This is a genomic window from Apilactobacillus micheneri, assembly GCF_002993975.1.
GTDB classification, from domain to species: Bacteria; Bacillota; Bacilli; order Lactobacillales; family Lactobacillaceae; genus Apilactobacillus; species Apilactobacillus micheneri.
The window spans coordinates 1-115,343 of record NZ_POSO01000002.1 but is presented as its reverse complement, the minus strand read 5'-3'; the positions used below and the strand labels follow the sequence as shown (position 1 = coordinate 115,343).

Here is a 115,343-nt window from a genome sequence, read left to right as displayed (position 1 = left end):
CTGAAAGAGGATTGATAACATTGAATAATCCAACAAAAATATTTCCATGATTATCCATTGGAACTGGTTGAATCATTGCTGTAAATAACATACCAAGTAAGAATGGTGCAGCAGTACTACTGATAGCAGTTGCCCACATCCAAGCATTCTTACCCTTAGGAGTTTCAGCAACATTGTTAAATTCAAATGCAACTCCTCTAAAGATTAGTGATACTAGCACTAAGAATAATAATAGATAGAATCCAGAGAATAGACTAGCATACCAAAATGGCATTGTAGCAAACATTGAACCACCAGCTGCAACTAAGAATACTTCGTTTCCATCCCAGTGGGGACTGATTGAACGAACAATCATATTACTTTCAGCAGGACGAAAGGCTAATAACTTAGATGCCATTCCAGCACCAAAGTCAGCTCCATCTAGTACTAAAAACATAATAAATAGGAAACAAATTACTGCATACCAGAAAAATTGTAAGAAACTCATTTGTTAAAGGCCTCCTTAGAAAATGGATCATCATTATCGTAATCGATAGTTTTATCGATACTTTCTGGTCCTTTGTATAAGGATTTCTTAGCATAGAAGACCATGCAACTAGCAAGTGTTACGAATAACAAGAAGTAAACAATAATAGTAAAGATTACTGAAGCTGTACTTGTACTTGGTGATACCGCATCAGCAATTGGTAGTAGTCCATAAACAACCCAAGGGTCACGACCAAGTTCAGTAAATAACCAACCACCAGTATTAATAACGAATGGAGCAAAAGTAGCTAAGAATAGAACAAATGTTAACCACTTTTGTTTTATAATCGTATTCTTTCTTCTTCTTGAGAACCATAGTCCTAATAATGAGATTAATGTTAGACCACCAAATCCAGCAGCCATTAGTCTAAATGCAAAGAATAGAACATTTACATTAAGTGAATAATCCATATTCTTACCAAATTTACCATCATATTGCTTGTGTAAAGCACGGTTAGCTTCATCCATCCCAGCAACAGAACCACTAAATTTGTGGTATGAAAGGAAACTTAGCATATATGGAACTTCAATCTTTCCATATTCCTTGTGAGTTTTAGTATTAGTTAATTGAAAAACAGACCAAGGAGCAGGGTTTTCGGTATGATTATAAATACCTTCAGATGCAGCGAATTTCATAGGTTGATCTTTAATCAAATAACCTGATTGTAAATCACCAGAAGTAACAGCACCTAAACAACCGACGATTCCAAGAACTAATCCAAGACGCATTGATTTTCTGAAGAAGCCAACTGACTTTTTACGGAAAATCATCCAAGCAGAAGTACCAGCAACAATAAATGAACCAGTAACAATACAACTTGAAATAACGTGAGGGAATTCATACCATAATTGTTGATTAGTAAGTAAAGCTTTAAAACTAGTCATTTCAACATGTCCAGAAGAAGTTAATTTGTAACCAACGGGATGTTGCATAAATGAGTTAGCAGTTAAAATCCATAAAGCTGATGCAGTGGAAGCTAAGAATACTAACCAAATCATTAAAGCATGCCATGCTGGTTTAAATTTATCCCAAGTGAACATCCATACTCCTAAGAATGTAGATTCTAAGAAGAATGCTAATAAAGCTTCAATTGCAAGTGGGGCACCAAAAATATCACCCATAAATCTTGCATATTGGGACCAGTTCATCCCGAATTGGAATTCTTGAATCAGACCGGTAACAACACCTACAGCGAAAGCAAGTAGGAAAATTCTTCCCCAGAACTTCGTCATAGTTTGATAAATTTTGTTCTTAGTGATTGCATACATGGTTTCCATAATACATACAGACAAACCAATTCCAATTGACATAGGAATAAAGAAGTAATGGAAAATGGTTGTCATAGCAAATTGAAAACGTGCAAACGGTAGAACGTTTAATGCGAAATCAAACATTGTCTATATTTTCCTCCTTAATTTTGAATTGCGGATTTAGCGCCAGCAATTTCGAAAGCAGTGTTCATTCTAACTAAGTGTTTTAATAAGGCTACTTTGTGTCCTTTTAATTTCATTGTCTTTTTACCTAATGGTAATTCAGCAATGCCCATTGTAGGACCTAGTGAACAAACTGTTCCTAATGACTTGTAGCTAAATGGAACTTTCTTTGTATTATTCAAACGAGCTTTTAAGTTAGCAACTGCAATTGAAGCTTCTTGAATTGAGATTTGACCAGTAGTTGGATATGGACGATTAGTTTCTTTGTCCATAACTGCTGAAACATCTCCAATTAAATATTCATCAGGGTAGGTGTCTAACGCCATGGTGTCATTAACAACTACTCGGTTACGTTTTTGATCATAACCAGCTTCTTTAATTATAGTGTTACCTTTAACTCCGGTAGTCCAGAAAGTTGTTTTAGCAGGAACAAATTTATTATCTTCACCATAATAAACACCGTCAGCAGTGATTTCTTTTGCTTTAGCATCTTTATCAATAATAAACTTTACACCCTTAGAATGTAAGTAATCTAAAGCAAAATCTACTAATTTTTTATCAAACATTGGAATACAGTTAGGAGCAATGCAAGTGATTGTGAAATCATTGGCATCACAATCACATTCTTTAGCCCATTTTGGTAGTTGATATGCAAGTTCACCTAATAGTTCAATTCCAGTGAAGCCACCACCAATAACTGCAAATGATAAGTAACTTTTATCTTTTGATTTACGGTATTCTTTAAGATTATCTTCAATCTTTTGAATATTTTGAATACCACTCTTCATGTTCCAAATTTGTAACCCATATTGATCAGCACCAGGAGTACCAAAGGTTTCAGATTCAAAACCTAATGCATTAAATAGGTAATCAAATTTAATTTGACCATTATTTTCTAAAGAAACAACTTTATTATCATGGTCAATATTAGTAACAGTGTCTTTTATGAAATTAACCTTAGGGCTAATACAGTTTTCTATTTTCATTGTGATTTGTTCTGGTGCACTAGTACCAGCTGAAACAGTATGTAATGCTGTTGCATCATAATGATAATCATTATTGTTAACTAAAGTAATTTTAATATCTAGTTTACTTTTAGCTAGTAATCTGCAAGCACGAAGACCAGCAAATCCACCGCCTAATACAACGACTTCTTTCATTTTATCCCCTTCTTCTATTAAAATTATCTACATCACTACATTATATGATAAATCGGCACCATTTGTATAATAATTGTTGTATAATTTATAATATTATTGAGAAACTTTTATAGGAGATGATTCACATTAAAGAATATTTGAATTTAATAGTCTTAGGACCATTGTTAACTACCATTTTTGCCTTTCTATTGGGGATTACTTTTGTGCTTGGTAATTTTGGTTCAATCAATATTTGGCACTCATTACTATTTTTGATTATTGCTTTGCTTATGCACATGTTTACCAACGTTACAGATAACTTAGAAGATTATAAAAAAGCGGTTAAACATAGTGCCCATGGATTTATTGAAAATACGCGAGTTAAGGGCTTATCAATTACTAAAGCAACTCGTTTAGATATTTCTTTAGCAATTTTAATTGCTGTTTTAGGAATTTACTTAGTATTCATTACTACATATTGGTTATTATTGATTGGTCTTTGGGGCTTTTTGGTAGCCTTTTTCTATTCAGCTGGGAAGCATTCATTATCAACTACTCGTTTTGGTGACTTTGCTTCAGGTTTTACAATGGGAATTGGGATTACCTTTGCTTGTATTTTAATCAATGTTCCATTAAATGAAATTAATTTGGGATTATTAATAACCGCCATTATAGCTTCTGGATTAACTATTTTTTCCATTACTAATATGGTATTGGCTAATAATATTTGTGATGAGCAAGACGACATCGATTTACATCGAATGACAATTGTTGCTCGAATTGGGAAAGATAATGCTTTAAAACTTTATGCTGCTTACTATGTTTTAATGTATGTCAGCATTGTAGTTTCAGTTATTTTCCAATGGTTACCATGGACGATGTTATTAGTTTTAATTAGTATTCCTAAAGTTTGGACCAATACAAAAATCTTCTTTAAAAAACAAGTTAAAACTGAAACCTTTGGTTTAACTGTGCAAAATATTAATTGGTTCTTAACATTAACCACAATTGCGTTGGTTATTTATGCGGCAATTTTATATATTTAAATAAACATAAAAATTAAAAAATAACTTATTATGATAACATTGTCATAATAAGTTATTTTTTAGGAGTGAACGATAAATGAACAAATCAAATTTCTGGTCTTTTGATAAATTATTCAATCGTATTATTATTTTTCTTTTGTTATTTTTTATGATTTTTTTGGGACCACAATTTATACCAATTTTTGCATTATCTAATCAAAGTAGTATTTATATGAAAATCATTTTATCTATCTTATTTTTTGTAATTTACTTTTTGATGATTTGGGTTGCATATATTAGTTATAAAAAGCATGGGCAAAATAGTATTAAACAACCAATTACTAAAGCTAACTGGAAAATGATCATTATTGCCTACGTTTTATCGCATTTAATTGAAGGATTATTATCACTTTTAAGTACGATGTTTTACCACCAATCAACCAGTGGCAATCAACAAAATTTACAAGATATGCTCTCTACTAATAATTTAACAGTTATATTAATGCTTTTTGGTATTATTATCTTTAGTCCAATTTTAGAAGAATTGGTTTTTAGAGGATATTTAATGGATGCACTGTTTGCACCTAAATTTAAATGGTTACCTATTATTGTTAGTGGGGTGCTTTTTGGATTAGCACATAATACTAGTTTAAATATTTTCTTTTTCTTAATATATGCACAAATTGGTTTCTTCTTAGCTTATTTATATAAACAAACTAATAATTTAAAAGTATCAATTGCTTTGCATATGCTGAATAATCTAATATCTGCTATTATTATGGTTAAAATGTTATTTTAAATTTACATACAGGAAGTGATTATATTTTAATCAAGAAAATTAATCCTAAATGGCAATGGACAATGATTCCATTAATTTTATTTTTGGAAATGCTTTTCGATTCGGTAATTTTACCGCTAATTTATAGTGGGATATATCGACTTATATTTCATGAAAGCATTCTTACCAATCATTACATGCTGGATTTAAACATTTACAAGATTTTATCTATCTTTGTGATATTGATATTGAATCACTATCTATTCAGCCAAAAATTATATTTAAAACCTAATTTTTCTGAATTTGGGTGGCAAATTTTTATATTTATTTGTTTGTTAGTTGTAGTTTTATCATTAAAAACAAAATATTTCTGGACCGCTTTGGATGTAGGAATTATCGCTGCATTACCGGAAGAAATTATGTTCCGTGGAGTTATCATGGGATGGATTTTAGAAAAAATTACAAGATTTAAACAAACTTATGTGAATGTTTCAATTGCTTTAGGAATTTCAGGAGTTGTATTTGGATGTTTCCATTACATTAACTTGTTACACCAATCATTTGGTTTTACGACATTGCAAGTTATGAATGCAGTAGGACTTGGAATGATATTAGGTGCGATTTATGTCAAATCTGGTAGTTTATTTATTCCAATTGCAACCCATTTTATTTGGGACTTTTTTGCTACTTTAAAACAAGGAATGCCAGAAACTAATTATATGTCGGTTAACGGTCAAGATATATTTATGGAATTTATTATTCTGGCAATTCAAGCTAGCATTGCTATTTGGATTGTTTGTTTCCATTTTGAAAATAATTTGTTATTACAAAAAATAGAGAAAAAATAAAGATGTATCTCATTTAGAGATCATCTTTTTTCATTAGAAAGGTCGATTTATGTGACATTTATATTATTATTTTTAGGCTTTATTATTGGTGGCTTTGTCATCATTATGGGTGGTGGCGGAGCTGCTCTTTATTTGGGAATTTTAACTTCATTAGTAGGCGCATCCCCAGCAACTGCGGCAGCAACTTCTTTGTATACTTCAATTCCTTCATTGTTAATTGGTTCATACAGTCATTATCGCACTGGTAATATGAAATTTAAATATGGTAATCGCATGTTAATGACAGCTGTGCCATTTACCATTATAGGGAGTATTTTATCGAAATTTATTCCTGAAAGTGTTTATTCTTGGCTTATTTTTATCGTCTTTTTCATCTTAGGAATTCAAGTTTTATATCAATCTTTTCATCCTAGTAAAAAGCAAAAACAATTAAATCCTAAAGTAGCATATTTTTATGGGACATTATCTGGATTAATGGTCGGTATTGCTGGCATGTCTGGTGGTGGTCCAATTGTTAGTGGGTTATTGGTTATGGGATTAACCATGCAAGAAGCAGCGGCAACTTCATCTTATATTTTGATTATTACATCAATTGTTGGCTTCTTGTCCCATGCTTCAACAGGCCATGTTGCTTGGTATGCAGGGACAATGTTATTAATTGGAGCAATTATTGGCGCCGCAATTATGCCTTACTTATTATCAAAATATGATCCTAATAAGGTTACTAAGGTATTAAGACCGGTTATGGGAGTTATTATGCTAATCATGGCTTTTACTTCAATCTAAAAAAGAGTTTTAAAAGAACTCTTTTTTATTACAATATATTTGACTATTTAGTCAAAAAAGATAATATATAGATATGGGAAGAAATAAAAAATATAATTTATCAGAAGTTACAGAAAAAATGAAAAAATTTTTATTAAGAAAGGTTATGAAGCTACATCTATAGATGACTTAGTTAAAGCCACTGGATTATTAAGAGGAAGTCTATATGCTCAATTTGGTAGTAAATTAAAAATGTTTTCATCTGTTTTAAATTCAAGTCTAAGTATGAAAGAAATAAGCTCAGACTTAGATATAATTTTGATTGCGTTAATGGAATTATGTCCTCGAAACAAACAAATTCAATTAATAATATCAAATTGGTATAAAAAATTTAAACAAGATGATATTAATAATTTGCTTATTAATAGGATTATTTATAGATCAGGAATAATGAATGAGGTGAATGATAATGAAAAATGATATTAAAATTATAGATAATGAATTGATAATAAAATTAGGAGGATTTAGCAGAATAACAAAAAATAATTTTACTATTCCAATTAATAATATCGATGGAGTAACTATCGATAAAGGTATTGTTTTAGATAGTAAAGGTATAAAAAATCCAGGCATTAACTTTAATGGATTAATTAACGGTACATTTATAAAAAATGGTCAAAAATCATTTTGGAATGTTTCAAAAAATGATGTTCCGATTGTAATTCGATTACATAATGAAAAATATGATCAATTAGTTTTAGGAATTGATAATACTGAAATTGTAGATGAAATTAACAATTTAGTATAAATAAAAATAGTCCATGAATTCAATCAAGATAAGAATCCATGGACTATTTTTTATTCATCAATATTAGTCATATCTCTTGCAACTACCCATTTATCAAAGTCATGTTCATTGACACCACTTGCTAAAGCAGCTGCTTTTAGTGTGGTATCTTCTTTTTTCGCTTTTTGTACAATCTTAGCACTACGTTCGTAGCCAATATGTGGACTTAATGCAGTCACTAGCATTAAAGAGTTTTTTAATAATTCATCCATACGATCCTTATTAATAGTCATGCCATCAATCAATTTTTTAGTGAACGATTCTACTGATTCACTTAACAAATTAGCACTTTCTAGAAATTTAGTGATAATCAATGGTTTGTAAACATTCATTTCAAAGTTACCTTGACTGTTAGCAAAATTAATGGTGGTATCATTGCCCATTACTTCAGCACCAACCATTGTTAAAGCTTCAATTTGGGTTGGATTAACTTTGCCAGGCATGATGGATGATCCAGGTTCATTGCTTGGAATGTTTAGTTCATCATATCCGGCCCGTGGACCAGATGCTAAGAAACGAATATCATTACCAATTTTAATTAAATCAGTGGCCAAAGTTTTTAAAATACCATGTACCATGGTAATGCCACTATGATTGGCAAGTCCTTGGAATTTATTAGGCGCAACTTTGAACTTTTCATCTAATTGTTTACTTAGTTGTTTTACCATATCTGAATCAAAATGATTAGGTGTGTTTAAACCAGTTCCAACGGCAGTGCCACCAATAGGTAATTCTAAGAGGGCATCTTTATTAGCCTCTAGGAAATCAATATCATGTTGAATCGCTGATTTCCAACCGCTAATTTCTTGCCCAAAAGTGATTGGGGTTGCATCTTGTAAATGCGTACGACCAATTTTAATAACGGTTTGATATGCAATTTCTTTTTCATTTAATTTCTCAACTAGCTTTTTCAATACTGGTAATAATTGATTAATAGCATCGTTAGCAGCAATCATCATAGCGGTTGGAAAAGTATCGTTGGAACTTTGTGACTTGTTAACATCATCATTAGGATGGACATTAATATCTGGATTTAATTTTTTAGCTAAATGGGCGATGACTTCGTTCACATTCATGTTAGTTTGGGTACCACTACCAGTTTGATAAACATGTAATGGAAATTCATCACGATAATGACCAGCTAAAATTTTATCAATCGTTGTAATAATTGCTTGTGATTTATTTTGATCTAAATTATTATCTTTAGCATTTACAATGGCCGCAGCTTTTTTAATTTGTAAAAGGGCATGGATAATTGATATCGGCATTAGTCGACCAAATTTAAAATTCATACGACTACGTTGTGTTTGTGGCCCAAATAGTGCTGCTTTGGGAACTTTAACATTACCTAAAGAATCTTTTTCAATGCGATATTCCATATTATCAAATCCTTTTATTATAAATTAACTTCATTATATTATTTTGTGTGTTCTAAAACTATTAAAAGGTAGTAATAATTCTGATATCATTGTTATAAGTATAGTGTTACTTAACTAGAAGAAAATAGGAGTTTATTATGAAAATTAATTGGAAATCATTTATTAATGGAATAATTTTAGTGTTACCAGCATTTGTGATTGCTGGAATTGTTGAATTATTGATTGGTTGGTTATTAAGTTTATTAGCCATCATTGCTTATTTTGTAATCTTATATATGTATTGTAAAAATCATCCATACAGTAAGCTAGCACAAATGTTTTACTATGGATTTGGTGTACGTAATAATTCATTTTACCGTCAACATCCAACCATGTCATTATTGATTTTAATAGTGATTTTACTTGTGATGAATGTAATATTTGGAGCTTTAAAATTGAACAGTTTATTCTTTACTTTATTTTATGTAATTGTTTTAGAATTGTTCTATTCATTAGAAAATAAGTAGGGGGCATTCAATGAAAATTGATAAACAAATGCTAATTGGAATTTTATATTAATATATTGTCCTTTTGCTTTGTATGTAATTGTCCAAATCTTTTTGGATTCTTCGGTACTATTTATTCCATTTATGATTTATTTAATCGTGCTTAGCATATTTAGTAAGTTATTATCTAAAAGTAGTTCTAAAATGAAATTTGTATATGAAAATGTTATTAGTTCTAAAAATGATTTATTTAAGCGCAGCCCAATTATTCTTTGGGGGTCTTTTTTCTTTTTTGCATTATTGTTATTTATTTTCATTATTTTAGGATTACTTGATGATGAACCTGGTAAAACAATATTTTTTCTTTTATTTTTTGGATATATTGTGTTTATACCATGTGTTACTTTCAATTTTGAAAAACAATAAATAAGGAAGATTTTTATGAAAACTAATTGGAAAATATTTGGATTAAATCTATTATTTTTTGTTTTGCCACTTTTAATCGTTTTCATTCCCTTTAATGTTAATAATGATGAGACAGTGACAATTATCAAATTACTTATTTGGTTTATTTATTGTATGGCATTCATTTTGTTCACTAAACTATTTTCAAAAAATCATCCAAAGATTAAACAATTATATGAAAATTTAATTAATGTAAATAATAGTTTCAAAAATAAAGATCCAAGAATGCTAAAAATATATGTAATATCGATTGCCGTAGTAGCTGTTTTAGTTGCAGGAATTGTTTTTATTTTAGAGACATTTGTACCTAAATTGAACTCTGCTTTTGTTATACCAATGGTTGTTATGACTAATATTTTCTTTTTACAATGTACTGATTTTAAGAACATAAAGTAATTCAAATACTTTCATATATCTTGTTTTTTAAACAATTGTGATATAAGATAAATATAAATAAAAAGAAGTCCTGCTATAACAGAACTTCATTAGTAGAAACCGTTAAAAGCGGTGGCATAGTTAATTATTAAATAAAGAAAGTCATATTCAACCCGCCAAAGTTGAGAATACGGCTTTTTTATTTTGTCTTTTTATTCTGTTTTATTACAGAAATCAATTTTGTTATTGCACTTATACAATATGCTAAAGCTTTTAAAAAGCTAGCAATTGCACAAGTCAATGCAATTATTGACAAAACTTGTGTAAATCCTTTCATAAGATTCTGAATTATTATGAATTACACCATAATAACCACCTCTTAATTGTAGTTTTACCACCGTATTCAACTTATCTACTAAATTTTATTATACATAATTAAAATTGTTTTGTCTTTTGTAAATGAAAATTAAAAGATTCATTGAAAAATCTAATTAAAATTTTTAAAAAATAATATAAAGCCTGATTTAACTAGATATTTAGGCTCTAATTTTATAGATTGCTGATTGCAAAAATATTTCTACATGGTAGTATATATAGTGTTGCTTTTTGAGAGAACACTATATATTGACACAATATATAGTAATCCTAGGTATGTTCGCCTCAAAATGATAGACCGAATTTATTCATAGGGGAGAATTTTTAAATTGTCATCATACTTTAAATTCTTGGCTCATCAATTAAAAGGTTGGCCAAAACAAAATTACTACTTATTTTTCTTTAGTTTAGGTTGCCAAGTTATGACATTGGTTAATGCACCAATCACATGGCTTTCAATTTTAACTTTTATTGGAACTACTTTAGGAGTTCTATGTGTACTTGCAATTAATGCAGCTAAATCTGTTAACGGTGTTTTAGGTATCTTATCTGGTATTTGTTTTATTGTTGTTGGATTTACTGCAAAAAATTATTTAAGTATCGGTGAACAAATCGCATACATAGCCACACTTGATATTCCAGTATTGTTAAGTAAAAACTGGAACGTCAACATGGTTTCTAAGATCCGTAAATTTACTGCTAAGAGTTGGGTAATTTCAATTGCTTTTACTGCAATTGTATTCGTAGTATCAGGTTTTGCTATTCAAGCATTAACTGATGATGGTCGTCCATTCTATGATGCATTTAGTTTTGCTGTTTGTTTAACTGCTGGAATTATCTGTTTCATGAGATACAACAACCAATACTTCTGGTGGTTAGCATCAGGACTAGCTCAATTAGTATTATGGTTCATTACTTTCAAGGAAGGTTCTGCTACTTTAGCAATGTTTGTAAACAGTGCAATTTATGTTGCAAATGATGTTTTAGCATTTACAGTTTCTCCTTGGTTTAATGAAAAAGAAAAACAACGTTTGATGAAAGAAGAAAAAGCTTACGCTGAAGAAGTGGAAGTTGAAGAATAATTGTTTTAAAAGCTGGAATTTTATTCCAGCTTTTTTATTTGTTTCCAGCTGCTATTTTATTCATTATGTTAATATTATTATTAGATAAATTATAGGGATGGATAATATATGAAACGAAAAAGTTTAGTGATTAGTTCTTTATTTTTAGCGTTAGTACTAACTGGTTGTGGTTCCAAAAAGGCCGATAATCAAAATTCGGTTAAGGATAATAATATTAATGTCGAAAGTAAGAATGATAACACGGTTGATCAAAAATTAGACCAATTAGAATATAAGTCTGGTGACCAAGCTTATATTGAAATCAACAATAATAAAGCTAATTTAAAAACTACCGATTGGAAATACAATCATGTTGTGTATGCTGATTTAGATAATATGAATCGTACTTCTGCTGGAAATATTGCTTATTTAGAACATCGAAATTTAGCTAATGGTAGTTTAAGAAGTACGCAAAGAGTTGAACCAACGGCTTGGCATCAAAAATTTGTGAATGGTTCTGCCATTATTAATCGTGGTCATGAGATTGCATATAGTGTTTCTGGTGGAATTAGTTTAGATGGTACTTATAAACCAGGATTAAAATCTGGTGATCAAAATAATATTAAGAATTTATTTACTCAAAGTGCCTTCAGTAATCAAAAGGTGCAGACTATTTATGAAACTAAGGTTAGGGATGCACTAAAAGAAGGTAAAAAAGTTATTTACAAAGTTACACCAATTTTTAAAGGTGATAATTTGATGGCTAGTGGGGTACATATGCAAGCACTTTCCACTGATGAAACTTTGAATTTCAATGTTTACTTATATAATGTGCAACCAGGAGTACAATTTGATTATGCGACTGGTCGTTCTAAAGTTGATAAAAGTATGAATGTACCTACTCCTGAAGGGGCACCTAACTTCCACAATAATAATTCATATAAAAATAATCATCATTATGTTCGTAACTATCGTCATTATAATAATTATCATCCATATCATAGTTACCATCATTATAGATAAGCAAAAAGGGTCGATTCATTTAAGAATCGACCCTTTTTATTTATGTTTTTGTTGAAAATTTTCATATCCAACAATAAAATTATAAATTTCAATTGCTTTATTATTAAAAATTTTATTTACAATTTTAACTATTATTTTTTGAATCAAATAATTTTTGAATTTTCTTTTATTTTTATAATCATTCTTGGCTTGATAATATCCTAATTCATAATCACTTTTAGTATTTCTTTCATAATGGTTATTATATTGATTATCATAATATCCTTGTTCATAATTATATTTTACAAAATCATGTAAACTATAAATTTTCATATTTTATGCAAATCCCTTTTTGATAAATTTAAACCAAATTGTTATTAAAATGGGAATTAAAGTTACTATAATAGTAATTATAAACATTGAAAAGGATTGTAGCATACTCTTATTATTAATAATTTCATTACTAATATCTATTACATAATAAAGTGGGAAAATTCTTTGAATAATATCGATAATGTTAACAAAATATCCTGATAGCATTTGTTTAAATGGAACGAATAAACATCCAACTACCAAAGTTATGGGGAAAGAACTTGCAGTTATCGTTTTTTTATCAAGCATGATGCCTATAAAAAATCCGATAATGCTTGAATAAATTCCTATAATAGTAGTTAAAACTATTATTAAAATAATTATGATGTTCAATGTAATTGCTTTTGAAAATATTCCAATAATTAATAATATAAATGTTATTAAAAGATTTAGTATAATTTGAGTTGTTAAATAGTCTTTTAAGAAACTCCATATTGAATAATTGGTTATATTATTTTGCAAATTATAAAATTTTATAGATCCACTTACCCTTCCAGCAAAAGTTATAATACTATTTCCAATGATTCCTATTAAACAAGCAATTATAAATATTATATATTTGTTTAATGTGTTTTCATGGTTGTAATTTCCATGTGTTGAAGCATATATCATTAATGCATACCATATTGCAGGCATAATAATTGTGAAAAATAAGAATCTTTTATTACGAAAAACTTTTTTTAATTGAATTTTTAATATCATAGGCTACTACTCCTTATTATGTATTCGATACCATTGAGCAATTGTTTGATTATGACTGTGAATAGTATCTACTGATGCATCTTTAATTATCTTTCCATTCTTCATTAAAATTACTCGAGAAAAAAATTTATCAATTTGATTAAAATCATGAGTAATGGTTATAACTGCACCACCAACATGGTCAATATATTTCCAGAAAAAATCAATTGTATCTAAATCCATTCCCACTGTTGGTTCATCCAACAATAATAATTTAGAAGGTCTAATGACGCTTAATAATAAAGAAAGTTTTCTTTGCTGACCACCTGACAAGTTTTGCACATAATCGTTTTTATGATCATCCAGTTCGAACTTATCTAACATATCTGATACCAATTTTTTTGAATATATTTTTTCAATAGACGTAATTAATTCTATATATTCTTTAATTTTTATATTTTCAATAAATATATCTTTTTGCGTCATAACATTTAAATATTTACGTTTATTAAAACTATATTTTATTTTTCCTTTATCTGGTTGTTCTAAACCTATTAATGTTTTAAAAAATGTTGATTTACCAGTACCATTACTTCCTAGTAGAGCAATTCTTTCATTTCCATGAACTTCTAAATTTATATCTTTCAATACAGGCTTATTAAAAGCTTTATATAAAGAGCTAACCTTAAGTATTATTTCTTTAGATATTTTATTTTTACCTATTAATAGGTAATTTAAATCAACATTGAATACATCCGATAAATCTATTAACTTATCAATGCTAGGTTCACTTTCACCATTTTCCCATTTTGAAATTGATTGTCTTGAAACAAACATTTTATTTGCTAAAGTTCCTTGAGAAAAACTTTTTTGCCTTCTTAATTTAATTAATTGGCTACTAAAAACATTTTTCATATTCATGTCCTCCTTTGAACAATTTTTATTATCCTTGAAATATCAATTTAGTAAATATTAATTGAGCTATTTATGTATATTGTTGACTGACAAGCTCGCAACTATTAATAGCATCGTTGATATAATGGCATTTTAAAAGCATAAAAAAAGGTCGATTCATTTAAGAATCGACTCTTTTTAATTAGTCCATATTAGTATCAATTAAGATTTCAACACGTGAATCTTTCAAATCAAAATCTTCATGTTTATCAAAAGTTTGGTCAAAATTAGTATCTCTAATTCCCCAAATATGACTATTATCAATATTATCTTCTGATAAATCATCATCGAAATATTCTTTAGCAAGTGCTAAGACAAATGATTTCATTGCATCATCACTATAAGAAACATTGGTTTTATAATTATCAAATATTTCTTTTTGATGATGATTACTATCATCAGCTCTTACTTTTTCATCTTTGATTTCTAGTGGACTTTTACCTGATAATAGTAAATATGAAATATTGTTTGTTTCATTATTAATTAACTTATAAAAATTAAATGTTAATTCTGGTGGAACATTCACTCCACAAACATCATATATTTCAGCACCTTGATCAATTAAAGTGTAGCCCTCACCTAACAATAATGATAGTTCATTTTTTACTTCGAATAGTGGTAAATTAGCTGGTAAAAATTCGTCGAATGAGCTTTGTTTAAAACCATGATTATAATTAAATTCACGAATCTTGTTTAAAGCTTCTTTAGTTTTATCAGTAGGGAACAATTGAACTCGATCATCATATTTGCGTTCAATTTTATCAAAACTCATCTTTTTAAAAGTCCCAATGGGGCTATTTAACATCGTATGTGATAATGCTTGTCCAATCACAAAGTCAGTTGCGAAAATTGGTAAATCTTGTTCTTCTTGATTGTTAATATCATCTAAAAATTCTTTGGTTGATTCATAAAGCTTGTCAGATTTATCAATATTGTCTAAAACCTTATTTAAATATAAATTAGCTTCATAAACATTACCATTATTAAATAGTAGTTTTCCTAAATAGTAGTTGGCCTCAATATCATTGTCATTATAAATTAATGATTGCTTAAATAAGTGCACTCCGATAGGATCTAACTGATTACCATATTTGGTAAATAACATGCCTAATTTAGTTAAAATAACACTGCGATCAGGGATATCACCATTAATTTCTTCAACGGTTTTAGTATTAGCGGGATACATGGCAATTGCAGTACTTAATGCTTCAATTGCAGTTTTTTTATCTTCTTTATCATAATTTTCATTGCCAAAGTTAATAAGTTGGGCAATTTGTTGGGTCTTTTCTTCTCCCAAATTGATAGCTTCCATCTATAAAAACTCCTGACATAATTTTAATTCCTATGATATAACTAATTGGAAAATAAAAAAAGGATAAAACTAATTATCCCTATTGATAAGATATTAAATTAATTTTTATTTTCTTTTAAGTTTCCAAGCATTAATACAATATTAGAAATTACACCGCAAACATAAGGAAACTTAACATCTGGATTCAATGCCCATAAGGCAAATGCCATTAAGATTAAAATGATAGCTAAAACAAAATCAAATTTAGTATTTTGAATGAAAAATGCTGCGATAATTTGTAATATTAACAGTATAATTGTGACTATTCCCATAATGATAAATATGATTATAGGTATTGGTAGTTCATCAATGGGTTCAACTGGAATCATGTTTAGGCCGATAATTGTCCCTGCAATGACACTTAAAATTACACTTACTGTTCTTAAAACAATTGAAACATATTTATACATACATATAGCCTTCTTTTTATCTTCATTTCAAAAATAGTTCAAAAGCATGATTTTTTCAAAGATTTAGCAAATTTTTGCTTTACTATTATATGACAATCGATTAATATGCTTTTAAGAAGTAGTTGCAAAAGGGGGCAGATTTACGAAGTATTTAAAGAAAGTCATTTGCTTATTGTTACCGGTAGTTACTTTGATGGCAATTTTTAGCAGTGTTAATTCACATGCTGAATCAACTAATCCTACTCCAACAAAGGAATATGTAGTAGATGATTATGCAAATATATTGTCTGATAGTACTAAACAGGTAATTATTGATCAAGCAAAAAAATATCAACAAACAGAAGCTAAACCACAAATTGTAGTAATGACTGTCAAGTCCACTGGTGGACAATCAATTGCTGATTATGCTGATAGTGTTTTAGAGAATGCTCGCTGGAAATTTGGTAAAAAAGGTTTAGATAATGGAACCTTAATTTTATTTGCCCAAAACGGTGGTAAAAATAATGTTAGAATTAGTACTGGTTATGGAATTGAAGGAATTTTACCTGATGCCAAGACTAATCAAATTCTGAATAATAACAAATCATTATTAAAATCAAAAAATGCATCTGAAGTTGACAATGGAATGCAGCAAACATTTCAAGATGTTGCATCCATTGTTAGTAAAGAATATGCTAATAAATCTTTAAAAGATGCTAAAGCAATGAAAAATGATAATCAACATAAAAAATATGTTTCATGGGGCATTTTATTGTTCTTAGTTTTAATTATTGTGGCGATTGCTTATTATCTTAAGAAAAATAATAATGATGATAATGACCATCATAACCATTACGGTGGTGGTTCCGGTGGTGGAAACAATGGTTTCTGGACTGGAGCACTTCTAGGTGGAATTCTAGGATCTAGTGGATCAGGTTCTGGTGGTAATGATTTCGGTGGCTTTGGTGGTGACTCTGGCGGTTTTAGCGATTCCGGTGGAGGCGGAGACTTCGGTGGCGGAGGCTCTGATATTTAATTTCTTAATAAGGAGAATATAAAAAATGATTGAAAATAAACCTTTTTATAAACGTGGCTGGTTCATTACAGTCGTTGTGATTGCAGTTGTATTAATTGGATTGATTGGTGGTTTTATCAAATCATCAAATAGCATGTCTACTAGTGAACAAGGCGTTGAAGAACAGTTAGGTCAAGTGCAAACTGTGTTACAACGTCGTGCCGATTTAATTCCTAACTTAATGAATGCGGTAAAGGGTCAACAAAAACAAGAAAAACAAGTTTATGGTGACATTAGTAAAGCTAGAACTGAATACTACAATGCTAAATCAAAATATAATAATTCAAATAATAGTTCTGACAAGGTGAATGCTTTAAGCGGTCAAGATCGTGCCTTAAATGTAATGGTAGGTTCTATTAGAGAAGCATATCCTAAGTTAGAATCTAACAGTAATATGCAAACCTTGATGGTTCAACTAGAAGGTAGTGAAAACCGGATCAGTGTTGAACGTAATCGTTACAACAAGACTGCTCGTGAATACAACAATAAACTAGTTAAATTCCCTGGTTCATTGGTTGCAAGTATCACTAACCATAAGAAAGCTAATTACTTCCAAGCTGATGAAAGTGCACAAAAAGCTCCATCAGTGAACTTTTAATAATTAATATATTGATTTAAGTTTTATTTAAGATTAGTTTCATATACTAATCACAATCAATAAAGAAAGAAGGCTTGATTTTATGTTAAGAAAACAAATTTTAATGGATCCAACTAGTTTGAATGAAAATACGACCATTATGATTGGTCGATATGAATTAAAATTAAAGGGTGGACATAGTTTCAAGCCGAACACTTTCAAATGGCTAAAGCATAATTGATTGCTAAATAAAATACTTCATATATATATTATCCTCCCAGAATAAAAGAACGCTCAAAATTAATTGAGCGTTCTTTTTTAATGCTTGTTTTTAGATTTGTAAATAATTAAACCAATAATTGCACCAACGATAGCTGGAAGAATCCAGTCCATTTTGATATTTGCAAATGGTAAAATATTTTGTTCAATTTTAATTAAATCTTGAATGAAACTAAGATGACTAATCATTGGTGGCAATGAAACTAACATATCAAAGAATGCTGGAATCAAAGTGAAAATAATGGTAGTCATATAAACTGCTTTATCACGTTTGAATAGCGGTGAAAAAATTGAAAGTAGAATTAAAGTAATGGCGAATGGATATAAGAACATTAATACTGGTGTTGACCAAGTAATAATTAAATTCAATCCAGCATTAGCAATTATAAATGACACAATGCAATTTAATCCTAACCATTGATGATAACTTAATTTAGGGAAATGCTTATTAAAATCTTGTGCAAAAGCAGAAGCTAATCCAACAGCAGTTGTGATACAAGTTAAGGTCATTAGGGTCGCTAATAATGCATGACCGGTTGCTCCCAAATAATGTCCCATAAATTGGTTAAAGGTAGTTCCACCATTATCGTTACTAATTTTAAATAGATTTAATGAAGTAGCACCAATCCAGATTAATATAATGTAGATAATTCCAACTAATGATTCTGAAATGAAGCCAGCTTTAGCAGTTGCATTGGCATTTGATTTAGGATTAATTTTACCTAAAACATTGACAGCACTAACTACGGCAACTCCAAATGCTAGTCCAGCTAAAGCATCCATAGTGTTATAACCTTCAAGGAAACCATTAAAAAATGATGCATGTTGATATGATGCTGAGATTGCTTGAGTGGATGCGCTACCCATGGGATGAATAAAAGCTAATAAAAATGATAGGAATAGTAATCCTAGAAACAATGGATTTAATATTTTTCCTAGACTATCAAGAATACTACTAGTTTTATATGCCAATAAAAATGTGGCAATGAAAAAGATAGCAGTAAAAATAAACATTCCAATTTGTACATATTGATGTGGGATAAATGATTGAATCCCAACTGTGAAATTAACACTGGCAGTTCTAGGAGTTGCAAATAATGGTCCTAAAGTAGCATGTACTAATACCAAAAATATGATCGCAAAACCTGAACCTAATGGCTTTGCAATATCATAAACTCCTTTGGAACGAGTAATACTAATTGCCAAAACTGATAATAATGGTAATAAAACTCCTGAGATTAAGAATCCTAAAGCTGCTGGAATCCAGTTAGCGCCAGCTAATTGTCCTAAATGAATTGGAAATATTAAGTTACCTGCACCAAAGAAAAGGGCAAATAACATTGATCCAACAATTAAATATTGTTTGATGGATAATGGTTTTTTATTAAGGTCTTTGATTTCTTCTTGCATGTTTTTTCCTCCAAAATATCGTTGAATGTTGCTTTATTTATATTTTTATTTACTCACGACATTTTTCATATAACCATCATCTCCAATCATTTAAATAAGCAATAAAAAAAGCACTCTTAGTATAAAACTAAGGGTGCTTTGGGCACGGTACCACCTTGATTGCTATTTTTAAAATAGCCACTTCACGTACTAACATACGCTAACACTTTAATGGGTGTACCCAATATACGTTACTCTCACTTGATTTTACGTATATAGCTCCAAAGATACTTTCATATTTTACTTTATGTCTTTTTCCAGAATACCAAGACTCTCTATCTAAAGTGAAAATATTACTCTGCTTTTTCGTTGCTTTTAATTAACCTGTTTATTTAATATTGAAAAATATATCAGTAAACTGAAGAAAAGTCAATCTAACAAAAAATGCACTCAAACATTTGAGTGCATTTCTTATTTATTCTTCAGTTCTTAATTGATCTAAATTAATAGCTTTTTTACCAACTAAATCAACATGGCTATTTTTAGAAACATAATCGGGAATTGGTTTAGCAGTTTTTACAGCTGTGTAGAATTTAAAATGATTAAATTGTTTAGCATTACTTGTAATTATTGCTTTGTATTTTTGACCATTATAAGTAATAGTGGCAGGCCAATAAGTATTAATCTTATAAACAGATCTAATGAAAATAGCGTTAGTTTTACCATAACGTTCCATATTTAATGGAGGCATTCCAGCAACTGGGTCAGTGGGATGATCAGCCATAAACATGTTGTTTTGAATAATCATTTTGGCATTCAATCCTTTATACCAGTTACCTAAATAGTCCTTAGTAATGGGTTTATATACTGGCTTTTTGTTAACATCATTACCACTTTGAGTGGCTGCATTATCATAACTATCAGTTTTCTTTTTATGATTCTTCAATGATTTTTGATATTGATCATTTTCGGAAATACGTTTCATTAAGTTATTTGAAGTATTGGTAAGAGTATCAGCTTTATCAGTATGATTACTGAAATTATTAAATGCTACACCGCCACCAACAGCGATAATTAATACAGCAACGGTACCCAAAATCGTTTTTTGAAATTTCATTTGAATATGTCCTTTCACTTAATCTAATAATAAGTACAATCTTAACACGAATATTTGATAATACAAATTTACTTTTTTATAAGTAAATATCTTTGTTTGCCAGATTAGCTAAGCATTCTTTTAAGTATTCCTCATTATGTTCTGGATAAATAGGATTAGTTAATTTTACAGGCTTTAAATTATCATAAGGATCACAAGAAGTCCCACGATAATTTTTATCTGCCCATTTTTCATTAGGATGATAACCTCTTTTATGCATTTCTGCCATTACTAATTCATGAAATTGAAATAATTTATAAGGTGAATGTTTAAAAACATAATTGACAGTTGCATGTTTTTTGCCCCAACCCTTACCACGAAGGGCACAAGCTTCTCGATGTTGACCCAATAGTTGCTGGCGAGGTAACTTACTAATTAGACTTTGATGCCATAATCTCATTGGTTTTGCTCCTTAATTTCAATAATGATTCTGGAATTTTGTAAATATTTAACCTGATATTTATCAGTTAATTGTGCTAAAAATTTACCTAAATCATCGTTTTCAGGTGATAAATAATCCAGTAATTTTAAATATTTATTTTTTTCTTCCGGTGTAGCAATTTTTTTAAAATACCCCCACACATGTTGATATGCAGTTACTAGGGTTGCTTTAGTCGGTTCAACGTTTTCTAAATCTTGAACAATTCTTTGATATGCTTGTTCTTTGGTTTTATCCCACTGATTATTTTTAGCGAGTTTTCTAATTTCATTGTATGCATTTTGCGAATGTGCCATTACCCAATATTTGTTGTATGCCCAATCACTTTGCCATGACAAGTTTATCACCTCGAAAGTTTTCTTCTTATTCTATGTATTTTATGAAAAAATGCAAGTGCTAATTTATTTATAAAAAATTACTAAAAAGGATTGATTATTGAATTAAAACTTATATAATCTAGGTTACTTTAAGCAAAAGGAGGCTTGTTTATGAAAGTTACAATCAAACTAGATTCAATGTTGACAGACCAAGTTAAAACTTCTGCGACTAATGAAAATTCTAGTGTTGAAGATTACATAACTAATGTGTTGAGCAATCATGTTAAAACTGGCAATTTTGAACAACGCCAGTTTGTGGGAAAACAGATTGATAGTAATAAAATCGATATTAAAAGTCATCTCGTTATGATGGATGGTATTTATTATCGCTTTGATTTAATTAATGAAAAAGCACCTACTGCTGATACTAAATACACAGTCGTTGGTAATAACGGTAATGTTTTGTATCTAAAAAAATAATTATAAAGGAAGTTTTATTATGCCATTTGGAATTAAAGTTGTTAGACAAAACTATGAAGGATTAGTAGAAAACTGGGGTAAATATAAGAAAACAATTCAATCTGGCCTTCATTTCTATGTACCCTTTATGCAAAAGATTAGAAGTGTTAGTTTGGCCATGCAACCCAAAACCCTTAATAAATACTCCATTATTACTAAAGATAATGCTGAAGTTACTGCTAGTGTTACTTTGAATTATCACGTTACTGATGCAGTTAAATACCAATATGAAAACACTGATTCAGTAGAATCAATGTCTCAATTAGTGCGTGGACATCTACGTGATATTATTGGTCGCATGGAACTAAATGAGGTCTTAGGATCCACTGCTAAAATTAATCAAAATTTAGCAATCGCCATTGGTGATTTAACTAATACTTATGGGATTAATGTTGACCGCATTAATATTGATGAATTAACCCCATCTTCAGCCATTCAAGATGCTATGGATAAGCAATTGACTGCTGATCGTGAACGCCAAGCTGAAATTTCAAAGGCTGAAGGGGATGCGCAATCCATTCAATTAAGAACTAAAGCGCAAAATGAAGCCTTAATTGCGACTGCTAATGCTAATGCCAAAGCTACTAAGCTAAAAGCAGATGCTGAAAAATATAGAATTGATACTGTACAATCAGGATTGAAGAATGCTGATGCAAAATACTTTGAAAATCAATCTATCAATGCTTTTGGTGAAGTTGCTAAATCTGACAGTAACTTAATTGTTGCTCCAATGGATAAGACTAATGAGTTTGGTCAAATGGCCACTTTAAAGAAAATTTTTAAGGATGATAAGAATAAACAATAAGTTTGAAAGAGCTGTTTTTTCAGCTCTTTTTATTTTTCACTTAATTTATTATTATAAATGGATTATAATTTTGTTATATCTATGTTTGTTTAAAATAACTTGGAAAGGAAGATGAGTTTAGCAAATTGAAAAATATATTCAAAAAAGGGTCAATATTAATGACTATGGTGTTAATGTTATTTACGACAATCCCCAGTAATCTGATCCATGCTGATTTGAAAAATAAATTACATAATAGTGCAAAATCTGTAGCAGCCATGGATTTAAAAAATAATAAATTTATTTATACCAAGAATGCAAATAAACGTTATGCAATTGCATCAACGACTAAATTAATGACCTTATATTTAACGATTAATAAAGTTAAACATGAACGAAATGGTTGGAACCATCGAATTAAAATTAGTAATAGTCTTAGCAAGATGAGCAAAAGTGCTGATTTAGGAAATGTTAAATTAGTTGCGGGAAGAAAATATACAGTGAGAACTTTGTATCGAGCTAGTTTAATTGCTTCTTCTAATCCATCAGCAATTACTTTAGGTAAATGGGTTGGCGGTTCCAATCACCATTTTATTAATATGATGAATGATCAAGCTAAAAAATGGCATATTAATCATCAAGCTCATTTTGTATCATCATCCGGTTTAGAGAATAATGATTTATATCGTTATGGCATCCGTTATGGAAAATATCATGATTATAATCGTGTCAGTGCCAAAGCCATTACTACCATTGCAGATCATTTATTGAAGTTATATCCTAATATTATCAATGATGCTAAACATCGGGTTGAATATATGGGTCATCAAAAAATGAAAAATGAAAATGAATTGTTAAAGGGTGGCTATAGTTATCATAAATATCTACATGTGGATGGGTTAAAAACAGGTTATACCCCGCTAGCAGGATACTGTTTGGTAAGTACTAGTAAATTACCCAATCATGATCATTTGATTTTGACGACCTTAAATGACAAACACGGTTCATATGATCAAGCTAAGATGATTCATATTATTCAAACCAATGTAGAAAGAGAGCGAAAATAATTTTATGAAGAAAAAATATCAAAATAAACTATATATGTTATTATCAATATCTTTGATGGTAATTGGATTCAACGTAGGCTTGAATTACTTTAATGTTAGTGCATCCAATACTACATATAATAAGCCTTATCATGCCAAAAAAGTTTTGTACCATACTAAGTACAATTACTATAAGGCACCTAATCAACAACATAAAGTAAGTTCAGCTAAACATGATTATAAAAAGAAATTTAAACTAACTAGAATTGCTAAAAGTAGTCCTAAAGTGACTTATGTAAAGACAAAAAAAGGATGGATTAATCATAATGCCTTTGCTCAATGGGTAACTGGCTTTGGTCATATGAATTATTCAATGCAGGTTAGTGGTCATAATGCAGATCTTTATAATCAGCCTAAAAATACTAAAGGTTATCGTAAACTAGCTACTACTGAATCATTAGGTTTACTCAATAAATGGGTTACTGTCAATGGACGTGCTGAAACTAATGCCAAAAAAGGTTACTACCGTTTCAATTATGATGGTCAAAATTATTATATTGCTGGTAAATATTTAAAATTTAATTTAAATGGTTTAACTGGTAATAATTACAAAATTGAAAAAGCTTTTAAAGCTGGTTACAAATTTTATGGAAAATCACCATACGCATGGGGAAAAGGTAGAACACTTTCAAGTGTTAAAGCCCATCATTTTGATTGTTCTTCATTTGTTCATTATATTTATTCCAAAGCAGGCATTCATTTAGGCTCAATGTCTAATGCAACTACTTTTAGTTTGCGTAACATGGGTAAACCGGTAAACTATAAGCATATGAAACGTGGTGATATCTTTTTCTTCAATGACAAATCTGAAGGTGCATTTTGCCATGTGGGCTTTTACTTAGGAAATGGTTTGTTTATGCATGATTCACCTTCTGCTGATACAGGTGGAGTGGGAATTTCATCATTAAAAGATCCACATTGGAGTTCAAGATTTAATCATACTGTTAGAAGAATTGTTTACTAATTTAAGTAGGTGATTGGAATGTTTCCTTATAAAATTGATAATGAGATTAGTTTAATTTTACCTAATCCAGAAAAACATGGACCTACCATGTTTAATTTAATAAAAGTGAATCGTTCGTATCTAGCTAAATGGCTACCTTGGGCCAATGATATGAAGTCAGTTAATGATGAATTGAATTTTTTGGATGCTAATTTAAAACAATATTTTGCTGAAAATTCATTGAACTTATTAATTCAATATTGTAATAAGTTAGTGGGCACCATTAGTTTCAATACGATTAATCATAATCGCAAACTGGCCGATATTGGTTACTGGATGGGTAAGAAATATTCAGGCCATAATATTATGCATCGCTGTGTTTTAGGAATACTATCAATTGGTTTTGAACATTATGGTTTAAATAAAATTATGATTAATGCAGCAGTCGATAATATTGCTAGTAATCATGTCGCTGAAAATTGTCATTTCCATTTAGATGGTGTTTTACGTGAACATGAATTATTATCAGATGGTTTTCATGATGAAAATACCTGGTCAATGTTGAAAAAAGAATACTAAATTGCTTTGTAACTAGTGAAAGTTTAATGTAGAATTTGAACCAAGAAAGGTGATTTTACGTTATGTTTAAAAAAATAAATATGTCCATCAAAGGGTGGATATTTGCAGTTGCTATATTTTTACTTGCTGTGTACTTTGGCTTTATTAATTTTCATTATTCAGCAGTAAAGGAAATTGAAGTGAACTTTTTATTTACTGACTTTGGCGTTTATTTTGAAGAATTAGCCATGGCAATTTTCTTCTTGGTTATTTATTTATTATTCTCATTAATTCCTTCTAGGAAATTCATGATGATTCCTAATTTATTTCTTCTAATGAGTGCTGGACAAAGTTTAGTGCAATTTTATTACACTTTGCCTCGTTTGAATATTTTAGGATCCATTGCTGAATTTATTATTACTGTATCTTTATTAGGAATGGCTTATGCATTTTCTGACGTTTCATTTGAAGTCATGGATAATTTAAATAATATTGAAGGCAAAAATCTATTTGAAAGATGGATGAATCAAGTTAACCAATCTTTACGTAAGCATTGGCCTATGCTTACTACCTTCATTTTGATGTATGCTATTTTTGTTACAATTACAAAGATTACAATAATATTGAAATAGTTCAAAAGGACGTTTATTTTAAATAAACGTCCTTTTGAGTATGTATTAAGATAATTATTAAATTATGAAAAAATAATTAAAAATCGATTTGTTTGATATTCAAAAACGATAGCGTTAAATTGAAATTGTTAGGTAATAATATTTCGATTTAATCGTTTTTTGCAACCTTTGATAAATATACTATTGCTTATTTACATCTTATTTATATCGACACATATCTATAATTGGTCAATTAATATTAAATAGGAGATGTTATATATGCAATATAATAAGCGTAATATTCAAAAAGTTAGTGACAAAAAGCTAATGAGAAAGGTTAAAAAACAATGGGTGGTTTTATCTGTTGCGGCATTTGCCTCATTAGGTGCTTCTGCATTTTGGATGCTCAATTCTGATGAAGTTAGTGCTAATGATGCTGATACTACACCACAAGCAGTTTCACACACCAACAATGCGAACTCTGTTGGTAGGCAAGCTCATGCCACACCTACAACTAACCAATTGACTACTGCTAATCCTAGTTCAGGTAATGGTAGTCAATCTACTGCAAATTTAGGTGATAATAAAACTGTAGGAGCCACACAACCAGTTAGTGGATCTGATAAAGCCCAAAGTGATTTTAATAATGGTAAAAAAGGCACTAGCAATACTAATAGTGATTATACAAATACTTATAGTAATTCAACACAAGGCTTTAAGGATGCAATGAAAAATGACCAAAAAAACATTGTACAAAGCCAAAATAACAATACACAAACAAATCCTAATCCTCAAAAATCAACCCAAGGATATCAAAATGGGGTTAACCAATATAATCAATATCGCAGTGCAATGAATGCTGGAGCTTCAGATGCTTATAATGGAACATCTAATCCAGCTTCTCAAATTTCTGATCAAGATAAGAATTATTACACAGCTGCTTATAATGGATCTAGTGATGCCAAGAAAGCTTATAATAATGCTACCCAAAATGAAGGTACTGATAATACAAGCTACACATCATATAATCAATGGTTAAAAGATAATGGTGGAAGTCAGACCGATACACCAAGTAATAATAATGCTAATGCCAAAGCATACAAAAACAATGTGGATTCTAATTACAATACTGCTAATAATGTTAGTGTAAAAACTAATAGTGGCAATATACAAGTAACTAATGGCGGTGATTTAAGTCAAGCCAGCAATCAAACAGTATATCAATCAAATAATAATTATCCTAATGACTCAGTTTATGCATTAGCATATCAATATGGATATAATTATTTCTTAGCAAATCAAGGAGCTGCTGATGCTAAATCAGGTAAGTGGAATGGTAAAAAATCAAATGGATATAATCCAAGCTCAACTTCTACCAACCTTATGATCAATCATATTTAGGAGCTCAAGCTGCTATTAATCAACAAGTTCAAAATACGCAAAGTGGTAATAGCAGTATTTCAATTACTCAATCTTCAGGGGTTAATAATGCCTTTTATCAAAGTGCATATAATGATGTAACTAATGATTCTAATCAAGGAATTGTATACATTCAAAATTTTAATCAAATGAATAATATCTTAACTAATAATATGAATGGGGTTACGGCATTAAAATTAGTTACAGATATTGGAACTACAGATTCTTCGTATCAGTATCCTGGGAATACAGATAAAATCAATTCTAGTAGATTAGATATTGATGGCCAAAATCATATTTTAGATACTGGAATGAAGAGTTATGAACTAACTCCTTCTAAGCCAGGTGTTAGTGTTATGGTTCATAACTTTAAGACTTTGTATGGTGAAAATTATTATGGACCATTTGGATTTGATAATTCAGGATCTGATGTTAATGCGAAGACCTATTCTTTAACATATGCTAATACTAATTATGTAGGGTCTAAATTAATTTCTTCATATGAAAGTAATGTTTATATTAACGGTAATGTTAATGTTAGTCAATTAGATGTTTATACATCACCATTTAATAATTCTGTTTCAACCCAAACTGATGGTTCTTATGGTAATGGTGGTAATTATCAACCTGGATTACAAGTTGGTAATATGACACTAGGTGCAAATTCTAATTATTTTGGTTCTTCTGCATCACAAACAGGATCTCAAAACATTCAAGTTAATGGTAAATTAACTCTTGGTAAAAATTCTAATATGACATTGGTACCGACTGGTGCTGCTGAAGGACAAGATAGTCCTGACCATGTTAATAATTATGGTGTATATTTAAAATCATCAAATTCTTCACTTAACGTTAACGAAGGATCATCATTAAATATATTTTTAAATAATTCTTATGGAAACAAAGTTTCAGGTATTTATAATAATGGTACTATTACTACTAATGGTGGAAAGATTAATGCAGAATCTAATTCATCTTTTAGTAACAATACTAATCAAATGATTTATTCTAATGGTGAAATAGATGCTACAAATGGTGGAAAAATTAATATCAAAGTTTCAGGATTAGGAACAACTAATTCTAGCGGTATAATTAATAATAAAAATAATATGAATATTTCTAACCGTGGAAATTTAAACGTTCAAGATATGGATAATAGTGGTGGAGCTGTTACCTTAGTCGGCGGTAAACCTATTAATGTATATAATGTTGGATCTGATGGTGTTAGTTTAATTAATAATAACAATGCTGGAAGCCAATTTGTCAATGGTGGTATCAATGGCTATACAGTGGTCGTTTCTGATAATAAAGATAACTCTAATGCTAATGCATACTATAGTGTTAAATTAAATGCTAATGGTAATGGTAGTGGAACCAATAAAGATGGTCAGACTTCTGATGTAAAAACTAATACTAATACTTTGTATATTAACAGTGTGCCATCAGTTTCATTTGTCGGTCCTGTCTACACTAGTCAAGAAAATGGTAAAACAGTTATTCATGCTTATGCCAAAATCGACCAATATAGTAAAGATGCTAAACAATTATATATTCAATATGCATCTGGTAATGGTAATACTAGCTATCAACAGTTAACGCCATTTGCTGGTCAAACTATTCAAAATAAATATTCTGGCATTGATACAAATGGTTATTATGTTGGCCAAGATGTTAGTGATAACACTGGTTTAATACCATTGAACTTTACAGTGCCTGATGGTACTAGTGCTTCTAATTATGGAATTAGATTAAGATATGGTGTTAGTGGTGTTAATGCAGTAGTTTCTAATAACAATGATGGAACACAATCCTATACCACTAATAACGAAGGATATTCCAAAGATGCAAGTGGAAATTATGTAGAAAATGATGTTCAAGCTGCATCTGGAAATGTAAGTAAAATTAATAATGGATTTAGTGATGGAATATCAGATGCAGAGTCTGGTAATGATAATGCTAAAAACCCAGCCAGCTATCAAAAAGATTTAGACTATACTAATGCTTATGACAATGCCAAGGCTGGTTATAAACAATATTTAGACAACCCTAAAGGTACAGTAAATGTTCCTAATAATGCAACTGATCCAAGTGCATTTAGTCAAGGTTATGATAAAGCTAAAAATGAGTATCAAGATGGTTACAATAATTCAGTTAATAATTATAATGTAAAATCTCAACCCAATCCAAGTGCAACAGTTGCTCAAAAAGCTGGTTTTAATAAAGGTCAAGAAGCAGTTCAAGGCATTCAAGATGCTCAAAATAAACCTGGTCAAGGTGATTCTTATCAAGGTACTGATGATCAAAAAGATGCCTATCAAGCGGCATCAGCTGCTATTCAAGATGGGATGAATAATAAAGCTCAGCCTAATGATTTAAATTCTAAATCACAAGCTTACCAGGCTGCTTATAAAAAAGCATATGCAGATTCACAAGCACAAGCTCAAAAGATTGCCAAAAATGGTGGCAAAACAGATGGAATTGATTTAACTCCTGCCCAACAAGCAGCTCAACAACAAGTTCAAAATAAGATGAATCAAGCTACTACCGATGCTGCTAGCAATGATCATAGTAAAGATAATAACTATGAAGGCAATACTAATGTAGATAACACTTATAAGGGTGCTCAAGATGGTTTTGCTAATGGAGGTACTGGAGCTCCTAAATCAGGTGATCAAACATATATAAATGCATTTAATAATGCTCAAGCTAAAGCTAAGGCTGCTGCAGCAGCAGGGGCAAGTCAATATACCAATGGACAAACGAATAAAACAACGGAAAGTACTGCTGCTGAAAAAGCAGCCGATAATTATGGGTATCAACAAGCTCAAAAAGGATATGAAGCAGCCAAAATGAATCAAGCTGACAATCAAAACAATGATCCATCATATCAAGCTGGAGTCAAAATGAATACCGATGTTAATAACGGTGCTAATGATGCTAATAATGCAACTTCTAAGGATCCTAATTATGCCAATAATCATAATACAGCTCAAACAGCTGGATATAATGGAACCTTAGATGGTGGACAAGCCGGGATGAATGGTGATCCTTTACCTGCTGATTTGGATACAAAACCACAAGCTTATCAAGATGCTTATAAAAAAGCACATACCAATGGTGAAAACATTGCAGCTCAAATAGCTGCGGGGACAGTTAAACCTAATACATTAAGTCCTGCCCAACAAGCTGCATATAATAATTCACCACAAGCTGTGGCAAAAGCTAGTGATGCTGCTAAGAATCCAAGTACTGACAGTGACAACCAATATAATGGAACTGATAATGCATCAAGAGCATATCAAGCTGCCAAAGCCGGATATGAAAATGGTGGTACTAATACAATGTCACAGGCTCAACAAAAGGATCCTATTTACAGTAAAGCATTCAGTGATGCTCAAAAATCAGCTCAAGCTGCAGCACAAAAAGGTGCTCAAAATTATGTAAATGGTAGCAATACTAACAATCCAAATGAGCAAACTGTTGCTGAAAAAGCAGCCAATAATTATGGGTATCAACAAGCCCAAAAGGGATATGAAGCAGCTAAAACTAATCAAGCTGACAATCAAAACAATGATCCATCATATCAAGCTGGAGTTAAAATGAATACTGATGTTAATAACGGTGCTAGTGATGCTAACAATGCAACTTCTAAGGATCCCAATTATGCCAATAATCATAATGCAGCTCAAACAGCTGGATATAATGGAACCTTAGATGGTGGACAAGCTGGGATGAATGGCGATCCTGTACCTGCTGATTTGAATACAAAACCACAGGCTTATCAAGATGCTTATAATAAAGCCTATCAAGATTCTCAACAAAAAGCTCAACAAATTGCCGAGGCTATTGCTAAGGGTGATACGGTTGATACTAGCAAGCTAACACCTGCTCAAAAACAAGCATATCAAGCTGCACAAACTGCTATTGATAACGCTAAATCAGCAGCTGCAGATAATAATCCATCAACTAACGATAGTAAATATAATGGAACTGATAATGCATCAAGAGCATACAAAGCTGCCAAAGCCGGATATGAAAATGGTGGTACTAATACAATGTCACCTAATGAACAAAATGATCCTATTTACAGTAAAGCATTCAGTGATGCACAAAAAGCTGCTCAAGCTGCCGCCAAAAATGGTGCTCAAAACTATGCAAATGGCAACAACACCAACATTCCAACTGAAAATACACAAGCTGAAAAAGCTGCTGATGCATATGGCTATCAACAAGCTCAAGCTGGTTATGATGCTCAAAGAACAGGACATGTTGATAATAATAAAAACAATACGGATCCATCATATCAAGCTGGAGTTCAAGTTGCTAAAGATGTAAGTAAAGGTTCACAAGAGGCCGCTCAATCTAATAATGCTGATTCTAATGCTCCATCTACTGGTAGCAGTGCTGAAAAGGATGCTTATCAAGCTACTAAAGAAGCCTATCAAGCTGCTATGAATGGAACCGGTGAACCTGGTAATAGCGATAAATCACAAGCATATCGTGATGCTTATGATAGTGCTTATCAAGATGCTAAGAAACAGGCCGATGCTATCAATAATGGTAATATCACATCTGATCGTTTGACTCCAGGTCAAAAGGCAGCATATGATCAAGCCCAAAATGCAATGAATACGGCAATTGATGATGCTAAAAATAATCCGGATACTAATAATGATAAGTATAATGGCACTGATAATGCATCAAAAGCTTATCAAGCTGCTAAAGCTGGTTATGCTAATGCCGGCAATAATACTATGGATCCTAAATATGCTGATGATCCAGTATATAGGAATGAATTTAATCAAGCTCAAAGTGATGCTAAAGCCCAAGCTGCAAAAGCGGTTAAAGATTTTGCTGACGGCAAAGGCAATAGCAATGTAAACGGTAAAGATGCTTTGAGTAAAGCTTATACTCAAGGTTACAATGCAATGGAAGCTGGATATAATGCTAATCCTGCTGATCCATCAAATAATGATCCATCATATCAAGCCGGGGTTCAAATGGCAAAAGATGCTAAGGCAGGAACTACGGATGCTTATGATAATCCTAAACAAGGTTCTTCATATCAAGGTAGTTTAGCAAAGCAAGAAGCTTATCAAGCAACTGTTGAAGCCAATCAAGCTGCTTCATCTGGGAAGCCTATGTCTAAACCTGATCCTAGTGATTTCACTAGAAATTCTAGAGCTTATCAAGATGCATACAAGCAAGCATATAATCACGCCGAACAAATGACTAAAGCTGCTGCGGCAGGTCAGATTGATAAAAATAATCTTGACAATCAATTAGATAGAGATTCATATAATCAAGGAATTAATGCTTCGCAAGCAGGTTATCAAGCTGCTCAATCTGGTGATTCAAGTAATGATTCTAAATATAATGGTAAAGGAATTGCTGATTTAGCATATCAAGGAGCTCATGATGGTTTTAATAATGGGACTAAAGACTCAGGAAGTCCTGCTAGCGAAGATCCAGTTTACTTAAATGCATATAATAATGCTCATGATGCTGCTCGTAAGTATGCTAAGAGTGGTGCTCAAGACTTTGCTCAAGGAAAATTTAAGAATTCAGGTGCTACTGATCCTGATGAAAATGATGATCCAAATAAACAAGATGCTTTAAATAAAGCTCATGATTACGGATATAATCAAGCTCAAAAAGGTTACGATGACCAACAGGCTAATAAGGACAAAGATTTAACTAACAATGGTACTCCTGAATATAATGTTGGTGCCAAAATGGCTCGTGATAGTAATCTAGGTAAACAATTTGCTTTAACTGGTACGGGAGATAGTATAGCTAATAGTGATATTGCTCAACGTGATGGTTATCAAGCTACAATTAGTGGTTACCAAGATGGTGCTAATGGTCATAAGCAAAACGTAGATGGACATTCACAAGCATACAAAGATGCATATGAACAAGCTTATGAAAACGGTCAAAAGTTAGCACAACAAGGTGCATCTGGTAAGACCGGTGATAACGACTTATTAAAAAACAATGTACCTGGCCAAAAGGCTTATGCACAAGGTATTAGTGATGCTAATAACGGTTATCAAGCTGCAGCAAGCCAAAATGGTATTAACGATGATGGTCAGCATAATGATACAAATAACAGTAATACTGATAAAGCTTATCAAGGAGCCCTTGCTGGATTTAAAGATGGTGGTAATGGTGTAAAACAACCAAATAATAGTGATCCAGTTTATACAAAGGCCTACAATGATGCTAACCAAGTTGCTCAATCAGCTATTCAAGCTGGAGTAAATGAATTTGCTCATGGTGATGACAGTAGCACTACTAATGGACGTAATGATCCAATTAGCATGGCTCATAATGAAGGATTTGACCAAGCAAAACAAGGTTATCAAGCTCAAATGAGTGGTAAAGCTGATCCATCTAATAACAACCCAGGTTATCTTGCTGGTGTTAAAATGGCTGATCAATATCAAAAAGCTATTGATAATACCAATAATAATCCAGGACAAGATGGCAACAATGATCCGGTTAGCCAAGCTACTCGTGCTGGTACTTTAGCTGGTTATTCTGATAGCATTCATAATGCTAAGGAATCTAATATTCCTAGTCAATATCAAAATCAAAGTAAAGCCTATCAAGATGCTTATACTAAAGCTCATCAAGAAGCCATTAATAATCTAAAAGCTGGTGCTGAAGCATTCAATAATGATAATGTTGCACCAACTGGTAATGACATTACATCGATGGCTAAAGAACAAGGATTTGCTGCTGCTCAAGATGCATATAAGAAGGCTCAACAAAACTCAACAGTTACTCCTCAAAGTACAGATGGTAGTAACTATAGTGAAACCTATAATGGAGCTTCTACTGCTTTCAATAATGCTTTGAATGGTAACTATGATCAACCATATTCAAGTTCAGATGTTTACAATTCAGCATATAATAAAGCTATGAAAGAAGCTAAACAATTAATTAGTGATGCTGCAATGAATAGTATCAAGAATCAAAAAGGTACTAGTATCAGTAGTCTATCTAATGATATGATTTCTCAATTATCTAACTTAGGTTTGAATGATGCTTCTAAAGCTTATCAAGCTGCTCAAAATCAAGAACCATCATATACTTCTAAAGATCCTAATGCTATAGATGTTTATAATGGTGCTAAAGCAGCTCTTGATGATATTAATAATGGACATGCTAATGCAAATCGTAATGGTAGTCCTTTATATCAAGCTAGTTATGATAAGGCATTGCAAGATGCTCAATCATTTGCTCAAAAGGGTGCTGATGGATATTCCAATGGTCAAAAAGTTAATGATGTCCTTAATGGAATAAATAATCCAACTGCAGCTGAAAAAGCTGCAATTCAGAATGGTTATAATCAAGCTAATGCTGGTCATGATGATTCAATGAATGGAATTCAAGAACCTAAGCAAGATAACCCATATTATAATTATGAATTTAATAATTCAGCCAAATCAACTAGAGATGGTGCTCAAGCCGCTATGAATGATGCTACTCAAGGTCCTCAACGTAATGGTGACAATAAATTGGATCAAGCATACAATGGAACCGTTGATGCATATAAAGATGCCGGTCAATCATCTCGTGATATCAGTCATATGCCAATGGCTTATCGAGATGCATACAAGCAAGCTCAAGCTGATGCTCAAAAAGCATATGAAAATGGTGTTAACCAATTTAATAATGATCAACCCAATGATCAAGCTAACAATCATGGAGCTGCTTCAATTGCTCATAATAATGGTTATCAAGCCGCTCAATCTATTTATAATCAAGTATTGCAAGATCCAAAATCAGTTGATCCAAGCAACTTAAATCCTGCTCAAAAAGTGGGCTATGATAAAGCTCAACAATCAATTGCAGGATTGCAAGATTATGCTAGTGGTAAGCAGCCTACAAGTACTGATAACAATTATATGTCTGCTTATAATGCCGCAAAGCAGGCCACTCAAGCCGCTATGAATGATGCTAAAAATGGTAAACCTGCTCAAGCTAATAATGTTCCTAGTGGCATGAATCCACAATTATATAACGATGTTTATAACGCTACTTATAGTGGATATAACAATGGTTTTGGCGGCAATAGTAATAAGTCGAACCAAGGTTTCGCTTATAATATTGCATATCAAAATGCTTATAAACAAGGTCAATATGATATTCCAGTTGTTCCTATGCCACAAAAGAAAAATGCTAATAAGCCAAATCGCAATAGCAATAAAGCAGCTAAGAATTATGCTAATGTTGATCAAAATACCAACAAAGGAATTCTTGATGCTATCAATGGTCACAAGATGAAGTTCGGTTCAACTAGACCATATAAGGATGGATATAACTTAGGTAAAGAAGCATTAAAAGGGATGCGTGCTGCTGAATATGGTAGAAAAGGTAAGCAACATATTAAGAATGCTAAAGATTCATTCTACATGTTTGGCTACAATGGTTATAAGAATGGGGTTCGTGCAGCAAAACGTACTTTGAAGGCTAATAAACGTTTAAGCAAACATGACTTAGCTGGTAAATCTCAAGCTTATATCTACACATTTAAGCAAGGATTGAAAGCTGAAAGACGTCATCAACATAATCTAGGGTACAAACAAGGAGTCGCAATGGCTAAGAAAGTTCATGCTATTCCAGCTAGATTATCAATGACCCATTCAGCTCAATACGTTGAATCTTACATCAAAGCATACAAACGTACGATGAAGCACAACATGCCAAAGTATGTTTACAATGTTCGTACGATTTTCGTTCATAAACAATTAAGATTTACAAATAAGAATCGTGTCGTTCGTTATGTCAAGATGCCAAGAAATCAAGCTAAGTTATTAAGAGTTACAGGCATTGCTTATTATAAGAATGGCACTCCAAGATATCGTGTCGTTGGTGGCGGAATGGTTGCCGACAAACGTGGTACTGGAATTGTTGCCGCTAATGATAGTATCGTGAATGCTTACTACCGTCACAACTTTAATTACTTTAGAGTAATCAAACCAAAGGGAACTTTGACTTATAAAGGGATGAAGTTTGTTAAAGATAATGCTTCACACAAGGTTTACCATGGTGAAATCTTTAAGGTTGATAAGGTTGTTAGATATCATGGCTTAACTAGATTTTATCTTGGACATGGTCAATATATAACAAGCAATAAGACCATTGTTCAAAAGGTTGGCTAATATTTAATAGAAAAGCAGGATAACTTAAAAGTTATCCTGCTTTTTTATTGTCTTTTTTTGTGCCATTTTCTTGACAGTTTGTGTACAAGATTGTTGATATATCAACATATGTGGTTATGAGCTAATACTTTTACATGTTTATGATTGAGTGATAATTTTGAATTGTGGGTTGATATTACTTATTGTTTTATAGGATGTTTCAAATATACGACGTATCAATTACATAAATTGGAGATGTTTGTTTATGAAATACAATAAAAGACAATTTAAAAAAATAAATGATAAAAATTTACTTAAAAAGGTTAAAAAAGATTGGGTAATTGTTTCTGCAGTCACTTTATCTATTTTAGGTGGCTTTGCAGTTTCTGGAACAATAGACGTGCATGCTGAATCTAATAATAGTGATGAACAACATACATCAGAAAGTAATAAAAGTAGTAATGATGTAATTAATACACATAATAATGTTAGTCAACAAAACAATAATCAAAATTCATTACATAATGAGAAGGTTGGTTCTACAAAACAACCACAACCTAATCCTCAAAATAATGACAAACATGTTTCTTCCGCAGCTAGTTCAGTCAATGCATCATCAAACCAAAATGATGACAATCATCCCTATCAAGGAATGGTTAATCAAACTAGTAAGATGGTTAAAGGTGCAATGCAAAATGATCAAATTACGCAAGATCAAAAAAATGAAGCACATAATGGATCAATTGATGCTTGGAATGGCATTCATTCAAATGATCAGAAGCAAGACATCAATAATGTACCAACAGATACTGATTATTATAAGGCTGGTTATCAAGGAACCGTTGATGCTTGGAACAAATATAATGATTTGAATCAAGGAAAAGGAACCCAACCAACTAAAAATTATGCCAGTAGTAATTATCAGCCATATGGTGGTAAAAATACTGATTACAATAATCCCACTAGTGTTGATTCAGATTTGAATAGTGGTAAATTTAGCACTAATACTGATCAAGAACATCAGGCTAATATTCCTGAAGATCCTAGTGATAATCAATCATATGTTCAAAATAATAATCAAAATATTAAAAGTAATGCAAATTACTCAACCAATGATTATAATCAATCAATTAATTTGGACAGTAATAATTTGTCCAATTTAAACTTAATGAATCCGGCACTTAATAGTGCTTACAACCAAGGTTTTACTGACTTTTTGGGCTATCAAGGAACTTACGATGCTGAAAATGGCCGTTGGAGTGGTAAAAAGATTAATGATGCTATTAGTAATTTAGATAATAATTCTCATAATGCTTATATTCAATCATATAATGGTGCTCAAGCTGCTATTGCTCAACAATTTACGAATCAAAATACATTTAGTTATGATATAGCCAATGGCGCCAAATTTAATCCAACACCAGTGCAAAATGCATCGCAACAATATATGGATGGTTTTAATGACGTTGTTCATAAAGTTAATGATGATAAAACTGCCTTTGTATCAAATGCATTACAAATAAATAATGCAATTAATACTCATTATCAAACTGCTTCAAGTGATCAAAGTAGTTTATCAAGAAGCAATTTGTATTATTATGGTGATATTGAAAATATTAATTTCTTAAATGATATTAGTTATCAAGATACTCAATTAAGAAGTTCCAGTGGATTGGAACAATATGAATATATATGGCCTGAGTCATATAGTCCTGCTAACTTAACATTTAATGGACAAAACCATGTTACTGATTTTGGTGGATTAACTTACTCATTACAACCAAATAATTGGTCAAAATTGGATGATGATCATGCTACTCAAATGACTGTTAAAAATTTTCATACTATCTATGGTAGTGACTATTGGGGTTCTATGAAACTAGAAAAAACAGGAACGTTGAATTATAGTAATGTTACTTATATAGGTGCACAGTTTGTTAATGCTCAAAGTGCGAATGTTAATATTAATGGTAATTTAAACATCTTTTCTGTTGGTAATTACAATAGCCCATGGATTGGTAGCAATGTACCAGCTGAAGGTAATGATGGAGATAACTATTCAAACTCCAGTAATGTTTGGGGTAATAGTCAACAAAATATGGAAATTGGACGTATGACAATTCATGCTGGCGGAAATTACTTTGGTAGTACCACTGGTGGTAATGCAGTGGAGCTTGGTGGTAATTTAACTCTAGAAAAAGGCTCTCACATGAAGTTAGTACCAATGAACAATGTTAATAATTGGGCTGAACATTCATTATATTCACCATCAATGGGGCTTTACCTTGAAGGAAGAAATTCAAAAGTAAATCTTGCTAAAGGTGCACTAATTGAAATTAATCCAACTACTAATGATGCAAGTCGAGGCTTGGCTGAAGGAATTTATGTTCATGCAGGAAATATTAATATTGACGGTGGTGAATTTGATATTAATGATAATGGACCACTACCAACAAATTCGAATTATGCAAATTATATTAATGGTTCAGTTACTGCCGATCATAATGGTTGGTTTAAAATTCATGGTAATAATTTAGATAGTTCACAAAATAGTCGTAATAATTTAGTTGAAGTTGACGGTAACCTTGTAATCACCGATGAAGGTAACTTAGAAATTCATACCGATGGAACTGGTCCTAACAACTTATATTTACTTAAAAATACAAATGGGTTCCATGTTGATAATCCAGGAAAAAAAGTTCAACTACAAATTGATAATCGTGACGGTAAAGCTGGACATGGTAACTTATTTACTAATTCAATTACCGCTTACTTTACTAAGTATGCATTAGGATACAAGAATGGAACGAAAGACAATGTGCCTAATTCACCAGAATTAACTCCTTATCGAGTTGTTGTAGTTCCATCTGGTGGTTCTAACATTAGTTATACGACTTTAGATGGTAAAAATATAACATCAAATGATAATGCTTATGGTGCTAAATATTTATCATTTAATGCTAATCCAATGGCTGATTTTAATGGTAATATTGATGATAAAAATCAAACTGATGATACCAATAAGTTAACGGGTTCAATTATTTTAAAGAATTTACCTCATCCTGCTGGACTTGGCGATAATGGGCAAATTGAAATTAATGTTAATGCTGATAATAATAATGATATTAAAGCTATTCCTAATAGTATGTATTTAATTCAAAATGGTAAACGAGTTGCTGTTAAATACTTTAAAGATAATAGTAATCTTAATGGTTATTTTATTAATGTGCCTAATTCAGCTCAAAATGGTAATTTAATTAGTTTTTGCTATGATTTATCAAAAACACCACAAAATGAAGTGACTGTGACAACTAATTATTTCAACGGAGTTAGAGCGCAAAAATTAAGTAAAAATGGTATTTCAAATGGTTCTAACTCAGATGGCAGTGATAATGTTAATTTTCCTAATAATCCAGATCCTAGTGATAGGTTAGATCCATCAGTTCCAGATCCACTAACTAACGATGATGCAATTCGTGATGGTTCTCGTGATGGAATTATGGATGCTTCTAAGGGGATTCCTAACCAAGCAACTGCAACTGTTGCTTATAAAAAATATTATCAACAAGATCATAAATTAGCTGAAACATATCGTGATACTTATGATAATGGATATAATGGTTATACTAATGGCTCTAACGATATAAATGATTATAAATATGATCCAACCAAAAATAATTCAGCATCTGCAGAATATCAAAATGGTTATAATGAAGCATTTAATGATTATCAAAAGGATTTTATGGATCATGAAAATGGTATGTTTAATGATCAATCTCAAAATAAAACTTATCAAAAAGGTAATGATGTGGCTAAAGGCGTTCAAGATACTGTTGATGGAACATATACCAATAACAACAGTAGTACAGAAGAACAAATGGGACATGAAGCTTTTGAAAAAGGATTTAGTGAACAAATGTCCAATCAAAAAGGTCCAACTAAAAGTAATGCATATGCTCCCGCTTATAATTATGGGGCAGAAGTAGCCCAAGGTATGCAAGATCAAGCAAAAGGAAATTATTCTCACATGCCTCAAAACAATAATGGATCTAACTATGTAGGATATCAAAACGGTGTAGAAGCTAGTAAGGGAATTTATGGTGCCTTAAATAATCATGATGAAAATGATCAAACTAGTCCATCATATAAAATAACTTATGAAGCAACTATTAAGGGTATGAAGAACCAAGGTATTGATGATACAGATAATCCATTACAAAAATATGCCAATGAATTTGGGAAAGCTGTTTATAATGGTATTCATGATGTAGAAACTAATGTGAATACTACTGACTATCCAAAGAACTCAGTACAGAGTAATATTTATGAAAAAACTGCCAAAAACTTTGCTTCTGGTGAAGGTAAGATAACAGTAAATGATGGTAGTGTAGATGTTAATAGTGTCGGTTATAAAGCCGGCCAAGCAGCATTACAAGGGATTCTAGATGGTAAATCAGGTGATGACAGCGAAAATAAATATCATAATCCTTCACTCCAAAGAACAGTTTATGATAATGCTAAAAGAGCCTTTAATGCTGGACTAGCTGGTAATAGTGATAACAGTGATGCAAAAGCTAATCAATTTGCTAATCAAGTAGGAATGGATACTAAGCGAGGAATGGATGACTTCCTATCTGATAAAAAGTCTGATGCAAATTACGCTGATAACGTAAACTATCAAAATGGCTATCAAGCAGCTAAAGATGGCTTTAATGGTCAAATTCCTAAGCCTGGAACGGTTGATCAAAAAGAACGTAAAGTTTATAACATGAGTGAAAATATTCAAATTGCGACTGCTGCAGCGGTACAAGATATGAATAATAATAAACAATCTGTTGATAGTGAAAGTGCTTATCAGCAAAACATGCCTACTGATGATAAATCTCAAGCAGCTTACAAAGAAGCCTATGCTGCATATAAGTATGGTGCTAATAACGATAACAAAGATAATCCAGTTACTCCAGAAACTTTAGATCAAGCTAAAAATAATCAAGGTTTAGCTTATGATCAAGGAACAACTTATCATGCTACTCAAGATGGGGTTAGCGATGCTCGTAATAATAATAGTGAACATGCTAAAGATTATACTAACAATGATAATCAACAAGCTGCATATAATAATGCTAAAGCAGCTTATCAAGCTGGATTTAACCAACAAGATGATAGCTCAGCGGTTGATAAAAACCAAGGAAGCTCCTATAACTTAGGTCGTGCTGCTCAAGCGGCAATCGAAGATGCATCTAGTGGAAAGTATAATAATGACCCTGATGCTGAGGGACAAGATGAAAGCGGACATTGGTCATCTAGAAATGAAAATAATAGCAAGGATAGTGCTTATACCAATAACGACCAAGCACTCCCATGGACCAATCCACAAAAACAAGAATATGATGATGCTTATAGATCATATATTCAAGGTCAAAATGATGCGAAGGCTAAGCAAGAAGCTACTAAAGCCGGAATTACTGATGAAGCTGGTAACAAAGACTTTGAATCACAGTACTCTGCAAGTGGTCAGGCTATTCAAGTAGCTAAAGATGCATATCAAAATGCTCGTGATGCATATAAAGCCGGTTATCAAAATGATGATTCTTATATCGCAACTGCCCAAAATAATGATCAAGGGGATGCTTATAACCAAGGGCGTGCTGCACGTGCTGCCGTTAAAGATGCTGAAAATGGTATTAATAATGCGACCGATGCTCAGAATAATCCTAATAGTTTCTATAATAATGACTACAGACCAGGAACTATTTGGAATGCTGCTCAAAAGCAAGCTTATCAAGATGCATTTACAGCTTATCAAGATGGTCAAAATAGCAGTGAGAACGCTACTAATGAACCGGATACAGTACAAAACAAAGCTTATAAAGATGGTCAAAATGATAAAGTTGTAAAACAAGCAGTGGAAGATGCAGTGAACGGTATTACTGGTATTACTAATGTGCCAACAGCTAACGCAGATGTTTATAAAAATGCACAAACAAATTATCAAGCTGGCTTTGATAATCCGACAAAGACAAATGAAAATAATGATTTCTCATATCAAACTGGACAAACTGCTCGTAAAGCAATTATTGATGCCACTAAAAATACAAATAATATTAATCAATATAGTGGTGAAAATAAGGTAATCTACCAAATTGTGCAAAATAATTATCAAGATGGACTAGCTGGAAAACCTACTCATAATGAAAATCCTACTGATCCTGGTAAAAGTGAACCATATAGTGTAGGTCAAGCTGCTAAGCAAGCTATTTATGATGCTACTAACGGCAATCAAAAATCAGCTGATGATTCTACTAATTCATCTGCTGCACAATTAAATAATGGCGATGCATCTGATCGCAAAGCCGCATATGATAATGCTAAAAATGCTTATAATGCGGGATTAGATAATAATTTAACTAATGATGATCAAAAGAATGCTCAATTAAATCCAACCGCTAATCAAGCTGGTCAAGCCGCTTACAGAGGAATTAACGATGCCATTAATGGACATGACAAAACTAACGGTCAATCAACTGATTATAGTCAAGCATATGATAATGCTAAAGATGGCTTAGATGGACAACCTAAACATAGTGAATCTAACAATAATGTAGCATATCAAACTGGTAAAGCTTATAATACTGGAATTAATGATGAAGCTAGTGGGAATACTGCTAAAGCAAATGATCCAAACAATCCAGATAATGATTCTAAAAACTATAATAGTACGCAAAAACAAGCATATGACCAAGCTAAGAAAGACTATAGTGATGGAGTTAATGGTAATACTATTGATAATTCTGGTAGTAATATCAACCCTAATAGTAAAGGCTATCAACAAGGTGTTACTGCTAAAGATGATGCTAATGCTATGGCTGCTGGAATTAATGATGAATCTGATGGCAATGAATATAAAGCAGATGATCCAAAGAATCCCAATCAAACCGCTCAAAAATATACTGGTAGTCAAATTGATGCCTATAATAATGCAAAAACGGATTATATAAGTGGTTATAATGCACCTGCTGATAGTTCTGGTAACGGTCAAAGTCAAGCTTATCAAGCCGGTCAAGCTGCTAAAAAAGGAGTTATGGATGCGCAAAAGGGTGATATTACTGATGATTCTTACACCAATCCAACACAACAAGCTGCTTATAATAAAGCTCAAAACGATTATGTTAATGGTAATGAAAGCTATGGCCAACCAAGCGAAAATAATGGTATCGCATATCAAACTGGAAGATCTGATGATGAGGGTGTTCGTAAGGCTTTGAAAGATCCATCTGACGATAAAACTAATCATAATGCAGCATATCAAGCCACTAGAGATGGTATGAAAAATAGTGGAGAATCAGCATTCTATAAAAGTCATCAATTAGCATATGATATTGGGAATGCTACTAAGCAAGCTATTGATGATGCTAATAATGGTGATACTAAATCGAATGGAGATACTGTTTATAACGGTCAGCCTACTAAAGCGCTTATTTATAGTAGGGCTAAAAATGATTATATTGCCGGATTAACCGGTAGTGACAATGCGGCTGAAGATATCGATCATAATAGTGTTTCTTATCGTGCTGGAAGTGCGGCTAAGGCAGGTATCGCTGATGCAACGATTGGTAAACATACGCCACCAACTGATAATAATTTTGATACAACTGCATACGATAATGCGCAAAAGGCATATCAAGCGGGCTTAGATAATAATACTACTAGTCAAGATAAAACTGATGCTCAATTGAATCCTATTGCTAATAATGCTGGGATGAATACAAAACAAGGAATTCATGATGCTATTACTGGTCATCCAGATGCATCACAGTACAGTCAAAACACTGATTATCATAATGCATATGACAATGCCAAAAATGGAATGCAAAATAATGGTCAAAATAAAGATACCATTGCCTATCAAAGTGGTCAGGCTGAACATCAAGGCATTATTGATGCGCAAACTGGTCAAAAGCACGCAGCTGATTATAACCATAATTCAATTGCTATAGCGGCATATAGTAATGCTAAGAATGCATATAATGATGGTACCAATGGTGATAATGATACTTCGAATGCTAAAGCAGATCCAATCGCTAATGAAGCCGGCCAAGCAGCTCGTGACGGCATTAATGATGCCATTCATGATAACAGCGATTCAGCTGATAAATATCAGCATGATCCAGCAGCCGCTAATGCTTATCAAAATGCTAAAAAGGCCTATCAAGCGGGGTTGAATGGTGATACTACTAGCGACAATGCTAAGGCTAATGCGGAAGCTAATGCAGCTGGGCAAGCCACTCGCGATGGGATTCATGATGCTGAACAAGGTAGTAATAGTTCAGCTCCTAAATATAAAGGTAATAAGACAGCTACTGATGCTTATCAAAAAGCCAAACAAGCCTATCAATCAGGCTTGAATGGTGATACCACTAGCAAGAATGCTACAAATAGTCCTGAGGCTAATAAAGCTGGTCAAGCCACTCGTGATGGGATTCATGATGCGCAAAATGGTAATACCAACGCTGCTAATAAATATGCAAATGATTCCAATGCTAATAATGCTTATCAAAATGCACAAAAATCATATGCTGCTGGGCAAAAAGGTGATAAGACTAGTCCAGCTGCGAAAGCCAATGTGATTGCTAACCAAGCTGGAGCTAATGATCATTCCAATGCTGATCAGGAAGCCGCTGCCCAAAATGAAGAAAAACAAGGTAGCAAGGCCTTCATTAATGGTTATCCTGATAATAGTGATAATCCTTCTTATAAGAAAGGCTATGATCGTGCTAAACAAGGTTTTGATGATGGGATGAATAATCGTCCAAAAGCTGCGCCTAATGATGATAGTTATAATACTGGTTATCAAGCAGCTAAAGATTATCAAAAAGGTGCTAGCGACGCTAGTCATGATGATCCTCGCGCCGATAACGGTAGTTATGCTTATAACGATGGTTATAATGCTTATGAAAATGGAACTAAAGGCGAACCATATAATAATGATAATATGAATCCTAGTTATCAAAAGGCTTATAAGCAAGCATATAATAACGGTAATAGTAATTATATGAAGGCTCGTAAGGATAATCATAAGATTAATCGTCGTTCTTTGAAGCAAGATCGTAAGAATCAACGCAAGGCATTTGAGATTAAGTATGCTAGCCATGAAGGGTATAAGCATGGGATGCATCTAGATTCACCTGCTAAGTTGAGAGGTTTTTCTAGAGTTTATAAACATGCTTATATGAAAGCTTATGTAAAAGCTTTGAGATTGCATATTCCTCGTTATGTATATAACTTAAAGAAGATATATCGTCATAATGAACCTAGCTTAACCGCAAGGACTAGGAATGCTGAATATACAAAAACATTGCTTCGTAATCGTCATGAATTTAAAGTCCGTGGTTATGGATTTACACCTGCAGGACACTTGATCTTTAGAGTGAAGGGTGGATGGATTAGCGCTGCTCATTCATCAATTGCTGATTTGTATTACAGACATAATGCAATCAAGCACAATCTAAAAGTTAAGGTCATTCGTGAACGTGGAACTTACATCTATAATAGTAAGCATTTTAATCATAATAGTGAGGTTAGATACCTAAGAACCGGTAAAATTATTAACATTAAAAGTGTTGAAAAAGTCGGTCATATCACTAGATTTTATCTAGGACATGGCAGATATCTATCAAGCAATAAGACGATTGTTAAAAAAGTTGGTTAGTGAACATTTATAGATGAAAAAGTGATTAGAAAAATTTCTAATCACTTTTTTGTTTACGTCAGTATAAATTAATTGAAATGAATATGTATCTTTTATAAAATATCATTACTATTTATATGAAAGTGGGATGAATTTATTCACAAAAAATTAAGCAAATGTGTGTACTAAGCCCCGCAATAGTGTTACTTTATACGTGTAGGTTTTTCCTACGACTAGTAACAAGATTATAAATAGTATTTAAACGTGATTATTGATTTATACATAATATCATGTTTGGATATTACGAAAATTCATTTATAGAACAGGAGTGTCGTTAATTTGCAATATAATAAACAGCAATTTAATAAAGTAAATGATAAGAAAATAATGAAAAAGGTTAAGAAACAATGGGTTGTTGTATCTGTTGCTTCATTAGCTGTTTTAGGTGGTTTCGCAGTTAGTGGAACCTTAAATATGAACCAACCAAGTGTGGTTGCTCATGCTGATACACCACAAGGTGGTGCACAACCACAACCAGTTAGTGATGGAGATTCATCAGGACAACCTTCAACTACAAATGGTGATAGTAAGTCTACTAATTCTGATAATAACAAGGTTAATTCTGATTATCAAAATGGTAAACAAGCCACTAATAATGATAATCAAAGTCAACAATACAATAATAATTCAAAAGGATTTAATGATAAATTAAATAATAAGACTGATGATCAAACAAAGGACAATTCTGACTACAAAGCTGGTCAATCTTTAGCTACACAGTATCAAGATGCCATAAGAGATGGTGCTAGTGATGTAGCTAATAATACTGATAATTCTGGTAAGTATACAGACCAAACTTCAAAGCAATATTATGATGATTCTAATCAAGGAGCTAAAGCTGCTAAGACTAAGTATAATACTGATACTTCAAACAAAGGTACTAGCGACAAAGACTATACATCATATAATAATACTGTTCAAAATAAGAATGATAATGACACTGATAATTCTAAGGATAATAAGACTGCTAGTGGAAATCAAGCTGATCCTACTGATAAATCTAATAACTATAACAATCAAACGGGAGTTCCAACAGGCAATAGTGATACTTATGATTCCACTAATAAGTCTGGAGGAGCAGATAATCCAGATAGTGCAAGTCAAAGTACACAAAACTATGATAAATATTTAAAAAATAAGTTTAATGGTACTAGCAATGGAACTAGTACTAATTATAGTGTACAAAATGGTACTGTTAATGTTCCTAGTGATAGTAGCGTAAGTGCTACAAATTCAAGTAATATTAGTACACAAAATGGTAGAACTTTAAATGGTGTTGACGCTGATATTTATGCTTATGGTTATAACTATTTCTTAGCAAATCAAGCTGCATTAGATTATGAATCAGGTAAATGGAAAGGTACTACTTATGATTCACAAAAGGGTTCTAAAACTGATAGTGATACTTATTTAGATAATCATCCTGATAATAATAGTTCTTATTATAATGGTTATATGGGTGCACAAAAAGCTATTGTACAACAATGGCCTAGTGATACCAGTGTAAATAGAACAATTTCAAATAATTCGGACAGTACAAATGATAGTTTTAATATTGGTTATAATGATGCATTAAATAAAATAAATTCTGGAACTATGTTTGTATCAAATGGGCAACAATTTGATACGGCGATGAACAATGACAGTAAAGATTCTAGTAATATTCGTTTAATTAATGATATTGATTTATATCAAGTTAGTGACCCTATTTACGGAAAAATCAATCAGACTGAATCTCGTGTGAATATGAACAATAAAAATGTTAAATCTATCAATATAGATGGACAAAATCATATTGCTGATTTAGCCGGAGTAGAATATGATTCTAAAGGTACTAATATTAGCTCCTTGAATATTAATAATTTTAAAACTATATATGGAGGAGGATATTATGGACCATTTGGATTTACAGATGGTGCTAAAGTTGACGGTAGAATTGTAAACTACAATAATATCAATTATGTTGGAGTTCAATTATTGAGTGCTCAAAACACAGATGCGACATTTAGTGGTAACAATAATATTACTCTAGTTCAGTATTATAATTCTCCTTTTCATAATAAAGTATACACAAATAATTGGGATCAAGAAAATCTTGAAGTAAGTAACATGACATTAAAACCAGGGTCAAATTATTTTGGTGACACTGATTTTGCTAAAGGAACAGAAATGATTGGTGTCTATAATGGTGGAAAGGTTACTTTAGGACAAAATTCAAATATGACTTTAATGCCTGGTAATGGATATCAAGCTATTGATATTCGTAGTGGTAGTGGGAATCCTTCTTTAAATATTAATAAGGGTGCTAATTTAAATATCGTTCCAGCCAAGAACAATTCTGGATATGCTATTTCTAATACCGGATCTATAAATATTGATGGTGGTGTTTTAAATGTAGAGTATTCAGGAAATACCAGTAATAATTTGATAAGCAATAGTGGTAATATTAACGTTTATAATAATGGTGTATTACAAACAAAATTAAATAATTCTTCTAATACAACTTCCCTTATTTCTGGAAATGGAATATATGTTTACAAACAAGGTAACGTTATCATTAGTGATTTAAGTAATGATAGTGCTAACAGAAGCTTAATATCCGGTTCTATGAATGTTGATAATGCTGGACCACGTGGAATTATTCTTAATAAGAATAATGGTTCTTCTTCAGATTTTGCTACAAACGGTATTTATGGTTCTAATGTTTCTGTTCCAAGCTTTACTCCTGATGGTAGTAATAATGAAGGTGATGCAAACAAAAAATTAGATAATTGGTTCTACACTTTTAATGTTAATGGTAACAATCAATATCAATATAGAAATAAAGATCATAATACTACTTCAGACAGTGGTGGATCTAATACTTGGACAAATTTATCTCGTAATGATTTAAGAATGAGTTCAATCCCAACTATAGACTTTAGTGGTAAGGATATGTATGTAACAAAGAATAGCGATGGAACTATTACTATAAATGGTGTTGCAAATGTTAAAAATGCAAGTAATGATGCTAATCCACTAAATATTATTGCATCAACAGATCATACAAATAGTACAGATAATAATGTTCCTGATTATTCTAAATTAACAAATCAAAATGTTGTTGTTACTAAGATAGATAATGCAAATAGTGACGGTCCATACAAATTTACTATAACTATTCCTGAAGATAAAGCTAATAATGCAAATGTTGTTGGATTGAGACTTACTTATGGTATTTCTGGAAACAATATGGTTGCTTTTGTGGATAATCAAGGCGATGTTGTAAAATACAGTAATACTATTGATAATTCAAAGGTTGCTTATCCTACTAATGTATCTAATTCTGATGTTATAAATGGTATGAACAATGGAATTAGTGATTCACAATCTTCATCTTCAGATGCTAAAAATGATTCATTGTTTGATAACTCTGTAGACTATAAGAATTCTTATGATAGTACACAAGCTGGTTATGATTATTATAAAAACAACAATAAACAAGATAATGATATAAATGGTACCGCTATAGATAAAGCAAAATCTGATAACAATATAATCCCTTCTTCTTTTGTTAGAGGATATCAAAAGGCTAAGTATGATGCTTCAAGCGCTGAAGGTACTTCAGATTATATGAATAGTCATCGTTCAAAACAATCACAAAGTGATTTGAGTAAAGATTATGACTATAATGATTACAGCAATTCTTATGATAGTACTCAATTAGGTTATGAAAGTGGACAAGCTAATAATACTGCTAATAGGGATGCAGCAAAAGATAAAGATGCTTATGATAGAGGGCATAGTGCAGGACAAGGTAGTTATGATGCTTTACATGGCAATCCTATGAATTCAGCTTCAATAACTCCTGATAGTAATAAATCTATCTATACAGATGCTTATAATAATACCGTTAAAGGTTACCAAGAAGGTCTAAGTGGTAATAACGCAAGTACTAATAATAGAAATGAAAATGATGGTAATTCAGCTGCATCTTCTGTAAAAGATGGTTATAAACAAGCAATTGATGACTATAATGCTGGATCTAGAGATGCTACTGCTCATCCTGACAAAAAAGGTTATCAACAAGCTATGCAAGGATTGATTGATGGTGCATCTGGAAACACAGATAATGGTAAAAACAGTCCTTATAATAGCTATGCACCAATTTATGAAATCGCAAGATCTCAAGCATTAGGTGCTAAGAATGGAATTTCTGATGCTAAAAGTGGTTCTACATCCGGAAGCACTACACCTACTGATGCTGGTTCTATATATGATGCCTCATATCAAAATGCATATAATGGTTCAAAAGATGGATATAACAATGGCCAAAACAATGGGAAATACAATAATGACCAAGCTAATAATCCAGTTTATACTAATGCATTTGATCAAGGTGAACAACAAAGAGGTGCTGATGATTATCTAAATGGTAGCAATTCAACTAGTACTGATTCTAAGAAAGATAATAGTGAAGGAAAGAATTACAGTACAGGTGCTAATGCTGCAAAAGATGGTTTGAATGATGCTAAGAATAAAAACCTTACTGATCCTGAAAGTAAAACTTCAATTGATAATGAAACCAAAAATCATTCTGATGCATATAAAGATGCATATACTAAAGGTGTTTATGCTAATAAAGGTTACCAAGACGCAACATCAGATAATGATGGCTCAAAGGCTCCTACATTATCAGGAGATAAATCTAATCAAGCTGAAGTAGATGCATACTGGGGTGCACAAGCTGGTGCTAATACAGGTAAATCATATAGTGATAATCCAGCTAACAGTGCTCCTAATACTAATTCTCAATTCTACAAAGATGCAGAACAAAGAGCTCAACAAGATATTGCCAATGGTGCTCAAGACTATATTAATGATAAATCACAAGGTAAAACTGGTGATCAATTAAAACCTTCTGAAGCTAATAAAAATGATCCATTATATACACAAGGTTATAATAATCAAAAGGCATATGATGAAGGATTTAATAATCCTAATGGATCTAATGATGGTAAATCACAATCTTATATAGATGGTCAAGCTGCTGCCAAATCAGGTTCTAGCTTCAATAATGTTAAAGATGGTAAGAATAATTCCACAATAGATGGGAACTATGAAAATAATGGTGCTCTTCAAGGATTTAATGATGCTAAATCTGGAGCTCAATTTGATCCATCTAAGGGTATGACCGATTCAAAGGGTAATTCATTAACTGGTAAGGATGCTACTAATTATCAAGGTGCATACGCTAAGGCTTATGCTGAAGCTACTGATCAAATGAATAAGGGTGCACAACAATATTCATCTGACAAGAATAATGGTATACCTACAAATACTAAGCCTACTGATTCATCTGCTGGTAACCAAGATGCTCAATCATTTAATCAAGGTTATGATAATCAAAAAGCATATGATGCTGGATTGAATGATAAGTCTGGTAATGATGATGTTCCAAGCGACTATTCCAATAATGCTTCATCATACAAAGCTGGTAAGAATGCATCTAAATCATTACCAACAAACTCTGGTAATAATTCACCAATGAGTGGTGCTGCTACCGATGCCAATAATTCTGATCCAACAAAGACAGATAATAGACCCAAAGATGACAGTAGTAGTCAACAAGCATCTGAAAATGCTAAAAAATCTCAAGATGCATATGATGGTGCTAAGGCCGGTTATGTAGATGGATCAAACGGTAGCCCAGCTAATAGTAATGTTGGTAAGTCATCTGATTATCAACAAGCTTATAATAAAGCTTATGGTGATATGCAAAAATCTAGACAAGATGGAACTAATGATTTCTTTGATCAAACTAAGGGTAATTCATTAAACAATCCATCTGTTATTAATGGTAAGCATAGCAGTGATAATAATAATGGTATTGGTGATAAAGCACACAATAATGCTTTTGCTGAACAACAAGGTTATGCTGCTGGCTTAGCTACAAATCCATCAACATATAGTGACGACAATAATCCTTATAAGAATGATTCTGATAAGGGTAATGCTGATTCTAACTTTAACGCTTACAAGAATGGATTTAATAATGCTTCAGCTGCAAGTGCAGGTTATAAAGCTGCTCAAAGTAAGTCCAACCCAAGTGTTAGTGATAGTCCAATCACAGGCTCTGATGGAAAAGATATAACTGATCCTACTTCACAAGAAGCATACAGAGCAGCTGCTCAAGCATTTGCTGATGCTAAAGCTAACAAGCCATCTGATAATAGCGGTAAAGATTCTAACTATAAGAATGCTTATAATATGGCATATAACCAAAACAGAGCTGCTATGGGTGAAGGTGAAAATGATGCATTAGGTAAAGATGGTGGAAACACTAATATTCCTAATGGACAATATCCTAGTGATATTACAACTCCTTCAGCTAAAGCACTATATGATGAAGCTAAAGGTAACGCTAGCCAAGGTTATGCTGATGCAATGAAGCCAAGCAATGCTAATAATGCAAACGCTCCTGAAGGATCTTCAAAAGAATACACTGATGGCTATAATCAAGCTAAATCTATTAGTGCCGGAGCTAATGCAGCTATTGCAGGTGCTAAACAAGCTCCTACTGCTTCTGGTAGCCAAAATCAAGATCAAGTTAATGCTGGATTTAATGCTGCTCAACAAGCCATCAAGAATGGTTTAGCTGATGCTCAAAGTGGTAAGAACAAACCTAATAATGGTAAGTTTGATGAAAATCAAATCTTTAGTGGTGCTAAAGATGTTCCATCAACTGCACGCCAAGCATATATTGATGCTTATGAAGGTGCTTACAATGGATATAACAATGGATTGAATGGTGGTAGTCAAAAACCAAGTTCTGATAAAGATGCTAAGTATGGCAATGACACTACTTACAGTGCTGCTTATGATAATGCCTTTAAACAAGGTCAAAATGATATTCCAGCACCTACACCAACACCAGCTCCAAATAATGATAAAGACGATCAAGCAGCTGGTACTAAAGCTGGTCAACAAGCATTTGCTGGTGGAACTCCATTAAATATTAATCATGTTAACTTTGCTGGTAAATCACAAGCATATAAAGATGCATTTACCAAGGGTTACAATGATTCACAAGCTGGATTTAATGCTGGACTAAATGGTGGTAAGAATAATTCTGACAACCCATCATTCAAGGCTGGATATCAATCTGCTCAAGCCTACAAACAAGGTGTTAAGGATGCTACTCGTGGCAAGAAGCCAGCTAAGAATAGTAGTGACGCATACAAGGTAGGTTATGAAGCCTATAAAGCTGGTATTTCTGGTAAGAAAGCTAATAGGGCTACTCTTGATAAGTTAGCTCCAGCATATCGTAAAGCTTATGAAAAGAATTACCAAGCAGCTCATAAAGCTTATGTAGCTGTTTCTGGTAAAGCTTCTAAGGCAGCTAGAAAGAATGCTTTTGGTACTAAGAGAGTTCCTCGTGGCTTGAAACATGAATCACCTGCTTATCAAGCAGCTTATATGGAAGCATTTAATAGATATGTTAAAGATAATCTTCCAAGTTATGTATACAACTTGAAGAAAGTTTACAGTCATAATGCTCCTGCATTAACTCGTAGTACAAGAGTTAAGAAGTATGGTAAGACAGCACTTTATAACCGTCATGTATTTAAAGTAACGGGTTATAAGATTACCTCTTCTGGTCATGTAGTTTACAGAGTTAAAGGCTTAGGTTGGATTAGTGCTAGTGATAAGTCAGTAAATAATGTTTACTATCGTCGTCATGATACTAAGAAGCCTATCCAAAAGGTTCGTGTAATTAAACCTCAAGGCACTTACATTTACAACAGTAAGTCCTTTAATAAGAAGACAGCTGTTAAGAAGATGAAGAAAGGCTCAACAGTTAATGTTGAAAGAATTGAAAGAGTAGGTGGCATTACTAGATTCTACATTGGTAACGGTCAATACATTTCAAGTAACAAGACAATTGTTGAACATGTACGCTAATCTCAATTAGCTAAAATTAAAAGAGATAGATAATGTTTTTAAGACATTATCTATCTCTTTTTTATTTTTTATAGTATTGTGCAAATTACTAATTAATTATTTAGAATAGTGTTATTGTAAAAATGTAATGTATAGTTTTATATTTATACATAAGTATTTGTTTGATAGGAGATGCTAATTATGCAATATAATAAAAACAAATTTAATAAGATTAAAGATAAAAAAGTTTTGCATAAAGTAAAAAGACAATGGGTAACAATTTCATTGTCAATGTTAGCAATGTTAGGCGCCGCTGGAGTGGCTATTTACGACCCAAACTATGCGCATGCAGATACAACTAATACTACTAATAGTAAAATTAATACAGTTCAAGAAGAACATGGAAGTAATGAAGATGCTTCTAGTTCTGTTCATCAAGATCAATCACAATCTGATACTAACGAACAAAAACAAAATAACACATCAGTTAATAATGAAAAAAATAATATTCAACAACCTAAAACTGATGTACATATTAAGGATAATCAGAAAACACAAGTTCAAAATAATAATCAATCTAGTCAACAAGCTGGTCATACTAATAAATTTCAATCTGTTAATAGCAGAATGGTAACGACACCTCAAATTAATGAAAGTGAGCAAAAAGGTTTTGATTCTGGTCTAAATGGTAATAATGATCCAACAAATGATAATTCTTCCTATAAAGATGGATATAATTTATATAATAAATATCAGCAGTCCATTTCAGATGGGGTAAACAATAGAAACAATTCTCAAGCATCTGATGCTAATAGTGACCAATACTATAATGCTGCTAAGTCAGGTTATAATGATGCGCAAAATCAATATAATACTGATACTGAAAATCAAGGTACAAGTTATGACGGATATAGTAATTATAGTGGTAACACTGATGACTCAAGTCATGCATGGAATGATACTAGAAAGTACAATAACGATAATATTAGTAAGTTAGACAGTTATAAAAATTCTAGTATTAATTTGAAGGATAATGGTCAAGTTGTTATAGAGTCTAATGTATCTAAGGAAAAGCTTAATCAATATTATAATCCAATTTTGCAAGATGTTTATAAATATGGAAGTAATTATTTCTTTGCTAACCAGGCAACTAAAGATGCCAAATCAGGTAAATGGCAAGGTACCAATTATGATCACGGTACTTATAATTCAAACACTCAATTAACTTCAACTAAAGATTTTTACGATAGTTTTATTAATAATGATAGTGGAAACTATAACAATGATCCTTATTATCAATCATATGAGGGTGCTAAACAAGCTATATTGAATCAATATGATTTTAATGGAAATTACATTGGATTGAAAAATGATATTAACAATAACAACCAATACTATGATGATTCATATAATAATGTTGTTCAAGATTCTCAAAATGGTATTGCATATGCAAATAATGCCAAACAGTTTAATCAAATTATAACTGGTTATAATAATTCCACTGGATATACAACTAGTGCAATTAATTCTTCAGCATCTAGTTCAGGAAAACTAGTTAATGATATTAGATTAGTTAATGATATTAATTTAGCAGATGTATCTACTGGTAATTCAGGTGAGACTGGAACTTCACCAGTTCTTAATACTAATATTACGTTGAATGGTCAAAATCATTTAGCAGATTTTAGAGGATTTTCTTATAGTTTTAATAATTCATCAAGTAGTTCATCAGTAAGTGTGAAAAATTTTAAAACTTTATATGGTCAAAACTATTGGGGGCCCATATCATCTTCTAAGGGTGTTATTAATTTTGACAATATAAATTATGTTGGCCCACAAATGCTTCAATCTACTAATAATGATGTATATATTAGCGGTAATGTTAATGATTTTCAGGATTTTCCAACTAATATTGGGGCAAATAGTTTTAGTGAATATGTATCCCCATTTTCTAACGGTGAGGTAGGTACTGATGGAGACAATCAACAAGGGCTTTATGTTAATAATTTAACCCTTGCTCCAAATGCTAATTTCTTCAGTGCTACTTCTGCTGGAACAGGTGGCCCTAATATTGAATTGGAAGGTAATTTAACACTCGGAAACAAAGCCCATATGAATTTATTGGCTAGAAATAGTGGTGGAGATGGTAATAGTAATAATGCTTCAATTGGTCTTTCATCAAATGCTAAATTAAGCATTGCCAATAGTTCACAATTGAATATTGTTTTAGATACAGTAAGCGGATCAAGCCAATATGCGAATGCAATTTCTGCTAATAATTCTACTGTTAGTATTGATGGTGGACAATTAAATGTTTCAGATAATGGATCTTCCTATGATTCTAGTGAGCTTCTTTCTTTTGGTAATAGTACATTAGATATAACTAATAATGGTTCACTTAATCTAAGAGTTAAAAATATGAATAGTGGTAGTGATGGTAATAGTGGGCTTCTAGACGCTTCTGGTAGCACAATTAATATTGCTAATGGACAAATGCTTATTGATGCTTCCGATGCATCTAATAGTGGTAATGGTAGTAATTCATTTTATTTGATTAATGGGAATGTTAATGTTATTAATCCAGGAAATGATGGAGTTGTTTTAAAGAAGAATAATAATATTAAGTATCTTTATTCAGGAAGCACTCTAAATTCTGAAACATCATCTGTAAATAACAATTTATACTATAAATATCAACTTAATAGCGATAATACTGTTAATTATATTGATGCAAGCGGTAATCGTAACCCTTCAAATTACTCAATTAATTCTGACCAATCCAATACCCTAGGTATATATCAAGCCCCTGGTGTTTATGTCGTAGGTCCAGTATCTGGAAGTTATGATGCTACTAACCATACCGCTACAATGACAGGATTATTAAAGGTTACTGAAAAAGATGTTCTAAAATCAGACGATGGAATTTATTTCCATGGATATACATCTAATCAGAATAATACTAATAATACTAATAATACTAACCAAAAAGGTTATGATGATTATTCAGGATATGATAACAGACTAAATCCTAGTGATGCTGATGCTAATGGATTCATCAAATTTACCGAAACTATTAAAAATGTTAATACTAAACCAGATATTATTGGAGCTAATGTTAAATATGGTATCCAAGGACTTAATATTGTTGTAAATGGTGATAACTATGATACACAAACCATTAATGCTCAAAACTATATACCAGATAACCAAAGTCATATGGTAGCATCCAATAATCCAGTTCAACTTTCTACCAATAATAATAGTGATATTACTAATGCAATTAATGCTGCTTTGAATGATGTTGATAATCCCAATAATCTACAAAAGAATATTGATAAATATAATAAGGATACTAATAAATACACCGATAATTATGACAGTACTATCAAAGGATATAAGGCTTATGATCCTAACAGTCAAGTTACCAATCCTGATGCATATAAAAAAGCAAATGGCTATACAGATGCTTATGATAATGGTACCGGTGATGCTTTTGCTAAAGGATATCAACAAGCCCAACAAGATGCTTTAATTAATGGTGAAAATAGTGGTGCTAATGATTATATAAATGGTATTTCAGAAGATACTACTGCTCATCCTAGTGGTAGTTATTATGATAAAGGCTATCAAAGTGCCAAGACTGGATATTTAGATGGCTTAACTACTAATACTACAAACCAAAATAATAGAAATTCATCCCAAAGTACAACTGGATATGATATTGGTAATAATGCTGGTGTTAAAGAATACAATAATTATGTAAATGCTGAAAATAATCCTAATACAGCTTCGACTCAAAGTACTGTTGAAGGAGTAAGCAATGCAATTAAATCAGTTAACAATGCAATGAATAACCATGATGGCAATGCAGATGATATTAATAATTTACCAGAAAATAGTGATAGTAATTTGAAATATCAAGCTGCTTATAATGCGGCATTGTCATCAGCTAAATCCAATAATAATAATGGTATTAATACGGTTATTAATGGAAAAGAACCTGATACTACTAATATGACCACCGCTAATGCTGATATTTATAATCATGCATATAAGGATGCACAAAAAGGTTTTCAAGAAGGTTTATCTGATAATAGTTTATCAACAAGTCAAATGACACCTGATGAAAAAGCAGCATTTGATAAATCCAATCAATATCAAAGTGGTTTTCAAACAGCATTTAAAGATTACCCTAATGTACAACAAAATAATGAATCGATAGCAGGTTATCAAGATGCAATTAAAGGGATGCAGGCTGCTGATAATCATTCAGATCAAAGCATCGGCTTAAGCGGTATTGATTTAACAATCTATAATGCTGCCAAAGCACAAAAACAAGGACAAATGGCTGCTACTAAAGCTGCTCAAAATTCTAATCAAAATAATAATGGTGCCGCAATTAATGGAATTGATACATCTAATAGCGATGCTCAAAACTCATCCAGTGCGACCTCATATGTAGATGGTTATAATTCTGTGAAAGATGGTTATAATGATGGCTTAGCTAATAAACTTCAAAATAATCAATCTAGTAATGATGCTTATACTAGTGGCTATAATCAAGGAAATGCAATCGGTCAAACAGCACGTGGAGCTAAAGATTACTTAGCTGGTCAACAAGCAAATGCTCATCCAGTGAATAAAGATAACTATGATCAAGGTTATAACAATGCTAAGGCTGGCTATGTTAATGGGATGACTGGTCAACAAACTACAGGTCATAATGTTAATACTAATTCTGCTGAATATAGAAATGCTCAGACACAAGGTCAAAAGGCTAAGGGCGACTATAATGATGCTGAACAAGAATCAGATAGTAGTAAGTATAATGGCAATAAGCAAGGTACCTATTCTGGGGTAACTGATGCGATTAATGCGGTGAAAAATGCTGAAGGCAATCAGCAAAAGATTGCTACTCCTAATGGTAATGCTGCATACAACTTAGCATACAATCAAGCAGTGCAAGATGCACAAGCACATGATGGTGCTAACGACTTTGTTCAAGGCAAAGCTAAACAAACGAGCTTAACACCTGCTAATCAGTCTGTATATGATAAAGCATATGCTGATGCTAAGGGTGGATATAATGAAGCATTAGATGGACAACCAACCCAAAATGATTCTGAAAACCAAAATGAAACTACTGGTTTTAATGCTGGTAAAAATGCTGAAAGTTCATATGATGAAGCTATTAAGGCATATGAAAATGCAAGTGATAAATCATCAGTAAGTGATGTGAATAATCAAGTTGCTAAGCCCGATGCTTATAAGGATACAATTGATGCGCTAAAAGCGGCCGATACAAATACAGTCGATACTAATAATAATAAACCAACATATGTTGTAACTAGTTCACAAGAATTAGGACTTCAAAAAGCTTTAAGTGTTTTAAATACCACGCCACTTCCTAATAACCCAAGTGATGACGGTAGTCAATATGCTGATAGTTCAAGTGCTCAAGATAAAGCATCATTTGAAAAAACTTATCAAAATGTGATTGATGGCTATAAAGCTGGTTATGAAAATCCTGATGCTTCATCTAATCCTAACTCTGGATTAAATCAATATGCATATAGTGAAGGCTTAGCAGCAGGTAAGCAAGCTATTGGGGCTTATGATTACTTAAATAGTAAAGATACAAGCAATCAAAATGCTGACTATCAAACTGGTGTAAAAAATGCGCAAACAGGTTACAATGATGGCATTACTGATACTAAAACGAGTGGTGCTGATATTAATTCGCCAGAATATCAAGAAGGTAAGAATGTAGGTGCTAATGCCAAAAGTGATTACAATAAAGCTGAACAAGAAGCTAATCCTAGTGCTGATCAAAGTAATTATAATAATAATAAAAAGGGCACATATTCAGGGGTTGCTGATGCAATTAATGCGATGAAGAACGCTAAAGGTAATTCTGCTTTGGTATTACCACCTAATGGTGATGCTGCCTACAACTTAGCATATAATCAAGCTGTCAAAGAAGCCCAACATTATAATGGTGCTGATGACTTTATCAATGGTAATAATAAACCTACCAATTTAACACCTGCTAACCAATCTGTTTATGATGCTGCATATGCTGAGGCACAAACTGGTTACAATGAAGCCTTGAATGATCCAACAACAAGTTCTAGCACAATGAATGCTAATGAACTTGAAGGCTTTAACGCTGGTTTGAAAGCAGAAAAATCTTATAATGCAGCTATCAAAGCATATGATGCAGCAACTAATAAATCTGATGTATCAGATCAAACTAACCAATCAGGGATTGATGCTGATTCTTACAAAAATACGATTGATGCCTTAAAAGCAGCTGATATAAATCAAACTGATATTCATAATCATAATCCAATTTATGTGGTTGCTAATTCACAAGAATTAGGACGTCAAAAAGCTTTAGATATTATTAATCAAAGTCCTCGTCCAACTAATCCAAGTGATGATGGTAGTCAAGATGCTGATAATTCAATTGCTCAAGATAAGGGTGAATTTGAAAAAGCATATCAAAATGTAATTGATGGTTATAATGCTGGAGTTACCAATAATCCAGACATTAAAGAAAATGGGAATGATAATCTAAATAAAGATTCCTTTAATGCTGGTCAAGCCGCCGGGAATCAAGTACGTGGTGCTAATGATTACCTAAGTGGCAAAGATACAACCAAAGATAATAACAATGACTATCAAACTGGTGTAAAAAATGCGCAAACTGGTTATAACGATGGGATTACCGATAAAACAACACCAGATGCTGATACTAATTCTCCAGAATACAAAATTGGCCAAAAAGACGGTAAGAATGACCAAAATAATTATAATAAAGGGATTACCCAAGCGCTTAACACTTATGATCCAAAACAAAATGATAGTAATGCTCAAACATTAAATCATGGAGCAGAACAAGATGCTTATAATGGTGCTGCCGCTGCTATTCAAGCCGTTAAAAATGCTGATGGTAACAATAGCAATATCAAACCAGTTAATGGCCAATCACCAGCCTATTTGAAAGCATACAATGATACTTTGAATAAGGCTGAAGCAGATGCTAAAGCTGGCCAAAATAACTTCTTGAATGGTCAAAATAAGAATAATGGTACTGATGCTTTGTCTGGAGTAGCTGCTGATGCATATGATCATACCCAAGCTGGTTTCCAAAGTGCATTGAATGGTGGTAGTGAACCTGCAGATGATATAAATGAAAAAGCTGGTTTTGATCAAGCTAAAGCAATCAAACAAGGTTATAATCAAGCCGTTACTGATTATAATCAAGGTAACAAGGATCCTAATGCTCATTCAGATATGGCAGGATATCAAGAGACAATGAATGGCTTGATTGATGGTGCTAAAGATACTCCAACTGATAATCAACCAGCTAATAATAAATCATTATATGAAGCTGCTCGTGCACAAAGTATGGGTACTAAGAATGGAATTACTGATGCAGTTGATAATAATGCTGATGCAAATGCAAAGACACCTAATGGAGTCAATGATGCAATTTATCAAAAGGCCTATCAAGCTGCTAAAGCCGGTTATAATAATCAAAAAGATGCTAAATCATCCGATGTTATTTATAACAACGCTTATGAACAAGGTGCACAACAAAAGGGTGCCAATGATTATGTAACTGGTAAAGCTAACGATGATACAGCTAATGAAGATAATTTGAGTAGTAATGATGAATATATTAGAAACCATGCACAAGGAGTTAAAGATGCCAAAGATGCATACAATGGTCAATTAAATAATCATTCTAATGCATCTATCACTGGAGAGAATGCTGCTACTAATGCTAATGCCGGATATACAGATGCTCAAAATGATCACCAACCTGTAGCTAATGCTCCTCAAGCTGAAAAAGATGCTTATTGGGGTGCTCAGTCTGGTGCTAATACTGGCAAACAACAACCTGAAGATATTAATTCATCATCTAGAGCTTATCAAGCCGCTAAAGCTAGAGCCGAAAAAGTCGCATCTAGTGGTGCTGAACAATATCTAAGTGATAAATTTAATAATCGTAATCTTGAACCATCTGGTAATGATGAATTGTATAAGCAAGGTTATAATAATCAAAAGGCTTATGATAATGGATTCAGTAATCCTAATGGTCAAACTCCAAATTATAATAATCAGGGGCAAATTAATGCTTATGCTGCTGGTAAAAATGATGGAGCAAAGACTTCATCATATAATGCTGCGGCCAATGGTGATAAGCAAGATAATGATGCTTCATATAAAGGAGCACAACAAGGATTTGCTGATGCCCAAAATGGGGATGCATTAAATCCTTCAAATAATATGTCATATAATAACCCTAAGGATATTTTGAAATATCAATCAGCTTATGCTAAAGCTTATGGTGAAGCATCTAATGAGATGAGCCAAGGTGCTAGACAATATGGTTCAGATGCTAATACTGATAATCCTAATGTTCCTAGTGCTAAAAGCAATAGCGGAGTGACAAATCAAGACACTAAATCCTTTAACCAGGGGTACAATAATCAAAGAGCTTATGAAGATGGATTAAATAATCCTACTAATCACAGTAATAGTTATGCTAATAATTCACCTGAACAAAAAGCTTATCAAGCTGGACGTGCTGCTAGTCAAGCCGTTGCTAATGCAAGTCAAGATGCTGCTGATGGTGCTAATAGAACTCAAGCTAATCAAAATGCCCAAGACACTTATGATGGCTCTAAGGCAGGTTATGCTGATGGTGCCGATGGTAGTCAATACACCAGTAATTTAGATAAGACTCCAGATTATCAAATGGCTTACAATAATGCATATAATAATATGCAAAAAGACAGAAAAGCTGGAGCTAACGGCTTCTTTAATCAAAATGCTAATGACTTTAATGATTTAAATAAAATTAATCAAGCTAAACCAGATGCCAGCCATAATGATAATAATATGGACAATCGGGCATATAATAATGGCTTTGCTGAACAACAAGGTTATGCAGCTGGTTTAATTAATAAATCGGCTAATAATCCTTATGCTGCTGATGCTGATAAAGGACCAACTTCTAGATATGCAGCTTATGCTAAAGGCCTAACAGATAGTAAAGCTGGGTATGAAGCAGCTCAAAATGAAAGTGATCCTGACAATAATAAAATGCCAGCAAATATTGTTGACGAGCCATCTAAAGAAGCTTATCAAGCTGCGGTAGCTGCATATCAAGATGTTAAGAAGGGACTCAAACCAACTGATAATACTGCTAAAAGTGATAGTTATCAGATGGCATACAATATGGCATATAACACCGATCAAGCAGCTAAAGTTCAAGGAGAAAATAGCTTTATTAATCCAGGTACTGATAACAATGACAATCATTTATCTAATGCTGCTAGTGCATTGTATAAACAAGGCAATGTGGATGCTGAAAATGGCTACAACACAATTATGAATCCTAGCCAAGCACCAATTAATGGTGGATCTGATAATAATTCGGCTGAATATCAAGCTGGGATGAATTTAGCTAAGAATATTTTATCTGGAGTTCAAGCTGCTGCCAAAGGTGATAAGAGCGCACCAAGTGCTGATCAAAATGTAGTTAATGGCTTTAATACCGCTAATGAAGCAATCAAGAATGCTGTTAATGATGCTGAGAATGGTAAGAATCAAGCTAATGGCAAGTTAAATCCATCAGCTATTCAAGTTCCAAGTGATATTTCACCAGCAGATCAAAAAGCTTATATTGATGTCTATCAAGGAGCTTACAATGGCTACAATAATGGATTAAATGGTGGAAGCCAAAATCCAACTGCTAGTCAAGATTCTAATTACAATGACATGGCTTATAAAGCTGCTTATGATAATGCCTTTAAGCAAGGTCAAAATGATATTCCAGCACCTGCATTACCAGCACCTAAATCAGATGATTCAGCTGCCGGTAAAAAAGCTGGGCAAAAGGCCTTTATTAATGGAATTCCATTGAATATCCACAAGATTGATTTATCTGGTAAATCACAATCATTTATTAAGGCCTTTAAGCAAGCATATGATCAAACTCAAAGAGGCTTCAATGCAGCGGTTAAAGGTCATAAGGATGAATCTAAGAACCCATCATACAAAGCTGGATATCAAGCTGCTAAAGACTATCAAAAAGGATTACATGATGCTAAAAGTGGTAAGAAATTAGCTAAAAATAGCAATGATGCTTACAGAATTGGTTATGAAGCCTTTAAGAATGGTAGATCTGGTAGAAAGATTAACATGAAATTATTGGGTAAATTAGATGCATCTTACCGTAAAGCTTATCAAAGAGATTTCAATATTGGGCATAAAGATTATGTCGATGAAACTAATAAGGCTACTAGAGCCGGTGAAAAACGTGCGGCTTCCAATAATCATTTACCTAGCTTTAAGCATGAATCTAAAGCATATAAAGAAGATTATATGAAGGGCTTCAATGAAGAAGTTAGAAAGAACCTTCCACACTATGTATATAATTTGAGAAAGATTTACAGCCATAGTAAAGCAGCCTTAACTCGTAAGACTAGAGTTAAGAAATATAATAAGACACCACGTTATGATCGCCATGTCTTTAGAGTTCAAGGTTATAAGATCACACCTTCTGGCCAAGTTGTTTATAAAGTTAAAGGATTGGGTTGGATTAATGCTAATGACAAGTCAGTAGCTAATGTTTACTACCGTCGTCATGACACTAAGAAACCAATTCAAAAAGTTCGGGTTATTAAACCGGAAGGAACCTATATCTATAACAGTAAGCATTTTGATGCTAAACATGCAGTTAGAAAGGTTCAAAAAGGTGAAACCGTGAAAGTTCAACGGATTGAAAAATTAGGTGGTATCACTAGATTCTATATTGGTGATGGTAAATATATTTCAAGCAATAAGACCATTGTTGAACATTTGCGTTAATAAACACATTAAAGGAGCTAACTTCATTAGGGAGTTAGCTCCTTTTTTGAACCGCTTAATTTTACATTTGCAACAATTAGCACTACACTATAATTGTATTAATAATTAGCAATAAAGAGGTAATAGAATTATGGAAATGACAGAACGTCAATTAATTCAAGAAATTTTAAACACAGTTGATGTAGTTTATGATTTTGAAAATGCTGATGAAGACAACAAAGAATACACTTTGCTAATCACCCGTCAAAAGGAAGATACACGTGAATTATCTACCATCAACAACGAAATGAAGAGATACTTTAAGGAAGCCGACTTCAGTTATGATGAAGATATGGAACCTAAGAACGATGGCGCTGAAATTAAAGTTGATATCGCAAGACATAGTACAGTTAACACTACTGATGCTGACTAATTGAAAAGATACACTATCAAAAAATGATAGTGTTATTTTTTTTACATAATAGGAATTTTAAAATCCTTAACTACATTCATATTCATGCGATCATGATAGTCTAAAACGGCAGCATCAAAAAACTTATATAACGCTTGGGCAATATAAGCAGTTTTGTTATAAATTTTATGACTAGTTTTTGTTTGAACAATTAAATGACGCATCGTTTTAACTAAATTAGTCTGCATATGACAATTAGTTTCAAAATGTAAGGCTTTCTTAGCTTCACTGTAACCGTGCTTCAACGCACGCTTTAGTGAAGCTTTTTTAGTCTTAAAAATTAGTTGGGCATATTGATATAAGCAATGAGCATTCTCTGAATACTTTACTAAGGTATTAATTAATTCCGGTTCAAAGGCCGCTTTAGCTTTTAAACCATCCACAACATTCTGCATTAAATCAAATTCACTAATATTCACTGGTTTATTTTGATGATGAATATTAACGCCTGCTGTAACAGCTGTCTTATCTGTATTATGTTTAGAGTTAGTATGATTAGAGTTGCCAGAAGCAACTTTAGAGGGTTTAGAATCTGTACTATCATCATGAAAATGAGGTAAAAAGAAACGGGTGGCGCCATTAAAAACTTTTTTCTTAATGATATAACCTAATTCAGCTAATTTCTTGTAAACATTAATTACAGTGTTACGACTAACGCCTAAATCTTTGATCATTTCTTCCACCGTATAAATCACATAATATGCATTAACTTTTTGATCAAAAAATTCACGACGCTTGATTGAAGATTGCATGCGGTCATATAAGTAAGCATAGGCTAAGCGGCTATCATTGTTTAAACGGTCATCGTTACGAAGTTCAACATCAAATTTAATAAATTGTTTCATCATCATCTATCCTTTTTTAGACAGAAAAAGAGGGCACAAGTAATAAACTTGTCCCCTCATATATGTAAAATATATTGAAACAACTCCTTAGCTCTTATATAATAACTAAGGAGCGTTAAAGGTTAACAAGTAGTGTGGTTACTTTGTTAGCTGGTCGATAATTACTTCCAATAATTGTCGATCAACGCTCTTTTTCTATGTTTTAGTATGTTTATAAGTATAGCGGTTTTATGGTAGAGAGTAAATAAAAATTTATGCATTATTCAATTATTTTTAGTAAATAAAAAGGTAGTCAAATTAATGACCACCTAAGTATTATGCATGTACTAATGTATCTTCATGATACATTAATAATTCAGGGACAGGCATAAACGAGAGAAACAAAAAGTATTAGTTTACCGACTAAATACTTTTTATTATGAATCAATTTTAAACAGTCATGTTTTAAAATGATTCATACAGATGAAATATCCAATAACATTGCAATACACGTTAATTAACGTGCTTAACAAAGGTTAAACTGTTTTATCGTTTAATACAAGTGTATAGCTTATCTAAAATATTTATGCAGAAAAAAACAAGTATTTATCGAATAAATACTTGTTAAGAACTAATTGATTAAATATTTGGAGTTACATACTTATATAAGTATGTGTGTAAACGTTAAACTTATTATATATACAATACAAATAATCAGCTTGATATATCTATAAATTTTAACGCACCAGATCGCAATATTAAATAATTGAAAAAATATACATACCAAAGTGCTCAATTTTTTCCAAAAATGCGATTATGATTTATAAATTTATTTTTTAATGTAACCGGCTTTTTTCAACAAATTGGCTGAACGTTTATCAGCTGGTTTGTATCCGTCTTTTATTAAATGAACAATATACATACGATTGTAAATTAATCCCCAAATAATACTACCAATAATGTAAGCGTAGGTAAAAGTAGAACTAGGGTCAACGCCTAATCCTAGGCGTAAGAACATGTTCACTGCCATCCAAAGAATTGCATCAACCCCTAAGATACATAAGAAATTATACATATCGGATCTTAAGATTGATGGTAACCAATGAAATAATAGAGCAGAAATGGAAAAGCCAACTTTACCAATTCTTACATTTTGGGAGTTACCTTTTTTTAAAACAATAACGTTAGAAGGTAGGGGAATCATTCCGTTGCCAAATGGATTTTGCATATTATACCTACTTTCTTTTTTAAGTGATAGAACTACACTAACACTAATTTTGTTAAAATTCTAATTTACTTCTTGGTAAATTTAACTACTGCCTCACAACGAGGCGTTTGTGGCATCATATCGATTGGTTGAATGAAATCGATATTGTACTTTCTGGTTAATGGCACTAAGTCAGCTGCCAAAGTCGAAGGATTACATGAAACATACACAAACTTATCAGGTGCACTCTTTAAAATGGCTTTGATTAATTTGTTGTCTAATCCAGTACGAGGTGGATCAACGATAATTGCATCCGGTTTGAAACCTTCGGCTAACCATTCTGGAAGCAAGTCTTCAGCTTTACCAACTTCGTAGTGAGCATTACGAATCTTATTAATAATAGCATTATGATTAGCATCATCAACAGCTTCAGCAATCGTATCCATTCCACGAACTTCTTGCGCACGTTTAGCTAGTGGTAAACCAATGGTTCCCACTCCGGAATAAGCATCCACAATATTTTCATTACCGGTTAATTCTAGTGCTGACACAGCAACTTCATATAAACGTGGCATCATAATGGAGTTTAATTGTAAGAAAGCACGAGCTGATAATTCAAAATTTAGGCCTTTAATTTTTTCAATAATGAAATCTTTACCAGCTAGATTAACGGTCTTATCACCCCAGATCAATGAAGTATCACCAGGATTAATATTTTGCATAACAGAAGTAACTTGAGGTAGTTCTTCCTTAATCTTCTTTAGCATAAAGCCTTTTTTAACAAACTTAGGCGTATTAGTAACGAAAACTACTTGTACATCATCAGTGTTTAAAGCAGCACGGACAACGACGGTTTTAATAATTCCAGAACCATTTTCTTCATTAAAGACGGGAATGCCTAACTCTTGAATAAATGACACAATTTTACGCATGACGGTCATAGTTTCTGGATATTGAACCGCACAAGTTTCTAAGTCGACGACATCATGAGTACCAGCTTTAAATAAACCAGCAACCACTTTGCCATCTTTTTCACGGACAGGAAATTGGGCTTTATTACGATATTCATATGGATCTTCCATACCCATGGTTGAATGAATCTTGTATCCTTTATAACCAATTGGTTGGAACTTTTCTAACGCTTGCCTGATCAAATCACGTTTAAAACGTAATTGCGCAGGGTAAGAAAGATTTTCTAATTCAAAGCCACCGACTTTACCAGCATAGCTATCACGTGGTTCCACACGATCAGGTGATTCTTTGTTCCACTTAACAGCTTTTGCTTTTAAGTAGTTAGGGTAAACTTCGGTTACTTCAGCGACAACTTTTTCACCAGGAAAGGCATCAGTTACGAAAACCAACTTATGTTGGTAAAAACCAATGCCTTCACCATTAATACCCATTCGTTTAACAGTCATTTTGAACTGTTTACCAATATCAACAGTGACATCGTCAAACTTATGGCGATTATTTCTTTTATTGTATTTCATATCATTTTCCTTTTCTAAATACGTATTAACTTACAATATAGATTATATCATGGTAAAAAACTAAAATAAAAAATGCAAGCAATTTATTGACAGAAAACTTGCTATTTTTGGTCTAAGAGTTTTAAATTGAAGGTATAAGATTGTTTTACATAGGGGGATATGTATGAAGAAACTAGCAAAGATTGCTTTAACTGCAGTTGCGGCACTTTCAATAAGTGGAATGGCTGCACCAATGGCAAGCGTCCATGCGGATTCTAATTTTTTTGTTCATAATTGGGATGAACCTAAAAATTCAATTCCAAGCACTGATCAAGATAATGCGATGCAAAATTATAACGATAATGATTTGCAAATTATGCGTAATAAATTACCTAAATTTAAACCAGTGTGGGGCCATTATAAACATGTTAGAAACACTAATGAATTCCATACTTATGAGGAAACTAATAATGACAATAGTATGATTACTAAGTGGTATTTACCAACTGGTTTTAATGTATCACCACAAGAACATGGTAATTATCAAGGCATTGTCATGGCTAATAATAGTATCTATCTATTGGAATCAATGGGAACTGGTGCTAACCAAGGAGCAATTATTCGTTTTAAATTAGATGCTCTTGAAAAAATGGGCTTGATGGACAATGGCAATCAAAATCTATTATTAGATATCTTTAGTTACTTTAATCCATATACAGATCAAGGTCGTAAAAATAATCAAGACTTTGTAAATTATATCAATGCAACTGCTGATGCTCGTTCAGATATGAAGAAGAGTAGTGCCCAATTACAAAAGGCTCAAACTGAAATTACTAACGGTAAAGATATTATTAGTAAGTCGGCAATGAATTATCGTAAAGTTTCTACAGATTTCAAGAAGAAATTTGCTAAACAAATTAAAAAATATCTTGCTAAAGACAAAGATAATTCAAAACAATCAGATAGAAATGATCGCAAACCAGATAATAAAAAGCCAACCAATAAAATTTCTACTAATCCAAAAGACTACTTAGCTAAATCAATTAAATTTAATAAGTTAAGTAAGTCAGAACAAAGAAAAGTTAAGAAATTGGTAGCTGCACGTGTTCAAGTTAAGCAAACTTTCCATGAATATAAGCAATTACGTGATAAGACTTATCAACAAATTGACAAGTCCAAAGCTAAAGTTGATACGTTGAAACAAAAGATTAACGATGATCAAAATCAAATTAACCAAGCTCAAAATGGCAATACCTTATTAGGACAATATGAAGCTGTAACTGATTCAGTTGAGGCTAGTCCATTAATTAATATTGGTCATGGTCAAACTATGTCATACAATCCAGCTAATAATCATTTGTATTTAGCACAAGACGATAAATTAGGTGACTTTTCAAATGATGATAAGAATCAAATTACTGAATTGGATGCTAATACCTTACAACCAGTACATCAATATAGCTTTAAGTTGATGCACAATGGTAAGAACTTAGGCTTACACACCTTGGCTTTTGATAAACAAGGTCGTGCTTACATTGGTGTCCATAGTGGCCCTAATGGGGTAAAGAAAGCATATAGCTTATACATTGGTTCATTGAATAATGACAAAGTTAGTTTTAGACCAGCTAAACAAGTTATTCACTGGGCTGGTAGTTGGAACCAAAATCTAACTTATAATCCAGTGACTGATCGTATCTACATGGTATCGAACGATATGGTAACTTCAGTTCCAGTTGATAAATTAAATGCTGGTACGCTAACTAAGAAAGATGTTCACTATAATGCCTTTAATTCTCATCGTGAATGGGAAGGTTTAACCTTCGATGGCGAAGGTCATGCTTATGCATTAATGTTATGGCGTGGAGAAATCCTACGTAGTGACTATGTATTAAATTAAAAGTAATCTTATTTTTATAAAAAACTTTATTGTTTATTAAGAGCTATTTATATAGTAATATATAAATAGCTCTTAATAATTAGGGGGATAGTTTTATAAGTGATAAATAATTATGATTATTATCATGGTACTTTTCTATCTAATGGTCAAAAAATATTAAGTCAAAATCACTTTAATATCTCTCGTACTATTGGAACTTTAGGAAAAGGAGCTTATTCGTTTGTTTATTCTAGAACGAATGCTTTACATTTTGCTCAAAGAAAGGGTAAAAAGCATCATGATAGTATTTGTTTGTGTAAATTTCGAATTAAGGATGAATATAAAGATAATATATTAGACTTAACTGATCCTAAAATTATAAGTTATTTGGAATTATTTATTCAATTAAATACAGATTATATACGTGATAAATCAAAAAAATATAGTAATATTGGTTATGCAAAAAAATTAGATGGAATAACTATTGATTATTTTATAAAGTATGCCAATAAAAATAATCTTTTTAATCATAAAATATTAGCAGTTTATAGTACAACTATAAATAAATTTGGCTTTCTTGTTCCTAAAAGTATATTAAGCAATTCTGTAGAGTTATGTATAAAAGATAATATTATTATTGATTATGATACATTTGAAATTGAGGAGGTTGATTATAATGAAAGCTAATATGTCATTAAATGAATTTAAAAACTTAATGAAAACTCCCAAAGCTAAAAAAGATATGGATGAAATTACTAATGAAATATTTTTTAATTTCAAAAATGTTTCCAATGAATTTAAAATTATAGAAGACATAAATAAGTCTACTTATAGTTATAAGAAGCATATATATGATTCTTATAAAGGGAATAACTTTCGAGATTTTTCCGTGTTTAATAAAAGAGATATTTTAGAAGAATTTAAATCAATCAAAAATTCAGAGATTTCAAGTAAATTAAATGAACTTGATTACTATAATAATAGTTATAGTTTTGATGAGAAATCGGGGTGCATTGTCTAAATGACTAACAATAGTCCTATTGATTACATTGATTTTATTAATTATAATGTAAATTCTTTTGAATATCGCAGAAATAATAAATTAAAAAAATCTATTGCTAATAATTTACGAGTTGAAAATAAATTTCAAGCTAATATTTATTTTTCTATCAAAAAATCTAATGAAGCGCTAATCAACATTAAAGCAGAAATAGGTGGATTAGAAAGACAAGACTCTCCGTTTATATTAAGTGTAGACTTGAGTGGGGCATTTAAATTTTCTTTCAATAAGGGTGACTTTAGTGATGAACAAAAATATAATGCTTTAAAAGAAAAACTTTCAACTGATGGTAATAATTTAATGTTTCCATATGTTAGAACACTTATTTCAGAATTAACCCTTAAGTCCAATATGTTCCCATCTTGTGTATTACCAATTGTTGATTTTGCCAAACTATTAAAAGATAAAGGTAAGATTGAATACTTTAATTTAGATAATAAAGATTAATTTAATATTAAAACAAAATGCCCACTGACTAAATTAGCCAGTGGGTATTTTTGTGTGTAAAAAGCATTTAGAATTGAATATTATTTGTATTTAATATTATCCACTTCTAAACGGTTTTTAGCTCTATTTAATGCACGCTTGTTTTTCTTAGTGTGATGCTTGCTTAAATTCTTCTTGGCAGCATTAATACGTTTCTTATCAGCTTTGATACGACTTTGTTTTGATGGTCCTACATATGAGAACTTGTTAGCCCAATCTGAAATAGCATTGGAAAGACCGTTAGCAAACTTTTCAACACTTTGTGAATTAGATTGATCATATAAACCCTTTAATGCTTGTTTAGTATCTCCATCAAAACGATTATAGAAATGATGGTATAAGTATTTGACAGCACTGTAATTTGATTCATTATCATTAACAATATCATTTAAAAACCATTGCATTCCATTACCAACTTTATAACCATCAACTAGATGTGTTCTCATATCATTAGAGTATCCCGAATCTTTTCCCGCAATTTCAGATGCAATTGAAAGGGCATGGACATCAGAATTAAATTGCTTAGTAGTAAGAATTCTACCAGCGGCATGAACAGTCATAACATTGTTGTTACCAACATTAGCGATTGATAAACTTGTACCAATAATTGCGGTACATGCAGTAACAGTGATAAGTTTCTTTAAAACTTTCATAAAATAAATCTACTCCTTATGTAATTTTTGTTACAAAATAATTATATATCTAATTTATATAATTACAAGCAGATTATAAGATAATAATATTTTTTTAATGTTTGTCTTGTTTATTATTGAGATTGTAAAACAGTCCAAAAAATAACCGCCTTAGCTGTGATGAGCTAGATGTTATTAATAAAATATAATATCGATATACTAAAATAATTAAGGGTTAACAGCAATAATATGGATTTTTATTAGATATTATCCTATATATGTAGTACAATCGTTAAACAAAGAGGTGTTATTAATGGTAAATTCATTAACTAAAAATAAAACGGTGGCAACTCGTGTTACCTTAGACATAGATAACAGAGCTAAGAAAAATTTGTCTAAGCAAGGAATTACTATTTCAGAATATTTAAGAATGGCCTTAGCTAAAGCAGCTAATAATGAAGTTAGTTTAGTTAATTTTTTGGATACTCCTGAAGCAATAGAAAGTAAAAAAGAAGCTGAAAATGGGAAAACTGAGAAAATAGGTAATATTAATGATATAGATAACTGGATAAACAATCTATGATTATTAATGCGACTAGTATTTTTAAAAAGAATCTAAAAAGATTAAAGAAAAAACATTATCCAGTAAATGTGATTAAACCATGCTTAAATGCAATTATTAATAATAATACAAACGTATGTAATAAGATTAAAGATCACAAATTAAGTGGTAAATGGAAGGATTATCGTGAATTCCATCCTTCTAGATACAGTAATTATGGATCCAATTTTGATAATTGGATTATCATTTACAAAATCAACAATAATGAATTAATATTAACGCTTGTTAATACTGGAAATCACCAAATATTAAAATAGGAACAAAGCCCATATAATGACTATTTTATATAAAAACTATTTTCATGTATACTAATATCTAGTAGAGAAGTTAAGGCGGTGGCTGCTCCAAAGGAAGTGGTGCGTATGGTTTTATAACTGTATTATTCATCAATCCTAGAGAAAGGAGTAGTCAAAGTGTCTGTTGCAGACGCTTTACAATTAATGTTGATGTTCGGCACCTTTACTGTGGCCCTCATTGCATTAGTTGTTGAGATTGTAAAAAGCAATCAAAAAAAATAACCGCCTTAGCTGTGATGAGCTAGCGATTATTAATAGCTTTTAATAATTTATAGTAGTCACCGTCTTAAACGGCTTTACTCGGAAGTCCTGTACCAGCAGGGCTTCTTTTTATTTACAAATAAATTATATAATAAATGTTTTAATTTGTCAGTTAAATACTCTAAAACGAATCACTAAACATTATCAAAACCTAAAAAAACTTGCTAACTTAAAAAAGTAGCAAGTTTTTTGTTTCCATAATTTTAAAATCTGCGGCAATAATTTACACAAAATGGGAAATTATTGCTTCAATACCATCTTAATATGGGGTGTTTGATGGAAAGTGTAGACACCACCGACGGGATGGAAGCCAAACTTTTCATAAAAGCCGACCTTATCTTCTTGGGCATCAATCTCAATTGTAGGATTATTATCAAAGTGTTGATCAATTACATCTAAAATCTTTTGAACTAGTTGTTTACCTAAGCCTTTACCACGTGCTTCTTTAGTGGTTAACACCCGGCCAAAACTGGTGTGATCATGACCATAAAAAATACGTGCATATGCTAGTAAAGTGCCATCTTCTTCAGCCCAGACATGTAAGGCCTTCTTATCAATCTTATCAACTTCTTGATAAGGACGGTTTTGTTCGACCACAAAGGTACTGGTACGAGCATTGTAAATTTCCCATAATTCATCACGAGTTAGTTCTTTAAAAGTCTTAATATGCCATTGCATTCATAAAACCTCCTTATATGTTCATCAATTCAATTCTACTATTTTGCTGAAAAAAACAAAGAAAAGTACCCCTTATTTGCCGAAAAATGACCAAAATGCAAAATCTGCGGTAATTATGACAAAATCTGCGGGAGTGAAACCAGCAAAATTGCCTGTTATCTTTATATTTGTTCGAAGGCCTTTGGATAAATTCCAAATAAAGGAGTGCTGTGATATCAGTACTTATACACAATTAAATGATGGATTTAACTACCTCATGCAAGGCGATCATAGGGTCGTAATATATGGGGTATTGAAACGATTAAATATTCAAAAAAATACAGCTCAATACGATGATTTAATGCAAGAAGGTTTCATTATTTTCGCTAAAAAGTACTATCAATATCAAGGACCAGATGATGATAAACAGCGACTAGCTTACCTTTATCAAGGTGTCTACTGGCACTTATTAGACCAATTACGCAAAGCAAGTCGCAATACGCAAAAAATTGAATTCATGTCAGCAAATAATCAAGATAGTTGGGAAAACCAATTAATTGATGATTATTCTTTTGAAAGTGAACTCTCCCATAATGAACTATTAAATGAATTGTGGAAGATTAGTAGTGAAACTGAACGTAAATTAATCTACTACCGTTATTATGAAGGAATCGATAACATGAGAGAAATCTCACGCCAGACCAATATCTCAACTAAAACCTTAAATAAATGGCGCAAAAGCTGCGTCAAAAAATAAATTTAATTAAAAATTAAAATTAGGGGTTCCACTTTCGCATCGAACTTCGTTACTAGTAGATGTAAGGGTTGGCGCCAACAACTTACCAATTAAAAAATGAAATGAGGATATACAGCATGAATAAAGTTTGGGATAAATCAAAGGTAGTTTATAAAATGATTACAAAGGAAGATGAAAAAGTGGTGAATCGTTCATTTGCCAATGTCATCGAAGATGTATCAGATGCACAAATTACTGAATTTGGTTCAATTTTAAAAACTTTGACTTCTGATAACTTAGAAAAAACAGAGTTAATTGCACAAACTAGATACTACGCTTAATTAATAGGAGGAAATTATAAATGAAAAAATTAGAATTAGTATTCAAAAGTGAAGATCAAAAGGTAAAGACACTACGTTTGAACTATGTGAGTGGTCAATTAGATAACGAAACATTACAAAGTGCAATGAATCGTATCGGGGCATTAAAGATGTTCAAAGTTAATGGGATGAATCAATACCAAGTACCAGTCGCTGCTCGTTACATTGACACCAACAGTGAAACCATTTTCGATACTCGTAATGAAGATAAGCAAACAGTAAAATAAAATATAATCACTAATATCAATACGCAAAAACCACCATTCATTAATTTGATTGGTGGTTTTTTGTGTATATTATTTAAGTAATTGCGCTGGATAATTTTCATTAATGAAATCTTTGATACATCTGACCATTTTTTGCGTAGCCGGTGTTTTCATCTGCACAGCATTCATCACTAAGAAGATGGAACGATAATATGCTTCATCAAATGGATAAGCCGTCACATGTGAATTATGCTTATCGAAAGCTAGTCTAGGCAAAATTCCCATTCCCAGTCCAGATTCAACCATCGCAATAATGGATTGGTCATCAATACTGAATTGAATCGAATTACCTTGGACATGGTACTTATCTAAGACTTCCTTCGTATCACCATCATAATCAGACTTCTGTAAAATGAAGCGTTCATGCTTAATATCATCAATCGTGATTGAATGCCCATTCTTAGGCACAAATCCTTTGGGTGTAATGCAATAGATTTGATCTTTAACTAATAATACCTTTACTAATTTTTCATTAATCGGCTGACAAGTGAATCCTAAATCAAGATTTCCCTGATGGGTTTGGGTTGTAATGTGATTAAAACTGTTTTGTGTAACTTCAATCTTAATATTAGGATATTGTTTTCTAAATTTGTCGACAATCCCAGGTAACCAGTTGATACAGACACTACTAAAAGCTCCTAATTTAACGGTTCCAGCCGTTAAGCCCCTAATATTATCGGCTTCCTGCATGAGGCGATCTTCATTATTCAAGATTTCTTGAATTGTAGGTAGAATCAACTTGCCATCTTCCGTTAACTTTACACCGGCACGATTACGCAGCAATAATGCAAAGCCAAGTTGTTTTTCTAACTTATCAATGGAATGTGAAATCGCTGACGGGGTGACATCTAATATATTAGCAGCACGTTGGAAACTACCTTGATTCACAACAGTAACTAAGGCTTGATAAGAAAAAGTAACCATATTCTTCATCCTTTCTTAAAATAATCATTAAAGAAATTGTACATGTTTCTACATAATAGTGTATATATTTTGACAAATAGGTGGGGATGATTTACTTTATATTTGTTAACAATAATTAAATATTTCATTGCTTTATCAATTGCATTACAAAGCAAATAATCAATTGATATTTTAATAAAATTTATTTATACTATATGTTAATGAAGTTTATTAGGTAAATATTTTACATGAATAATTAAAAAACTTTTGTTTAATAATTATTTTATGTTATAATTCTTTTGCTTGATGAATTACATAAAAATATATTGGAGGAATATATAATGCAATCTAGTTTAAAGAAATCATTATATTTAGGTCTAGCTGCTTTAAGTTTTGCTTCAGTTGCTAGTGTTACCGCTAACTCTTCAAACGCAAACGCTGCTAAAAAGCATGCTGCTGCTAAGAAGGTAACTTACAAAACTACTAACAAGAACTTAGACCAATCAGTTACTTTCAAGTCAACTGGTAAAAACGCTGTTTACAACAAGGCTGTAGGTAAGAGATCAGTTGTTGCAAGTCTTTCAGACATGAAGTCAAAGGCTAACTCAAACAGCACTAAAGACTTATTCATGGCATACCAAGAAGGCGTTACTTCAAAGGGTGTTCACTACTACAAGGTAGTTTCATTCGATAAGAAGGTTCGTGGTTTTGTTTACAACAAGGGTGTTGCTAAGACTAACACTACTGTAGCTGCTAACAAACCTGCTAATGCTACTGGTTACTTAACTAACACTAACCGTTTCTTTAACAAAGCTTACGGTTCACAATTCAAGACTAGCTTGAAGAATGATTACAAGGGTATGAACATTGCTGCTGACCAATTCACTGTGTCTGATGCAGTTAAGGTTAACAATGACCAAACATATTACTATGTAACTGACAAGAACAACCAATTAATTAATGGTTGGGTAAACTCAGTATACTTCAGCAATACAATTACTGATGCTGCTAAGAATGCTACTAACTCAGCTAATGCTATTCATGTTAAATTCGTTGATAGAGCTAACTATGGTTCAGTATTAATGGAAAAAGACATGAATCCTGATAACTTATCAAGCACTGGAACTTACTCAGCAAATGATGTAAACAACTCTGTTAATAAAGCACTAGTTGGTACTGGTTTCGATAACCCATCATCAGTTTCTGATTCAGTTGCTAAGGGTAACACAATTACTGTAACTGTTGATAAAGGTGCTACACAATACTTAACACCTGCTAACTTCAAGAGTGCAGCATACAGTAATGCTGGTACAATTAACCAAAAACAAGAAAATAGTGATGAAGTAAATGGTAAATTATCATCATTACAATTATCATCAGATCAATGGAAGGCATTATTCCAAGGAAATGCTAACCAAACATTTAACTTCAACAACTTTGAAGCTTCATTATTAGCACCTGGTAAACCTTGGAACCAATTTACTATTGGAACTAAGACTTACACTTACAATGCTAACTACACTAGAAATAGTAATGATAATAAAGTTAATACTGGTAACAACAATTACCGTGACAAGACTTATGATGAAATTGCTGGTAAACCTGGTGCTTTCACTATCTACTATGATGTTAAAGACAGTTCAAACACTACAACTAACAATGGCGATGTAAATAATACTGTTTACTTAGCTAAGAGTGCTATTAGTGCATATAACAATGAAAACAATCCTGCAAACAAATTATCTGCTGCTGAACAAGCATCAGGTAACACAAACGATGCTGCTGGATTACAAAAACTTCTTGAAAGTTCTGGCTTAACTGACAGCACTGACAAGGGTTACGATGCATTGCACAGTGAAGCACAATCACAAGCTGGTAAAGATGTAACAAATGCAAACCTATCAAAGATTAATTCAGCTGCTAAATCAGCAAATGATAAATTAGCTGCAATTGATGGAGATGCAACTAATAATACTTCAAACAAGGCAAAAGCTATTGCTGAAGTTAAAAAAGATCTTAAAGCACAAGGTTTCAAACAATCTGATTTATCAACTATTCAATCATTAGTAGCAAATGCTTCAAATGATTCAGTTGCTGGTAAAGGTGTTGCTAATTACAATAACTTTAAGACTATTGTTGCTGATTCTAACTTAAACTTAAATGATTAATTAAAAATTTAATCGATTTAAAAAGAATGGATTTATTCCATTCTTTTTTTATACATAAAATTAAGTTAAATAGGCGAAAAAATGTTACTTTAATGTTACAATCATATTGAATTATATTTAGGAGGAAGTTCATAATGAAAGTAAATCTTAAAAAATCATTGTATTTAGGACTTGCGGCATTGACTTTTGCTTCAGTTGCTGGTGCAACCACTGTTTCAGCTACTACTGCCAATGCTGCTAGTCATCATCATGTCGTTAAGACAACTAAGAAACATGCTAAGAAAACAACTAAGAAGTCTGCTAAAGCAGTAACTTTTAAGGTTACTAAGAACCTAGATCAATCATTAGTTTATAAATCAACTGGTAAAAATGCTATGTTCACTAAACCAGGTGGTGTTAAGAACAACAAGATTAAGGCTTCAAAGAACGACATGCGTTCCAAAGCTAACTCTAATTCAGCTAATGATTTATTCATGGCATACCAAGAAGTTAAAACTTCAAATGGTGTTCACTACTACAAGGTAGTATCATTCGATAAGAAGGTTCGTGGTTATGTATATGTTAAGGGTGTACAAAAGATTGATAACCCAACTACCACTGCTGCTAAGCCAGCCAATACTACTGGTTATGTAACTACTAACAATATTTACAATCTACCAGCTGGTTACAAGTTTGGTGCTGATAGTAGCGTAAAGGACTTTAATGGTATTAACTTTAGTGCTGATAAGTTCACTGTCAATGATACTGTAACTGTATATGGCGGTGACACTTATTACAAAGTTTCTGATCAAAATAATTCATTGATTAATGGTTGGGTAAAGGCATCTGACTTTACTAACAATATGCCAGCTAATGTTATGAATTCACAAAACGCTGCACAAAATGCTGCAAATGCTGTTCACGTTACTTATGTAAGTAATGCCAACCTAGGCTCAACAGTTATGACTAAGAGTCTTAACCCTGCATATCTACAAAATAATGGAACTTACAATTCCAAAGACGTTGTAAACTCTGTTAATGATTCATTAAAGGGAACTGGTTACAACTTAATCAATTCAAGCAATATTACAGATAAGGGCAGTTACTTAAATGATAGCTCTATTGTTAACAAGGGTGAAAACTTAACTGTAGTTGTTACTCCACAAAATAATAGACAAGCTGTTAAATACACAGTTTCACAATTACAAAACCCTAATTCATTTAACCAAAGCCTTGCTTCTATTAGTAACAGTAAATTAAGTCCTGTTAATATGTCTCAAAATACCTATGATGCATTATTTAAGGGTAATGATAATGATACTTTCAACTACAATAACCTTAAATCACAAATGCTTTCATATGGTCAACCAATGTATCAATTAACTAGCAATGATGCTGGCCATAGATACACATATACATTTGATGCTAACTTAACAGAAACTAATGCTGCAAACCCTAAGTTATTTAATGCTAATAACCAATTAATTTCAAATGCTACTTTTGCTGATGTTAATAGTCAAAGTATGAGTAACGGAATTGACGGTTTGAATCTTATCTATACTGTTAAAGATAATCAAACTGGACAACAACAAACTACTCCTGTAAATGGTAGTGGAATTGTTACTTTGTTTAACAAATAATTTAACAATATTAAAGAGTCATGGAATTTTTCCATGGCTCTTTTGTTTATTAATATATGAATATTTATTTCATTCTATGCTATAATTGTGCTAGTAAAATTTAGGGGGCATTATAATGAAAAAAGGTTTAAGAAACTCATTATATGTTGGTTTAGCCGCATTATCACTATCTGCATTTAGCAGTATGGGTGTGAATGCAAAGACTAAAGCCAATCATCAAACTAAACAAGTACAAAAAAATGTTAAAAAGACAACTAAGACTAACAAAGTAACTGCTGAATATTCACCATTAAAAGTATCTACTGACTATGCCTATGTAAAACCTACTGGGATTGTTACTATGTTCAACAAGCCAGGTCGTTTAGGCAATGCTAAGGTTGTTGCATCTAAACATCGCATGAAACAACTAGCCAATTCTAATTCACCAAAGAATATTTTCTATGTTTATGAAATGGCCAAGACTAATTCTGGTTTATACTACGCCAAAATGGTTACATTAGGTGGTAAATATCGTGGTTGGATCTATGCTGGGAAGAATGATTTTTCCAATGATTTAACTAAGATTGAAAAAGGAACTGGAGTTGTTGCTACTAGTCCACTTAGATATGCTAAGATGCCTAAAAACAAAAAAGGCTATCATGTAACTTCTTCACTATGGACTACTCCTAATTACAGTCGTATTAATTCTAAAGAATTAGACTTTAACAAAAAAGAATATGCTAAAGATACCTTTAAGATTGAAAGTGCGGTTGCGAATACGCAAGGCTGGGTCTATTACTATGTGGTTGATGAACAACATCCTAAAATCAATGGATGGGCTTTCCATGGTGGTGTAAAGAGTAAGTATGTTGCTAAGAAGAAAGCACCCGCTAAGAAAGCTAACAAGCAACAAAAGAAAACACCTGCTAAGAAGCAAACTCATAATCAACCGAAAGTTGATAATAATGATGATATTACTGATGGTAAAACACCTAAGAATGAACAACCAAAACAAACTAATGGTTACACTTTGAAGTTTATTGACCAATCGACTGCTCAAGTTGTTTCTCAACAAACAGTAGGGGTTAATGATTTAACTAACACTACTAATGCTTATCCAACAGCTAACACTAGTACCATTGCTAAGTATTTACCTAAGGGTTATGGATTTAATCAATCTGGCAATGCGGTCTTTGCATCTGGGAATGTTGCTAATGGTGGTCAAGCTATTATTTATGTGGCTAAGAATCCAACTATTAACAGTGTAAAGCTTAACTTACGTATTTTTGATAATACTGGTGCTGCTAATCCAGTTAATATGAATACTAATGGAATTAACAGTATTTTGAATGCCCAACAAGAATTAGTGGATATGCACATTATGCAAGGTAGTGTTATTACGACTGCTCAAATTCAAAAAGTCTTGTCTGATAATGGCTTATTAGTAGTTCCAAGTACCAATGGATCAGCTAATTTTGCTTATACTGATGCTGGTTTGGTCCAAGGTAGTAATCCAGTTGTTAACGTTTATTATCGTTAATTATTTTGGAGATGATGATTTGAATACTAATAATGTTTCAATGCAAGAAACTAATTATTTATTAGGAAATGAACGAAATCGTAAGGCAATCTTAAAATCTTTAAAACAATTAGATAATAAGGATAGTAAGATAATAACGCAACAAGAATTAATTGATAATAATAATTGATTTACTATTAAAAAAGCTTCATGCTCGATGATTTATCGAACATGAAGCTTTTTATTATTTAAAATTTATTTTACTAAAGCATTATATTTTGCTTGAGCAACTTCTAAGTTATGTTTAGCTTTTCTGATAGCTTTTCTGTTTTTCTTAGAATGATTTTTCTTTACATGATTGTATTTGGCACGAGCTTTATTAACATTATTTTTAACGGCCTTAACATGATTCTTAGTTGGGGCAATTCCTTCATAATGTGATCCCCAATCTTTTATAGCTGATGACAAATCATTTGATAAATTGTAATAACCATTTTCATCACTGTTATCTTTATTAGTTAAAGTAGATTTGTTATAGTCATTTTTTAAAACATTTTTAGTATTTGAATTAAAACGGTTAACAAAGTGTTTGTAAAGATATTTAATGGCATCATAATTGCTAGAATTTGGATCAGAATAATCACCATAACATAATGAATTTAAAAAACCAGGAAAAGAACTATTATAGTTGTTACCAGTATATACTGAAATTCCATTGCTCTTCATGTTATTAACATCGCCAACACCATATTGAGAACTGTTGGATTTTTCGACTGCAACCATTGCAGCATTTATATCAGAATAGAATTGTTTTGCACTTACTTTTTTGTTTATAGCTGCATGTGCAACAATATTTTCACCACTATTTAATGAACTTACTACTGAGAAGCTAGTACCAAGCATTGTGGCACAAGCTGTTACTGTAATTAATTTTTTGAAATTCATTTATAAAGCCTCCAAATTATGTATATGTTAATCTAATATTACTATTTAATTATAGCACTGAATTTATTCTTTTCACCACAAATTCTCATAAAATGTGGATATTTTTAATAATTGTATTAATATGGGGATAGATTAGATTTTACATAATTTAGGAGTATTATAATGCAAAAATTAAAAAACATTTTTAACAAGTTTTTATCTTTTAAATTATCGCCACTAATTATCTTTTTGATTATGGCGTTATTAATGGTCAGTCGCCAATTATGGACGCATACGCTCTTCTTTGGTGCTGACTCACTATTTCACTTCAACCGATTCTATGACACTGCTATGCAGCTAAAATCGGGTAAATTTAGTTATTTTCAAACTAATTATGGGTTCATGCAAAATGGACGGATTTTAAGTGCCTTATATGGACCGATTATTGCTTACATTGGTGGAGCGATTCTATTAGTATGTGGCAGTTGGTTCAAGTTTCAAATTGTTTTGAACATAATTGTGTTAGTCATTGCTGGTCTAACCATGTATCTATTGAACGTTAAGAATCATGTGACTCGTGGGTATGCCATTTTAGTTGCCATTATTTATATGTATTCTTCACAAATTGTCCAGTGGGTAACGAGCCAACAATTCACCGCTTTTGGGGCTGCTTTATTGCCACTATTAATTTTAAGTGGAACTAGTGCGATTAGAAAACATGATGTTTCAGTCTTAGGGTTATCCTTAAGCATGTCACTATTAATTCAAACGCATTTAATGAGCAGCATGATTGGAATGTTAGGCATTATTCCATTATTCATTGTGGGCTTAGTGACAGCCACTGATAAGTGGAAATTAGTACGTCACACTTTATATGCTGCAATGATTACTATCTTCTTAACGATTAACGTTTGGTACAACTTATTATATATTTCTTCAACCAATAAGTTATTATCTGTTTATCCAGTCCCACATCTAAGAACATATGGTTTTAATTTTAATTTATATTCAATCACTAATATTTTCAAACCTACCGAAGCGATTTTATTTTTATTTGTAATTGGTTTTGTCATTTACCGCTGGAAAAAGATTAGTCTAGTTACCAAGACTTTAACTGTCACTGGAATAGGCTTTATGGTTGTTTCCTGGAGTCACTTTCCATGGGGCATGATTCAACGTTTTATGCCTAGTTTGACTTATACTTTACAATTCCCTAAACGTTTCTTAGTTTTGCCATTTATTATGATTCTACTAGCGTTAGGCATGATCATGACCTATGAACATGAAACTAATCATCAATTTTTCCGTCGTGAACAATGGTGGCGTTTATTATTAGTAGCGGTCATTATCATCGGTAGTTTAGGCTTAGACTTTTATTCTATGAATGATCGTATTTATCGTTATGATCAAACTACTAAGGGGCATAATATTAGTAATTATCATGATAGTTCACTATATTATTACTTCAAAAAGCATCATCGCAATGTTCAAAAAGATATTGATAGTCCCCATTTAGGACACTTAGTGAACGATTATATTAAGGCTTCACCTGATTACATGCCAGTTAAAAAGGACATTAAGGGCTTTAAAGCATATAACGCCTTTAATCCATATTTATTAGATTATCATCAATATATTGGTAAGAATTCCGTCACTCATTTTAAACATAAAGTATGGCGTGATGGGGGCTTATCAGTCATCTGGCATAGTAAGAAAGCTAAGTGGACCCAAGTGCCATTAGTTAAGTATGCTGATACTAAAGTCACTTTGAATGGGAATAAATTGAAAAAAGTACACACTACCAACCTAGGCGCTGTTATTGTAAAAGCTAAAGCTGGTAAGAATCGTGTTACTATTCAATATTATCAAGATTTTATGACGCGTTTAATGATGGTGATTTGTATTTTGAGTTGGTTAATTGTTCTAGCTTATCCATTGATTAGCAAAATTGTAACTAAAATTTAATTGAATTTGGGTTTAAAAACCTAGATACCAACCATATAATTATATTCAGAAACTTTTTAAAATGAGGTTATTATTTTATGGATTCCTTTAAAAGATTCTTCAAGCGATGGTGGGGGTCTAAATCAGCCCCATTGATCGTCATTTTGTTAATGGCAATCGCCTTGATGAGTAAACAATTGCTGACGCATTCAGTTTTATTAGGTGCTGATTCAATTTTTCACTTTAATCGTTTTTACGATACTGCCATGCAAATGAAAACTGGCAAGTTTAATTATTTCCAAGCTAACTTTGGTTTTGATCAAACTGGTCGAGTTGTTAATGCCATTTATGGTCCAGTGATATCTTATCTAAGTGGGGCCTTATTAATCTTATGTCGTAATTGGTACATGTTTCAGTCCATTCAAGCAATTATCTTCTTAGTCATTGCCGGCATGTCCATGTATCTATTATGTATTAAGAATAATGTTTCACGTGGCTATGCCATGGTGATTGGAATTTTATACATGTATTCATCCCAATTAATGGGTTGGATTACCACGCAACAATTTGCGGGTGTCGGTGCGATGTTAGTACCGCTGTTAGTACTTACAGGAACGGAAGCTATTAATAAGAAAAAAGTTTCAATTCCTTATTTAGCTTTAGCAATGACCTTATTAATTCAAACGCATGTTATGAGTACGATTATTGGATTTATTGCGGTCGTTCCATTGTTCTTAGTGGCATTATTGCATACTAATCATAAGTTCAAGATGGTGTTACATACGTTGATTGCTGCCGTCATTACACTAGCCTTAACAGCCAATGTTTGGGGGAGTGCACTAGAATTATTTGGTAGTAATTATTTAATGCCGGTCTTTCCGGTGGCTAACATGGAAGACTATGCTTTTCGATTTGATCATTACTCATGGTATAGTTTGGTAAAACCAGTTGAAATGGTAGTATTCTTATTTGTGATTTACTATTTTGTACGTCACTTTAAGCATTCAGACATTGTGACAAGAACGTTAACGATTACTGGAACTTTCTTCTTGTTTGCTTCAACTACTTTATTTCCATGGTTAACACTACAGAAGTTATTTCCAATTTTATCTTCCAACTTACAATTTCCTAAACGTTTCTTAGTAATTCCATTTGTAATGTTATTACTAGTCTTTGGGAAAATCTTAACTTATGATGATCATATCTTTACTTTACGTGCCTTTGAACATCCTAAGTTATTCCGCTATGCCTTATTATTTGCCTTAATTGGTATTAATCTGGGAATTAACGGATATAATATGGATTTCAAAGTTGATAAGTCTAATCAAATGGTTGCTGACAAATATCCATGGGCGCCAATTGCGCATTCTTACATGTATGTAAAGCATAATCATCATACGATTAAGCAGGATTTCTTTGGTGATAATTGGCAATACTTAATTAGTGATATCAATAAAGCCACACCTGATTATTTACCAGTGAAGGCTAACTTGAAACCAGATGATTATAATAAGCTTCATCCTTACTACACTGCCCATTATCAATTGATTATTCCTAATTTGGATCATGATTTTGATAAGCATGTTAATAAAGATGGTTCGTTAACGGTTGTTTGGAAGAACAAATCATTCAGTAGTAAGAATATTCAGGTACCAGCAGTTAAATATGCAAATACCCAAGTTACCTTGAATGGTAAAAAGAACGCAAACGTTAAGACCACTGAGATTGGGGCAATTATTGCTAAATCCAAAGTTGGTCAAAACGTAATGACGATTAAATATGTTAATAATCAACAATTCAATTTATTAATGATTGTATTTGTAATTAGTTGGTTGCTGATGATTATTTATTTAGGTGCCAAGTTAATATTTAGATTCTAAATGAGTCACTTTGTAATGATTAATTCAATATTGAATTTTAATTTTTTAAGTGTAACCTTTATTTTGCTTGAAATTTAAAGGAGGTATTTCTTATGCAACAACTAAGAATTTATACACTAAAAGATGAACAAAGTGCGAGAGAATATTTATCAACTCACTGGAATAGACATCTAGAAAGTTTGCCTAAATTTGGCATCAATGTCGATAAAGTATTTATGGAAGAAAATAGTTCTACTAACTGTAGAGTTTTTGCTTTAGTATCATCGGATGGTGACAACCTTTCTGAATTAAATGCAGAATATATGAATAGTGAAGCTTTCAAGTCGGATATGATAGGCTTTGATATGAGTAAAATATTAAAAGTTGAAGATATTGATATTACTAAATATATCTAAATAAAAATACCTTCTTAGGTTTAATCCTAAGAAGGTATTTTTTTATCTTAATGCGTGTTTATTAAATTTATTTAGACTATAGTATTTATCATGTTGGCTATCTTTTAAAATGTAACCCATCCCACGGCCTTGAATACTAGTACCATTCAAATATTTAGCCGACCATTGTTTAATGTGTTCATTAGCATTAATAGGTTTGCCGGTGGAAGTTTGAATTTGTGTGAATAAGTCAGGATACTTATCCTTTAATTCACTTAAGAATTTACCACCATATTGGGCTTGGTAATCTTTACCAGAACTTTTGGTTTTAGCATAATATAAATCATTTTTGATGTTTGATTTCTTCAAGTAACGACCATATCCATCAATACGTTTAACAGAAGTTAATTCATGACCATTTAATCCATACAACTGATTCATTACATAATCAGCCATAGTATGCACACCAGCTTGATGAAGGGCTTTATTAGCATCAATCATTTGATCAACGGTACCATATTTAGTACTTTGACCATTCATCCCTAAGTTATAACGATCATTGAAAGCATAACCATTGTTTTCCAATGAATCAACAAATGAATTATCATTTTTAACTGACATATAATGACCAGGGAATTCAACATCTGTAATCCCAAGTGTTTTAAAGAAGTCACCACTTTGTGCTAATTTAACGTCAGTCTTTTGAATATTGTTAGTTGGATTAGGTTGTAGTGATGAGAAACCTTCATATGCAACATGTGAATCTAAAGCTGAATTAGCATGGAAGACATTACCATCTTTACTAGGTTCGCTAGATGCAGCAGTTCTTACATCTTGGTTGTCTTTAGCACCAACAGGGACCCAAGTGGATAAGTAACCAGCAACTTGGGGATTCTTAAACCCTTGTACTTGTTTAGCACTTAGAATTAATTGACCTTTATCGTTGGTAGTAATAGTTTTATCTTTAGCATCACTATCATTGTTATAGATATTTAAACCACTGGCTTTACTCATTAGTAATGGGCGGAATTGTTGATTCTTATGTGCGGCTCCTAAATCAATAACTACCTTATCGTTGCCTAGTTTTAAGTTATCTTTATTTGAAGTCACTGTTACAATTCCAGAATTACGACTATTTTCATCAGTTGGTTTAAAGTTATCTTTACCAAAACGTACTGATGACATAATATTACCGTTATCATGCATTCTGATTTCTTGACCACCAGCAGTATATTTCATACGAGCTTTTAATAAAGCAGTCACTGCATCATAATAAATAGTTTTCTTAGCCATGTATTGGGCACCGTCAACAAATAAGTCACCATAATATACACGGGGCACCATATCTTTATTAGTTAGCAATAAAGAATAAGTTGATGGGATATTATAACCAGCGTATTTTTTATTGGTTTTATTGATATCATTGTCATAAATTTGAATGGCTTTTTGTAAAGTTTTACGAGTAGGAGCATTAGGATTTTCTTTAGAAATACTACTAATAACGTTACCTACTAAACTTTGGACCCCATCATGAACATTCATAAATGAATAATTAGGGACTTTATCATTTTCTGTATAATCACTGGTACGTTTAACCCAATCTGTATCAATTAATGATTGTAATGAAGTCCTTTGATTACTTTGTTTAGTGAAAGTATTTAATAAGGCATTCGTTAAATTCATATCATGTGTTAAAGCGCCAAAGTGATCACGAGTAGTAGCGTTAACTGAACCTCTAACCCCATCTTCAAGCAAGTTTAGATGGGCATTACTATTTTTATCATTAGTCATATTGAAACGATCTTTGAAATATTGTTCAGCAATTTGGGTCACATCGTAATCCAAACTACCCGTAGCATCCTCACGGCCACCATCAAAATTACCATCAGAACCTTTACCTAAGATTGAACTGGTATTCATTAGGTAATGTAGGTTATTTAAATCTTCTGCTTGGACCGCTGGATTAGAGTTGTCCACATCATTAGCTAGTAATAATTCATAGTTCTTAGTGTTTTCAATCTTTTGTAGGGTGAAAGCACGACCTAAGTAACGATACTTAGAATTAGCATTCGGAGTTAGTTTATTATTCACAAACTTAAAACTTCCACCTTGAAGGTTAGCCCAACCATAAACAGGGAATTCACTCTTAATATTCCAAATGGATTGTTGGTTAATGAAATTATTCATCATAGTTCGTAACCATTTAGCACTATGTTTTTTATTAATTCTTTTTTCGATGTGTTTTTGAATCTTATTAGTAGCCTTGTTTAAAGTCTGCTTGCTACTATTTTTGGTAACTTTTTGGTGCTTATTACCAAGACCATGTTGATTAAAATAATTTATGTAGTTAGCTTTAATGCCTTTATTAGGCCACCAATACATTAGGATGGGACGATAATCATTATGTTTAGTATTAACCCAGTGTTTACCATTTTTAAGGATTTTCTTTGGTTGATACCAAGTGTCAGCAGTTAGATAACCATTAACGTTTTGTACGTACTGTTTGGTATATTTCACCGGCTGATTATTTTTACTAATGGCGTTTACATTATGCGTGAACATGAAACCACTCATGGAAACACCCATTGTAACGACCGCCGCCGTTATCAATTTACGGTAACGACTTTTGGGTTGATGCAATTTTTTGATCATTAATATTTACTCCTAACAATATAATTTCATATTAATGTTATCATATATAAAAACTATTGGTAGAAATATTTTTTTGAGGGTATCAAATTGAAAAAAATTGATGCTCAGTTTAAGATAATAAATATACATATTTTAATAATTAGAAGGTTCGTAATGAATAAATTAAAAAAGCTTTCTCGACGATTGTCATCTGCTAAAATTACACCGTTTTTAGTGATTTTAGGGATGGCCTTAATTTTATTAAGTCGCCAAATCTATACCCATTCCGTCTTTTTAGGGATGGATTCAATTTTTCACTTTAACCGTTTTTATGATTCTGCAATGCAGATTCGAAACGGCCATTTTAGTTATTTTCAAATGAACTATGGCTTTTCTCAAAGTGGCCGGATGATCAATGCCGTGTATGGACCGTTTATTTCATACTTAAGTGGTCTGTTATTATTACTGAGCGGTAGTTGGTTTCACTTCCAAATTTTAGAAACATTATTGGTATTAGTTATTGCTGGGATGTCCATGTATTTATTGCTGATTAAGAATTCGGTTAAACGTAGTTATGCCATCTTATTAGCTATTTTTTACATGTATTCTTGTCCCGTCGTTTCATGGCTATTAACGCAACAGTTTACCGGGATTGGGGCAGCTTTTATGCCGTTATTAATTCTAGCGGGGACCCAATTCTTCAAAGGACATCGGTTTAGTATTATTTATTTAGCTGGAGCAATGGCCTTAATGATTCAAACGCATTTAATGACGAGTTTAATTGGCTTTATCAGCTTAGTCCCAATGTTTATTGCTGGTTTCTTTATGACTGATTATAAATGGATTTACTTTAAAAGAGCTTGTTTAGCCGCTATTTTATGTTTATTAATGACGGCTAATATTTGGGGATCATTATTACAGTTATTCCACAATAACTTTTTGATGCCGGTGTACCCAGTGCCATCGATGACCTTTTTCTCTTTTAAATTTTCAATTTATTCGTGGACGAGTTTGATTAAGCCAGCCGATTTTGCATTATTTATCTGGGTATTATATATGTTTGTGCGTCACTTTAAACAGTGGGATGTAAAGGTTAAAACGCTTAGTATTACCGGTTTAGTGTTCTTTTATTTATCAACATATTTATTTCCCTGGGATCAAGCAATGCAAATTTATCCACATTTAGCTTATAACTTACAATTTCCTAAACGCTTCTTAGTGTTGCCATTTGTGATTTTACCGCTGGTTGCTGGTATTATGATGACCAAACAGACGACCAAACATGATTATCATTGGATAAAAATTGGTAGTTTAATAGTTGCTATCCTCTTAGGATTAGGGATTAACTTATGGGCGGAAGGCTTTAAAAGTTTAAAGTCCATTCATTTAGTTGATAATCAAACTACCGTTAATTTAACGCACGTTTATATGCATAAGAAACGTAAACCAGATCAAATTAAAAATGATTTTTATGGCAATGATTTAAGTGGTTTGATTAATGATTTTACTAAAGCCGTGCCTGATTATTTACCGGTTCGTTCGAAATTAGAACCAGTTGAATATAATAATTTGCATCCTTACTATAAATCGCATAAACAATTAGTGAAGAAAAATGTTTCCAAAACTTATCATTTTGTCAAAACAGTGAACGCTGATGGTTCATTAACGGTCAGATGGCATAGCCCATATCATCATAAATTGACCCAACTACCAGTAATTAAATATGCGAATACTAAAGTTACTTACAATGGTTCAGAAAATGGTATTCAGACTGGTAAAATTGGTTCCATTATTGTGCATTCTAAGCATGGCAATAATACTCTAACGACTAAATATTTAGCCGGTAATTGGTGGAAAACAATGATGTGGATATGTTTGTTTAGCTGGATATTCTTTATTTACATGTTATTTTATAAATTAATTAATCGTAAATAAAAGAAGCTGCTAAGTAGCAGCTTCTTTTTTAGTCATCCAATTTAGGTTGTCTTTTTAATGACCATTGATTTAAACAATCTTTTATTTTTATTCTATCGCCATTGTACAGTGTTGCACCTTTTAAAAGTCCTTTGGAGCTTTGATTGACTTGCATTAACTCACTATAAAGATAACTTATTAATTTATTTAAATCATCTAGTTTATTATTAACGTATTTTTCACTAATTGGTAAGCAGATAAATTGATTTTCTTTAAGCATAAAATCAGTATATTTACGATTATTTAATGATGGTAAATGGTTTAAAAAGGTAACATTGATCCATGAATGATTACACTTATTACGATTAAATTTAGGTAGAGCAATAAATGATGAATGTGCGGTTAAGATTGGATATGTATGTTTTAAACCAAGACATTCGCAAAAATGATCTATTAGTTGTTTATTAGTGACATTATTTTCTTCAAGCATTTGATTAATAATGACATTAATCGATGTTTCAATCAGATAAAAACCTTGCTTTTCTTCAATAATTAAAGTGGGATAGCGTTTACTATGTTCACTAAAATCCAGTAGCATTATTACTTTATTCCATTTTGGCTTGTGTGTTTTAACCTTTCTTATAATATGTGAGTATCTTAAATCTTTAAAATTAACGTACTTAATATTATTGCTATGATTAATTGGAGCTTTTTCAATAGTGCTCAGCAAAGTGTGGGCGCCTCCTTAAGCCGATAATTATAGAATATATCACATAAAGCTTAAGAGTGCTATTGTTTTTTGATAAATTTGGCAATTTTCTTTGCAATTTGATAGTAAGTTTGTGCAGTAGGATGGACATGTTGGTCGTTATATTTTACTTGATAATTATCATCATTGATAAAATCAGGATAGAGGATACGCCAGTCTAGTACAGGAATATCGTATTTTTTATATGTTTGAGCTAAGGCATCTAGTAATTCATTAAATGTGTAGTTAGCAAAACGAACTTGTTCAGCTGCGTTTTGATGTCCATCATATCGGGTTAAGGGCAAGACAGCAGTAATTTTAATATCTGGATTAGCTTTTAAGATAAAAACTAAACAATTTTTTAATTCATTAATCACACTTTGCAGATTGTCTGCATTATGACCATAGTCATTAGTACCCATAAATAATATACATTGTTGATATGCGTTCCATTGCACATTACTAATTTCACTAGCTAAATCATCTTTAATGGTGGCACCGTTAATGCCAAAATTATCAACAGGGTAATGCATAATTTGACTTAAATAATATGGATAATTTTCTGTAATATCTTTAAAGCCATCAAAGCCTCTGGTGACTGAATCACCAATCGCTGCAATTTTCATAATAAGCTTCCTTTCTTTATTTTGCATAAATAATAACATGCTTATGAATAGTGTTATAATATAGTTCCTTGGCAGGGGCAACAATACTTCTTAACAAAGCACTAGCTAATTTAATTAGCCGGTGCTTTTTCTTATTGACATGCTTTATAATTCTGCTAGAATTATTAGTTAAATAAAACTACTAACAGATTGGAAGTAATGGATCATGAATAAGAAACGAATTATTGTTTTAGATTTAGCATCCCTAGGTATTGGGGAAGCTCCCGATGCTAATCGCTTTAATTCTGTTGGTGTTGATACGTTAGGGCATGTAGCTGCACATGCCGGTAAAAAACTTGAAATTCCTAACTTAATTAAAATGGGCTTAGGTAGCATTCGATGGGATCATGAAATTAATGAGATTCCACAAGTGGCTAATCCTAGTGCCTTTTACGGTAAAATGGTTAATCGCATTAATACCAAAAGTAGTGGTGCTGGCTTACGTGAAATGTTTGATTTTGACACAAGCTTGCGTACTTTATCTACGATGGATTTAATGTCTGAAAAACATATAAATATATCGATGATATCAAGCTTTGCTAGTTATTTAGAAAACCAAGACGATACTTTTTCGCTTCAAGTTCCTAATGATAGTAAAGCTTTTGTTGAATTATCAGCCCAAATGGATGTGCAATTTGATGGATTGATTTATTGTCAGCCACCATTATTAAAACGCCTTTCTGATGAAGACAATATTGATGCTTATGCAAACCAATTGAGCAATATTGATGCACAATTGCCTAATATTATTGAAGATTTATCAGAAGATGATTTATTAATTGTCACTTCATCATTTGCGAATGATCCAAGTGTAAATGAATCAATTACCCGTGAATATTTACCATTGATTGTTTTCAATCCTTTAAATCAAAATGGTAAATCATTAGGTATTAAACGTAGTAGTGCGGCAGTTTCCAATGCCCTCGTTCAGAACTTTGACATTGATGATATTAAACGTGACTTAAAGCCAAACTTCTTAAATGAGGTGCTTTAAAATGCAATTAATTGAAAGGGGTGATGCGCAACTAAAATAAGCTATCGTCGTATAAATTATTTTGTAGTAGAGAAAGGATTAGTTTTACATGTATTTGTTAGTTAACATATTAGGAATTTTAGTATTTTTAGGAATTGCATTTTTATTTTCAAAAGATAAAAAGAATATCAAATGGCGTTCAGTAATCACTGTTTTGATTTTAAACATGGTGATTGCTTACTGCTTGACTCAATTTGCTTGGGGTCGTGCGGCAGTACAAGCTGCTGCGAACTTCTTTGCAGTCTTAGTTCAAGTAGCATATCAAGGAATTGCATTCGCATTACCAAGTTGGGTTCATATGAAACAAATGGATTTTGTAACTTCAGCTTTAATGCCAATTCTATTGATTGTGCCAGTCTTTGATATTTTAACTTATATTGGAATCCTTCCATTTATTATTAAATGGGTCGGAAAAGGTTTGGCATACATAACAGGCCAACCTAAATTTGAATCATTCTTTGCTGTTGAAATGATGTTTCTAGGTAATACTGAAGCACTTGCCGTTTCAACTTTGCAAATTAAACGTATTTCTGCACAACGTAATGTCGTCATTGCGATGATGTCAATGTCTTGTGTTACTGCATCCATTCTTGGTGCATATACACAAATGGTACCGGGTCAATTCGTTTTAACTGCCGTACCATTAAACATTTTAAATGCTGTTATCATTAGTAGTATTTTGATGCCTACTAATGTCAGCCCAGAAGAAGATACTATCGCTAAAATGGGTGGTAGTAATAATAATGAAGAAAACAAAGAAGCCGCTGAAATTGGTGAAAAGGTTGAACGTGAACCTTTCTTCTCATTCTTGGGTGATTCAATTTTAGGTGCAGGTAAATTAATTTTAATCATTGTTGCTAACGTTATCGCATTCGTTGCTTTAGCTGCATTGATTGATAAAGTTCTAGGATTGATTAATCCTTCATTATCACTAGAACACATTCTAGGAATCATCATGTTCCCATTTGCTTGGTTAATGGGTTCCGATGTTCACACCGCTTTCCAATTTGCACAATACATGGGAACTAAGCTAGTTACCAACGAATTCGTTGTTATGGGTGGCGTTTCAAGTAAGATCAATACTTTCGCTCCTCATTTTCGTGCCCAATTAACTGTCTTTCTAACATCATTTGCTAACCTTTCGACTGTTGGAATGATTATTGGTGCATTTAAAGGAATTGTTGATAAAAAATCAAACGACGTTATTTCAAAGAACGTGGGTTACTTAGTACTATCAGGAATTTTAGTTTCACTAATGTCTGCTGGTATCGTAGGACTATTCGTTTGGTAAAATAAATTTAAAAAAAGACAGCCATTTGGCTGTCTTTTTTTTTAGCATATTTAATGACGAACTAGGTGCTCATTCGTTATAATGAATAAGTGTAGTTACATATTGTAAAATATAAATTTTTCATTTAAAGTAGAGATAAACGTGAAACAAATTGATAGTTTCACATTAGGAGAATCAAAATGAATCCAGAAGAATTTAAAGCACAACTAGCATCAATGGGCATTGAGTTATCTGACAAACAGATGCAACAATTTGCTACTTATTACCAGATGTTAGTTGAGGCTAATAAACATGTTAATTTAACAACGATTGTGGATGAAAAGGATGTTTATTTAAAGCATTTTTATGATTCCATTACGCCAGTTTTCTATGATCAAAGCTTAAAAACAGAAGTATTAACTTTATGTGATGTTGGCGCTGGGGCTGGTTTTCCATCATTACCAATGAAGATTGTCTTTCCTAATTTAAAGGTAACAATTGTTGATTCTTTAAATAAACGCATTACTTTCTTGCAAAACTTGGTTGATGCGTTAGGCTTAGATGGTGTTGAATTATACCATGCACGTGCTGAAGAATTTGGTGGCAAAAAGTCAAAACATCGTGAACAATATGATGTGGCGACTGCCCGTGCGGTTGCTCGGATGAGTGTATTATCTGAATTATGCTTACCATTAGTTAAAGTAGGCGGTAAGATGATTGCTTTAAAAGCAGCCCAAGCAGAAACTGAATTGGCCAATGGTAATCAAGCAATCAAGACTTTAGGTGGTCAAGTGGTTGCAGATGAAGAATTTTCATTACCAATATCAGATGATCAAAGACATATTATTATTTTAGATAAAACTAAAAAAACACCTAAACAATATCCAAGAAAAGCCGGAACACCAAACAAAAAACCAATTGGTGAACCAGAAAAGTAACTTATAAGGAGGTTTACACATGGGATATGTAATTTCTCTAGCCAACCAAAAAGGTGGGGTCGGTAAAACGACGACTTCCGTTAATTTGGGTGCTGATTTAGCTAGTAATGGCAAAAAAGTATTACTAATTGATGCTGATGCCCAGGGAAATGCGACTTCTGGAGTGGGAATTCAAAAGTCTTCCATAAAAAAAGACATCTATGACATTTTAGTGAATGAAGAATCGATTACGGATGCCATCTTGCATTCAGTTCATGATAATTTAGATGTTGTGCCAGCAACCATTCAATTATCCGGTGCCGATATTGAATTAACCCCTCAAATGGCACGTGAAACTCGTTTATTGAATGCATTAAAGGCTGTTAAAGATAATTATGACTACATATTAGTAGATTGCCCACCTTCATTGGGACTAATTACCATTAATGCTTTTACCGCTAGTGATTCAATTTTAATTCCGGTACAAAGTGAATACTATGCTTTGGAAGGATTAAGCCAATTATTGAACACCGTTAAATTAGTACAAAAACATTTCAATACAGATTTGAAGATTGAAGGGGTGTTGCTAACGATGTACGATGCCAGAACTAAGTTAGGTCAACAAGTTAATTCTGAAGTGCGTAATTACTTTGGTGACACTGTCTATCAGACAGTCATTACCAGAAATGTGCGTTTATCAGAAGCACCCAGTTATGGTTTACCAATTATTGATTATGATCCAAAGTCCAAAGGATCTGAATTATACATGCAATTAGCAAAGGAAGTGTTAGCAAATCATGGCGAATAATAAAGGTCTAGGCCGTGGCATTGAAGCATTATTTGCCGATAACGATGTTGAAGAAGGTCAAGAAGAAGTGATTGATTTATCTTTAGCTAAATTATCCCCCAATCCATTTCAACCTAGAACACATTTTGATACGCAAGCATTAAAAGATTTAACTCTATCCATTAAAAAGTCTGGTGTTTTTCAACCTATTATTGTTAGAAAACAATCAGGTAATGAAGATTCATATGAAATTTTAGCGGGTGAACGTCGTTTCCGTGCTTCACGCATGGCTAATAAAAAGACCATTCCAGCTATTATTCGGGATGCTTCCGATGAACAAATGATGGAAATTGCCGTCCTTGAAAACTTGCAACGTGAAGATTTGAATCCCATTGAAGAAGCAGAGGCTTATAATACTTTAATGACCAAATTAGATATTACCCAAGCTGAAGTTTCCAAAAGATTGGGCAAGTCCCGTCCATACATTGCTAATTACTTACGCTTATTAGGTTTACCCACCGAAGTAAAAGATATGTTGACTAAAAATCAATTATCCATGGGACAAGCCAGAACTTTACTTTCAGTGAAAGATAAACAAAATTTAATTAAACTAGCTAAACGTGCTTACAATGAAACATTAACGGTTCGTCAATTAAGTAAAGCCATTGATGATTTAACTGCTAAGCCTAAAAAGAAACGTAAGCCACGTCGTTCTACTAAGCAATCACCATTTTTACGTGCTTATGAAGATGAATTGCAAGATAAGTTTGGGACCAACGTGAATATTGCTAGCAGTCGTTCTAAAAAGGGCAGTGGTAAGTTAGAAATTAACTATACTTCTGACGAAGACTTGAATCGTATTTTGCAAATTTTAGATATTAATTTAGACTAGTAAAGGGGTAATATTATATGTATGCACTAAATGATATTGTTGAGATGAAAAAACAACACCCATGTGGTGCCAATGAATGGAAAATCATTCGAATGGGTGCTGACATTAAGATTGAATGTCAAAATTGTGGACACGTTGTGATGTTATCGCGTCGAGAATTCGAAAAGAAAATGAAGAAAGTTTTGAAAAAAGCGGACTCAGATAAATAAAATAATTAGAAAAGAGTGAATTGTAGATATGTCATTAACAGCAGGAATCGTCGGATTACCTAATGTTGGAAAATCAACACTATTTAACGCAATTACAAAAGCAGGAGCAGAAATGGCAAATTATCCATTTGCTACAATTGATCCTAATGTTGGGATGGTTGAAGTTCCAGATAGTCGTTTAGACCGTATTCAAGAAATTATTCCAGCTAAGAAGATTGTGCCAACTACTTTTGAATTTACTGATATTGCCGGAATTGTTAAGGGTGCTAGTAAAGGTGAAGGTTTAGGAAATAAATTCTTAGAAAACATTCGTCAAGTGGATGCTATCGTACATGTTGTCCGTGCCTTTGATGATGACAATATTACCCACGTTACTGGTAAAGTGGATCCAGTTGATGATATTGAAATTATCAATTTGGAATTAAGTATTGCGGACTTAGATGCTGTTAACAAGCGTTTAGGTAAAGTTCAACGTGCTGCTAAGAGTAAAGATGAAGATGCTTTAGCTGAATTAGCAGTCTTAGAAAAGATTAAGCCAGTGCTAGAAGCTGGTAAACCAGTACGTTCAATTGATTTTGATGAAGATGAACAAAAAATTGTTAAAGGTTTATTCTTATTATCATCAAAACCAGTTTTATATGTCGCTAATATTGCTGAAGATGATATGGCAGATCCTGAAGGTTCTAAATACTTTAAACAAGTAGAAGAATATGCTGCTAATGAAGGGGCTCAAGCCATCGGCATTGCTGCTGAAACTGAAGAAGAAATCGCAGAATTAGATGATGACGACAAAAAGACTTTCTTAGAAGCCGAAGGGGTTGAAGAACCAGGATTAAATAAATTAATTCGTGCTTCTTACAAATTACTAGGCCTAGAAACCTTCTTTACTGCTGGTGGTAAGGAAACTAAGGCTTGGACTTACTTGAAGGGGACTAAAGCTCCTCAAGCTGCCGGTGTTATTCATTCTGACTTTGAACGTGGATTTATTCGTGCTGAAGTAATGGCTTTTGATGACCTAGATAAATTAGGGAGTGAACAAGCGGTTAAGGATGACGGTAAATTACGTGTTGAAGGTAAGGACTATGTCATGAATGATGGCGACATCGTTAACTTTAGATTTAACGTTTAATACAGGAGTTTTTATATGACGGAAGAAAAACGAAATGCACATGTGCAACAAAAGCACCATGATAAAGATAAAGAAGAACGCTCACAATTTGATAATATTGGTCTAACTAAACGTAATGCTGATTACATGTTCCGTTTTAATCGTGCTTTAAGAGGTACTGATTTAAGTGTAGATCGTAAATCAGAAATTATTAGCCAAATGAAAGATCAATTATTAGTTGAACAAAAACACGGTGCCACTGCTAGAAATCTTTATGGAACGGTGGAAGAACGAATTGATTTTATTATGAATCCACCTAAGAAGCCTACTAAGTTAATGGATAATTTCTGGCCAAATGCTGTTTATAATATGTTATTCTTTGGAATTATTTTTAATATCCTTTATGGAATTACATTGCTTATTTCTAAGGGTGGTCAAGTTGAACAATCAGCTGGAATTGTTTCAATTATCGTATTATCAATGCTTTCAGGAATTATTATGCCACTATTAACTAGAATGTTAGATTCAAATGTCCAACATACTTATAGTGGTTGGATGCGTGCATTATTCATGCTATTAATTATTATTGCTTGGGTATTATCATTTACACTATCCATGTCCATTCCAAGAGCTATTAATCCAGTAGTTCCATTCTACGTAAACTTCATTATTGCAGCGGTTGCAATTGGGGTTGCTATCTATGTGTACAGAAAATATACCATTACGGTTAATTTCTTTACACCAAATGCAAATCGTCGTAGATAAATAAAAAACACTAAAGGTAAATTTGACCTTTGGTGTTTTTTTTGTATATTAGAAGATAAAAAAATAAGAGGGGTTATTGATTATGTCTAATTGGGATACAAAATTTGCAAAACAAGGGATTACCTTTGATGATGTTTTACTTATTCCAGCAGAAAGTCACGTTTTACCAAATGAAGTGGATACTTCAGTACAATTAGCTGACAATTTGAAACTTAACGTACCATTTTTAAGTGCTAGTATGGATACAGTTACTGAATCTGATACAGCAATTGCAATGGCTGAAGTTGGTGGATTAGGTGTTGTTCATAAAAACATGTTAATCGATGACCAAGCTAAAGAAGTTGCTAAAGTGAAGGCAGTTGAAAAAGCTGATAAATATCCAAATGCTGCTGTTGATGCTAATAATCATTTATTATGTGCGGCTGCGGTTGGGGTTACATCTGACACTTTCAAACGTGCTGATGCATTATTTAAAGCAGGTGTTGATGCAATTATCATTGATACTGCCCATGGTCATTCTGCTGGTGTAATTAGAAAAATTAAAGAAATCCGTGAAACTTATCCTGATAAGACATTAATTGCTGGTAACGTTGCAACCGGTGAAGCTACTAATGCTCTATTTGAAGCTGGCGTCGATGTTGTAAAAGTTGGTATCGGTCCTGGTTCAATTTGTACCACTCGTGTAGTTGCCGGTGTTGGGGTCCCTCAAATTACTGCTGTCTACGATGCTGCAAAAGTTGCTAGAAAATGGCACAAACCAATCATTGCTGATGGTGGAATTAAATTCTCTGGGGATGTTGCTAAAGCAATTGCTGCTGGTGGTAATGCCGTAATGCTTGGTAGTATGTTATCAGGAACTGATGAAGCACCTGGTGAAGTCTTTGAAGAAAATGGTGTTAAATACAAAGCATACCGTGGCATGGGTAGTATTGGTGCCATGGAACATGGTTCAGCTGACCGTTACTTCCAAGGTGAAGTTAATGAAGCTAAGAAATTAGTGCCTGAAGGAATTGAAGCTCGTGTTGAATACAAGGGTTCAGCTAAAGACGTTGTTTTCCAAATGACAGGTGGACTTAGATCTGCTATGGGATACACCGGTTCCAAAGATATTGATAGTATGATTGAAAATGCTCAATTTGTACAAATCACTAACGCTGGTTTAGCAGAATCACATCCTCATGATGTGCAAATTACTAAAGCCGCTCCTAATTACAAATAAAACTAATTAAATTAAAATCATTGAAAGTACTAAAATAAATTATTTTAGTACTTTTTTTATTTTCTAATGACTTAATTGAAATATTGTTGTAACATTTGAATGTAATACATTATTTTTACATAACTATATTTTAATTCGAAAGGATCATTTAAAATGTTTTTTAAGCATTTCAAAAAAGTCTGTTTAATTGTGATGGCTGTATTTACCATTAGTACACCATTAGCAGTGACGGCTAATAATCATAAAACTAATATTAAAACGCAAAAGGTAAGCAAAAATTTAAGTAAACAAGACAAGAATAGTCAACAATTAGATCAACAAACTGATAATTTAATTAAAAATAATTTACCTTTAAATCTACAAGCTAAATCTGCATTAGCAGTGGATGCAAAAACAGGCCAAATTTTATACGCTAAGAATGCAGATCAAGCATTACCAACCGCATCGATGAGTAAATTATTAAGTATTTATGTAACTTTGCAAGCAATTCAAGCTCATAAAATAAATTGGGATACGAAGGTTAAAATTACCCCAGCATTGCATGCACTAAGTGTGAATCCAGAATATGCCAATGTTGAATTAAAAGCAGGTCATGAATATACAATTAAGCAGTTGTATCAAGCGGCGATTTATTCTGAAAATGCTGGAGCAATGGCTATGGGATATGGAGTCGCCGGTAGCACACAAAAATTTGCCTTGAAGATGCGCCAAGCAGTTAAAGACTTAGGTATTAACGATGCCCAGATTTATACTGCTTGTGGATTAACCAATGGTGAAGTGGGATCATTAGGTTTTAAAGACGTGGATGACAATGCTGAAAATAAATTATCGGCAACTGATATGGCTATCATTTCAATGAACATTTTGAAAACATATCCTCATATTTTAAAAGATACTGCTGCCAATACCACTAAATTTGAAAACAATACCATGTTAAATTGGAATTGGATGATTAAAGGTCGTAGTGAAGCACTACCAGATATTAAGGTTGATGGCTTAAAGACAGGAACTTCTGATACTGCGGGTGCATGTTTCACTGGAACTGCAGTCAAAAATAATCATCGTGTAATTACAGTCGTGATGGGGGTACACCATAGTGGTCAATATGATCCTTCTCGCTTTGTGGAAACCCAAAAATTATTAAAATATGTATATGCTAAATACCATCATGTTAATTTAGCACCTAACCAATCAGTTAGTGAAATGACTGAAGGTCGCAATGATGGAAATATTTATGTCCCTAATGGTAAGAATGAACATTTAAGTTTATCCTTTGCCGATAAGCAAGATATTTGGTTAGACAATAATCAACAATTTAATCTACAAAAGATTCAACCACTAAGTAACCTTAAATATAAGGGTGGAATTGATGCACCAATCGATAAGGGTGAAGTTGTGGCTAATGCTCAAGTTAAAGGCACCAAGTATATCACTGATAGCAATGTTAAATTATCAGCAAGTAAAGATGATGATAAAGCTAATATTTTTGTAAGAATGTGGCGCAGCATCATGTCGCTATTTTAGACGTTTGTTGATTTTATCTTTTAATTAAGTTGAAATAAAGTTAGATAATTGACCTAGTTTTGTATTATAATAGTAATAAAGTTTAGGTTTATTTACTTAAATTCTAGCAATCGAAATATTAACTTAAAATGACCGAAAGTTATATTACGGGGGAATAGTCTTTGACAAAGCAAGTACCAAATCCAAATGAGCCTAGGTGGTTAACGAATTTGAAGACGGCGATGCCTTTGAATATTAGTTATGTACCAATCGGATTAGCATGTGGGATTCTGCTACATGCGGCTGGATTTAATACCATTCTTACGGGACTGGTTTCATTATTGGTTTTTTCTGGTGGTGCACAATTTTTAATTGCATCAATGTTAGTAATTAATTCACCTTTGTTATCAATTGTAATTATGTTATTTTTCTTGGAACTAAGATATGCACTTTTAGGATCAAGTATTTCTAAATATCTGCAAGGGCAGTCTAATTTATTTACTTTTCTATTTGCACTTTCTTTAAATGATGAAACTTACGCTGTAAATTATTTAAAGCTGTCGACTGATAAAAAGTTTACACCAAGTGATGCTTTACAGATCGAGCATTATGCTTTATTTGTTTGGACACTTAGTACGATTATCGGTAGTTTGATAGGATCAGCTATTAGCATTAATTTAACAGTAGTGCACTTTGCATTAACCGCATTATTTATTTATATGATTGTGATGCAAATAAAATCACTACTTAAAGTTTTAGTAATGTTATTAACTATTGGTTTATCAATTATTTTCTTATTGTTAATGAAATCAACATTAGGATTAGTAGTTGCAACTTTATTAGCATCTTTCGTTGGCTTTATGGTTGAATCTTATATTCGTGCTCACTATAAACGCTATCGTAAGAACATATTCTTGCATTCTTTCAAGAACCCTGCTGGGACGCCTGAAGAAGAGGACGAAGAACTTGAAGAAGAAAATAAATAGTTTATTAGGAGATATTTTATGGAGTGGAATTCTACACAACACTTTTGGTTAGTTATTTTATGTTTTTTTGTAGCTTTAATACCAAGATTTGTTCCTCTTTCTTTTTTTAGAACAAGAAAAATACCAAAGTGGTTTAATGAATGGATGTCTTATGTACCAATTGCTTTATTTACATCATTAGTAGTTAAGGATTTGATTATTACATCTTCTTACGGTTTGTCAGTTGATGGTAAAGCTGCCGAATTAATTGCTGCTTTGCTTGTATTTATAATTTCATATTGGACTCGTTCGATGGCTTTGTCAGTTATTTTAGGACTAGGTTCAGTAATTGTACTTTCACTTATAATATAAAAATAAAGGAGCAGTGATTTTTAATCACTGCTCCTTTTAATTTAAAGAAAATTATTTATACATGTAATCTCTAGTTAGTGGAAGTTCTTGTCCAGAAGGTCCCTTAGAAATTAAGTATTGCATAACATCAATGTTACCAGCCTTGAATGATCCAGCACAGGTCTTAAGATATAAGTCCCACATTCTTAAGAAGCGTTCATCATCACCCATAACTTTTTTAACTTCATCAATATTAGCATTGAAATTCTTATCCCAGTTTTCAAGGGTTAATTGATAATGACGACGTAATGATTCAAGATCAAAAATTTGAAGACCATTATTAGTAATATGATCAAGATTTTCAGTCATACCAGGAACATAACCACCAGGGAAGATGTATTTGTTAATCCAGCCATTGTATGCTCCACCTTGTTGTCTAGTAATTCCATGGATTAAAGCAACTCCATGTTCTTTTAGATACTTAGCAACACATGAGAAGTATTCATTTAAGTTTTCTTTACCAACATGTTCAAACATTCCAACTGATGTTATGTAGTCGAATTGTTCGTCACCTAATTGACGGTAGTCTTGTAAACGAACTTCAGCTTTATCTTCCAAGCCTAATTTATTAATTTGTGCATTTACATAATCACATTGTTCTTGACTTAGAGTAACTCCAACCACTTTTAAATCGTAATATTTAGCAGCAGCTAACATTAGAGTTCCCCAACCACATCCAATATCTAAAAGAGTGCGACCAGGTTGTGGATTTAACTTTTTGATAATGTGATGCATTTTTTGTTTTTGTGCATCATATAAATCATCATCAGGTTTTTCAAAGTATGCACATGAATATGTCATAGTTTTGTCTAACCAAATCTTGTAAAAGTCATTTCCAATGTCATAATGACTTTGGATATCCTTCTTACTAGTGGATTCATTATGATTTTGTTTAGGCAAGAAGTTAATGAATTTGTGATCACGAATGAAACTAGTTGATTTTTGATATGCAGATACAATTAAGTCTTCGATACTACCTTCAACTTCGATTTTTCCGTCCATATAAGCTTCACCTAAAGCAATGGAAGCATTGCTTCTGATGTCTTTAATAGGGATAGGTTCCTTCATAGTGATAACTGCTTTGGTTTCACCATCACCATATTTTTCAGATTTTCCGTCCCAATAGTTTACTTGGATTGGTTCATTAAATCCGTGCTTAAAAAATGTTTTATAAAATGTTTTTTCAAACATGTGAACAGTCCTTTCTTTCAATAATAATCACATCAACAATTATACTCTTAAGTTACTATTTTTTGTAAGTGATTGTTATTATGAAATTAATTAATTTTATTTAATTAAATGTTATAATTAACTATCAAGTAAATAGTTAGTAGGGGGGTATATATGAAAATTTGGGAAAAATTTGTCGCTAATGTAAAATTACGTCGTTGGTGCGTATTATTAGTACTAATTGCGATTTTATATTTAATGCGCAGCATGATAAGTATGTTACTTTTAACTTTCATTTTTGCACTTTTAGTGACTAAATTAGTTAACTTTATTAGAAAATACGTTAAAATTCCATCACCGTTATTGGTTGTACTGATATATATTATATTTATTGGTGGAATTATTACGGCTGTTGCAGTTTACTCACCAGTCATTTATGACCAAGCAGTAACTGCTTCGAAGCATGTGATTGCATTTTATGATGATCCAAATAATATGGAAGGGGCTAACCAATTCCAAGATTGGATTAGTTCATTTATTCATCGTTCTAATTTCTTAACTGAAGTTAAGGGTGGATTAGACTTCTTATTCCAATATGTTTCTAGCATCGGTCAAATGGGAGTTACTTTCCTATTATCATTGATTTTAAGTTTCTTCTTTACGCTAGAAGAAAAATCAATGGCAGAATTTAGTAAACGTTTTCTAACTTCAGAATTTGATTGGTTCTTCCAAGATGTTTATTACTTTGCTAAAACATTTACTAAAACTTTTGGGGTAGTTTTAGAAGCTCAATTCTTGATTGCTATTTTTAATACCATTTTTACAACTATAATTATGGCTTTCTTGGGGATGCCTCAATTGTTTATTCTAGGTATCGTGGTGTTCTTCTTAAGTTTAGTTCCGGTAGCAGGAGTGATTATTTCATTGATTCCTTTATCAATCGTAGGTTATTCTGTTGGTGGAATTAAATACATCATTTACTTAGTAATTATGGTTGCAGTAGTTCATTTATTAGAAGCTTATATTTTAAATCCTAAGTTAATGTCTTCAAGAACCGAGTTACCAATCTTTTACACATTTTGTGCATTGATGATTGGTGAAGAAATCTTTGGTGGCTGGGGCTTAATTGTTTCGGTACCAATTCTTACTTTCTTCCTAGAAATCATTGGTGTTAAAGGTGAGAATAAAAAGAGTTTAAAAATGAAGAGAATTATGAAATAAGCTGAAAATTGTTGTCATTTGGTGTAAAATTAAGATGATATTTATAACTTGAAAGGGGTTCAATCCTATGTCAAAACTTGTATTAATCCGTCATGGACAAAGTCAATGGAACTTATCAAACAAATTCACTGGTTGGGAAGATGTTGACTTAAGTGACAAAGGTGTTGAAGAAGCTAAAGAAGCTGGTAAATTAGTAAAGGAAGCTGGTCTAGAATTTGATTATGCTTTCACTTCAGTATTAACTCGTGCAATTAAAACTTTACACTATGTTTTAGAAGAATCTGATCAATTATGGGTTCCTGAAACTAAGACATGGAGATTAAATGAACGTCATTACGGTCGTCTTCAAGGTTTAAACAAAAAAGAAACTGCTGAAAAATATGGTGATGAACAAGTTCATATTTGGCGTCGTTCATACGATACTCTACCTCCATTATTGAGTGCTGATGATGAAGGTTCAGCTGTTAACGATCGTCGTTATGCAGACTTAGATCCTAACATCATTCCTGGTGGAGAAAACTTAAAGGTTACTCTAGAACGTGTAATTCCTCTATGGGTAGATCAAATTGCTCCTAAGTTATTAGATGGCAAGAATGTTATTATTGCTGCTCATGGTAATTCACTACGTGCTTTGAGTAAATACATTGAAAGAATCTCTGATGATGACATCATGGATCTTGAAATGAAGACTGGTGAACCAGTTGTTTATGACTTCAATGATAAATTAGAAGTACAAAACAAAACAAAATTAGACAAATAATTTTAAACTAAAAAAAGCAATCGGAATTTTCCGATTGCTTTTTTAGTTTATTATTTTGTTGAATACCAATGTCTAATACTTGGCCAACTGTTACTATTAATAATCATTCTTGGCGCATATTGTAAATCTAAATGATCACCATTTCCATGATTATAAATAACACCACCATCTAATGTTGCAACCCAGCCTAAGTGTTGAGTATGCAAGAAATCGTTAGTTTGATGAGTACCACCACCATAAGGATAAGCAAAAGCATCACCATATGATCCAGTATGTTTATATAATTCTTCTCTAGACTTTTTAAAGTCTTTAGTGAAGCGGTGATAATTATGAGGCAAGTTGAAGACAGGGACTAATTTAGAAGTTAAGTAATGCATATTATTAGTATGCAATCCAATTGTCATCAAATTACCAGCAGACTTTTTAGCATCTTTAATTTGATTCCATGTTGCTAATTGAGTACCTTCACGATATCTCCCAGTGTTACCAGTAATTATAAATGTAGTAAATGGGAATTTATATTTTTTCATTACTGGGATGGCATTATCAATAGTTGTACGATCAATATCATCAAATGATAAAACAGCATATTTACCTTTTATAGGTTTGTGAGCATTAGTCATTTTGACCATCTCTTGGCCTGATATTACTTTAATATGCTTCTTATGCAAGAATTCCATTTGTTCATTGAACTCATTTGTTGGAACATTGAAATCGTGTAATTGAGAATTGGTAGAAAGAGTTCTTGATATATTCACCCCTAAATTATCTTTTAAGATACGGTGATAACAGAAAATAAGGATACCATTCTTTTGTTTTTCTGCTTGTTTATCAAGGGCATAGTTTTCACTACTACCTTTGTCATATTGAATTGCTTTTCTAACAGTAAATGACATTAAAATCACAACAATCACTGCTACAACAGCAACGATGATTTTTCTAGTCTTTCTTGACATTACTATTTAACCTCCGTAAATGACGCAATCTAAAAATGGAATAAATTGCTGTTAAAATAATTAATGCAACGACACCCATGATTAATTTAATGTATAATCCATAGTTTAGGTTTAATAATAGATAGAAACTTACGAAATCATCACTATAATAGCCAAATAAAAATGCAAAATTAACAATTAATACGAAAAATACATAAAACCATAGGAAAGCATATAAACAAAAATGAAAGGCGGTCTTAAAAGGGCTAATCTTTTTTCTAATAACAAATTTATCGATTTCATTTTTCATTATTTAACCCCCCGATCAGGACTACTCCAAGTTCCCACATTTTCTGGATCTAAGAAAAATGAAACTAGGGCAGTAATACATGAAATCAAGTTAATCATCCAGTAGTAAACAATGTATGCAGGAATTAAAAGTAAATCACGTAACTGTAAATATGCTTTAGCACGTGAACCAAAAAATCCAATGCAGAATTGTACAATACTAATAATAATCAACATTAGTAATACGTCACCATCTAATTGTACTTCGTGGATTAAAAGTAGACTAAATAAATAAGAAATAGTACTTAGTGCAGTTAATACCGCCCAAGTATTACTAATAATTGTTTCATATAATAGTGCTTTTCTAGAAATATCACTATGAATTAGGAAATCATGGTTTTTAACTAGCACTTCCATACCACCACGTGCCCAACGACGACGTTGTTTAATTAAACTACGAGTGTTTTCAGGAACTAAAATCCAACATAACATTGCTGGTTGGTATCTAACGCGCCAATGTTTACGATACATTCTCCAAGTGATATCAATATCTTCAGTAATGACATCAGTATGCCATCCGCCAACATCTTTAATTGCTTGTCTTCTAAAGCCAACCATAACTCCAGAAACAGTATTAATACGTCCATATAAGAATGATTGTGCTTTCTTGATAATATCAATTACACCAATATATTCTAGTAGTTGAAGACGTCCTAAAATGGTAGTTCTATTTCTTACAACCGGTTTACCAGCGACTGCTCCTAAACTAGGATCAGTTGCTAATGTTTTAACCATTTGGGTAACTGAATCTTTAGCAATCAATGAATCAGCATCGATTCCCATTATGTATTTACCTTCGGAAGCAGCAAATCCTTGGTTCATGGCATTAGCTTTTCCTTGATTTACATCAATTGGAACGATTTTAATGTTGAATTGCTTGGCATACTTTTGCTTCAATTCATACATTATATCTAAAGTATCATCACTACTCTTATCATCAACTAATACTACTTCAAAGTTTTTATATTCAACCTCTGCAATGGAAGCAATCGCTTCTCTTAAAGTATCACTTTCATTATGAGATGGTACTATAATAGAAACTAAATCGTCTCCAGAAATATCAACGAACTTTTCGTGTTTACGATACATACTTTCAAAGATAGAACCAACAATCCAAATTGCTGAAACAACAATTGGATAGCCGATTATAAAGTCGTTGATTATATCCAAAAATCCCATTTATATGTTTTCCTCCTTAAGTTAAAGCCACTAAATTATATTTAATTTAAAGACATTCAACTTATATATTAACTTCATTTAAATTAATTATAAAGTACTTATTACTATATATCAAAGTGACTATTTTTATACACAATAAGATTATAATACCACATAATAAAAATCACCATCCCAGCTTAATAACTGGATGGTGATTTTTTAAATATTTTTATTATTTTTTATGATTTTAGCTTTGATTTGATCACCGGACTCCACAAAATATAGTGATTTATCTTCTTCTCCATCAATTGGTCCCATATTAACTGAAGGATTCTGGTCGACCATTGCGAGTCCATTAAAACGTTTATTAACTATTTTGTGCATGATACTACCAGTTTCATCAAAGACTTTAGCTTTTTTCGCGGCCGCACTTAAAGTATATCCAGATTCTAAAAATGATTTAATTAATTCTACCTTAATAATGGCATGGTATGGATAACGATGGCTCTTATTTTTGTCATCGCATATAGACTTAATATATCCTTTTTTTTCCCAGTATCTGATTTTAGATTGTGGGACATTGCATGATTTCGATAGTCCTCCAATACCGACAGATAAATCAATATCTTTCATTATTTTATATAAACGATGAGAATAGTCTTGTACTTCATCCTTATTCATTGCATCTGACAAAATATCACTTCCTCTAATTATATGAACTCAGTTTAAATATCTGATAATAATTATATATTATTTAATAAGCTTGTCAAATAAGTTGACAATTACAAATCTTGGTTGTATATTAGAAAAAGTCGATTTACTAAAATTAGAAAAGAGGTTGCAATATGAACGTAGATGCAAACGGTAAAAGTTATAATAAAACAATGCTAGTTTTGTTATTGCTTGTTGGTACTTTTTGTACTATTTTAAATCAAACTATTTTATCAACAGCTTTTCCTACATTAATGAAGGCTTTTGATATTAATACATCCACAGTTCAATGGTTAACTTCTGGATTCATGATGGTGAATGGGATTGCAATCCCAGTTAGCGCATGGTTATCTAGTCGAGTTAACACTAAGTGGTTATATCTAGGGGCAATGATGGTTTTTGAAATTGGAACAATCATGTCATTTATGGCTGGTAACTTTGGGACTCTATTGGCAGGAAGATTAGTTCAAGCTGCTGGAGTAGGGGTCACTATGCCTTTACTACAAACAATTATGCTTTCAATTTTCCCACCAGAAAAACGTGGAGCTGCAATGGGACTTTCAGGAGTAGTTATTGGTTTAGCTCCAGCAATTGGTCCTACATTGTCTGGTTGGATTTTAATTAACTTTACTTGGCGTGATTTATTTGGAATGATTATTCCAATTGTCGCTTTAGTTATTATATTAGGACTATGGTTTATGCGTCCTATTCTACCTACCAAAAAATCTAAGATTGATGTTTTATCATTAATTCTTTCTACAATTGGATTTGGTAGTGCACTTTATGGTTTCTCTGAAGTTGGTACTTATGGATGGGGAAGCAACGTTGTTATTAGCACATTGATTATTGGTGTGATTTTTATTGGGTTATTTGTATGGCGCCAATTAGTAATGAAAGAACCATTCTTGAATATTAGAGTATTTAAAAATAGTAAATTCACTATTTCTACATTATTATCATCAATTACAATGATGGCTTTAGTTGGATTTGAAATGGTATTACCTTTATACCTACAAATTATTCGTGGGATGAATGCTTTTCATTCAGGTTTAACACTATTACCAGGTGCTCTAATGATGGGAATTGTTTCACCATTTGCTGGCCAAATCTTTGATAAATATGGTGCTAAGAACCTAGTAGTAACTGGTTTTACATTATTATTTTTAGGAACAATTCCATTTGCCTTCCTAACTGAAGATGCATCGATTGCCTATATTATAGTATTATATGCAGTCAGAACCTTTGGTATGGCCATGGTAATGATGCCAGCAACTACCTATGGTATGAATGCTTTACCTACAGATATGATGAATCATGGTACTGCCGTTAATAACACCGTTAGACAAGTTGGTTCTTCTATTGCAACAGCGGTTCTAGTTTCAATCTTATCTAATGTTACTTCAAATAATATGCCAACTAGTCACTTAAAAACACTCGATCCATTAGCATATGGTAACTCTGCTTTATCAGCTACATTAACTGGTTATCATGCTGCCTTCTGGGTTGCAGCGATCTTTATTGTGATTGGAATTATTGCAACATTCTGGTTGAAGGATAACAAAGGGGGAAATAACTAATGATATTAATTTTATTAATTGTTTCAGCTTTATGTTTCTTCCTATTTAATACATTATTAGTTAAAAATAGAATGCTACATTTTATTACTAGTTTCATAGCATTTATTGTAGTGGTGCTTTCAACAGTTTTAATTACTATGAATTTCCATGATCATTATGGGATGCATAAAGTAACTACTAATGAAAATAGTGAATTATCTTCTAGCAGTGATAAAATGGGGATGCTTCTTTATCAACCAATTGGTACATCAGGTAAAGACAAAGTTGTTATTTATAAGACTAGTGATGATCAAAAGAAGCCAAGTACGACTTCAACTGATAAGAATACTAATCATATTATTACCAATGCTAAGGAAGCTAAGTTAGTTACTAAAACTACTCGTTATGAATATAATTCTAAATCAAGTAAGTTTTGGTTTGATTTAGCTCAAAAGCCAACACGTGTTAAAACTGTTAATTATTTCTATGTACCTAAAGACTGGTTAACTCTAACTACTAATCAAGCGAAAGCATTACCAAACATTATTAATAAACTACAAGCTCCAATGCAAACGGATGCTGCAAAGGCACAAATGAAGAGTGCAGCTGAAAGTTATGTTAAGGATCAAATGACAACAGCAATGAAAAATGATCCTAAGATGAGCAAATATACCCAAGCAAAATTAGCTAAAAAAGCTGCTGAAGATTTTCAAAATCAAATGAAGGCACAATCAATGGGTAAAATTATGCCTCAATTAAAACAAGAACTAAGTAAAATTAAATAGTATTGACAATTATTTCAAGGCTGATTATTATAATAAATAACAAGCTAAGAAGTAGTTACTAGTATTTAAGATAATTTGAGAATGCAGAAACTTAGTGGTGATGAGAACTAAGCAGTTATTTTAAAGAATTACACCTATGGAGCTCTGTTCAATTTTATATTGACGGGTCATTGCGTTATTAATGATTTTGAGCGATCGCACAATAGCGATAACCTGGGTGGTAACGCGGATTAATACTACAATTTCGTCCCTGATGATGTCTTAAGGCATTGTTAGGGACTTTTTTATTTGGAGGGAAAAGTATGAACATTATTGATGATTTAAAATGGCGTGGTGCCATAAATCAACAAACCGATGCTGAAGGTTTAAACAAGGAAGTAAATGAAAAGAAGATTGGATTATATGCTGGAATTGATCCTACTGGTGACAGTATGCATGTGGGACATTTAATTCCATTTATGATTTTGAAAAGATTCCAATTAGCTGGTTACCATCCATACATTATTATTGGTGGAGCAACTGGTTCCATTGGTGATCCATCTGGAAAAAAGGCTGAACGTAAGTTACAAACAATGGATCAAGTTAAATACAATGAACAATGTTTAACCAAACAAATGGAAAGCTTATTTGGTCAAGACGGTTCATTTACCATTGTTAATAATTATGATTGGTTATCTAAATTTTCACTACTAGATTTCTTGCGTGACTATGGTAAATTATTTAATGTTAATACCATGTTAAACAAGGAAATTGTATCTAGTCGTCTTGAAACTGGTATTTCATACACTGAATTTACTTACCAAATTCTCCAAGGAATGGATTTTGAACACTTATACAAGAATCATGATGTCCAATTACAAATTGGTGGAGCTGATCAATGGGGTAACATTACTGGTGGTATTGATTTAATTCATAAAACACAAGGTGCAGATGCTAAGGCATTTGGTTTAACAATTCCATTAATGTTAAAAGCCGATGGTACTAAATTTGGTAAGACCGCTGGTGGAGCTGTTTGGCTTGATCCTAAGAAGACTACTCCATATGAATTTTACCAATTCTGGATCAATACTGATGATCGTGATGTTGTTAAATATTTGAAATACTTTACTTTCTTAGATAGGGATGAAATTGAAGCTTTAGCAGATAAGGTTAAGAACGAACCATGGAAACGTGAAGCCCAACGTCGTCTTGCTGAAGAAGTTACTGAATTTGTTCATGGTAAAGATGCCGTTAAAGAAGCCGAAAATATTACTAACGCTTTATTCTCAGGTAACATTAAAGATTTAACTGTTGATGAAGTAGAAACTGGTTTTAAAAATATGCCATCAATGGAAGTTAGTGCTGATAAAAAGAATATCGTTGAATGGTTAGCTGATGATACTAAAATTGAGTCATCAAGAAGACAGGCACGTGAAGATGTTAAGAATGGTGCAATTAGAATTAACGGAGATAAGATTGATGATGTTAATGCAGAAGTTGATCCAACCGCTAGTTTTGATGGTAAGTTTGTTGTTGTTAGAAGAGGAAAGAAAAAGTATTTCTTAGCAAGAATTAAATAGTATTGACAGCTTAGAGAATTAATTTTAAATTAATTCTCTTTTTTATTGACGCAGCTTACTATTATTGATATTATTATTTCTGTTGTCATTTTAGTAACGAAGTTTACAAAGTGTTTAAAAAATAATTACAAAAAGTTATTGACTTTCACTTGTTAAAATGGCATAATAATTAATGTTGCGTTGTTGATATGACAAAGAGCAACAAATYAATTCAAAAATTTAATTATAAAAAGTTGTTGACATTGAGTTGATAACCTGATATAATTAAAGAGCTACTTGTTAAAAGTAGTTAACTGATAAGTAGATCTTTGAAAACTGAACAAGATTGATAATCGATGATGTGTAAGGATTCTTATGATTTAGATCATAAGGAATTAAACATTGCGAAGTCAATTCGCTTATAAAAAACAATTAATTTGATGAGCTAGTTAAAAGCTT

Annotated in this window: 89 protein-coding genes and 1 other annotated feature (1 of these 90 running past the window's edge); of the genes, 61 read left to right on the top strand and 28 right to left on the bottom strand. The window is 32.1% G+C overall.

Annotated elements, in window-relative coordinates:
- The 3 genes in view from cydB to C7N41_RS02505 are tightly spaced (at most 17 nt apart) and all read right to left on the bottom strand, a layout consistent with a single transcriptional unit that may run on beyond the window.
- Nucleotides 1-487: the 5' portion of a cytochrome d ubiquinol oxidase subunit II gene (cydB, locus tag C7N41_RS02515; RefSeq protein ID WP_105964171.1), read on the bottom strand. It extends 542 nt beyond the left edge of the window; only the first 487 of its 1,029 coding nucleotides appear in the window; it begins with the start codon at nt 485-487; its stop codon lies off the left edge, out of view.
- Entirely contained in the window at nt 484-1,920 is a 1,437-nt protein-coding gene (locus tag C7N41_RS02510) for a cytochrome ubiquinol oxidase subunit I (protein WP_105964170.1), read from the bottom strand. The genes cydB and C7N41_RS02510 overlap by 4 nt, the downstream gene beginning before the upstream one ends.
- A gap of 17 nt (nt 1,921-1,937) precedes the next feature.
- Nucleotides 1,938-3,119 carry an NAD(P)/FAD-dependent oxidoreductase gene (locus C7N41_RS02505; RefSeq protein ID WP_105964169.1) on the bottom strand — a complete coding sequence of 394 codons (1,182 nt, stop codon included), beginning with the start codon at nt 3,117-3,119 and terminating at the stop codon, nt 1,938-1,940.
- A 116-nt stretch (nt 3,120-3,235) separates the two neighbouring features.
- On the opposite strand from C7N41_RS02505, the gene C7N41_RS02500 reads away from it, so the two are divergent.
- The 6 genes from C7N41_RS02500 (at nt 3,236) to C7N41_RS02475 (ending at nt 7,322) form a co-directional block, all read left to right on the top strand.
- On the top strand, nt 3,236-4,144 hold the full coding sequence (locus C7N41_RS02500) for a prenyltransferase (RefSeq protein ID WP_105964168.1): 909 nt from the start codon (nt 3,236-3,238) through the stop codon (nt 4,142-4,144).
- A gap of 76 nt (nt 4,145-4,220) precedes the next feature.
- On the top strand, nt 4,221-4,922 hold the full coding sequence (locus C7N41_RS02495; RefSeq protein ID WP_105964167.1) for a CPBP family intramembrane glutamic endopeptidase: 702 nt from the start codon (nt 4,221-4,223) through the stop codon (nt 4,920-4,922).
- Nucleotides 4,923-5,149: 227 nt separating this feature from the next.
- Nucleotides 5,150-5,749, top strand: a complete 600-nt coding sequence (locus C7N41_RS02490; RefSeq protein WP_157944949.1) for a CPBP family intramembrane glutamic endopeptidase — start codon at nt 5,150-5,152, stop codon at nt 5,747-5,749.
- A gap of 51 nt (nt 5,750-5,800) precedes the next feature.
- Nucleotides 5,801-6,535 carry a sulfite exporter TauE/SafE family protein gene (locus C7N41_RS02485; protein WP_105964165.1) on the top strand — a complete coding sequence of 245 codons (735 nt, stop codon included), beginning with the start codon at nt 5,801-5,803 and terminating at the stop codon, nt 6,533-6,535.
- Nucleotides 6,536-6,634: 99 nt separating this feature from the next.
- Nucleotides 6,635-6,994 carry a helix-turn-helix domain-containing protein gene (locus C7N41_RS07935; RefSeq protein WP_105964164.1) on the top strand — a complete coding sequence of 120 codons (360 nt, stop codon included), beginning with the start codon at nt 6,635-6,637 and terminating at the stop codon, nt 6,992-6,994.
- Nucleotides 6,984-7,322 (top strand): hypothetical protein, encoded by a 339-nt coding sequence (locus C7N41_RS02475; RefSeq protein WP_105964163.1) that lies wholly within the window; start codon nt 6,984-6,986, stop codon nt 7,320-7,322. The genes C7N41_RS07935 and C7N41_RS02475 overlap by 11 nt, the downstream gene beginning before the upstream one ends.
- Nucleotides 7,323-7,372: 50 nt before the next feature.
- Here the strand turns inward: C7N41_RS02475 and C7N41_RS02470 are convergent, their stop codons facing one another.
- The gene (locus C7N41_RS02470) at nt 7,373-8,740 is read right to left on the bottom strand and encodes a class II fumarate hydratase (protein WP_105964162.1); all 1,368 of its coding nucleotides are present in this window, start codon (nt 8,738-8,740) and stop codon (nt 7,373-7,375) included.
- Between the two features lie 137 nt (nt 8,741-8,877).
- Here C7N41_RS02470 and C7N41_RS02465 point away from each other — a divergent pair, with 137 nt between their 5' ends.
- The 5 genes from C7N41_RS02465 to C7N41_RS02445 all read left to right on the top strand — a co-directional run bounded on the left by C7N41_RS02465 (nt 8,878) and on the right by C7N41_RS02445 (nt 12,524).
- A complete protein-coding gene (locus tag C7N41_RS02465; RefSeq protein WP_105964161.1) occupies nt 8,878-9,246 on the top strand; it encodes a hypothetical protein in 369 nt (122 codons plus the stop codon).
- 183 nt (nt 9,247-9,429) lie between these two features.
- Nucleotides 9,430-9,651: a hypothetical protein gene (locus tag C7N41_RS02460; RefSeq protein WP_105964160.1), complete on the top strand. Its 222-nt coding sequence runs from the start codon at nt 9,430-9,432 to the stop codon at nt 9,649-9,651.
- 15 nt (nt 9,652-9,666) lie between these two features.
- Entirely contained in the window at nt 9,667-10,086 is a 420-nt protein-coding gene (locus tag C7N41_RS02455) for a hypothetical protein (RefSeq protein WP_105964159.1), read from the top strand.
- Nucleotides 10,087-10,769: 683 nt separating this feature from the next.
- The gene (gene pnuC / locus C7N41_RS02450; RefSeq protein WP_105964158.1) at nt 10,770-11,522 is read left to right on the top strand and encodes a nicotinamide riboside transporter PnuC; all 753 of its coding nucleotides are present in this window, start codon (nt 10,770-10,772) and stop codon (nt 11,520-11,522) included.
- A 108-nt stretch (nt 11,523-11,630) separates the two neighbouring features.
- Nucleotides 11,631-12,524: a DNA/RNA non-specific endonuclease gene (locus C7N41_RS02445; RefSeq protein ID WP_105964157.1), complete on the top strand. Its 894-nt coding sequence runs from the start codon at nt 11,631-11,633 to the stop codon at nt 12,522-12,524.
- Nucleotides 12,525-12,560: 36 nt separating this feature from the next.
- On the opposite strand, the gene C7N41_RS02440 is transcribed toward C7N41_RS02445, so the two are convergent.
- The 5 genes from C7N41_RS02440 to C7N41_RS02420 all read right to left on the bottom strand — a co-directional run bounded on the left by C7N41_RS02440 (nt 12,561) and on the right by C7N41_RS02420 (nt 16,271).
- Complete coding sequence (locus tag C7N41_RS02440) at nt 12,561-12,836, bottom strand: hypothetical protein (protein ID WP_105964156.1); 276 nt, start codon at nt 12,834-12,836, stop codon at nt 12,561-12,563.
- Nucleotides 12,837-12,839: 3 nt separating this feature from the next.
- Nucleotides 12,840-13,577, bottom strand: coding sequence for a lantibiotic ABC transporter permease (locus C7N41_RS02435; protein WP_105964155.1), 738 nt, complete (start codon nt 13,575-13,577; stop codon nt 12,840-12,842).
- 6 nt (nt 13,578-13,583) lie between these two features.
- Nucleotides 13,584-14,471, bottom strand: coding sequence for an XRE family transcriptional regulator (locus C7N41_RS02430; protein WP_105964154.1), 888 nt, complete (start codon nt 14,469-14,471; stop codon nt 13,584-13,586).
- A gap of 181 nt (nt 14,472-14,652) precedes the next feature.
- Complete coding sequence (locus C7N41_RS02425; RefSeq protein ID WP_105964153.1) at nt 14,653-15,822, bottom strand: tetratricopeptide repeat protein; 1,170 nt, start codon at nt 15,820-15,822, stop codon at nt 14,653-14,655.
- Nucleotides 15,823-15,920: 98 nt separating this feature from the next.
- Nucleotides 15,921-16,271 carry a hypothetical protein gene (locus tag C7N41_RS02420; RefSeq protein WP_105964152.1) on the bottom strand — a complete coding sequence of 117 codons (351 nt, stop codon included), beginning with the start codon at nt 16,269-16,271 and terminating at the stop codon, nt 15,921-15,923.
- 193 nt (nt 16,272-16,464) lie between these two features.
- Here C7N41_RS02420 and C7N41_RS02415 point away from each other — a divergent pair, with 193 nt between their 5' ends.
- The 3 genes from C7N41_RS02415 (at nt 16,465) to C7N41_RS07635 (ending at nt 18,143) form a co-directional block, all read left to right on the top strand.
- Complete coding sequence (locus C7N41_RS02415) at nt 16,465-17,286, top strand: TPM domain-containing protein (RefSeq protein WP_105964151.1); 822 nt, start codon at nt 16,465-16,467, stop codon at nt 17,284-17,286.
- Nucleotides 17,287-17,311: 25 nt separating this feature from the next.
- Nucleotides 17,312-17,923, top strand: coding sequence for a LemA family protein (locus C7N41_RS02410; RefSeq protein WP_105964150.1), 612 nt, complete (start codon nt 17,312-17,314; stop codon nt 17,921-17,923).
- Between the two features lie 82 nt (nt 17,924-18,005).
- Nucleotides 18,006-18,143, top strand: coding sequence for a hypothetical protein (locus tag C7N41_RS07635; protein WP_157944948.1), 138 nt, complete (start codon nt 18,006-18,008; stop codon nt 18,141-18,143).
- 77 nt (nt 18,144-18,220) lie between these two features.
- On the opposite strand, the gene brnQ is transcribed toward C7N41_RS07635, so the two are convergent.
- The 4 genes from brnQ to C7N41_RS02390 form a co-directional block, all read right to left on the bottom strand.
- Nucleotides 18,221-19,579: a branched-chain amino acid transport system II carrier protein gene (gene brnQ / locus C7N41_RS02405; protein ID WP_167390232.1), complete on the bottom strand. Its 1,359-nt coding sequence runs from the start codon at nt 19,577-19,579 to the stop codon at nt 18,221-18,223.
- Between the two features lie 138 nt (nt 19,580-19,717).
- Nucleotides 19,718-19,949 (bottom strand) — a binding site (T-box leader).
- A gap of 96 nt (nt 19,950-20,045) precedes the next feature.
- Nucleotides 20,046-20,687, bottom strand: a complete 642-nt coding sequence (locus tag C7N41_RS02400; RefSeq protein ID WP_105964148.1) for a hypothetical protein — start codon at nt 20,685-20,687, stop codon at nt 20,046-20,048.
- Nucleotides 20,688-20,763: 76 nt separating this feature from the next.
- Complete coding sequence (locus C7N41_RS02395; protein WP_105964147.1) at nt 20,764-21,126, bottom strand: TIGR02328 family protein; 363 nt, start codon at nt 21,124-21,126, stop codon at nt 20,764-20,766.
- Nucleotides 21,123-21,503, bottom strand: a complete 381-nt coding sequence (locus C7N41_RS02390) for a YbgA family protein (RefSeq protein WP_225362845.1) — start codon at nt 21,501-21,503, stop codon at nt 21,123-21,125. The genes C7N41_RS02395 and C7N41_RS02390 overlap by 4 nt, the downstream gene beginning before the upstream one ends.
- A gap of 150 nt (nt 21,504-21,653) precedes the next feature.
- Between C7N41_RS02390 and C7N41_RS02385 the strand changes: the two genes are divergently transcribed.
- From C7N41_RS02385 to C7N41_RS02330, 12 genes are all read left to right on the top strand, one after another.
- Complete coding sequence (locus tag C7N41_RS02385; protein WP_105964146.1) at nt 21,654-21,962, top strand: toxin-antitoxin system HicB family antitoxin; 309 nt, start codon at nt 21,654-21,656, stop codon at nt 21,960-21,962.
- Between the two features lie 19 nt (nt 21,963-21,981).
- Nucleotides 21,982-22,806, top strand: a complete 825-nt coding sequence (locus C7N41_RS02380; RefSeq protein WP_105964145.1) for an SPFH domain-containing protein — start codon at nt 21,982-21,984, stop codon at nt 22,804-22,806.
- 125 nt (nt 22,807-22,931) lie between these two features.
- Nucleotides 22,932-23,852, top strand: a complete 921-nt coding sequence (locus tag C7N41_RS02375; protein ID WP_140925696.1) for a D-alanyl-D-alanine carboxypeptidase family protein — start codon at nt 22,932-22,934, stop codon at nt 23,850-23,852.
- Nucleotides 23,853-23,856: 4 nt separating this feature from the next.
- A complete protein-coding gene (locus C7N41_RS02370; protein WP_105964143.1) occupies nt 23,857-24,855 on the top strand; it encodes a C40 family peptidase in 999 nt (332 codons plus the stop codon).
- A gap of 18 nt (nt 24,856-24,873) precedes the next feature.
- Nucleotides 24,874-25,413: a GNAT family N-acetyltransferase gene (locus C7N41_RS02365; RefSeq protein ID WP_105964142.1), complete on the top strand. Its 540-nt coding sequence runs from the start codon at nt 24,874-24,876 to the stop codon at nt 25,411-25,413.
- Nucleotides 25,414-25,475: 62 nt separating this feature from the next.
- Nucleotides 25,476-26,024 (top strand): hypothetical protein, encoded by a 549-nt coding sequence (locus tag C7N41_RS02360; RefSeq protein WP_105964141.1) that lies wholly within the window; start codon nt 25,476-25,478, stop codon nt 26,022-26,024.
- A 258-nt stretch (nt 26,025-26,282) separates the two neighbouring features.
- Entirely contained in the window at nt 26,283-27,404 is a 1,122-nt protein-coding gene (locus C7N41_RS02355) for a hypothetical protein (protein ID WP_105964140.1), read from the top strand.
- 167 nt (nt 27,405-27,571) lie between these two features.
- Nucleotides 27,572-36,595 (top strand): DUF5776 domain-containing protein, encoded by a 9,024-nt coding sequence (locus tag C7N41_RS02350; protein ID WP_105964139.1) that lies wholly within the window; start codon nt 27,572-27,574, stop codon nt 36,593-36,595.
- Nucleotides 36,596-36,839: 244 nt separating this feature from the next.
- Complete coding sequence (locus C7N41_RS02345) at nt 36,840-46,283, top strand: DUF5776 domain-containing protein (RefSeq protein WP_105964138.1); 9,444 nt, start codon at nt 36,840-36,842, stop codon at nt 46,281-46,283.
- A gap of 318 nt (nt 46,284-46,601) precedes the next feature.
- Nucleotides 46,602-54,266, top strand: coding sequence for a DUF5776 domain-containing protein (locus C7N41_RS02340; protein WP_105964137.1), 7,665 nt, complete (start codon nt 46,602-46,604; stop codon nt 54,264-54,266).
- A 180-nt stretch (nt 54,267-54,446) separates the two neighbouring features.
- Nucleotides 54,447-65,132, top strand: coding sequence for a DUF5776 domain-containing protein (locus C7N41_RS02335; protein ID WP_105964136.1), 10,686 nt, complete (start codon nt 54,447-54,449; stop codon nt 65,130-65,132).
- A 130-nt stretch (nt 65,133-65,262) separates the two neighbouring features.
- A complete protein-coding gene (locus tag C7N41_RS02330) occupies nt 65,263-65,544 on the top strand; it encodes a hypothetical protein (RefSeq protein WP_181398743.1) in 282 nt (93 codons plus the stop codon).
- A 41-nt stretch (nt 65,545-65,585) separates the two neighbouring features.
- Here C7N41_RS02330 and C7N41_RS02325 read toward each other — a convergent pair whose 3' ends face one another.
- From C7N41_RS02325 to rlmD, 3 genes are all read right to left on the bottom strand, one after another.
- Nucleotides 65,586-66,428 carry a replication initiator protein A gene (locus C7N41_RS02325; RefSeq protein ID WP_167390226.1) on the bottom strand — a complete coding sequence of 281 codons (843 nt, stop codon included), beginning with the start codon at nt 66,426-66,428 and terminating at the stop codon, nt 65,586-65,588.
- An 808-nt stretch (nt 66,429-67,236) separates the two neighbouring features.
- Nucleotides 67,237-67,635: a hypothetical protein gene (locus tag C7N41_RS02320; protein ID WP_105964134.1), complete on the bottom strand. Its 399-nt coding sequence runs from the start codon at nt 67,633-67,635 to the stop codon at nt 67,237-67,239.
- Nucleotides 67,636-67,700: 65 nt separating this feature from the next.
- A complete protein-coding gene (rlmD, locus tag C7N41_RS02315) occupies nt 67,701-69,104 on the bottom strand; it encodes a 23S rRNA (uracil(1939)-C(5))-methyltransferase RlmD (RefSeq protein ID WP_105964133.1) in 1,404 nt (467 codons plus the stop codon).
- 163 nt (nt 69,105-69,267) lie between these two features.
- Here rlmD and C7N41_RS02310 point away from each other — a divergent pair, with 163 nt between their 5' ends.
- The 4 genes from C7N41_RS02310 to C7N41_RS02295 all read left to right on the top strand — a co-directional run bounded on the left by C7N41_RS02310 (nt 69,268) and on the right by C7N41_RS02295 (nt 72,466).
- Nucleotides 69,268-70,980 (top strand): hypothetical protein, encoded by a 1,713-nt coding sequence (locus C7N41_RS02310; RefSeq protein WP_105964132.1) that lies wholly within the window; start codon nt 69,268-69,270, stop codon nt 70,978-70,980.
- Between the two features lie 99 nt (nt 70,981-71,079).
- On the top strand, nt 71,080-71,646 hold the full coding sequence (locus C7N41_RS02305) for a hypothetical protein (protein WP_105964131.1): 567 nt from the start codon (nt 71,080-71,082) through the stop codon (nt 71,644-71,646).
- Nucleotides 71,636-71,980, top strand: coding sequence for a hypothetical protein (locus C7N41_RS02300; RefSeq protein WP_105964130.1), 345 nt, complete (start codon nt 71,636-71,638; stop codon nt 71,978-71,980). The genes C7N41_RS02305 and C7N41_RS02300 overlap by 11 nt, the downstream gene beginning before the upstream one ends.
- On the top strand, nt 71,981-72,466 hold the full coding sequence (locus tag C7N41_RS02295) for a protein-export chaperone SecB (RefSeq protein WP_105964129.1): 486 nt from the start codon (nt 71,981-71,983) through the stop codon (nt 72,464-72,466).
- An 80-nt stretch (nt 72,467-72,546) separates the two neighbouring features.
- Here C7N41_RS02295 and C7N41_RS02290 read toward each other — a convergent pair whose 3' ends face one another.
- Nucleotides 72,547-73,158 carry a hypothetical protein gene (locus C7N41_RS02290; protein WP_105964128.1) on the bottom strand — a complete coding sequence of 204 codons (612 nt, stop codon included), beginning with the start codon at nt 73,156-73,158 and terminating at the stop codon, nt 72,547-72,549.
- Between the two features lie 292 nt (nt 73,159-73,450).
- Here C7N41_RS02290 and C7N41_RS02285 point away from each other — a divergent pair, with 292 nt between their 5' ends.
- The 3 genes from C7N41_RS02285 (at nt 73,451) to C7N41_RS02275 (ending at nt 74,277) form a co-directional block, all read left to right on the top strand.
- Nucleotides 73,451-73,720, top strand: a complete 270-nt coding sequence (locus C7N41_RS02285) for a type II toxin-antitoxin system RelB/DinJ family antitoxin (RefSeq protein WP_105964127.1) — start codon at nt 73,451-73,453, stop codon at nt 73,718-73,720.
- Nucleotides 73,717-74,016 (top strand): type II toxin-antitoxin system mRNA interferase toxin, RelE/StbE family, encoded by a 300-nt coding sequence (locus tag C7N41_RS02280; RefSeq protein ID WP_105964126.1) that lies wholly within the window; start codon nt 73,717-73,719, stop codon nt 74,014-74,016. The genes C7N41_RS02285 and C7N41_RS02280 overlap by 4 nt, the downstream gene beginning before the upstream one ends.
- A 156-nt stretch (nt 74,017-74,172) precedes the next feature.
- Nucleotides 74,173-74,277, top strand: coding sequence for a putative holin-like toxin (locus C7N41_RS02275; protein WP_105964125.1), 105 nt, complete (start codon nt 74,173-74,175; stop codon nt 74,275-74,277).
- 279 nt (nt 74,278-74,556) lie between these two features.
- Here C7N41_RS02275 and C7N41_RS02270 read toward each other — a convergent pair whose 3' ends face one another.
- Nucleotides 74,557-74,994, bottom strand: coding sequence for a GNAT family N-acetyltransferase (locus tag C7N41_RS02270; RefSeq protein ID WP_105964124.1), 438 nt, complete (start codon nt 74,992-74,994; stop codon nt 74,557-74,559).
- 76 nt (nt 74,995-75,070) lie between these two features.
- Between C7N41_RS02270 and C7N41_RS02265 the strand changes: the two genes are divergently transcribed.
- The 3 genes from C7N41_RS02265 to C7N41_RS02255 all read left to right on the top strand — a co-directional run bounded on the left by C7N41_RS02265 (nt 75,071) and on the right by C7N41_RS02255 (nt 76,316).
- Nucleotides 75,071-75,730: an RNA polymerase sigma factor gene (locus tag C7N41_RS02265; RefSeq protein ID WP_105964123.1), complete on the top strand. Its 660-nt coding sequence runs from the start codon at nt 75,071-75,073 to the stop codon at nt 75,728-75,730.
- A gap of 116 nt (nt 75,731-75,846) precedes the next feature.
- Nucleotides 75,847-76,050: a DUF1659 domain-containing protein gene (locus C7N41_RS02260; RefSeq protein WP_105964122.1), complete on the top strand. Its 204-nt coding sequence runs from the start codon at nt 75,847-75,849 to the stop codon at nt 76,048-76,050.
- Between the two features lie 20 nt (nt 76,051-76,070).
- Nucleotides 76,071-76,316 (top strand): DUF2922 domain-containing protein, encoded by a 246-nt coding sequence (locus C7N41_RS02255; protein WP_105964121.1) that lies wholly within the window; start codon nt 76,071-76,073, stop codon nt 76,314-76,316.
- 69 nt (nt 76,317-76,385) lie between these two features.
- Here C7N41_RS02255 and C7N41_RS02250 read toward each other — a convergent pair whose 3' ends face one another.
- Complete coding sequence (locus C7N41_RS02250; protein WP_105964120.1) at nt 76,386-77,279, bottom strand: LysR family transcriptional regulator; 894 nt, start codon at nt 77,277-77,279, stop codon at nt 76,386-76,388.
- A 320-nt stretch (nt 77,280-77,599) separates the two neighbouring features.
- Here C7N41_RS02250 and C7N41_RS02245 point away from each other — a divergent pair, with 320 nt between their 5' ends.
- From C7N41_RS02245 to C7N41_RS02230, 4 genes are all read left to right on the top strand, one after another.
- Nucleotides 77,600-79,426 carry a hypothetical protein gene (locus tag C7N41_RS02245; RefSeq protein ID WP_105964119.1) on the top strand — a complete coding sequence of 609 codons (1,827 nt, stop codon included), beginning with the start codon at nt 77,600-77,602 and terminating at the stop codon, nt 79,424-79,426.
- Between the two features lie 134 nt (nt 79,427-79,560).
- Entirely contained in the window at nt 79,561-81,045 is a 1,485-nt protein-coding gene (locus C7N41_RS02240) for a hypothetical protein (RefSeq protein ID WP_105964118.1), read from the top strand.
- A 115-nt stretch (nt 81,046-81,160) separates the two neighbouring features.
- Nucleotides 81,161-82,564 carry a hypothetical protein gene (locus C7N41_RS02235; RefSeq protein ID WP_105964117.1) on the top strand — a complete coding sequence of 468 codons (1,404 nt, stop codon included), beginning with the start codon at nt 81,161-81,163 and terminating at the stop codon, nt 82,562-82,564.
- Nucleotides 82,565-82,583: 19 nt separating this feature from the next.
- Entirely contained in the window at nt 82,584-82,733 is a 150-nt protein-coding gene (locus C7N41_RS02230) for a hypothetical protein (protein ID WP_157944947.1), read from the top strand.
- A 65-nt stretch (nt 82,734-82,798) separates the two neighbouring features.
- Here the strand turns inward: C7N41_RS02230 and C7N41_RS02225 are convergent, their stop codons facing one another.
- The gene (locus tag C7N41_RS02225; RefSeq protein ID WP_105964115.1) at nt 82,799-83,488 is read right to left on the bottom strand and encodes a hypothetical protein; all 690 of its coding nucleotides are present in this window, start codon (nt 83,486-83,488) and stop codon (nt 82,799-82,801) included.
- Nucleotides 83,489-83,650: 162 nt separating this feature from the next.
- On the opposite strand from C7N41_RS02225, the gene C7N41_RS02220 reads away from it, so the two are divergent.
- From C7N41_RS02220 to C7N41_RS02210, 3 genes are all read left to right on the top strand, one after another.
- Nucleotides 83,651-85,432, top strand: coding sequence for a glycosyltransferase family protein (locus tag C7N41_RS02220; protein WP_105964114.1), 1,782 nt, complete (start codon nt 83,651-83,653; stop codon nt 85,430-85,432).
- Nucleotides 85,433-85,509: 77 nt separating this feature from the next.
- Nucleotides 85,510-87,291 carry a glycosyltransferase family protein gene (locus C7N41_RS02215; RefSeq protein ID WP_105964113.1) on the top strand — a complete coding sequence of 594 codons (1,782 nt, stop codon included), beginning with the start codon at nt 85,510-85,512 and terminating at the stop codon, nt 87,289-87,291.
- A 92-nt stretch (nt 87,292-87,383) separates the two neighbouring features.
- Nucleotides 87,384-87,686, top strand: coding sequence for a hypothetical protein (locus tag C7N41_RS02210; RefSeq protein WP_105964112.1), 303 nt, complete (start codon nt 87,384-87,386; stop codon nt 87,684-87,686).
- A gap of 42 nt (nt 87,687-87,728) precedes the next feature.
- Here C7N41_RS02210 and C7N41_RS02205 read toward each other — a convergent pair whose 3' ends face one another.
- A complete protein-coding gene (locus C7N41_RS02205; protein WP_105964111.1) occupies nt 87,729-90,317 on the bottom strand; it encodes a glycoside hydrolase family 70 protein in 2,589 nt (862 codons plus the stop codon).
- 153 nt (nt 90,318-90,470) lie between these two features.
- Here C7N41_RS02205 and C7N41_RS02200 point away from each other — a divergent pair, with 153 nt between their 5' ends.
- Nucleotides 90,471-92,231 carry a glycosyltransferase family protein gene (locus C7N41_RS02200; protein WP_105964110.1) on the top strand — a complete coding sequence of 587 codons (1,761 nt, stop codon included), beginning with the start codon at nt 90,471-90,473 and terminating at the stop codon, nt 92,229-92,231.
- A gap of 28 nt (nt 92,232-92,259) precedes the next feature.
- Here the strand turns inward: C7N41_RS02200 and C7N41_RS02195 are convergent, their stop codons facing one another.
- Together C7N41_RS02195 and C7N41_RS02190 are read right to left on the bottom strand one after the other, a co-directional pair.
- Nucleotides 92,260-92,808: a competence protein ComK gene (locus C7N41_RS02195; RefSeq protein ID WP_133241660.1), complete on the bottom strand. Its 549-nt coding sequence runs from the start codon at nt 92,806-92,808 to the stop codon at nt 92,260-92,262.
- Between the two features lie 191 nt (nt 92,809-92,999).
- Nucleotides 93,000-93,584 carry an SGNH/GDSL hydrolase family protein gene (locus C7N41_RS02190; RefSeq protein ID WP_157944946.1) on the bottom strand — a complete coding sequence of 195 codons (585 nt, stop codon included), beginning with the start codon at nt 93,582-93,584 and terminating at the stop codon, nt 93,000-93,002.
- Between the two features lie 205 nt (nt 93,585-93,789).
- On the opposite strand from C7N41_RS02190, the gene C7N41_RS02185 reads away from it, so the two are divergent.
- The 12 genes from C7N41_RS02185 to C7N41_RS02130 all read left to right on the top strand — a co-directional run bounded on the left by C7N41_RS02185 (nt 93,790) and on the right by C7N41_RS02130 (nt 104,663).
- The gene (locus C7N41_RS02185; protein WP_105964107.1) at nt 93,790-94,617 is read left to right on the top strand and encodes an alkaline phosphatase family protein; all 828 of its coding nucleotides are present in this window, start codon (nt 93,790-93,792) and stop codon (nt 94,615-94,617) included.
- A gap of 88 nt (nt 94,618-94,705) precedes the next feature.
- The gene (locus tag C7N41_RS02180; RefSeq protein ID WP_105964106.1) at nt 94,706-95,947 is read left to right on the top strand and encodes a NupC/NupG family nucleoside CNT transporter; all 1,242 of its coding nucleotides are present in this window, start codon (nt 94,706-94,708) and stop codon (nt 95,945-95,947) included.
- Between the two features lie 179 nt (nt 95,948-96,126).
- Nucleotides 96,127-96,864, top strand: a complete 738-nt coding sequence (gene rsmG / locus C7N41_RS02175; protein ID WP_105964105.1) for a 16S rRNA (guanine(527)-N(7))-methyltransferase RsmG — start codon at nt 96,127-96,129, stop codon at nt 96,862-96,864.
- Between the two features lie 19 nt (nt 96,865-96,883).
- Nucleotides 96,884-97,651, top strand: coding sequence for a ParA family protein (locus C7N41_RS02170; RefSeq protein ID WP_105964104.1), 768 nt, complete (start codon nt 96,884-96,886; stop codon nt 97,649-97,651).
- Nucleotides 97,641-98,522 (top strand): ParB/RepB/Spo0J family partition protein, encoded by an 882-nt coding sequence (locus tag C7N41_RS02165; RefSeq protein WP_105964103.1) that lies wholly within the window; start codon nt 97,641-97,643, stop codon nt 98,520-98,522. The genes C7N41_RS02170 and C7N41_RS02165 overlap by 11 nt, the downstream gene beginning before the upstream one ends.
- Before the next feature lie 17 nt (nt 98,523-98,539).
- Nucleotides 98,540-98,731 (top strand): DUF951 domain-containing protein, encoded by a 192-nt coding sequence (locus C7N41_RS02160; RefSeq protein WP_105964102.1) that lies wholly within the window; start codon nt 98,540-98,542, stop codon nt 98,729-98,731.
- A gap of 28 nt (nt 98,732-98,759) precedes the next feature.
- Nucleotides 98,760-99,860, top strand: a complete 1,101-nt coding sequence (gene ychF, locus C7N41_RS02155) for a redox-regulated ATPase YchF (RefSeq protein ID WP_105964101.1) — start codon at nt 98,760-98,762, stop codon at nt 99,858-99,860.
- A 15-nt stretch (nt 99,861-99,875) separates the two neighbouring features.
- The gene (locus tag C7N41_RS02150; RefSeq protein ID WP_105964100.1) at nt 99,876-100,604 is read left to right on the top strand and encodes a DUF1129 family protein; all 729 of its coding nucleotides are present in this window, start codon (nt 99,876-99,878) and stop codon (nt 100,602-100,604) included.
- Nucleotides 100,605-100,686: 82 nt separating this feature from the next.
- A complete protein-coding gene (guaB, locus tag C7N41_RS02145; RefSeq protein ID WP_105964099.1) occupies nt 100,687-101,823 on the top strand; it encodes an IMP dehydrogenase in 1,137 nt (378 codons plus the stop codon).
- A gap of 153 nt (nt 101,824-101,976) precedes the next feature.
- Entirely contained in the window at nt 101,977-103,347 is a 1,371-nt protein-coding gene (locus tag C7N41_RS02140; protein ID WP_105964098.1) for a serine hydrolase, read from the top strand.
- Between the two features lie 221 nt (nt 103,348-103,568).
- On the top strand, nt 103,569-104,312 hold the full coding sequence (locus C7N41_RS02135) for an AzlC family ABC transporter permease (protein WP_105964435.1): 744 nt from the start codon (nt 103,569-103,571) through the stop codon (nt 104,310-104,312).
- Between the two features lie 18 nt (nt 104,313-104,330).
- Nucleotides 104,331-104,663 (top strand): AzlD domain-containing protein, encoded by a 333-nt coding sequence (locus C7N41_RS02130; RefSeq protein ID WP_105964097.1) that lies wholly within the window; start codon nt 104,331-104,333, stop codon nt 104,661-104,663.
- A 51-nt stretch (nt 104,664-104,714) separates the two neighbouring features.
- Here C7N41_RS02130 and C7N41_RS02125 read toward each other — a convergent pair whose 3' ends face one another.
- Nucleotides 104,715-105,893 carry an SAM-dependent methyltransferase gene (locus tag C7N41_RS02125; protein WP_105964096.1) on the bottom strand — a complete coding sequence of 393 codons (1,179 nt, stop codon included), beginning with the start codon at nt 105,891-105,893 and terminating at the stop codon, nt 104,715-104,717.
- Between the two features lie 153 nt (nt 105,894-106,046).
- Here C7N41_RS02125 and C7N41_RS02120 point away from each other — a divergent pair, with 153 nt between their 5' ends.
- Nucleotides 106,047-107,093, top strand: coding sequence for an AI-2E family transporter (locus tag C7N41_RS02120; protein ID WP_105964095.1), 1,047 nt, complete (start codon nt 106,047-106,049; stop codon nt 107,091-107,093).
- 67 nt (nt 107,094-107,160) lie between these two features.
- Complete coding sequence (locus C7N41_RS02115) at nt 107,161-107,853, top strand: 2,3-diphosphoglycerate-dependent phosphoglycerate mutase (RefSeq protein ID WP_105964094.1); 693 nt, start codon at nt 107,161-107,163, stop codon at nt 107,851-107,853.
- 50 nt (nt 107,854-107,903) lie between these two features.
- On the opposite strand, the gene C7N41_RS02110 is transcribed toward C7N41_RS02115, so the two are convergent.
- From C7N41_RS02110 to C7N41_RS02095, 4 genes are all read right to left on the bottom strand, one after another.
- Nucleotides 107,904-108,809, bottom strand: coding sequence for a polysaccharide deacetylase family protein (locus C7N41_RS02110; protein WP_105964093.1), 906 nt, complete (start codon nt 108,807-108,809; stop codon nt 107,904-107,906).
- A complete protein-coding gene (locus C7N41_RS02105) occupies nt 108,793-109,098 on the bottom strand; it encodes a hypothetical protein (RefSeq protein ID WP_105964092.1) in 306 nt (101 codons plus the stop codon). The genes C7N41_RS02110 and C7N41_RS02105 overlap by 17 nt, the downstream gene beginning before the upstream one ends.
- Nucleotides 109,098-110,315, bottom strand: coding sequence for a glycosyltransferase (locus tag C7N41_RS02100; protein WP_225362844.1), 1,218 nt, complete (start codon nt 110,313-110,315; stop codon nt 109,098-109,100). Before C7N41_RS02100 ends, C7N41_RS02105 begins: the two co-directional genes overlap by 1 nt.
- A gap of 198 nt (nt 110,316-110,513) precedes the next feature.
- Nucleotides 110,514-110,987 (bottom strand): MerR family transcriptional regulator, encoded by a 474-nt coding sequence (locus C7N41_RS02095; protein ID WP_105964091.1) that lies wholly within the window; start codon nt 110,985-110,987, stop codon nt 110,514-110,516.
- 152 nt (nt 110,988-111,139) lie between these two features.
- On the opposite strand from C7N41_RS02095, the gene C7N41_RS02090 reads away from it, so the two are divergent.
- The 3 genes from C7N41_RS02090 to tyrS all read left to right on the top strand — a co-directional run bounded on the left by C7N41_RS02090 (nt 111,140) and on the right by tyrS (nt 114,905).
- On the top strand, nt 111,140-112,582 hold the full coding sequence (locus tag C7N41_RS02090; protein WP_105964090.1) for an MDR family MFS transporter: 1,443 nt from the start codon (nt 111,140-111,142) through the stop codon (nt 112,580-112,582).
- Nucleotides 112,582-113,346, top strand: coding sequence for a DUF4811 domain-containing protein (locus tag C7N41_RS02085; protein WP_105964089.1), 765 nt, complete (start codon nt 112,582-112,584; stop codon nt 113,344-113,346). Before C7N41_RS02090 ends, C7N41_RS02085 begins: the two co-directional genes overlap by 1 nt.
- Before the next feature lie 302 nt (nt 113,347-113,648).
- A complete protein-coding gene (gene tyrS, locus C7N41_RS02080) occupies nt 113,649-114,905 on the top strand; it encodes a tyrosine--tRNA ligase (RefSeq protein WP_105964088.1) in 1,257 nt (418 codons plus the stop codon).
- Nucleotides 114,906-115,343: the final 438 nt, after the last annotated feature.

Bases quoted from the DNA above. Each gene is read 5' to 3' on its own strand.
- C7N41_RS02510 (WP_105964170.1), bottom strand. From the start codon at position 1,920: ATGTTTGATTTCGCATTAAACGTTCTACCGTTTGCACGTTTTCAATTT.
- C7N41_RS02505 (WP_105964169.1), bottom strand. From the start codon at position 3,119: ATGAAAGAAGTCGTTGTATTAGGCGGTGGATTTGCTGGTCTTCGTGCT.
- C7N41_RS02500 (WP_105964168.1), top strand. From the start codon at position 3,236: ATGATTCACATTAAAGAATATTTGAATTTAATAGTCTTAGGACCATTG.
- C7N41_RS02495 (WP_105964167.1), top strand. From the start codon at position 4,221: ATGAACAAATCAAATTTCTGGTCTTTTGATAAATTATTCAATCGTATT.
- C7N41_RS02475 (WP_105964163.1), top strand. From the start codon at position 6,984: ATGAAAAATGATATTAAAATTATAGATAATGAATTGATAATAAAATTA.
- C7N41_RS02470 (WP_105964162.1), bottom strand. From the start codon at position 8,740: ATGGAATATCGCATTGAAAAAGATTCTTTAGGTAATGTTAAAGTTCCC.
- C7N41_RS02465 (WP_105964161.1), top strand. From the start codon at position 8,878: ATGAAAATTAATTGGAAATCATTTATTAATGGAATAATTTTAGTGTTA.
- C7N41_RS02460 (WP_105964160.1), top strand. From the start codon at position 9,430: ATGAAATTTGTATATGAAAATGTTATTAGTTCTAAAAATGATTTATTT.
- C7N41_RS02455 (WP_105964159.1), top strand. From the start codon at position 9,667: ATGAAAACTAATTGGAAAATATTTGGATTAAATCTATTATTTTTTGTT.
- C7N41_RS02445 (WP_105964157.1), top strand. From the start codon at position 11,631: ATGAAACGAAAAAGTTTAGTGATTAGTTCTTTATTTTTAGCGTTAGTA.
- C7N41_RS02440 (WP_105964156.1), bottom strand. From the start codon at position 12,836: ATGAAAATTTATAGTTTACATGATTTTGTAAAATATAATTATGAACAA.
- C7N41_RS02435 (WP_105964155.1), bottom strand. From the start codon at position 13,577: ATGATATTAAAAATTCAATTAAAAAAAGTTTTTCGTAATAAAAGATTC.
- C7N41_RS02430 (WP_105964154.1), bottom strand. From the start codon at position 14,471: ATGAAAAATGTTTTTAGTAGCCAATTAATTAAATTAAGAAGGCAAAAA.
- C7N41_RS02425 (WP_105964153.1), bottom strand. From the start codon at position 15,822: ATGGAAGCTATCAATTTGGGAGAAGAAAAGACCCAACAAATTGCCCAA.
- C7N41_RS02420 (WP_105964152.1), bottom strand. From the start codon at position 16,271: ATGTATAAATATGTTTCAATTGTTTTAAGAACAGTAAGTGTAATTTTA.
- C7N41_RS02415 (WP_105964151.1), top strand. From the start codon at position 16,465: ATGGCAATTTTTAGCAGTGTTAATTCACATGCTGAATCAACTAATCCT.
- C7N41_RS02410 (WP_105964150.1), top strand. From the start codon at position 17,312: ATGATTGAAAATAAACCTTTTTATAAACGTGGCTGGTTCATTACAGTC.
- C7N41_RS07635 (WP_157944948.1), top strand. From the start codon at position 18,006: ATGTTAAGAAAACAAATTTTAATGGATCCAACTAGTTTGAATGAAAAT.
- C7N41_RS02400 (WP_105964148.1), bottom strand. From the start codon at position 20,687: ATGAAATTTCAAAAAACGATTTTGGGTACCGTTGCTGTATTAATTATC.
- C7N41_RS02395 (WP_105964147.1), bottom strand. From the start codon at position 21,126: ATGAGATTATGGCATCAAAGTCTAATTAGTAAGTTACCTCGCCAGCAA.
- C7N41_RS02385 (WP_105964146.1), top strand. From the start codon at position 21,654: ATGAAAGTTACAATCAAACTAGATTCAATGTTGACAGACCAAGTTAAA.
- C7N41_RS02380 (WP_105964145.1), top strand. From the start codon at position 21,982: ATGCCATTTGGAATTAAAGTTGTTAGACAAAACTATGAAGGATTAGTA.
- C7N41_RS02370 (WP_105964143.1), top strand. From the start codon at position 23,857: ATGAAGAAAAAATATCAAAATAAACTATATATGTTATTATCAATATCT.
- C7N41_RS02365 (WP_105964142.1), top strand. From the start codon at position 24,874: ATGTTTCCTTATAAAATTGATAATGAGATTAGTTTAATTTTACCTAAT.
- C7N41_RS02360 (WP_105964141.1), top strand. From the start codon at position 25,476: ATGTTTAAAAAAATAAATATGTCCATCAAAGGGTGGATATTTGCAGTT.
- C7N41_RS02355 (WP_105964140.1), top strand. From the start codon at position 26,283: ATGCAATATAATAAGCGTAATATTCAAAAAGTTAGTGACAAAAAGCTA.
- C7N41_RS02350 (WP_105964139.1), top strand. From the start codon at position 27,572: ATGAATAATATCTTAACTAATAATATGAATGGGGTTACGGCATTAAAA.
- C7N41_RS02345 (WP_105964138.1), top strand. From the start codon at position 36,840: ATGAAATACAATAAAAGACAATTTAAAAAAATAAATGATAAAAATTTA.
- C7N41_RS02335 (WP_105964136.1), top strand. From the start codon at position 54,447: ATGCAATATAATAAAAACAAATTTAATAAGATTAAAGATAAAAAAGTT.
- C7N41_RS02330 (WP_181398743.1), top strand. From the start codon at position 65,263: ATGGAAATGACAGAACGTCAATTAATTCAAGAAATTTTAAACACAGTT.
- C7N41_RS02325 (WP_167390226.1), bottom strand. From the start codon at position 66,428: ATGAAACAATTTATTAAATTTGATGTTGAACTTCGTAACGATGACCGT.
- C7N41_RS02320 (WP_105964134.1), bottom strand. From the start codon at position 67,635: ATGCAAAATCCATTTGGCAACGGAATGATTCCCCTACCTTCTAACGTT.
- rlmD (WP_105964133.1), bottom strand. From the start codon at position 69,104: ATGAAATACAATAAAAGAAATAATCGCCATAAGTTTGACGATGTCACT.
- C7N41_RS02310 (WP_105964132.1), top strand. From the start codon at position 69,268: ATGAAGAAACTAGCAAAGATTGCTTTAACTGCAGTTGCGGCACTTTCA.
- C7N41_RS02300 (WP_105964130.1), top strand. From the start codon at position 71,636: ATGAAAGCTAATATGTCATTAAATGAATTTAAAAACTTAATGAAAACT.
- C7N41_RS02295 (WP_105964129.1), top strand. From the start codon at position 71,981: ATGACTAACAATAGTCCTATTGATTACATTGATTTTATTAATTATAAT.
- C7N41_RS02290 (WP_105964128.1), bottom strand. From the start codon at position 73,158: ATGAAAGTTTTAAAGAAACTTATCACTGTTACTGCATGTACCGCAATT.
- C7N41_RS02285 (WP_105964127.1), top strand. From the start codon at position 73,451: ATGGTAAATTCATTAACTAAAAATAAAACGGTGGCAACTCGTGTTACC.
- C7N41_RS02280 (WP_105964126.1), top strand. From the start codon at position 73,717: ATGATTATTAATGCGACTAGTATTTTTAAAAAGAATCTAAAAAGATTA.
- C7N41_RS02270 (WP_105964124.1), bottom strand. From the start codon at position 74,994: ATGCAATGGCATATTAAGACTTTTAAAGAACTAACTCGTGATGAATTA.
- C7N41_RS02260 (WP_105964122.1), top strand. From the start codon at position 75,847: ATGAATAAAGTTTGGGATAAATCAAAGGTAGTTTATAAAATGATTACA.
- C7N41_RS02255 (WP_105964121.1), top strand. From the start codon at position 76,071: ATGAAAAAATTAGAATTAGTATTCAAAAGTGAAGATCAAAAGGTAAAG.
- C7N41_RS02250 (WP_105964120.1), bottom strand. From the start codon at position 77,279: ATGGTTACTTTTTCTTATCAAGCCTTAGTTACTGTTGTGAATCAAGGT.
- C7N41_RS02245 (WP_105964119.1), top strand. From the start codon at position 77,600: ATGCAATCTAGTTTAAAGAAATCATTATATTTAGGTCTAGCTGCTTTA.
- C7N41_RS02240 (WP_105964118.1), top strand. From the start codon at position 79,561: ATGAAAGTAAATCTTAAAAAATCATTGTATTTAGGACTTGCGGCATTG.
- C7N41_RS02235 (WP_105964117.1), top strand. From the start codon at position 81,161: ATGAAAAAAGGTTTAAGAAACTCATTATATGTTGGTTTAGCCGCATTA.
- C7N41_RS02225 (WP_105964115.1), bottom strand. From the start codon at position 83,488: ATGAATTTCAAAAAATTAATTACAGTAACAGCTTGTGCCACAATGCTT.
- C7N41_RS02220 (WP_105964114.1), top strand. From the start codon at position 83,651: ATGCAAAAATTAAAAAACATTTTTAACAAGTTTTTATCTTTTAAATTA.
- C7N41_RS02215 (WP_105964113.1), top strand. From the start codon at position 85,510: ATGGATTCCTTTAAAAGATTCTTCAAGCGATGGTGGGGGTCTAAATCA.
- C7N41_RS02210 (WP_105964112.1), top strand. From the start codon at position 87,384: ATGCAACAACTAAGAATTTATACACTAAAAGATGAACAAAGTGCGAGA.
- C7N41_RS02205 (WP_105964111.1), bottom strand. From the start codon at position 90,317: ATGATCAAAAAATTGCATCAACCCAAAAGTCGTTACCGTAAATTGATA.
- C7N41_RS02200 (WP_105964110.1), top strand. From the start codon at position 90,471: ATGAATAAATTAAAAAAGCTTTCTCGACGATTGTCATCTGCTAAAATT.
- C7N41_RS02195 (WP_133241660.1), bottom strand. From the start codon at position 92,808: ATGCTACTGGATTTTAGTGAACATAGTAAACGCTATCCCACTTTAATT.
- C7N41_RS02190 (WP_157944946.1), bottom strand. From the start codon at position 93,584: ATGAAAATTGCAGCGATTGGTGATTCAGTCACCAGAGGCTTTGATGGC.
- C7N41_RS02185 (WP_105964107.1), top strand. From the start codon at position 93,790: ATGAATAAGAAACGAATTATTGTTTTAGATTTAGCATCCCTAGGTATT.
- C7N41_RS02180 (WP_105964106.1), top strand. From the start codon at position 94,706: ATGTATTTGTTAGTTAACATATTAGGAATTTTAGTATTTTTAGGAATT.
- rsmG (WP_105964105.1), top strand. From the start codon at position 96,127: ATGAATCCAGAAGAATTTAAAGCACAACTAGCATCAATGGGCATTGAG.
- C7N41_RS02170 (WP_105964104.1), top strand. From the start codon at position 96,884: ATGGGATATGTAATTTCTCTAGCCAACCAAAAAGGTGGGGTCGGTAAA.
- C7N41_RS02165 (WP_105964103.1), top strand. From the start codon at position 97,641: ATGGCGAATAATAAAGGTCTAGGCCGTGGCATTGAAGCATTATTTGCC.
- C7N41_RS02160 (WP_105964102.1), top strand. From the start codon at position 98,540: ATGTATGCACTAAATGATATTGTTGAGATGAAAAAACAACACCCATGT.
- ychF (WP_105964101.1), top strand. From the start codon at position 98,760: ATGTCATTAACAGCAGGAATCGTCGGATTACCTAATGTTGGAAAATCA.
- C7N41_RS02150 (WP_105964100.1), top strand. From the start codon at position 99,876: ATGACGGAAGAAAAACGAAATGCACATGTGCAACAAAAGCACCATGAT.
- guaB (WP_105964099.1), top strand. From the start codon at position 100,687: ATGTCTAATTGGGATACAAAATTTGCAAAACAAGGGATTACCTTTGAT.
- C7N41_RS02140 (WP_105964098.1), top strand. From the start codon at position 101,977: ATGTTTTTTAAGCATTTCAAAAAAGTCTGTTTAATTGTGATGGCTGTA.
- C7N41_RS02135 (WP_105964435.1), top strand. From the start codon at position 103,569: ATGCCTTTGAATATTAGTTATGTACCAATCGGATTAGCATGTGGGATT.
- C7N41_RS02130 (WP_105964097.1), top strand. From the start codon at position 104,331: ATGGAGTGGAATTCTACACAACACTTTTGGTTAGTTATTTTATGTTTT.
- C7N41_RS02125 (WP_105964096.1), bottom strand. From the start codon at position 105,893: ATGTTTGAAAAAACATTTTATAAAACATTTTTTAAGCACGGATTTAAT.
- C7N41_RS02120 (WP_105964095.1), top strand. From the start codon at position 106,047: ATGAAAATTTGGGAAAAATTTGTCGCTAATGTAAAATTACGTCGTTGG.
- C7N41_RS02115 (WP_105964094.1), top strand. From the start codon at position 107,161: ATGTCAAAACTTGTATTAATCCGTCATGGACAAAGTCAATGGAACTTA.
- C7N41_RS02110 (WP_105964093.1), bottom strand. From the start codon at position 108,809: ATGTCAAGAAAGACTAGAAAAATCATCGTTGCTGTTGTAGCAGTGATT.
- C7N41_RS02105 (WP_105964092.1), bottom strand. From the start codon at position 109,098: ATGAAAAATGAAATCGATAAATTTGTTATTAGAAAAAAGATTAGCCCT.
- C7N41_RS02100 (WP_225362844.1), bottom strand. From the start codon at position 110,315: ATGGGATTTTTGGATATAATCAACGACTTTATAATCGGCTATCCAATT.
- C7N41_RS02090 (WP_105964090.1), top strand. From the start codon at position 111,140: ATGAACGTAGATGCAAACGGTAAAAGTTATAATAAAACAATGCTAGTT.
- C7N41_RS02085 (WP_105964089.1), top strand. From the start codon at position 112,582: ATGATATTAATTTTATTAATTGTTTCAGCTTTATGTTTCTTCCTATTT.
- tyrS (WP_105964088.1), top strand. From the start codon at position 113,649: ATGAACATTATTGATGATTTAAAATGGCGTGGTGCCATAAATCAACAA.